A 115343-nucleotide genomic window follows, 5' to 3' on the forward strand; every position below is an offset into this window, starting at 1 on the left:
CTCGCCCCTGAGCGGCTCGACGCATGGTCGGCGACCAGCGCCGGAACCGGTGACCTGATCGTCGCCGCCGTGGCGGCGGGCGCGCGCCGCGTCCTGCTCGGGGTCGGGGGCAGCGCCTGTACGGACGGGGGCGCCGGCGCTTGCGCGGCCATCGAGGCCGGAGGCGGCCTGGACGGGGTCGAGCTCGTCGTCCTGTGCGATGTCGCGACCCCGTTCGAGGACTCCGCCCGGGTGTTCGGGCCCCAGAAGGGCGCCGATCCCGACCTCGTCGCGCGGCTCACCGACCGCCTGCACGAGAGGGCGGCGGCGCTGCCCCGCGACCCGCGCGGGCGCGCCCGCACCGGGGCGGCGGGCGGGCTGTCCGGCGCGTTGTGGGCGGCCTACGACGCACGGCTCGTCTCCGGCATCGAGACCGTTCTGGACCTGGTCGGTTTCGACGCGCTCCTGGCCGGGGCCGACGCGGTCGTCACCGGTGAGGGGCGTCTCGACGCGCAGACCGCCGACGGCAAGGTGATCTCCGGTGTCACCCGGCGGGCCGCGGGCGTCGGCGTCCCGGTCTGGGCGGTCGTCGGCCAGTCCCGGCTCGACGCCGCGGACACGGCGGCCCTCGGGCTGGCCGGGGTGGCCGAGGCCACCGACCAGGGCCGGCTCCGCGCCGCCGCGGCGTCGATCACAGCCTCGCTCGGCGCGACTGAGCATCCCAATCCCTGAGAGGACAGGCATCATGCCACGCACCACCTACACCTACGTCATCGTCGGAGCCGGAGCCGCCGGCTGCGTCCTGGCGAACCGGCTGAGCGCCGACCCGGAGGCGCGCGTGCTCCTGCTCGAAGCGGGCGGGAGCGACCGGTCGCCCCTCATCACCATTCCCGCGGGCTTCTCCAAGCTGATGGGCACGAAGGTCAACTGGATCTTCGACACCGTCCCGCAGAAGAACCTCAACGACCGGCGGATGTTCCTGCCGCAGGGCCGGGTCCTGGGCGGCAGCACCTCGATCAACGCGATGCTCTACGTCCGCGGCAACCGCGAGGACTACGACACCTGGCGCGACCTCGGCAACAAGGGCTGGGGATACGACGACGTCCTGCCGTACTTCACCGCGCACGAGGACAACGAGCGGCTCGCGGACGCCTACCACGGCACCGGCGGCGAGCTGCACGTGAGCGACCAGGTACAGCACAACCCGATGTCGGCGGCGTTCCTGCGGGCGGCGCAGGAGGTCGGCATCCCGTACACGGCCGACCCGAACGGGGCCACCCAGGACGGGGTCTTCTACCACCAGGTCACCCAGCGCAAGGCGCGCCGGGAGAGCGCGTCGTCGGCGTTCCTGCGGTCCGTGCGGCACCGCCCGAACCTGACGGTGCTCACCGGCGCGCGGGCCGACCGGTTGATCGTCAAGAACGGCCGGGCAGTCGGGCTGACCTACCTGCGCGGCGGGCGCCAGGAGACGGTCTTCGCCGACGCCGAGGTCATCGTGAGCGCCGGGGCGATCAACTCGCCGCGCCTGCTGCTGAGGTCGGGCATCGGCCCCGCCGACGAGTTGCGCGCACTCGGCATCGACGTCGTCCAGGACCTTCCCGGGGTGGGCAGGAACCTGCACGACCAGCTTGAGGTCTACATCACGCGCGAGTGCGCGAAGCCCATCAGCTACAGCGGCGAGGACAGGTGGGACCGGGCGCTGCGGCACGCGGTGCAGTACGGCCTGTACCGGACGGGGCCCGCGACCGCGACGATCACCGAGGTCGGCGCGTTCATCCGCAGCTCCGAGCAGGTGACCTCGCCGGACATCCAGCTCCACTTCCTGCCCGCCTACGTGGTGTGGAAGGACAACTCGCGCACGGCCGCGCACGTCCCCGGCCACGGCGTGACGCTGCTGGCCTGTAATGTCCGGCCCCGCAGCCGCGGCTCGGTGCGTCTGGTCTCCAAGGACCTGGACGCCCCTCCGGCAGTCGACCCGAACTACCTGGACGACCCGCGCGACTGGGATATCGCGGTCGAGGGCTTCCACCGGATGCGCGAGGTCTTCGACGCGCCCGCGTTCAAGGGCCTGCTCAAGGACGAGAGGCTGCCCGGCGCGTCGGTCCGGAGCGACGCGGACATCCGCGCGTTCATCCGCAAGTGGGCCAAGACCGACTACCACCCGGTCGGGAGCTGCAAGATGGGCGTGGACGAGCTGGCCGTCGTCGACCCCGAGCTGCGCGTGCACGGTATGTCCGGACTGCGCGTGATCGACTCCTCGATCATGCCGAACATCATCAGCGGCAACACCCAGGCCCCGTCGATGATGATCGGCGAGAAGGGTGCCGCGCTGATCCTGACCTCGCCGTCGTCGCGCAGGTGACGAGGGGTCATCGACCGTGCCGGGCGATGCTCAGCCGGTGGAGCCGCTCGACCAGGTCGGTGGGGCGGTCGAAGTCCACCAGGGGGAGCCAGGTGAGGGCGTCGAGCTCGTCCGGGGCCAGCGCGCCGCGGACTCCGCCGACCAGCGCGGCGACGGTGTCGGTGTCGCCGCCGAGGAGGACGGAGTGGCGCAGCGCCGAGTCCAGATCCGTTGCCGTGCGCAGGACGTGGACCACGGCGGCGGTCGTCTCCAGCGCGTCGAGGCCGACGCCTCCGGCGGGCGGGGTCCAGGTGCCGGCGAGGGCGGCGCGGACGGCGGTGGGCTCCCCGTAGCGGCCGGCGACCCAGCCGGCCTCGGCCTCGGCGGCGGCCAGGACCGCGTCGATTCCCGCGCCCTCGATCGCCCACGCGGCCATCGCGGCGACGAGGCAGGCGGCGGCGATGGCCTCCGGGGCGCGGTGGGTGCCGATCGCCAGTGCCTCCACCAGGTGACGGCGCAGGTCCTCCTTGGCGGCGGGAGTGGTCCAGCCGACGGGGAGCATGCGCATCGCCGCGCCGTTGGTGGGGCGCTCGCCGGGGATCGGCTCGGGCAGCGTGCCGGTCTCACCGAAGTGGGCCAGGGCGCGGCGGGTGGTCGGGCCGATGCCGCGGATCTCGTCCGCCGCGGCGGCGAGCCGGGTCAGGAAGGCCTCGGCGGTCGGGTTCCCCTCAGTGTCGGCCAGCAACTCGCAGACCAGGAGCATCTGGGCGGTGTCATCGGAGGTCGCGCCGCGCGGCCAGCCCTGCCGGGTGGCCGGGATCTCGTCGATGCGGTCGGCGTCGATCACCGTCGGGTCCGAGCCCTCCCAGGGGACGCCCAGCGCGTCGCCCGCGGCGAACGCCGTCATCGCCCGCCCGATGCGCTCGGCCGAGGGCGGCCGACGCTCTCCCGGGTCATGGGCGACCGAGCCGGGCTCGGTGCCCCCGGACGCCGGATCGCGCTGGGCGCGGTCGGTGAACTCGCTTGGTTGCGGCACCGTTACATGGTAGGTCGTGCGGGCCTCGTGGGCATGTGACGGTCCGGCGGCCGGTGGGGGCGAACCGCTGTGCCCCGGGAACGGGGGCGGAGAAGAACGCGGCCGGCCACCGGAAAGGCCGGCCGCGCTCCCGGCCGGAGGAACGGATCGCCGCCGAACCCCCGGTTTCGGGGAAAGGCCCAGGTCCGGGCCGTCACGGCCAGGACCCGAGCCCGCGATCCTCCGGGGGGATCAGCCGACGTTGGCGCAGATCGCGTAGACGCTGATGCCGACGTCGTTGTAACCGGGCTGGCGGCCGAGGCCGATCCAGCCGCCGCCGTCATCGGTGGGGAAGGAACCCACCAGGACGGCCTGGTTGCCCTGTGCCTCGGCGCCGCCGCCGACGGCCTTCTTCCCGGCGGGGCAGCGGACCACGCGGCGCTGGAAGTTGGGGACGTTGGCGTTCGGGAGCTTGACGATCTGGTAGCCCGTGAAGTCGGCCGCGGCCTTCGTACCGGCGGCGGCCGGTACGAAGGCGGTTATCGCGGTCAGGCTCGCGATGCCGACGGCGACGCTCAGGGTGGCGGTCATGAGCTTCCTGCTTCGCATGATCTCTCCTGGGACGGGGAGTGCCTGGATGGTCACGCAAAGTAAATGCGCCATCACGCTGAGTGTCCAGCCCTGGTTTTGTCACCGTCCCGTCAGTTGCGGCCGCCCCACAGATGGGCAGGCGTGCGCGCCGGGCGGTGTGCGCGGGTGGAGGTGCCGGGGCTGGCGGGGTGGGTCGCGCGGGAGGTGGAAGTGGGTGCGGCCGGGGGCTGACCGACGCTGGATGTCGATCAGTTCTGAGAGCGCTCTCAGATCAGGATAGGTCTATTCCTTGATTGTTGGCCAGCGGGTCGATGTGCCGTCTGTGGGTGCCTGGTGAGGGTGTCGTGCGATGGAACGCCCTGTTTTCTGGGCCTATGCCGTCCCGCCTGCATATCTGCTCTTTACTTATTCGTTACCAACGCGAAACGTTGACTGCTGTGACTCGGGCCGTTACTTTGCGGTGAGAGAGCGCTCTCTCATGCCGGTCCGCTTCGGAGCCCGACTCCTCTCCCCGGAGGCACCCCCCAATGGATCCCTCGATCCGGACCACGGGTCCGGACAACGCGCACCCCCGCGAAGGACGACTCGCCCACCGCATCCGGACCCGCCGCAGGCGCCTCGCCGCCGGCGTGGTCGTCGCGATGGTGGCCGGGCTGCTCGGCCTCGGCGCCGTCCACTCCGCCGAGGCCGCCACGGTCGGCGCCGGTAGCTACGCCGACACCCTCCCGGCCGGCCGCTCGCTGCCGACCGGCTGCGGCTCCCTCTCCACCAACCCCCGCCAGTGGGTGACGGCCAACGCCCCCGCCGGAGCCGTGCCCACCAACGACTGGTGGTCGTCGATCCTGTTCAAGAAGACCGACTGCGCGTACGGTGAGCCGTTGCACGCCCACCCGATCTCCTACGACACCTTCGGCAACGGCCTCGGCTTCTCCTACAACACCACCCCGCAGATCAGTGGCACCGCCACCGGGGTGGGGGAGTACCACTACCCGTACGTCGAGAACATCAGGGTCGGTGTCGCGGGCCTGAGCTCGCCGGACGTCAAGGTCGACGGCTGGAGCGACTGGACCGTCACCCCGTACTGGAGCGGTGGCGGCCGGACCATGAAGGCCACCATCGGCCACGGCCTGCCGTTCGCCTACTTCCAGATCACCGGCGGTGACGCGCAGATCACCGCGGCAGGCACCCCCTCGGTCTGGTCCAACAGCGGCGCCACCATCGGCTTCACCGCGGGCGGCCGCGACTACGTCGCCTACGCCCCGACCGGCGCGACCTGGTCGGTGAGCGGCACGACGATCAGCTCGTCCCTGGCGGGCAAGGGCTTCTTCTCGGTGGCGGCGCTGCCCGCCGGCGGCGACCGCGTGGCCCTGGCGAACACCTACGGCCAGTACGCGCACGCGCACGTCACCGGCACCCAGGTCTCGTACTCCTACACGCCGTCCAACAGCACGCTCACCACGACGTACGCCTTCACCACCACGGCCAGGCAGGGCAGCGCGACCGGCACGGTCATCGCGCTCTACCCGCACCAGTGGAACTACCTGACCGGCTCGACGCCGCTGGCGCAGACCTATGTCTCGGCGCGCGGCCAGATGAAGATCGTCACCGGTACGCAGTTCAGGACGTCGATGAAGTACACCGGCGTGCTGCCCGAGGTCCCCGCGGTGGCCGACAACTCGGGCGCCGATCTCACCACGATCACCAACCATCTCAACGCCGAACTCGGCAACCCGATGGACATCCGCGGCGACGACACCTACTGGACGGGCAAGGGGCTGGGCAGGGCCGCCCGCATCGCGGAGATCGCCGACCAGCTCAACCTGACGTCGGTGCGCACCGCCGCGCTGAACGCCATCCGCAGCCGCCTCAACGACTGGTTCACCGCCTCGCCCGGCAAGACCAGCCGGGTCTTCTACTACAACCCGGCCTGGGGGACCCTGCTCGGCTACCCGGCCTCGTACGGCTCCGACCTGGAGCTCAACGACCACCACTTCCACTACGGCTACTACATCGCCGCCGCCGCGACCCTGGCCAAGTTCGACCCCAACTGGGCGAAGACCAGCCAGTACGGCGGCATGGTGGACCTGCTGATCCGCGACGCCAACAACTACGACCGCAACGACACCCGCTTCCCCTACCTGCGTGACTTCGACATCTACGCGGGCCACGACTGGGCGGCCGGGCACGGATCGTTCGGCTCGGGCAACAACCAGGAGTCCTCGTCGGAGGGCATGAACTTCGCCAACGCCCTCATCCAGTGGGGACAGGCCACCGGCAACACCGCGGTCCGCGACGCGGGCATCTACATCTACACGACCCAGAACGCGGCGATCCAGGAGTACTGGTTCGACGTGCGCGACCAGAACTTCCCCGCCGCCTTCGGCCACAGCACCGTCGGCATGGTCTGGGGCTCCGGCGCCGCCTACGCCACCTGGTTCAGCGCCGAGCCGGAGATGATCCAGGGCATCAACATGCTCCCGGTCACCGGCGGGCACTTCTACCTGGGCGACAACCCCGGCTACGTGACCACCAACTACAACGAGCTGGTACGCAACAACGGCGGCCCGCCCACCGTGTGGCAGGACATCATCTGGGAGTTCCTCGCCCTGGGCAACGGCGACACGGCACTGGCGAACCTCAGGGCCAACAGCGGCTTCACCCCGGAGGAGGGGGAGAGCAGGGCGCACACCTTCCACTGGATCCGCAACCTGGCCGCTCTCGGCAACGTGGACAACTCGGTGACCGCCAACCACCCGCTGGCCAAGGTGTTCAGCAAGAACGGCGCCCGGACCTACGTCGCGTCCAACATCACCGGCAGCGCGATCACGGTGACCTTCTCCAACGGCACGACGCTCAACGTGCCCGCGGGCAAGACCGTCACCTCGGGAGCCCTCACCTGGAGCGGCGGCAACGCCAGCGGAGGCAGCACCGGCCCCGACCCGACTCCCACGCCCACCCCGACCCCCACCCCGACTCCGACCCCGACGGTGGGTCCCTTCACCGCGACGCGCTACCTGCAGTCCGGCGGCGGGCTGCCGGGTACGGCGGGCACCGCGGGCACCGTCACGCTGGCCGCCGCCAACGGCAACCGCGACGGTACCCCGACCAACGCGCAGGTCTTCACGGCGACCGGCCTCACCGGCACCTACAACGGCGGCTCCACCACGTTCGACCTCTTCGTGGACGCGGGCACCACGGTCGCCAACGGTACCCAGGTCCGCGTCTCCTACGACCTGACCGGCAACGGGAGCTGGGACAGGGTGGAGACCTACGCCTACTTCGCCACCGACCCGGTGACGGGCTGGGAGCACTACACGCAGGGCGCGGGACCGCAGTCCGCCTCGGGGGCGCTCGGCAACCTGTCGGGAGGCCAGGTGAAGGTCGAGGTCTGGAGTGCCATCGGCAACGGCACCACCGCCCTCGGCGTCGGCAACCAGTCCCTCGTACGGCTGCCGTTCAGCTGATCCGTGACGGGGCGGCGGGTCTTCCGCCGCCCCGACCTCAGCTGATCTTTGAGGGGAAGGCCGGGAGCGGGAGCTCCCGGCCGTTCTCGCCTCCGGACGGCAGGGGCAGGCCGATCGGGCTCAGCGTCGGCGGGATGCCCGCCTTCACGACGGCCTCGGTCAGCGGGTGGAGCAGCCGGGCGAGGGCGGAGGTCCGCTCCTCACCGAGGGCCCGCCAGGGGCCGGCCGCGGCCTCGTCGGTCAGCCGTTCGATCCGCGCGCGCACCCGGGTGCCCTCGGCCGTGAGGGCGCCGGAGGCGTCGACCCATCCGCGCTCGCGCAGGGCGGCGGCACCGGACTCCCACTCCTCGTCCGGCCAGGGGCGTGCCACGCGCAGCAGGTCCAGGTCCGTCTCACCGGCGGCGACCTTGAGCAGGTGGGCCTGGGTCGGGGAGACGCCGTGGGCGACGAGCGCGGCCACGTGCCCGTCTCCCCGGTGCTCGCGCAGCGTGGTCGCGGCCTGCCAGAGCAGCAGGTGCGGCTCGTCCGGGGCCGGCAGTGCCTGGTTGGCCGCGCTCAGCACCCGGCCCGCGGTGTCGGCGAGCCGGGCGGCCCGCCAGGCGAGGTCGGCCGCCGCGCGCAGGTCGTCCGGGCCGGCCACCTCGTCGGTGAGCAGGTTCCGCAGCGCCGCCCTCGCCCCGTCGAGCCGGGCGCGGAGCACGTCGCCGGGGGTCGCGAACGTCCACGCGTCGGGGAGTGCCCTGGAGACCTTGGCCGGAGGGAAGCCGTGGAAGGCGGCCGTGACGACGTCGGGGCCGACCGGTCCGAGTGGTGCCGCCCTGGTCGCGAAGTACCCCATCCAGAAGCCGCGCATGCCTACCGCGTCGGACGCCGCCCGAGCCTCCGGGGCGAAGTAGGTGACGGCGTGCAGGGGCTCCAGCAGTTGCCACATGACACGCGGAACGTTCGGTTCGTGCTCCGGCACGGTCTCACACCCTGTCTCATGGATCCTGGCGGATCGGCTGTGCATGTTCATACGGTACTCGGCGAAATGACCGCTGATCTCCCTCCGGGAAGATCCGCTCATCTGGTCCGAACACTGACCTGATCAGCGAAGATGGGTCATCTTCCCGGTAAGGTTGGGTCTTCTCAAGGGATGCCGCGCGAGTTATCAAGAACTCGGAGCGAATTGTGATCCCAGACGGGTTCACCCTCTGCCGCCGCACTCCCGGCGCCACCGTCACGTCTGGTCGTCCAGCCCCCCGAGCCGATGGAGAACCGCGTGCGTCAGTCACTCAGAGTGGTCATTGGAATCCTTTGTGTCGTCGCCATGCTGGCGACGGGCGTCACGACCGCGCAGGCGGCCGTCCCCAACAGATGGGGCTTCGCCGTCGTCGACGTCACCTCCGGCATTCCCAACCCCAGCCACCAGGCCGGTAGCTGGCCGGGCGGCTTCAACGTCACCGTCACCCCGGGCGGAGCCGGGCAGACATTCGTGAGGTTCCCGCAGATCGCGATCGGCGGCGGCGTGGTCCACGTCACCGCGATCTCCCCGAACGCCTACTGGTGCCAGGCGCAGACCTGGGGGCCGTCCGGGGTCGACCTGGTGGTGGCCGTGCAGTGCTACCGGTATGGAGGGGCTCCGGTCTTCACCCCGTATAGCATCGTCTTCGAGCAGAGCACCGGCACCCTGCCCGCGCCGCAGGCGTTCGGCTACGTGCACTACAACGGCGGGGCCGTCGCCACCCAGTTCAACTCGGCCGGAGGCGTGAACACCGTCGCCGGTGGCGGGGGTGTCTGGACGGTCACGCTGCCCGGCCTGGGCTCAACCGGCTTCGCCGGCAACCTTCAGGTCACCGCGGTCGACCCCGGCCAGCCCGCCCGGTGCAAGGTCGGCGGCTGGGCCCCCGCCGTGGGCGCGCAGACGGTCCAGGTGCGCTGTCACAACGCGACCAGCACGCCGCTCAACACCGGGTGGACCCTGACCTACCAGCGTGAACGTGCCATCACCGGCGCGGCGATCCCGCCGAAGAACTTCGCCTACACCTTCGACAACACCCCGGCCAACCCCGGCCCGTACGCACCGGTGCCTCCGCCGGTGAACTACAACTCCCAGACGGCGGTGAACACCGTCCAGACCTCCGGGACCGGCCAGCGCATGGTGCTCTTCCCCGCGGTCGGGGTCCTGCAGGACCACGTCCAGGCCACCGCGTACGGACCCGGCCCCGAGTTCTGCAACCTGTTGACCCTCTGGGCCACCAGCGGTGGCACCGCGATCGTCCGCAACGTCGTCTGCTACAACGCCGGCACCCGCCTCGACTACCCGTCCCTGGTCACCTACACCTCGGCCTTCTGAGACCGGGGCGCGGTCCCGGCCGGGACCGCGCCTCCGGTCCGTGCCTATCGGGACGCCGGAGGCGGCGGAAAGGTGGCACTCCAGGTCCACCTCGGCTGGGCCGAGAACGAGGACGAGGCCATGGGCATCGCCCACGACCAGTGGCGGAGCAACGTCGCTGATCCCGGTACGGCGGCCGCGCCGGGGCCGGCGCGGTGCCCGGTCGCTCCGGCGACCCGGGAGGAACCCGTACCGAAGAGGTCGGGCGGTTTCCGGTGACCTTGGGGATGGCCAATGAAGTGAATTTTCCTCACTTTTACGACATAGGACGGAAACAATTAGGGCGAAATCAATTCACAGATGCGGTTAGATGTTCTACCTTTGTTGTGGGAGCGCTCCCACACGAAGGAGGCGCAGTGTCTCTCCACCACAACTCATCCGCGGCGTACCTTGACGCGGTCCCCGAGTACGCGGCCGAGTGCCTGCTGTCCGCCGCCCCGTCAAGCGTGCGTGATGCCCGCTCGATGGTTCGCCGGGAGCTCTCCCTGTGGGGTGTGGACGACCTCATAGACGACTGCGTGCTGGTCGTCAGCGAGCTGGTCACCAACGCCGTCAAGCACGGTGGTGCCGCGTGCGCACTGCGCATCCGCGGCGACGGGGGCCTGGTCCACGGCGAGCTCTTCGACCCCGGGGCGGGCGCGCCCCGGGTGTGCGCCCGCGACATGGAGGCCACCGGTGGCAGGGGCCTGCAGATCGTCGACGCCCTCGCCGACGACTGGGGCGTCACGCACTTCCCCTCGGGTGGCAAGACCGTCTGGTTCATCCTCAGCCTCCCCGAACCCGTCCGCCCTCATCCCACCGGCGTCCCGGCCCTGCGGCTCTAGCGGCACCCCGTTCCCCCGCCGATGGGGGGCTCCCGCGCCGGGAGCGGGCCGCCCGGCGCCCTGAGGAGCGTGTTCCCGCACTTCAGCATCTCGGCGGATCGCCCCTTAGGCTGCGGACAGCCGGCCTTCCAGGGAGAGACACGCATCGCCCATGACCACGTACGACCACACCCGTCGCGCCTGTTACACCGGGTACGTCACCCAGGCGATCGTCAACAACCTGGCCCCGTTGCTGTTCATCGTGTTCCAGACCCGCTACCAGCTGCCGCTGGAGATGCTCGGGCGGCTGGTGCTGCTCAACTTCGCCACCCAGCTGGTCACCGACATCGTGGCCGTGAAGTTCGTGGACCGGACCGGTTACCGCATCCCGCTGGTGCTGGCCCATATCCTGTCGGCGGTGGGGCTGGTGTCGCTGGCGGTGGCCCCGGAGCTGTCACCCTCCCCGTACCTGGGACTGTGTGTCGCGATCGTCGTCTACGCCGTCGGCGGCGGTCTGCTGGAGGTGCTCGTCAGCCCCGTCGTGGACGCGCTGCCCAGCCCGCAGGAGGGCAAGGCCGCGGCGATGAGCCTGCTGCACTCCTTCTACTGCTGGGGACAGGTCGCGGTGGTGGCGGGCAGCACCCTGCTGCTGGCCTGGATCGGCCAGGGCGCCTGGCAGGTCCTGCCCGTCGCCTGGGCACTCGTCCCGCTGGTCAACATGGTGGCCTTCCTGAGGGTGCCGCTGCCCGCGACCGTCCCCGACGAGCACCGCACCGCACTGCGGGAACTCTTCCGCGCCCCCGCCTTCGCCGCGGCCGTCGTGCTGATGCTCTGCGCCGGCGCGGCCGAGCTGACCATGTCGCAGTGGTCCTCCCTCTTCGCGGAGGAGGGCCTGGGGGTCTCGAAGGTCTGGGGTGACCTGGCGGGTCCGTGCCTGTTCGCGGTCCTGATGGGCATCGGACGCATCGTCTACGGCCTGTGGGGCGAGCGGATCCCGCTGGTACCGGCCATGACCTCGTGCGGTGCGTTGGCGGCCGTCTGTTACCTGGTGGCCTGCCTGTCCGCCAACCCGGTGGTCAGCCTCGTCGGCTGCGCGGTGTGCGGCCTGGCCGTCAGCCTGCTGTGGCCGGGGACCTTCAGCCTCGCCGCCGCCCGCTTCCCCCTCGGAGGCGCGGCCATGTTCGGCGTGCTGGCCGTCTTCGGCGACGCCGGCGGCGCGGCCGGTCCCTGGATCGCCGGAGCCGCCGCGGACGCCTCCGCCGCGGCCACCGGGCTTCTGGGCGATCTGTCGGCCGTGCTCCCCGACGACGGCGGTTCGGGTCTGCGCACCGGCATCCTCGTCGCCACCGCCTTCCCACTCGCCATCGTCGCCGTCACCCTCGCGTACGGCGCCCGGGCCGGGCGTGCGGGCGTCGTGACAGGCGGTGTCGTGACAGGCGGTGCGGACGGTGAGGCGGTCGGTGACCCGCCCAGGGATCCTCGCCTCACGGGTTGACCCGCCGTGTCCACCCGAATCGCCGGGCTCCCACCGGCGGTTCGAGTGCTTCAGGAGGTTCAGAAGGGTATGACGAGCCTTGTCATGCCCGATGGCCGGGCCTGCCGACCACAGAGGAGCATTTGATGGATTCGCACCCGTCCGGCGGGATCGCCGTGGTCGACGGCGTGAGCGGGGGCATCGGTCCGGCCGTGGCCCGCGCGCTCGGCGGGGAGGGCGCATGAGGGCCGGCCACCCCCGCGGTCTCGGGGAGAGACCGTGAACGAGATCGGCGCGCGGCTCCGCGACGCGCTCCACGCCGAGCTGCCCGCCGCCCTCCGGCTGCGGCGGGAACTGCACGCCGAGCCGTGCCTGTCCGGCCAGGAGGAGCCGACGCTCAAACGGGTGCTGGACGCGCTGCCCGAGGGCAGCGCGATGGAGCGGGTGGCCGGGACCGGCGCGCTCCTGCGGGTCGGCGGCGACGGCCTGGCCGTCGGGGTGCGCGGAGAGCTGGACGCCCTGCCGATCTCCGAGGAGACCGGGGTGCCCTGGGCCTCGCGGAACGGTGCCATGCACGCCTGCGGCCATGACGTCCACCTCGCCGCCCTGGTCGCGCTGACCAGGGCGATCGACCACGTGAAGGCACCGGCGCCGATGGTCGCGGTGCTGCAGCCTCGCGAGGAGGGTCCCCCCTCCGGCGCCCGTGACATCGTCCAGTCGGGCGCACTCCAGCGGAACCAGGTCGGCGCCATGATCGCGGCACACGTCCAGCCGGTGCTCGAAGCCGGTCAGACGGCCTGCACTCCCGGCGCGGTCAACGCCTCCGCGGACCAGTTCACCGTCGTCGTCAGGGGGCAGGGCGGGCACGCGGCCTATCCCCACCTGGCCCGCGACCCGATCCTGGCGCTCGCCCAGGTCATCGTGGCCGCCCAGCAACTGGTCAGCCGCGACGCCGACCCGATGACGCCGACGGTGGTCACCTTCGGGGCCGTGGCGGCGGGCACCGCTCCGAACGCGATTCCAGAGCAGGCCGCCGCCCGCGGCACCATCCGGACGATGTCGGAGTCCTGGCGCCGCCGGTTGCACCAGCGCTTCCATGAGCTCGCCGAAGGGGTCGCCCGCGCCTACGGCTGCGAGGCGGAGGTGCGGATCACCTACGGGGATCCGGTGCTCGTCAACGACGCCCGCCTCGCCGAGGAGACCGGCTGCATCCTCGTCGACACCGCCCACCACATGCCCGCCACGTTGCGCTCCTGCGGTGCCGATGACTTCGCCCACTTCGCGTCGGTCGTGCCGTCGCTGATGCTGTTCGTGGGCACCGACACGGAGGCGGGGCTGCACAGCCCGTACTTCCTGCCCGGAGACGACACGGTGCGGGCGCTCGCCGAGAGCCTGCTCGCCGGCTACCTCGGTGCCGCGCAGGTGATCGGCGCGGGCCAGGGCCACTGATCCGGTCGCGGGACCGTTCTCCCGGTCACGGCGGCCTACCTGCGCCATCTCCGCGAGCCGGGCAGCGCGGGGGCGACACACCGCAGGACAGGACCTAGTTGAGCCGGAAGGTCTCCACGAACGTGTCGACGTGCCCGCTGGCCTCGGCCCACTGCCCGGCGGGTGCGAAGAACCAGAACATCCCGACGCCGCCGGAGTCACGGATGACGCATCGGGCGTACAGCCGGAAGGGCATGCCCGACGCGTCCTTGTGCGCGAAGCCGAACTCCAGCTCGGCACCGTCGCCCCCGGCGACGGAGATCGGGCGCCGGACGAGTTCCCGGTAGGAGTCGGGCGCGAACGTGTCCTTCCTGAGCGCGTCGCGCAGCTCGTCGAGGATGGCGGCAGGGGTCCGGGTCTCCTTCCGGCCGAGGTTCGCGAAGGCTCCCAGGTACCAGGAGGACGAGGAGAGGATCGAGCTTTCCGGCCGGCTCCAGCTCACCTGATCCTCGGCCTCGTCCTTGGTCCAGCCGTCGGGCACCGCGATGGAGAATCCACGGGAATCCTTGTGGAGTGTGAAGCCGCGCGGCAGCGAGTCAGGTACCGGGGAGGACGGCGGGTTCTGGCCGGATTCACCACCGGAGCCCGTGGGGGCCGTCGAACCTGCGCCGGGACCGGGCGTTCCGGCGCTCTCCGGCGTGGCGGAGCCGCCCTGGACTCCCCAGATCACCGCGGCGGCCACGGCGACCGCCAGCACAGCTGCTCCCGCGGCCACCATCACCTGGGGGCGAGGCCGCCGGGAGGCGCCGGACCGGGCATGATCGCTCGAAGAGGTCGGCCCGGTCCCGGCCGGGGCGGCGCCCTGGGCCCGTCCGCCGTCTTCGGCCGGACTCGGGGCCTGCCAGGCGGGTCCGGCGTACCCGGTCGGACCCGGGATCTGCCAGGAACGTCCGTCCTCCGGCGAACGCGCGTTCACCCGGTCCGGTGCGGCTCCGGCGGCCACCGGCGCGAGCAGCGCCTCGGCCTGGCCGGCCGTCAGCCGCTCGGCGGGATCCTTCCTGAGCAGGCCCTCGATGACCGGGCCGAGCCGGTCCGCGTACCGGGTCGGCGCCGCCGGGCGGTTGATGATCGCCGCGATCGTGGCCATCGGGCTCTCCCGCTCGAACGGCCTGCGGCCCTCCACGGCCTCGTACAGCGTCACGCCCGTCGCCCACAGGTCGGAGGCGGCCGAGGCGCGCTCGCCGCCGAGCTGTTCCGGCGCGAGGTAGGGGATCGTGCCGAGCAACTGCCCGGCACCGGTCAGATCCGTGGTGTCGTGGACCGCCGCCGCGATCCCGAAGTCGGTCAGCACGGCCCGGTCGCCCCTGAGCAGGATGTTGGCGGGCTTGACGTCGCGGTGCACGATCCCCGCCGCCTCCGCCGCGGCCAACGCGGAGATCACCCGCAGCCCGATCTCCGCGACCCTGGCCTCGGCCAGCCGCCCCTCCGCCCTGAGCACCTCCGCCATGGACGGTCCCTCGACCAGCTCCATGACGATCCACGGACGGCCGTCCTCCTCGACCACGTCGTAGACGGTGACGATGCCGGGGTGGCCCCTCAGCGTCGCCGCGGTACGGGCCTCGCGGAGCGTCCGCAGCAGCAGTCGCTCGCGGTCCTCGGCGGGCAGCCCGGCGGGTGGCCGCATCTCCTTGACCGCGACGGTCTGGTGGAGCAGCTCGTCCCTGGCCCGCCAGACGACGCCCATGCCGCCTTCCCCGAGAGGGGCCCGCAGGAGGTACCGGCCTGCCAGCACGCGTGACGGCTCTTCCGGCATGCGGGCGAACCTATCGCTTTCCTCGCCCCCGATCCACCGCGATACCGGTTCCGCGGTCCGGGACGCAGCCGATCGCGGAGCCCGTCAGTATCCCGCGGCGGGATCGATGACCCCCTCCAGCGGAAGGCCCGCCCGCAGGTTGCGTACGTTCCGCTCGACCCGCTCGCAGAACATCCGGGTGACGTACTCGGCGGAGTCGGCGCAGTGCGAGGTGATGAGCACCCGGTCCTCGGCCCAGAGCGGGTGCCCCTCGGGGAGCGGTTCCGGGTCCGTCACGTCCAGCCCGGCGGCGGAGATCGTCCCGGCGCGGAGGGCCTCGACGAGCGCGTCGGTCTGGATGTGCGCGCCGCGGGCGACGTTGACGACGACGGCGTGCGCCGGCAGCAGGGCCAGCTCGGTGGCACCGATGACGTGGGTCGTCTCCGGCGTCAGGGCGAGGGCCAGCACCAGGATGTCGGTCTCCGGAAGCACGGCGGGCAGGGCCTCGGGCGGCAGCGTCTGCTCGGCGCCCTCGATGCTCTCCGCCCGGCGGCGGATCACCCGGATCCGGCACCCGAACGGCCGCAGGAGCCGGATGAGCTCGGTCGCTATACCGCCGCCGCCGAGGATCGTCACCCGCCGGCCGTGCAGGGAGCCGGGATCGACCGAACACCAGCGGGGGGTGCGCGCCTGCCGGACGAGGTTGCGCAGGCAGGCCAGCATCAGCATGAGCGCGTGCTCGCCGACCTGCCCGGCGAACGACCCCTTGGCGCAGCTGAAGGCCACCGGCCGGTCGAGCACGCCGGACGCGGTGAATCTCTCCACCCCCGCCCAGGGGAACTGCACCCAGTTGATCCGGGGGTGGGCGTCCAGAGCCGAGCGGAGCAGTTCCGGCTCACCGGGGATGAGCCACACCAGGCCGTCCGCCTCGGCGAGCGGGGCATTGACGCCACCGCCGCCGGACACGGCCTCCTCGACCCTGAGACGCAGGCGGTCGAGGTCGGGGGAGTTGGGACGGTCGTAGGCCGCCCCCGCCTCCGGGGACGGGGCTATCGCGATTCGGGCTTCCATAAACACCATTTTGTAGGTAAACCGCAGGTCGGCGAACTGTCCGGCCTCGCCGGTCACCTCCCGGTGGGATGCGGGAGTCGGTCCCCGTACGAACAGGTGCGCCGCGGGATGCCCGCCAGTTGGTCGGTCTGCGGCCGCTTGGGCGATTCGTTCACGGCCGCGTGTCCGTCGAGGTCGATGCCGAGATCCGGGGTCGCCGGTGCGACCAGGGGAGGGCTTCCTCGATCTGAGCCGCGACCCGAATGAGGAAGTCCTCACGGCCATACGGGGCCACGAGCTGAATCCCGACCGGGAGGCCCTCCGCGCTCCAGTGCGTCGGCAGGGAGATCGCCGGCTGGCCCGTCGCGTTGAAAGGCGCGGTGAAGCCGACGTACTCGCCGGACTTCATGAATCCGGCGAGTGGCGCACCGGGAACGGGCCGCAGTTCACCCAGTGGTGCGGGCAGCTTGGGGAGGGTCGGCGTGAGGAGAAGGTCGTACCCGCCTCCGCCTCCGCGTCCGATCTGGTCCGAGGGGTTCCACCACCCGGCCATCCGCCGGCACCATGCGTGCAGGGCATGGAGGCCCTCCAGGTACGTCGTCGCCGGGATGTCCTTGCCGAGCTCGGCGAGCGCCCAGTTGTCCTGGTCGAGGTCGTCGGCCGTGATGGGGCGGCCGATGGCCTTCCCCCAGAGGTGCAGATCCAGAGCCTGGAAGACCGGCATCAGGATCTGGGCCTCCTCCGCCGGCTGGAAGAGCGCCTCGGGGTGCGCCTCCTCGACGACGTGGCCCAGGTTCTCCAGCAGGTGCCCGGCAGCCTGAACGGCGTCGACCACCTCCTGGTCCAGTTCGGTGGTCGGATGCGTGGCGAGAAGCCCGACGCGCAGGGTGCCCGGATCCGCGCCGACCTCCTCTCGGTAGGGACGGTACGGACGAGGAGCGGTGTAGGGGTCTCCCGGCGCCATCCCTCCGACGGCGTCGAGGATTCCTGCGATGTCGCGCACGGAGCGGGTCACGGCCGACTCGTGGGTGAAGCCCGCCCATGCCTCGCCCAGCTCGGGACCGAGGGAGATCCTGCCGCGCGTCGGCTTGAGGCCGACCAGCCCACACGCACTCGACGGGATGCGGACCGACCCGCCGCCGTCGTTGGCGTGGGCGGCCGAGACCATGCCGGAGGCGACCGCTGCCGCGGAGCCGCCACTCGACCCCCCGGGAGACCGGCTCGTGTCCCACGGGTTCCTGGTGGGGCCGTACGAGTCCGGCTCCGTGGTCGTCCACGCCCCGATCTCGGGTGTGTTCGTGCGCCCCAGGAGCATGAAGCCCGCCTCACGCAACCGCGAGACCATCCACGTGTCCCTGGACCCGCGCCAGTCGAGGTCCCGCAGAAACCTGGTCCCGTAGTGGTACGGATCGCCGGCGGACTGCTGGAAGAGATCCTTGACGAGGAACGGGACCCCGGCGAACGGCGCGTCGCGGGCAAGGTCGGCGGCGGCTTTGCGCGCCGTGTCGTACGAGGTGTGGATGACGGCGTTGATCGTGGGATTGAGTTCGTCGATGCGCGCGATGGCGTGGTCGACGAGCTCGGTGGCGCTGATCTCTCCCCGCCGTACCAGGTCGGCCTGTCCGGTGGCGTCAAGCCAGGTCGGCTCGTCCATGTCTGCTCCTCATGACGAGCGGCCCAATGGGTCGTGAGCCGCGTTCGCAGCCACCCTCCTGAGTGCCGCGACCGCGCACAAGGCGTTACGACGTATCGCTGACGGCTGCCTAGGCAGTCGTCAGGAGCCGGTAGGCATCGACGGCCGTCGACCGGGAACGGACCCCGAGCTTGCTGTAGATCGCTCGCAGGTGAGCATGGACGGTGCGCTCGCTGATGCTCAGCCGGAGAGCGATCTGCGCGTCGGTCATGCCGGCCTCCACGAGGTGCATGACCGACTCCTGACGCACGGTGAGCCCCGAGGGCCGCGCCGACGGTTCCCCGGCTGCGAGACGTCGGGTGCGAGCCACGAGGTCTGTCAGGCGGACACCAGGATCAGGGCAGGATTCGAACTCCTGTTCCGAACGTTCCAGCCATGAGGTCGCCGATGCTCTGTCGGAACGGTGGAGCTCAACCACCGCCCGGCAGACCGCGGCGTCCACGGCGGACAGCCGGTCACCGGCGGCGATGCTCAGGGTGTGGACCTTCTCATAGGCGGCGGCCGCTTCGTGGAGAAGTCCGCGGCGGTGTGCGAGCGTGGCCCTTGCCATCAGAAGCATGCGTCTGGCGGACGGGGCGGCCGCTCGGCTCCGCGACATGAGACGTTCTGCGCGGAGGCAGTGCTCGGCGGCCACTCCCAGGTCACCTGTTTCGGCGTACATCCGAGCGATCAGGGCGGCGGCCGCCGCGCCCGCGACCGGGCTCGATGCCGACTCGGCCAGCGAGACCGCGCGTCGAAGGAGCAGCCGGGCATCCTGCGCGCGGGTCTCGTAGAACGCGGCTCCGGCGATGACGACCACGACGTTCGCGTACTGGACCGCCTGTTCGGGTGTCATGAGGGAGCGTGCCGTGAGAGCGCTGTCCCTGGCCCTGCCGAGATCGCCGCGCATGAGGGAGACGGTTGCCTCACCGAGGGCCAGGCCGGCCTCTCTGGAGGGCAGTCCGTCGGAGAAGGGACCGTCCACGGGAGCCGCCGACGCGCGTCTCAGCATCGTTTCGACGTCGTCGAGGCGATCGGAGAGCAGGAGCGCTGAAGCAAGGGCGATGAACAGGCGTGCGTCGCCATCCATGACGTGGGAAGGAATGCGTGCGAACCATGAGAGTACGGTGCCGATGCGGCCGTCGCTGATCGCTGTCCAGTACCCGTCGAGGATCTCGGCGCAGGCCCGGGGCCAGTCCTCACAGGCGATCAGGTGACTGATCGCCTGCTCACGCAGGCGATGACGCAGGAGCCAGTCGGCAGCGCGCCGGTGTGCTCCCCTTACGTCCCTGCCTTCAAGCAGGGCCAGTCGTTCGAGGGACTCGCGCAGGACCGGGGGTATCGACCACCAGATCCCGTGCTTGTCCTGGGGCTCGAGGAGCTCGTTGTCGCGGTCGAGGCTGTCCAGCGTGGTCAACGCGTCGGCTCGGCCGGTGACCGCGTCCGCGAGCGAGACGCAGATACGGTCCAGGACCGCCGTGTCGAGGAGGAATTCCCTTGCCGGCGGATCCAGCCCCGGCAGGATCTCGGAGCCGACCCAGTCGAGGACGTACCGGTGCTGTCCGGTCAGGCGGGGCGCGGTGACTCCGTCGTCGACGGACACGGTCGCGAGGAGTGCGTACAGTCCCGGCCACCCGCGAAGCCGGGGCATGTGGTCGGCGGCCGGGCCGCGATCGGGGTCGAGTCCATGGCTCCGCACCACGGCGTCGGCCTCGGCCGGATCGAAGCGGAGACGGTGGGGCCGGATGGTCGCGACCCGGCCTCGCGCTCGCAGGCCCGCCAGGGGGAGGCCGCGGTGGGAACGGCTGGTCACGATCAGCCTCAGGTGCGCGGGTGTCTCCGCGGCAAGGTGGACCACGTCCGAGACGAGCTCCGCGTCTCGGACGTGGTCCAGGTCCTCCAGCACGATGACCCATGGCGGCTCGCGGTGGGCGAGAGCCTGTGGCACCGATCGCCAGTCGGCCGGCGACGCAGGGTCGGACGTCCCGGCCAGGCCCAGGGCCCGGCGCCAGACTTCGGCGGGTGGTGACCCGGGTTCGAACGCGACACGGAGCACACGCTCGCCTTGGCGGGCTCCCCACTGGTCGAGGAGCGTCGTCTTGCCCCAGGCGGGTCCGGCGGCGATGACCGTCAGTGCGTGCGTGCTCACCTGCTCTTCGAGATGACGGACCAGGCGTGCGCGTTCGAGAGGTCCGGTCAGGAGGACCTCCGAATCCACGGCGGGAGCACGTCGTCCCGGGCATATTCCGGCTGCCCGCCGAGGACACCGACGTGGCCGGCCCGTGACACGTCGAGCCGGACCAGCGTGCTCCGTGCTGCGCGGATGTCCATCGGTTCCTCAGTCTACGGATGTGCTACCGGTGGCGGGCAACCTGATCAGAGCTCCGGCGAAAGCCGTCTGGAACCTGCCGCCCACTCACCCGGCGATCACCCCCGAGAGCTCGTCAGGCATCCACGCCTATGTGCACGGGACCCGCGCCTGGATCGATCGTGGCCAGGACGCTCGTCGGGACGCGGAACACCCGGCCGGGGGCCGCCGGCCACCACAGCCGCTTCCGTGCGATGACCTTTCCCTCCTGCCGGAGGACGATCCGGGGGAACGGGATGTAGCGGTCGCTCCACAGCAGCAGGCGGCGACGGGCCGGGGCCGGATCCCCTGGACGGAAGATCTCCGGCGCCACCCAGCGGAAGGGCGCGTCGGCGACGAGACGCACCTGCTCGGCCGGCGCGCTCCTGCCGTGCAACCAGGCGATGACGGAGCGCGCGACATGGGCGCCGTCGATCGCCGCGATGTCCGCGGTGTCGACCGGGTGGAGCAGGTTGCCCACGGCGAACACGCCCGGCCTGTCGGTGCGTAGCGCGTTGTCGACCAGCGGGCCGTTCGTGCCGGGGTCCATGGTGATCCCCGCCGCGCGTACCAGCTCGTGGTCGGGGATCCAGTCGCCGGTGAGGACGAGCGTGTCGCACTCGACGACCCGCCTGGCGCCGGTGTCGAGGTCCTCGATCTCGACGGCCCGCAGTTCCGGCCGGCCGATGACCTTCGTCACCCGGGTGCGGGTGGCGACCCTGGTACGGAAGAGGATCCTGCCGGGGATGCTGAACAGGGAGTAGGAGTCCGGTCGGGGATACTCGGTGGTCATCAGGACGGTCCGGCAACCGGCCTCGCGCAGGGTCAGCGCGGCCGACCAGCTGACCAGCTCGGCGCCGACGACGACGGCCCTCCTGCCGACCTTCCCGTGCTGCAGGTGGACGAGATTCTGCAGGTGTCCGGTGGTGTAGACGCCGTGGGCGCGGTCTCCGGGGATGAGACGGGCCGGTCGTGGGCGCTCCCGGGCACCGGTCGCCAGGATGACGGCCCGCGCCTCGACGCGGATGCGGCCCCGCGGGGTGGTGGCCTCGATCGTCCGGTCACCGGCCCAGTTCGTCACGGTGGCGTTCGTCAGGATCTTCGCACCGGCGGCCTCGGCCTGCCGGACGAGCCTCCTGGCGTAGGCGGGACCGCTCATGAAGCGCCGCATGTCCCTGATCCCGTAGCCGGGATGGTCGCTGTGCCGGGGGATGCCTCCGGCCGTGCTCTCCCGGTCGAGGACGAGGACGTCACCGTTGATCCTCGGCGCGAGTTCACGGGCGGCGCTCAGCCCGGAGGGGCCGGCGCCGATGATGACGACGGCAGGGGTGAGGGTGGTGATGTCGCCGGGTGTCATCGGCCGGCCTCCAGCGGTGCGTGGCGCTGCTCGCAGGCACTCTCGCCCCTGCTCTCCAGCAGCTTCTTGATCTCGGCGCCGCAGAAGAACCCCTGGCAGCGCCCGTTCATCGCCCGGGTGCGGCGGCGCAGCCCCTCCAGGGTGGCCGGTGGGATCGGTGACCGGAAGGTGTCGCGGATCTCGCCGGCGGTCACTCGCTCGCAGAAGCAGACCACCCTGCCGTAGGCGGGGTCGGCGGTGATCCGGGCGGCGTCCTGGTACGGGCGGGTGAACGCCTCCCCGAGGTTGGGCATGCGGGGCGGCTCCGGCAGGTTCTCCCGTGGTACGAGCGCCAGCCCGGCGTCGCGGACGAGGTCGGCGACGTGCTCGGCGATGGCGATGCCGGCGGTCAGGCCGGTCGAGCGGATCCCGCCGACCAGCACGTAGCGCCGCCCGGCGTCGGCCTCGATGAGGTAGTCGGGGTGGTCGCTCGCCGCGCGCAGGCCCGCGTAGGTCGCGGTGACCTCCTCAAGCAGCAGGTCGGGCATCAGCTTCTCGCCCTTGCCCAGCAGGAACTCGAATCCCCGCTCCGAGGTCCCGGTGTCGGTGCGGTCGACGAGGTCCTCGGCGGTGGGACCGAGCAGCACGTTGCCGTAGACGGTGGGGCTGATCAGCACGCCCTTGCCGCGCGAGCTGGGCACCGGCAGAATGATCTTGTTGACCATCGGGCGGGCGAGCTTGTCGTAGACCAGCAGCTCGCCGCGGCGCGGCGTGACCGTGAAACGGTCGTGGCCGAACAGCCGGTCGATGACGTCGGCGCCGAGCCCGGCCGCGTTGACCACCCAGCGGGCGTGCACATCCCCGCCGGAAGCGCGCAGCACCGTGCGGTCGCCGAGGTCCTCGACCGAGGTGACCGCCCGGTTCAGCAGCAGCGTCACGCCGCGGCCGACCGCGTCCGTGGCCAGGGCGAGGTTGGTGGTCCAGGTGCAGATGATCGACTCGTCGGGAACGGTCAGGCCGCCCAGGGCGCCTTCCCCGAGGTGGGGAAGTTGCCGGTACACCTCCTCGGGACCGACGATCTCCGTCTTGCCGTACCCGTTCTGCTCCGCCTTCCGGCGCAGGCCCGGCAGCGCGTCGAGCTCCTCGGCGGTCCAGGCCACCAGCAGCGCCCCGGTGTGCTCGACCGGGATGCCGGTCAGCTCGGCGTACTCCGACAGCAGGTGGTAGCCCTCACCGACCAGCCGGGATTCGAGGGTGCCGGGCTTGGCGTCGAAACCGGTGTGCAGGATGGCGGTGTTCGCCTTGCTCGTACCGTCACCGACGTCGTCGCGCGCGTCGAGCAGCGCGACGCTCAGCTCGTAGCCGGCCAGCTTCCTGGCGATGGCCGAGCCGACGATGCCGGCACCGATCACCGCCACGTCGAACGTGGTGTTCATCGTGTTCCCTCCCGCGTCAGGGTGGCGTTGACCGCCTCCGCCCAGCGGGAGCGGAAGTCGGCCGCCTGATCGGCAGACCATCGGGGTTCGTAGGTCGTGCTGGGCTCCCACGGGTGGACCGCGTCCGCGAGGGAGAGCGACGGGTCGAGCGAGGCGCGGGCCAGCGCCACCGCCCCCATCGGGGTGGCGTGCTGGGAGGGGTAGACGTCGATCCGGATCCGCATCAGGTCGGCGACCGCCTGCATGAGGACCCTGCTCCGGGTGAGCCCGCCGTCCACCCGCAGCCGGGTCAGCGGCTGCCCGAGGTCGGCGGCGACGAGGTCGCCGAGCTCGGCGACCTGCGCCGCGATCCCCTGCAGTACGGCGAGCACGAGGTGCCCGGAACCGGTGGAGAGGGTCAGCCCGGAGAACGAGGCCTTGGCGTCGGGACGCCACCAGGGGGCCGCCAGGCCGGCCAGCGCCGGCACGCACAGCACCCCCTCGGCGTCCGCCGCCGCGACCACGTCCAGGTCCGCGGCGCTACGGATGAAGCCGAGATCCTGGATCCACCGTACGGCGGAGGCGGCCGTGTAGACCTGGCCGTCGAAGCAGTACGAGGTCTCCCCCCGGACCCGCCAGGCGACCGAGGCGGCCAGGTGGGCGGTGGAGCGCACGGCGGAGGTGCCGGTGTTGGCCAGCAGGAACGCGCCGGTGCCGAAGGTGCACTTCGCCTCTCCGGAGTTCAGGCAGTTCTCGGCGAGCAGGGCGGCCTGCTGGTCGACCACGAGCCCGCCGACGGGGACGTTCCCGCCGAACGCGGAGGTGTGGCCGACCACCTCGTCACAGGAGACGATGCGCGGCAGGCGCTCGGTGCCGAGCCCGAACAGCTCCAGCAGTTCCGGGTCCCACTCGGCGTCGTCGAGCCGGGTGACCAGCGACCGGCTGGCCGTGGCGACGTCCGTGACGAACTCCCCGGTCAGATGGTGGATGATCCAGGAGTCGGAGGTGGTGACCACCCCTTCGCCCGTCACGTTCCGGCGCAGCCAGGCCATCTTCGGGGCGGAGAAGTACGGGTCCAGGATCAGCCCGGTGGTCGCGGCGATCCGGTCCTTGAACTCCTCCAGCTCCGCGCAGACGCCCTCCGAGCGGCGATCCTGCCAGACGATGGCGGCCGAGAGGGGCTCGCCCGTGACGGGGTCCCACGCCAGGACGGTCTCGCCCTGGTTCGCCAGCGTGACGGCGTCGATCCGCACCCCGGCCCGCGCGACGGCCTGGCGGCCGGCATTGAGTACCGAGTCGAGCAGTTCCCTGGGGTTCTGCTCGACTCCGCCTCCGGGCAGGTAGGTGGGGCGGACCGGGACCTCGGCGAGGCCGAGCACCTCGCCGCGGGCGTCGACGACGATCGCCTTGGTGCCGGATGTTCCCTGGTCTATCGCCAGTACCGTGGTCACCGCCGGTGGGTCCCCTCCGTGCGCCTGCCCTTGGCCGCCCCCGCGGCATCGGCGGTCAGCTCCGCGTCGATGGAGTGCATGTCCGGCATCACCAGGCCCTTCGTGCCCTTGGTGAACAGCAGGTAGGCGAAGTACACGGCGCCGATGGCGAGCATGATGAGCACGTAGACCCACGGCTCCACGAACGAGGCGTCCCGGAAGAGCAGCAGCTCGAACGCGAGCCAGATCAGCGCGACGACGATCACCGGGATCTCCCAGCGGCCCAGGTCGAACCCCTTGCTCGGCGGCAGCGACTTCCGCTTGACCACGTACATGATGACGGTTCCGGTGTAGATGATCGCCGGCAGCAGGGTGGCGGCGGCGAACAGGCCGAAGAGGGCGTCGGTCCGGGTGGAGAAGACCGCCAGGATCAGCTCGCCGATGACGAACATGAAGACGGTGGCGTTCAGCGGGGTGCCGAAGCGCGGGGAGACCTTGTGCAGACCCTGCCAGCCGGGGAAGCGCTGGTCGCGGGACATCGCCCAGACCAGCCGCACGCCGGTCATCAGGATCACCATGCCGCAGGCGAAGATCGCGATGACCACCAGCACGAGCAGCGCCGTACCCACCACGGGGCCGAGCGACCGGCTGATCACGTCCGCGACCGGGGTTCCCGACTTGGCCAGCTCGACCGGGTCGCCGGCGAGCAGGGTGACGGCGACGAGGAACAGGAAGCCGAGCACACCGGAGGCGAGAACCGCCTGCCACATGGCGCGGGGGACGACCCGGGCCGGGTCCTTGGTCTCCTCGGCGAGGTTGGCCGCCGACTCGAAACCGACGATCGTGAACGCGCCGAGCAGGAAGCCCAGCATCCACGGACCGGCCGAGGTGAGCGTGCCCATGCTGAGGTAGCCCTCGGACGGGATGGCGCCGGTGCTGAACAGGTTGGCGAAGTTGACCTCCTTGGCGATGAAACCCACGATCAGCAGCAGCAGGACGAGGGCGATCATGCCGATCAGCTCCGCCGTCACGGCGAAGTTGTTGACCCGCTCGGTCCACTTGGTGGAGAGCCCGACCAGCAGCGCCTGGCACATGATGACCACACCGGTGATCACCCAGGCGTTCAGCGCGGTGCCCTCGTAGCCGAGCAGCACCGGCATCACGGTGGAGGCGATGGTGTAGTCCACCGCCACGACCACGACCGCGAGGAACGAGAACGAGACCCAGCCGATGATCCAGCCGAGCACGGGGTTCGCCAGCCGGGACATCCACTGGTAGGAGTATCCGGTCACCGGGATGCGCGCGGCCAGCGAACCGAAGATGAACGCGACGGCGAGCTGACCGATGATCACGATCGGCCAGGTCCAGATGCCCGCGGGGCCCGAGGTGTTCAGCACCGAGCCGTAGGTGGTGAAAATGCCGGTGGCGATCGAGACGAAGGCGAATGCCACGGCGAACGAGGCGAAACGCCCGGTGCCGCGCTTCATCGCCTGCTTGTAGCCGAATTCCGCAACACTTGCGCCGCTCTCCTGATTGCCCGGCGCGGGTGGTGAATACTGGGTCATGGACCTACAACTCCTGTGTTTCCTGTCAGATGGTGCATCGGCGTGCTGGTCCGAGCCGGGTGGCGTTGCCGCGCCGCCCGGCTCCTTCGACGGTGGAGAACGTTCAAGAGAGCACCATCACCCCGCCCCCGCGGGTGATCGCGTCCTGGATGCCGGAGGGGGGTTCCGCCTCGGTGATGAGACCGCCGAGCTCGTCCAGCTCGGCGACCCGGTGCCGGGCGACCAGGCCGAACTTGCTTGAGTCGGCGAGTACGTACGAACGCGTCGCGTTCCTGAGGATGATCTTCCGGACCGCGATCTCGTCCAGGTAGTAGTCGGTCAGGCCGGCCGCGGCGTCGACGCCGCCCGACCCGAGGAACGCGACGTCCGGGTTGAGGTCCGCGAAGAACGCCTGGGCCACCGAGTTCGAGAGCGCGAGGTCTCCGCCGCGCAGCCTGCCCCCGCAGACGAGGACCTCGATGCCGGGCCGCTCGGAGAGTTCCGCCGCGACCAGCAGGGAACAGGTGGCCACGGTCCCGGTGAAGTCGAGCGGCAGGGCACGGGCGACCTGGACGGCGGTGGTTCCCACGTCGATCACCACGGTCTGGCCGGGGTGCACCAGCCCGGCGGCGGCACGGCCGATGCGCGTCTTGGCGTCCGCGGCGGTCCCGGTGCGTTCGGCGAAGGGGGCCTCCTCGCCGGCGGCCTGCCCGAGCGTGATGGTCGCGCCCCCGTGCACGCGCGACAGCCTCCCCTGGCGCTCAAGCGCCACGAAGTCACGGCGGATCGTCTCCGCTGACACGCCGAGCTCGTGCGCGAGGTCGTCGGTGCTGACGACGCGGGAGATCCGCAGTGCCTCCCCGATGCGCGCATGCCGCTCAGCGGGCAGCACGACTGCCCACTTCTGTGGAAGTTTGTGCATGCATGAGGGGAATTATGCTTTGGTGTGGTTATCGCGTCAATGCATTGCGCTATCGGGTTGGAAACCTTTACCGAGGGTTCCGTCTGCCGGCGGGCGATGTGGAGCCCGCTGACCTCGGCTCATAAGCGGACCGTAAGCCCTTGGGAGCCTCTCGCCGGGTGACCGCCCCGGGCGTTCCCGGTCATCCGCGGGCACCGAGGTCGCTCTCCGGCAGCGCCGGTCGGGAGTGCGGTCCGGAATCTCGTCGCCCATCCATCTGTGCCATCTCGACGGCCCCGGACGACAGGGCCTAGGTGGGGATCGTGGGATCCCCGGCGGCCTCCCGCAGCGCGGCGAGTGCCTCTTCGGCTGATCCGCCGAGCCTGATCACCTCGGCGAGATAGACGGAGGCGTGCCGCCGGATCAGGTCGGCCCGCGCCACCCAGGGCTTGGACTGGGGAAGTACGCGGGTGCCGTCGCCGCGCTTCGCGGTGACGTGACCGGACTGTTCGAGCTCCTTGTAGGCCCGGGCCACCGTTCCCGCGGCCAGTCCGAGGTCGGCCGCGAGCTGGCGCACTGGCGGCAGCCGGGCGCCCGCCTCCAGAACCCCGCAGCCGATCAGTTCGGCGAGCTGCGCGCGGACCTGCTCGTAGGGGGGTGAGGGGCTGGTGACATCAACCTTGATCATGAAACCTTGACTTTAGGCGAGGAGAGCAGCTCGGCGAGATACCAGATCGCCGAACCTGCGGCCAGGAACGCGACCCCGACGAGGGCGGGGGGCGCGGTCATACTCCAGTCGGGAAGGTAGGCGCTGTTCTTGACGGTGCCGGCGGCGATCAACGCGATGCCGCTCAACGGCAGTGCCACGCAGAGCCCGTAGGCCGCGGTGACGACCCGTGCGGAGTGGGCACGCTGTGCTTCGTCCACCGCCCTGGTGGCCGGATCGAGGCCTGGGCGGCCACGCCGGACGATGCGGTGCAGCACCAGGGCGGAGAGCACCAGCGCGACCGCCAGCGCGGCCAGGATCGGCCATGCGTAGAACCAGCCGGGCCACGGGCTGGTCGACTGGCGAACCATGCCGTCCGGGCTGAAGGTGGACAGGGTCCGCCCGGGCCGGCCCAGATCATCGGCGCTCGCCGTGGCGACGGTGACGGTCAGCAGCCCGACAGTGATCACCGACAGTGTGGCGGCCAGCGACGTGGAGAACCTGGGCAGGTAGTGGCGAATCCTCCGGGTCTCCAGTGACGCGTCCCGGATCGGGCCGCCGGGAGGCTTGGCGGCGAGCTCTCCGGCGAGGGTGCCCAGGATGAGGCAGAGTCCCAGGACCGGGGCGGCGAGCATCGGTCCGCGCCCGAGGGCGCCGGTGTCGGCGATCAGTCCGGCGGCGACGATTCCGGCCACCAGGCCGATGACCCTGGCCAGCAGGGCCCGCCGCGCGGTGGTCCGCAGTGCGCGAAGGCCGTCATCGACCGGCAGTCGTACGGTCCGTGCCATGGACACCAGCACGGAGATGAGCACGACCGCGAGAGTCAGGAGGATCAGGGCGATGAACGGGATACCGATGGACATGCGACTCCTTGTATCAACAAAGCGATACAAATAGTCGCACGCCCTGTTCGCTTGTATCAAATCATTGATACAAGTCGCCGTTCCGCTCGGAGGGGTCGATCCCGGGTCTGAGACCTCCGGTCAGAGGTCGCCCGCGAGTCCGAAGCCGCGAGTCCGAAGCTGGCGGGGCCGCGCCCGAGGTCCCTGGTCAGAGGTCGGCGGCGAGGCGGAAGCCGGTGTTGCCCGAGCTGCTGTCCGGGGTGTTGGAGCTCCGGGCGGCGACCCGGTAGCGGTTGCAGTAGGAGTCGTGGCACAGGTAGGAGCCGCCCCGTATCACCCGCGAGGTTCCGGTCTCGGGTCCGCGAGGATCCTCAAGCGGCCGGGAGAGATGGTCGGTGCCGAACCAGTCCGCGCACCACTCCCAGGCGTTGCCGACCATGTTGTGCAGGCCGTAGCCGTTGGGCCGGTACGACTTCACCGGCGCGGTGCCGAGATGGCCGTCCGCTCCGGTGTTGTGCGTGGGGAAGCGGCCCTGCCAGATGTTGCAGCGGTGCTGCCCGCGCGGGGTCAGCTCGTCGCCCCACGGGTATCGTGCCTGGTCCAGGCCACCCCGAGCGGCGTACTCCCACTCGGCCTCGGTCGGCAGCCTGCCGCCCGCCCAGGCACAGTAGGCCGCCGCGTCCCGCCAGGAGACGTGCACCACCGGGTGGTCCTGCCGGCCGTTGATCGTGCTGCCGGGACCCTGGGGCGCCTGCCAGCTGGTGCCCTCGATCACCAGCCACCAGGGAGTCTCGGCCGGGGAGGGCGCCCGCCTCCGGAGGTCCGGCGCGACCAGCAGGTGGAAGACGTAGGACCAGTTGAACCGCTCGGCGTCCGTGACGTATCCGGTCGCCTTCACGAACGCCGCGAACTGCGCGTTGGTCACCGCGGTGCGCGCCAGCAGGAAGGGCCGCACCGTCACGGTCCTGATCGGCCCCTCCCCGTCGGCGGGGAACCCCTCGGCGTCGTCGGTCCCCATCCGGAACGCGCCGCCGTCCAGCCGGATGAGCCCGCTCGGCCGCCGGGGCGCGGGGGCGACGGCCACCGGCCGCGGTTCACGGCCGTCCTCGTCTCCGCTACGGCCGGGCGCGCAGCAGTGTCCGCTCATCGCGTTCCTCCCTGCGGTGTCTCGATCGATGAAGCCAAGGGGGTGGCCCCGGGCAGACGGGACCACCCCTCGACGGCGTCCGGTGGGAGAGAGATCATTCCCACCAGGTGCTGTCGGTGTCCGGGAAACGCCAGACCTCTTCCGTGTTGTGCTGGGGAAGCTCGGTGACCCGGAGCCCGGAGTTCACCGGGTCCTCGTACCGGCCGAAGTACCTCTCCACCCGCCCGGTCAGGTCGGCGACGAGATCCGCGTGCCGGGGGTCCGCGTAGAGGTTGACCGTCTCGCGCGGATCGGCGACCAGGTCGATCAGCTCGGCGGGGCCGCCGGGGTAGCGCAGGGTGAGCTTGTGGGTCCGGGTGCGGATCATCCGCAGGTTCCCGTACTCGCCGTACACCTCCTCGGGCCACTCGGCCACGTGCCCCCCGGCCAGCAGCGGTGCGAAGCTGCGGCCCGGGTAGTTGCGCTCGGCGAGCGTCTCGGCGGGCAGCGCGACGCCGGTGTGGTCGAGGATGGTGCGGAACAGGTCGCAGTGGGTGACCATCTCGGACCTGGACTGGTCGCCGAGCAGCGCGCCCGGCCGGTTCAGGATGAGCGGCACCCGGATGGATTCCTCCACCATGTTGTACGGCTTGGTGCCGTTTCCCTTGCCCCAGATGCCGTGGTGACCCATGTTCAGGCCGTGGTCGGAGGTGTAGACGATCAGCGTGTTCTCGCGCAGGCCCTGGGTCTCCAGCTCGTCGACGAGCCGGCCGACCTGTTCGTCCACCTCCGAGGCCGAGGCGTAGTACTGGGCCAGCGCCTCCCGCCGGTTCCTGCGGCTCGGCATCAGCGACTCCGAGGCCATCCGCCCGAAGGGGTAGCTGGCCTCGTCCGGAACGTCGGCGAAGGTGCTCTGCCGGTAGCGGGACACGTGCCGCTCGGGGCGGCCCTCCCACGGGCTGTGCGTGCCGACATAGCCGACGTGCAGGAAGAACGGCTTCTCCTCGTCGCGGGCGCGCAGGAAGTCGATCGCCCGGTCGGTGACGCCGTGCCGGTTGTAGCCGCCGCGGAAGGCGGGCGAGTGCTCCCAGGGGCTGTCGAGGTGCTCGGTGTGCGTGCGCTCGTCGGCGACCTCGTACCAGAAGTCGAAACCGGGGGCGCGCTCGAACGACCTGCCCAGGTGCCACTTGCCGGCCAGCCCCGTGGTGTACCCGTGATCACGCAGGATCTCCGGCAGGGTCAGCTCGTCGGCGATCCAGTTGCGCCGGTCCACCTCCGGGTCCCACACGTTGAGGTAGTCGTGCACCCCGTGCTGCGAGGAGAGCCTCCCGGTCAGGAAGGCCGCGCGCCCGGGGGAGCAGACCGGGGTGGGGGTGAAGGAGTTCTCCATCCGCACACCGGTGGCGGCCAGGTAGTCCAGCGTCGGGGTCTGCACCTCCGAGTTGCCGTAACAGCCCAGCGCCCACGAGGCGTGGTCGTCGAGGAAGACGACGAGGACATTGGGACGCACTGGTCCTCCTAGCTGTGACATCAGTAGCCGCCCGCGGAGAAGAGGTAACGGCGCAGGAACGTCGACCCGATGCGCTTCCAGAGCCGGTCGACGATGAAGCCGAGGATTCCGAAGCACAGGATGCCGACGAAGATCTGGTCGGTCCTGAAGTAGGTGCGCGCGTTCCAGATGAGGAAGCCGATGCCGTTCTGCGTCGCGAGGGCCTCGGCCGCCACGATCACCAGGAAGGCGTTGGCGAGCGCCAGCCGCATACCGGTGAAGATGTGCGGGACGGTGGCGGGGAACACCACGGCCCGCAGCAGGGTGACCCGGCCCGCGCCCATGCTGCGCGCCGCGTTGAGCTTGTCGGGGTGCACCGAGGCCGCGCCGCTGGCGGTGTTCACCATCACGATGAACGCCGCCGAGTAGGCGACGAGGTTGACCTTCGACGCCTCCCCGATGCCGAACCAGAGAATGAAGACCGACACCAGCGCGAGTGCCGGGACGAACCGGAAGAAGTGAATGAACGGATCGACGATGGCCCTGGCGACCCGCGAGGTCCCGGCGAGGATGCCGAGCGGAATCGCGATCACCGATCCGAGGATCCAGCCCAGGAAGACCCGCTGCAGGCTGATCAGGATCGCGCTGCCGAGCGTGCCGTTCGAGATCAGCTCGACCGCGGCGTCGGCCACCGTGGTGGGCGGCGGGAACAGCGTCGGGTCGGTGCCGAGCGTCGCCAGCTGCCACAGGATGACGAACGCCACCACGGCGGCTACCGAGTAGAGCGAGGAACGGCGGAGTCGGCCCACAGCTTGTTCACCTCCTCCTCGATGTCGATCTCGACCTGGCGGGCGAGCTCGACGAATCCGGGGGAGAACTCGTCGCGCGGGTAGGGCAGGTCGACCTGGTACATGCTCTTGATCCCCGACACCGGTGGCGCGGACATCACCGCGATGCGCTGGCCGAGCAGTACGGCCTCGCGGATGTCGTGGGTCACGTAGATCACCGTCCGCACCTCCTCCCGCCACAGGCGCGACACCTCGTGCTGGAGGAGTTTCCTGGTCTGGGCGTCCAGGGCGGCGAAGGGCTCGTCCATCAGCACGATACCCGGCGAGACCGCCAGTACCCTGGCGATCTGCACGCGCTGCTTCATGCCGCCGGACAGCTCGTGCGGGTACTTGCCCGCGGCGTTCTGCAGCCCGACCTTGCGCAGGTAGTCGTCGGCGATGGCCGAGCGCTCCGCGCGGGGACGGCCCTGCATGCGCAGGCCGAACTCGACGTTCTGCTTGGCGGTGAGCCACTCCATCAGCGGCACGTCGACGTTCTGGAAGATCATCGCCCGGTCCGCCCCCGGCCGGGTGACCGGCCCCTCGGGCGTGCGGACGTCGCCCTCCGTCGCGTCGGCGATGCCCGCGATCAGGCGGAGCAGCGTCGACTTGCCGCACCCGCTGGGGCCGACGATCACGAAGAACTCACCGGCGTCGACGGTCAGGTCCAGGTGCCGCAGGACCCAGTCCCCGCGGCCTCCGGTGAAGTCGATGCCGATGTCGCGGAACGAGACGGCCTCGTTCCGACCGACGCCGGTCACTTGTCGACCTCGACCTTTTCTCCGGCCACGGCCCGCATGGCGGTGAGGTCCACGATCTGCGAGACGTCGGTGACGCCGGTGAGCTTGCCGATGTCGACCAGGTACTTCTGCAGGTTGACCAGCTGCTCCATCTGGTCCTTGCTGAGCCCGAGCCCGTAGCCCTGGCCGGGGATGCCGGTCTCCAGCGCCTTGACGTCACCCTTGGTGCCCGCCGCGACGATCCGCGCGGCCTCGGCCGGGTCGGCGGTGACCAGGTCGGTGGCCTTCTGGTACGCCCGCAGCACGCCCTCGACCGCGGCGGGGTTCTTGGCCACGAAGTCGGTCCCGCCGACCAGGAAGATCGACTGCACCTGGCGCACCGACTTGTCGTCGGTCATGATCGTGATGTTGGGGTCGGCGGTCGCCTGGTCGACGCCGTTCGCCCAGATCCAGGCCGCGTCGAGCTGGCCGGTCTTCAGCGCGCCGACGATCTCGAACAGGCCGGGCATGGACATGAGCTTGACGTCGCTCTGCGCGATGCCCTGCTGCTCCAGGTACTTCATGGTCACGTACGACTCCAGGGTGCCGTCGACGTAGCCGATGCGCTTGCCGACGAGGTCCTTGGCGCCGGAGATCCCCTTCGTCACGGCCAGCTTGTGGAAGCCCGGTGCCGGAGAGGCGATCGCGCCCAGGATCCGCAGCCTGTCGGAGGCGGCGCTCAGCGCGGCGAAGTCCAGCGCCGGCGCGAGATCGGCCTGGCCGGCGACGACGGCCTTCACCCCGTCGATGCCCTCCTGGTACATCTGCGACTCCACCTGGATTTTCTCCTCGGCGAAGTAGCCCTTCTCCTGGGCCACCCACATCTGGGTGCCGAGCAGGAAGTTGTTCGTGGCGATGCGGACCGTCGCCGGCGCCGCGCTCGTCCCGGTGCCGCCGTCGGCGGCGGGGGTGGTGCTACTGCCGCAGGCCGCAACTGCGAACAGTGCGATGGCTCCGATAGCTACTGAAAACGGGTGAAAACGCCTCGTGGACATGAGGACTCCGTGGATCTTGAAGGTGAATCGTGAAAAGCGGGGGCGGTCAGGTGCGCGCCGTACGGACGAATCTCAGTCGGACCGTGTCCGTCCGGTAGTGAATGTCGCTGAAGATCACTGGGTGCCCGGTCTCGCTGTAGCTGGACTGCACGGCGCGGAGCAGGGGAGTGCCGGGGGCCACCTTCAACAGGGCGGCGATCTCGCCGCTGGCTCCCGCGGCCTCCATCTGGACCTCCATCCGGATGACCCGGGTCCGTCCCATCCCTGACAGCAGGGTCAGCAGGTCGACGTTCACATCGGTCAGCGGGGTGAGGTCGAGTTCGCGCCCGTTGAGCAGGGTGGGCACGTAGTCGCGCAGGAAGACCGCCGGGGTCTCGTCCACGTCGAAGACCCGGTCGACCCGCCACACGGTGGCCACCCCGTCCAGCGCGAGGGCCTGGGCGACCTCGGCGTCGGCGCCGACCCGCTCGACCCGGCCGTGGGACACCGTCGGCTCGTGCCCGGCCGAGCGGATCGCGTCCCGGATCGGGATGATCGAGCTGGAGCCGATCACGACCGGCTCGGAGCTGTCGGCCACGAACGTGCCCACACCCCACCGCCTGACCAGCAGGCCCTCACTCCACAGCAGCCAGAGCGCCTCACGCAGGGTGGTGCGGCTCACGCCCCAGCGCTCGGCCAGGTCCTTCTCCGAGGGGAGCTGCGCACCCGGCTGAAGGTCGTCCGCGATGAAGACACGCAGCTCGGCCGCCACCTTGGCCGCGAGGTTCTCACGGATGACCACGTCGTTCCCTTCGCCAGACGTCCAGAGGTCCAACCTCTGCAGGCATATATATAGGGAAATCTAACTAAATGCAATGAGATGTTCACTTGAGTGAGCAGATGATCTATGGTGACCGTTTTCTGTGGGTTCACGAAGAAGATCCGGAAAGGCCGACATCGACCTGGGGAGGGGGAGCGAAGATCGACGGTGTCCCTGATGCGGTGATGAGCGGTCCGAACCTGCGGATCCGCCTGGGCGGCGTGCCGATCCGCGACACCGCACCCACGAACGGGCATGGGAACGTCGTGTGCGCCGGCGGCGATCCGGGTCCCTCGGAACCGCTCCTCGGGGGCGACCGGGCATGCCCCGATGAGGTCCGCCCCTCTCCCTCGCGCGATCACGGCCGGCGTGGCCGTGCCGTGAGGGGTGCCGGTCTCCGTTCCGTGCTCGCGTGCGTCGGGGCGAACGGCCCTTTGGTCAGGGGGACTTCGCGAGCGACGGCAGGGTACGCGAACAGCGGAGCTTCAGCCCGTGAAAGTCCTTGGGCTGGAGCTCCGCTTCTTCGTTCACGGCCGGTCCGACCGGTGAGACGCGTTTGACCGTGCGGTTCTGCTGTTCGTGGTTATCGGCAGAACCTGTCGTAGCCGTCGTCGTAGCCGTCCAGCCAGCCTCTGTCGTAGTCACTTATTCTTAGTGCGAGGCCGGGCAATTCTCCTGATTTCGCCCGTGGCCTTGAGCAGTCCTGGCCGGCGGCCCGGTAGCCGTCCCGGTAGCCGTTCCAGTACCCCCCTCTCGGGTCCCTGGCCGGTGGGGTCGGCTCCGTCACCCTGGCCGGCAGGGTGCTCACCGCCGGTGACGCGGGGTCCGGCGCGGCCGAGGCGGGTGAGATCGAGACCGGTCCGAGGGTCAGGACCGCGAGAAGCGCCGGACCGAGAACCATCAGCTGTCGCTTGCCGTACATGGGTTCCTCCTCTGAATGGCCGCGAGTGTGAATCACTTGGCGGCCATGGGCACCAGGCACGATATAAGGCGAACCGTTTACGGCAAGGGATCTGATTGCTCGCTTTCTCATTCTTGAAGTAGGTATGGGCGAAGCCAATTTCCCCGGGATTTCTGTTTGTTCCGGCGGCTTCCGGGAAACCGCGTACTGGACTCGGCCACGAGATCTCCCCGGGCGTGAACCGGCCGGCCACGGCAACTGGAAGAGGAGCGGGGTTGTCGACGCCCCGCTCCTCTTCTAGCCGTTGCCATGGTTATGGCTAATGACCACATCGGCTGCATCTGCTCCCACCACAGTGGTCCGGTGCCTGGTCGGAGGTGAGATCGACGATGGGCTCGAACACGAATGTTTGATCGGTGCTGACATCGACCGGTGTCTCTGTGCTCATGGGCTTCCTTTCACAGTGTGACCCGCTGTGGGCGGACCACAGCTCGACGACCCGTTGCCGGGCCGATTTCCGCGCCGTTCGAGTGACCTCGGTGAGGTCGGCGCGGAGCCTGATGGGGATGGCCCTCCAGGAGCCCTCTCAGTAACGGTCAGGTGTGAGGTTCAGCACGCCGGCCGCCGCGAACCGGGTGAGCATGCCGGTGACCTGGTCGGAGTCGGCGCCGACCTCCGCGATCACCGCCGCGATCACCTCCGCGACGTTCCGGGTGCCGTCGCAGCGGCTCAGCAGGGCGGCGGTGGCGTCGTTGATCCGGTAGACCCGGATGGCCGGCTCACCCCACCGGCGTTGCAGCAGGATCGACGTGTGCCGGGCGGGCAGTCGCGAGGGCGGCACCTCGGCGGTGACGTCGTGATCGAAGGAGGCGGTCCGGACGGTGGGGGAGACGCCGAGCATCCCACGTACCGGTCCGTCCGGCGCGCGGACCGGTTCTCCGGCTGCCTGGGCGGCCCGCCGGTCACCGGAGAGTTGCCCGCACAGCAGTTCATAGCGGGCGAAGTCAACCAGTGGCGCCGGCACCCGGCCGTCGATCCACGTCACCAGTTGCCCGGCCTCCCCGGAATCCACAACCCCCTCGCCCGGTCGCGGACGGCGAACGGTGGCGGCGGCGAACCCGTCCAGCAGCTCCGGATGGTGGGCCTTCAGCTCGGCGGCGGTGGCGGGCAGGCAGGCCGTCACCTTCTGTACCAGCTTGCTGCGGACGCTCTCGCCGGTGACCCGGAATCCCGCGGGGGAGGCGCCTGCCAGCATGGCCAGCTCGGCGTCGCTCAGCCCGTAACGGTGCCGCAGCCGGGCAGGGTGCTCACGCAACGTCGCCAGCTCGGCCTCGCGGGTCAGCACCGCGGCCAGGGCCTCCAGCAGGCCCATCAGACGCTCCCCGCCAGGAGGGTCCGGGCCCGGTCGATCTCCGCCAGCAGCTCGTACGGATCATCGGGGAAGTTCCGGTCCCGTTCCACCAGGGTGGCCTGAACGGTGGTGCGGCCCACCAGTTCGGCCAGCAGCTCCCACACCCGGGGCGGTACCGGTCCACCATGGGTGTCGAGGGACGGCTCGCCGTCGCCTGAGTCCTCACCGCCCGCCAGGTGCACCTGCGCCACCCGCTCCACCGGGATGGTGCCGAGGAACTCCAGCGGATCGAAATCGTGATTACGGGCGTTGATGTCGAGATTGGTCAGGTCCAGTAACAGATGACACTCGCAGTTCTCCATCACCTCGGCGATGAACTGCGCCTCGCTGAGCGGGCCGGCCAGATCCACGTAGTAGGTGATGTTCTCCAGCAGGAACGGCACCCCCACCGCGTCCTGCACCTTCTGCGCCCGGCGTCCCAGCCGGCGTGCCGTCTCCCGGGTACGGGGCAGCGGTACGAGCACCCCGAGCGCCACCTGATCGGTCCGGGTGAAACAGAGATGGTCGCTGAACCACGGCGCGTCGACCTCGGCGACCAGAGCCGCCAGCGCGTCAAGGTAGTCCCCGTCGACCTCGCGCTCCGACCCGATGGACATCTCCACCCCGTGCGGCACGATCGGGAACCGGGTGGCCAGCGCGCGCAACCGTTCCCGCCTGTCGGCCGGGGCGAACAGGAAGTGCTCAGTGATCACTTCCAGCCAGTCGATCCGGTCGGCATGCTGGTCGATCATCTCTGCGAGCTCGGCCCGGTAACCCAGGCCTGAGCCCAGCTCGCGCAATCCGAACACCGTGCACCCCCAAGATCCAGCGTGTGTCGCCATCCAGGGATCTCGCGTTGCCAGCTAGTCCGTCAGTACTCCCGAATGATTCCCGAGCCCGTTCCCACCACACTCCCCAGGCAGATAAATGCTGAATTATGCCGAAAAAAGCGGATATGCATAGAAATATGGAAAACGTTGATGATGAGTTGTCGGCGGCTGCGAAGATCTAAGCTTCGAAAGATCTTGGATATGCGGGCCGGGGATCCCTTCCCCGATTCCACGCGGAAAGGTGCCTCGTGAGGTGGCCGCGCCGAACCCGCCACCCGTCGCCGCGAACGGTGGCCGGGGCGGCGGCTCGGCGCCTGGCGGGTGCCGCCGGTCAGGGGGCCGGGAGCAGGGCGTGGGCGAGCCGGCCCGTGACCCGGTTCTCCCACTGCTTCGTGGTCCACGCGCATTCGCGGGTCATGACGAGGAACAGGTCCGCTGAGAGCAGGGCGACGGTGATGTCGACGACGTGCCTGAGGGGGCGGCCCTTGTCGCCGCAGTGGAAGTAGACGGTCGGGGCCGACACCCCGGCGGCGTCCGCGATCTCCTGAAAGGTCGTCCCGGTGTGGCCGTGGGTGACGAACAGCCCGTGCGCGGCTTCGACGACGCGGAGTCTGGTCCGCGCGGACCTTCGGTTCCGGCCGTTGACCTCTGACGCCGAACTATGGTCACACTTTAAAGTGTGATCTCAATAACTTCATATCCGCGTCGGCGCCTCCGCCGGCCGGGAAGGGGGGACCGATGACGGCCCTGGGCGGATTCCACCACGTCAAACTGCCGGTCTCGGACGTGCGCAAGAGCATCGAGTGGTACGGGCGGGTGCTCGGCCTTGACGTGGCGATCGAGTTCGTCGAGGCGGGCGTGCTGCGCGGTGTGGCGCTGCGCGACCGGGACGGCACCCTGATGCTGGCGCTGCGCGAGGAGCCCCGGCTGGCCGGGGAACTGCGGGGGTTCGACCCCGTCGCACTCGGCGTGCCGACCTACGACGCGCTGGTGGAGTGGTCGGATCATCTCGAGGCCGTCGGCGCCGCCCACTCCGGAATCGCCGAGGCCAGCATCGGATGGCTGATCAGCGGGGTGACCGACCCCGACGGCATCGAGATCCGCCTCTACACCCTGCAGAAACGCGAGTGAACCCACCGCTGACCACCGGCGGGCAGATCACCGAGGCCCAGGTCTCGACCGGCTCGACGAGGAGAACTACGGACCGGGGCATGAGCTCGTACGACCACCGGCGGACATGCCGGAAGCGGTGACGACAGAGGTGTGGCGCGGGCGTTAACGCCGTTGTTACCGGTGGTCGGATACGACTTCGATCATGCGGATACTGGTGGTGGAGGACGAGCGGGATCTGGCCGACCTGGTGGCCGTGGGGTTGCAGCGGCACGCGATGGCGGTGGACGTGGTCTACGACGGCGAGGCCGCGGTGGAACGGCTGGCCGTCAACGACTACGACGTGCTGGTGCTGGACCGGGACCTGCCCGGGATACCCGGCGACGTGATCTGCCGGGATCTGGTGCGGGCCGGGGCACGTACCCGCATCCTGATGCTGACCGCGGCCGCGTCGGTGCCCGAACGGGTCGCGGGGCTGGGGTTGGGGGCCGACGACTACCTGCCCAAACCCTTCGACTACACCGAACTGGTGGCGCGGGTGCGGGCCCTGGGGCGGCGCAGCCAGGCGCCGCTGCCACCGGTGCTGGAACGGCACGGGATCGTGCTGGACCCCCAGCGGATGCAGGTCTCCCGCGACGGCCGCTTCCTGAGGCTGTCGCTGAAGGAGTACGCGGTGCTCGAAGTGCTGATGCGGGCGAACGGGAGCGTGGTGAGCGCCGAGACGCTGCTGGAGTCGGCCTGGGACGAGCACGTCGACCCGTTCACCACCGTGGTGCGCGTCATCATCAGCCGGTTGCGTGCCAAGCTCGGCGACCCGCCTTGCATCAGGACCGTGCCGGGCGCCGGGTACCTGCTTTGACCCGGCGTACGGTCTGGGAACGCGCGGCGCCGGATGTCCGCCGTGACCCGGCATACGGTCTGGGAACTTCGCCGTGACCCGGCACGCGGCCTGGAAACCCTTCGGCACGGTACGAGCGCGCCTCACCCTGCTGTACACCGGCCTGTTCCTGGTCACCTCGACGATCCTGCTCATCGTGGTGAACCTGCTGCTCACGAGCGCGCTGGAGAGCCGGGTCAGCTCCGTCGTGGAGGACTTTCCGCCCTTCGGCGAATTACCCGCGCCGAGGGCACCCGGGGCGCCCGGGTGCCCCGGGTGCCTGGTGCGGCCCGAGGTCGTCGACACCATGAACGCTCTGTCCGGTGCGGTGCTGCGGTACCAGTGGACCGTCAGCGCGATCGTGATCGCCGTGCTCACCGTCGTCTCGGTGGCCGCGGGCTGGTGGCTGGCCGGGCGGATGCTGAGCCCGCTGCGGCACATCACCGCCACCGCGCACCGTCTCTCCCTGTCCAACCTGCACGAGCGGATCGCGCTGGCCGGTCCCCGCGACGAGCTCACCGACCTCGCCGACACCTTCGACGCGATGCTGGAACGGCTGGAACGGTCGGTGGACAGCCAGCGCCGTTTCATCGCCAACGCCGCCCACGAACTGCGGACCCCGCTGGCCGTCCAGCGGGCCGCGATCCAGATCGGGCTGGACGACCCGCTGCCGGCCCGGCTGATCCCGGTACGGGAGAAACTGCTGACCGCCAACCGGCGGACCGAGCGGCTGATCGACTCGCTGCTCCTGCTCGCCCAGGCGGAACACGGCCCAGACAGTATGGAGCCGGTGGCCCTCGACGCGCTGATCCGCCAGACGGTCGAGGAGACGGCCGCCGACGGTGCCGTCATGGGTGTCGTCATCACCTCGGACACCCGGCCGGTCGCCGTCGCGGGTGACCCGGTGCTGCTCGGCAGGCTCCTGACCAACCTGCTGCAGAACGCGGTCCGCTACAACCGTCCCGGCGGGACCGTGCACGTCGGTCTCACCGAGGCGGGTGTGCTGACCGTCCGCAACACCGGCCCGGACGTGCCCGCCGAACGGATCGCCGAGCTGTTCCAGCCGTTCCGCAGGCTGCACTCCCGGACCCGGAGCGCCGACGGCGCCGGTCTCGGCCTGTCCATCGTGGCCTCGATCGCCCGGGCCCACCACGCCGCTCTCGCCGCCCGGCCCAACCCCGGTGGCGGCCTTGAGCTGACCGTGAGGTTCCCCGTCCCCTCAACCGGAACGGAGCCCGGCAACCGCCGGGCTCCGTGATCGAGGAGGGCCTACTTCAGCAGGGTCAGGGCCTTCGCGACGCCCGGGTCGCGTCCGGTGGACAAGTCCGCGGAGGTCATCGGGGCCTGGTGGTCGGGGGCGACGCCGATGGTGTTGACGACCTCCCGGTTCGCTCCGATCTCGTGGATCCTGGGCAGGATGAGGATGCTGCCGTCGTCGAGCAGATAGCCGGCTCCGGGGCCGGACACCGCGCCGGCGGTACGGGTGCCGACCAGGGTGCCGAGGCGGAGATCCTTGACCGTACTGGTGAAGGAGTCGCACGCCGAGGCGCAGTTGCGGTCGATGAGCGCGACCAGGGGCAGGCCCAGCAGTGGCACGGTGTCGTCGCTCCGGTTGGCGGTGCAGCGGTCGCGCACGTCGCACCAGTAGCTGGTGGCCTTGCCGTGCGACCAGGCGCCGAGCAGCCTGGCGACCTCCTGCGGGCTGCCGCCGCCGTTGCCGCGCAGGTCCAGCACCACCCCGCGCAGGGTCGCCTGCTCGCGCAGGGAGGCGATGGCCTGCAGGACCTTGTCCGCCGCGCCGGGGAAGAAGGCCGGCAGCGCGACGTAGGCGACGGCGCCGGACAGCAGCCTGGACTCGACCTTCGGCTCCGGTCCCGAGACGGGTGCGGGCGTCACCGAGGCGGTGACGGTGCCGCCGGTGGAGGGACGGCGCAGGGTGAGCCGGATCGCCTTCCCCGCCGGGGGCCTGATGATCCCGTCAAGGACCCCCTGGGAGAGCACCCCGTTGACGAAGAGCGGCACCTCGTCGACCGCGACGAGCTCGTCGCCCGGCCGGATCCCCGCCTTGGCGGCCGGGCCGTCAGGAAGAACGTCGGTGACGAAGGCCGGCGGGGTGGCCGCCGGATCGGCCACTCCCGGAGGACGGATGCCGGAGAGGCGGGCGCCGAGCGACACTCCGTCAGGAGTCGGACGACCCCAGTTCGCGTGGTTGTCGTCGAGGCTCTTCACCATGCCCCGCATCGTCGCCTCCGCGACCGCCTGCCGTACCTCGGGGTCGGCCGGCAACGTGTCGACGACCTTCTGGTAGACGGTGCGGAACGCGGCCCAGTCGGCGTCCTTGCGGCCGGTGAGCGCCGGCAGCGTCGCGTTCGGCCGATCCAGCCCGCGGCGCTGCAACTCCTGGGTGAGCGCGGTGAACGCGGGCACCAGCAGCGCGCGGGGGTCCAGGACCGGACCGCTGTAGTAGTTGGCGAAGACGCAGCGGTACGCCTGCTCGATGGTGGTGACGGTGGTCGGCTTCAGCGCCGGAGGTCCGGACGGGCCGGACGGGGGCGTGCACGCCGGTGGCCGGCCGCCGGCCGCGCGGTCGGCGCTCGCGCCGGTGGCCCCGGAACCGATGAGGGCGGCCAGCGCGACCGCGACGACGAACGATTTCCTGTTTCTCATGCCGCCGAGCATCGCGATCATGCCGTTGCCGGGATGTGAACGCGAACGTTAACACCGCCGTAGCGGTCCCTCCGGTAGAGAGCACCGCGCTCGGGCGGGGTGATCCACCCGGCCGCGGCGGGTCAGCCCGGAGCCTGGCCGAGGGCGGTGGCCAGATCCTCCCCGGCCCATCCGGTGCCGTCTCTCCAGATCGTCGCGATGTCGAAGCCGGTGGTCAGCATCGCCGGCGCCCACGCGGGCTCGGGGGCCTGGGGGAGCACAAGGAAGAGGTGCTCCGCGCGGTCCCCGCCGACGTGCTGGACCTCCATGATCCGCAGTACCGCCTCGCGCATCCGCTCGTAGGTGTGCCCGCCCTCTCCCAGAACCTCGTACAGGACCGCTCCCCGCGGACCCTTGCAGGTGATGTCGGCGAGAGGGGACTGCGAGGGGGCGAGCCTGGCCCCGTGCAGCTCGGCGATGAGCCGGTAACGCACCTGCTCGTGGACGTGGCACTGCCTGTCGGCGCCGACCCGCTCCTCCAGCGAGGAGGCGAAGGACCGGAAGCTCTCATCCGTGGCCGGGGTGTCGGGCCTCATCGTGATGTTCTCCTCGGCGCCGGTGGGTTCCTCCGGTACGGGGTGTGCCGATCCGTTCTGCGCGGTGATCGTGGCAGTGATCGGTTTCCCGGGCATGGTGAGCGTTGAGGTGGCGAGTTCTTTCGGTACGGGGTGTGCCGACCCGTTCTGCACCGTGATCGTGGCAGTAGCCGGTTCTTCCGGCGCCGCGAGCGCCGGCGCCTCCGGTCCGCCCAGCACCTCGGGGAGCGGCGCCGCGTGGACGACGGTGAGCGACTGGGTGCACCTGGTGATCGCCACATAGAGCCGGCGCGGTCCCGCGGGCCCCTGGTCGGCGATGGCGGCGGGTTCGACCACCACGACGTGGTCGAACTCCAGGCCCCTGGCCATGGTCGCGGGCAGCACGCTCACCGGCGGCACGTCGTCCGCCGCGACGGTTCCCTGCAGCGCCGCGACCTTCCGCTCCAGCTCCTCCAACAGCACGGTGCCGTCGGGGGCGATCAGCGCGACCGACCGCGACCGCTCCAGGTCGGCCGTGGCGAGATCCAGCGCCCGCGCGAGGGCCTCGTCCGCCAACCGCTCGGGTCCGGTCCGCGCGATCGTCAGCGAGGTCTCGTCGGCGGGGCGTACCGACACCGGGACCGTGGTGGACAGGGACACGGCCCTGGCCAGCGGCGCCGCGAACCGCATGACCTCGTCGGGGACCCGGTAGCCCACGGCCAGCTCGGCCAGGTGCCAGCCGTCGCGCCCGCTCAGGATTCCGGCGAGCCGTCCCCACACGTCGTACTGGCGGACGCCGGTGGTCTGGGCGAGGTCGCCGAGCACGGTCATCGAGCCGCCGGGGCAGCGGCGGGCGATGGAGCGCGCCTGCATGGGGGTGAGATCCTGGGCCTCGTCCACCACGATGTGCCGGTAGCGGCGTGGCTCGTCCCCGGACAACAGGTGGCGCAGCTCCTCAAGGCAGACGAGGTCGTCGAGAGTCCAAGGCTCCTCGGAGGCACGGCTCACCCGGGGGCGCAGCACCGCCTCCCGCTCCTGTTCGGTCAGCACGCCGGGAGCCGCCGCGTGGATCGCGTCCGGGTCGTTCAACGTCCTGCGCAGGATGGTCTCGGCGTTGAGTGCGGGCCACATCGCGTTGATCAGGGAGGCCACCCGGCCGTGCTTCTCGATCCCGGACCGCAGGGCGCCGTCCGGGCGCTGCCCGGGAAGCGCCTTGGCGTACCTGCTCAGCAGGCGGTCGACGAACGTGTCGACGAACTTGCGGCGGCGGACCAGGTAGGGGCCGCTGGAGTCGCGCGCCTCGACGGCGAGCGCCTCGATCTCGGCGCCGGGAAGCGTCAGCGCGGCTCCCCGGTACGGGGTGCTGAAGACGTCGTCGCTGATGTGCGAGGCCGGCGCCTCGGGCCGGATGCCGCTCTCGACGACGCGGCGCAGCACCTCGGCCATCCGCTCGTCCGACTTGACCAGGTGCGCCGCGGGGGTGTCGACGGCGCGGACCTCGCCGTCCCAGAGCCGCGCCACCTCCACCGTCGCCACCCCCCGGCTGCCGAGCCTCGGCAGGACCTGGCTGACGTAGCGCAGGAACCCCCGGTGCGGCCCGATCACCAGGACGTCGTCCGGGGTGAGCCCCCGGTTCGTCGGGTCCAGCAGCCAGATGACGCGGTGCAGGCCGACCGCGGTCTTGCCGGTCCCCGGGCCGCCCTGCACGACCAGCACCCCCGGCCGTCCGTCGGAGACCAGGTCCAGCTGGTCTCGCTGGATGGTCTCCACGATGTCGCGCATCAGCCCGTCGCGGGCCCGGTCGAGGTCGGCGAGGAGGAAGGCGTCGGCGTTCTCGCCGGGCGGTTCCTCGGTGGGGGAGACGGCCTCGGGGACCTCCTGGAGTCTGCGGTTCGCGACCCGGGGCCGGATGTCGTCGAGGTAGTCGGTCACCGTGCGCCCGTGCAGGCGCAGCTTGCGGCGGAGCCGGATCTCGCCGGGGCGGGAGGCACGGGCCTTCATCCAGCGGACCGCCTGCTCGGTGGTCCAGCTGATCACGACGAGATCGCCCTCGGCGTCGCGGACCGCGCGGCGTCCGATGCGCCAGGTCTCCTGGCCGTCCGGGTCGTCGGCGACGTCGACGCGCATGAAGACGAGCGGTTGCTCGCCGAGGTCGTCCTCCACCCCGAACTCGGGGGGCACGTCCGGGACGAAGGGGAGGCCGGTGTCGGGGTGCTCCTGGCCGTGCGTGCTCCTGACCCGGTCGGCGCCGAGCCGTCTGCGCTCGACGCAGTCGTACGCGTGGTCGACGGCGCGCTGCTCCTCGGCGATCACGACGATGCGCTCCTCGTGCGGGATCACCAGGGCACGGATGCCCGCGCCCGGCCCGCTCGTCTGGTCGCCACTCGCCGCTCCGGCGGCGCGGTCACCACTGGCCGCCAGGGCGACGGGGTTGCCGCCCCGGGTCAGGGTGGCACGGTCGACGCTGCCCATGTTTCCTCCGAGGTCGGTGCCCGGCGGCACTGCTGGACTGGGGTTTCCCGCGACGGGACGCGCGGCCCGAACCGGACCGGAGCGAGGGGACTCCGCTCGGTAATCCGATCGAGTGTGCGCCGCGTCACACTCATGGACCGTAGACCATCTTCCGAGAAATGTGAACTGAACGCACAAAGATTTTTTATGTGAACCTAAGTCCTGAGTGTTGTCTTCACGATGAACTCTTCCCGGGAGGACATCCCCGGCCAGGCGCCGGTTGTGCGGCGTCCACCCGCGAAACGACCGTGGTCGTCCACCGCTGAGTCGCTCAGCCGCGTGGCAGCCGCCGTAGAGTTACCTTGAAATCATGACGAACTCCTCAATGCAGGACACGCGGTCGCGTCGATACTGGGACAGGCAGGCCGACTCGTACGACCGGCGGATGGAGTTCGTCGAGCGCCGCTTCTTCGCCGGCAGCCGTCCGTGGCTGTGCGGGCAGGCGTCCGGCGACACCCTGGAGGTGGCGGTCGGCACCGGGATGAACCTCGCCCACTACCCAGGAGACGTCCGGCTGACCGGGGTGGAGTGGAGCGCCGCCATGCTCGCGGTGGCCCGGCGCCGGGCCGAGACTCTCGGCCGGGCGGCCGACCTGCGGCAGGGCGACGCGCGCGCACTGACCTTTCCCGACGAGCGCTTCGACACGGTCGTCTGCACGTTCTCACTCTGCGGCATCTCCGACGAGCGGGCGGCGCTGGAGGAGATGGCCCGGGTGCTCAAACCGGGCGGCCTGCTGCTCCTGGCCGACCACGTGGCCTCGTCGTCCTGGCCGTTGCGAATGGGGCAGCGGCTGGTCGACCTCTTCAGCGTGCCGGCGGCCGGCGAGCACTACTGCCGCCGGCCCCTGATCGGGGTGCGCGAGATGGGATTCGCGGTGGAGCGGCACGAGCGTTTCAAACTCGGCACCGTCGAGCGGTTCGCGGCCAGGAAACCGGCCGCCGGGTAGCGGCCTTTCGCCCGGCCGCGTCGGCAGACCGGGCTCAGCCCGCTGGCCTACCGGCGGCGGTTCGGGCCGGATGCCGAGCCGGCCCCGGCGGGCTGAGCTCCCGGTCAGTTGGTACGGGTGTTGGGGAGGTGCTCGCCCAGGTAGCCGATCCAGATCCTGCCGGTGGTGCCGGCGGAGTCGTCGTGGAAGTACATCCGAGGGGCCGGGTACCCGACGGACCGGAGCTTGATGTGCGACTCCATCAGGACCTGCCCGCTCGGATGCACCTCGGGCGGGACGGCGAACCTGCGGGGGGCGCTGAACTTGGCACGGGTGACCACGCTCTTCGACTCGCGCATGGAGAGCATCCCGGTGGGGATGGTGCGGCGACCGGGAGAGTCACCGGCGCACCAGTCGTAGAAGCCGCCCGCGAACCTCCCGCCGGACCGCGCCCCCGCGAAGTCGTCCAGGGCGCGCAGCGCGTCCCATGCCTTCGCCGCCCAGGTACGGCACTGGATGTGATGCTCCAGGTCCAGCCGGGCGGCGGCGCCGTCGGTGTCGCCGACACCGATGTGATGCAGGCTCTCGCGGGCCTTGGCCAGAACCTCGACCAGGCCGCCGGGTTCGAACACCGGATCGTCCTCGGTCACCCCGTACACCGGCTGGCCCGCCTCGGCGAGCCTGCGCTCCAGCCAGCGGACCCGCTCGGCGAGCTTCCTGGCGCTCGTGACGGCCTCGGCGTACTCCTCGTTGAGCAGCCGGTGCTCGTCGCGGAGGTTCTTCTCCGTCTCGGTGGCAGGCCCGTCGCCGCGCCGTTCCGCGACGATGTCACGCAGGCCGGAAAGGTGCGCGCCGAGCACGCGGATCTCGCGGAGCACCTGGCCGGAGTCGCCCGCGATCTGTGACGAGGTGGCGAGTCCCAGCGCCGTCTCCAACTCCCCGCGCAGTTCCTTGACCACCATGTCCGCGACACTCTGGGCGACCTCCGCCGCGGCGGAGACCGGCCCGGTTTCCACGGTCCCCCCGGCCGCCTCTGCAACTGCCTCCGCAACTGCCTCCGCAGTGGCCTCCGCGGTGGTTTCCGCGGGGGTGACGGTTTCGGCCTTCGGGACGGTAGGACGCCTGGTCATGGCCATCATCCGCCGCCGCATCTCCTCACGGGCGAAATCGACCTTCGAGGGCCGGGGTGCGGCGGCGTCGGCGATCTCGCCCAGTTCGGCCCGTCCGGCGAGTACGCGGTGGACGACATCGAGCGTGCGCCGCACGTCGTCGGGGACCTTGCGATGTGCGGTCTCACCGATCACCCCGTCGACGATCCGGTCGAGGGCGGCGGCGCCCCGGCCGCGGATCGCGGCGTCGCCCATGGGCGGGTGCCGGCGGGGATAGTGCTCCCCGGCGGGATCGAAGGGGGCGAAGTAGGTGCGGATCGCCCCGCCGAACACGCCCAGCTCCGGGCCCATCGCCTCGTTGAACCGGTCCTGGGCGCGCAGGTCGGCCAGCCGTACGACCAGGCCCGCGCCGGCGACGCCGTCGGCCAGATGATCGGCGCGCTCCCGCGCCACCTCGGGGTCGCGAGGGTCTGCGGAGATGACCAGTATCGGTACCCGGCGTCGGGGCTCGGTCATCACGGAGACGAATCGCTGCACGTCGTCCTCGGTGAGGAGCACCGCGGCGCCCTCCACCTGGACGGCGCCGTCACTGATTCGCGCGGTGTTCAGGTACGCCGGGAGGAAACCCGGCGCCTTCACCATCGCCGGTTCCGGTTGCTGTTCGGCTCCTTGTTTCCCGCGCTGCTTCGCGCTCCGTCTCCCGGTCCGGTCCGGTTCCCGCCTCGCGGCCGGGTCAGGTCCCCCGTGCTGCTCCACGGTGACGACCACCCATCCGGTCATGTTCGGCGTCGATTCGGTGTAGGTCACCCGGGTCCGCAGGCGCCCCTGCCCGTACGGCTCGTCCAGCGTGTAACGGCCGCAGTCGCCGCGCCGCTCCATCACCAGCCGGGCCCCGCCGGCCTCGGCCTCGTCCTTCACCACCGCGGCGCTCGGCGGCGGGAACCCCTTCCGTACGACCCAGTCGGAGAAGCTGCGGCGCAGCCGGATCGAGATCGGAGGGGTGGGGTCGCGCAGCACCGCCTGATATAACCGCGTCACATTCGACGTCATGATCACGACACCTTCATCAACATCGGGGAGTACGGCTCGCGTCCGGTGAATGGGCGTCGGCGCGTACGAGGTTGGATGTCAGCGAGGCCCGAAGGTTCCCGCAGGTGCGCATAGTGCGGCATGAACGCTTATTTGGGAGGGGGTTCCGCAATATCGGTGGTTAATAGGGCGGTATCGGGTGCTTTAGGGGCGTTGTGGCAGACCTCGATCGTGAGGCGATGCGAGCAGCAGGGGAGCCGTCGCTCACCCCCGCCTGAGGGTCCACCGCCGGCCATCCAGGGCGCGGTCCAGGCAGTTCGCCGTCGTCGTGTGCGTGATGACGAAGCCGTCGCGCTCGGCGCTGCGGGGCACCTTCCACCTGGTGTCACACGCGCCGATCAGCGCTTTGGAGTTGAAGCCGCCCTCCCCGAGCGGCAGTGTCTTCGCGGCTCAGGAAAGGCTCCTCTGATAGATGAAACACCTTTTTGTGATGTCTAGTGATTTGTGTCCTTGCTTCCTGATTGCTTCGTCCGGATCTGTCCGGAAAGGAGCGTTCGACGCGCGAGCATGGGGGAGTTACTCATCGACTGGCTGTCGGAGGGGTGGGGAGGGGGTGGATTCCTGCAGGGTTCCCGCCGAAGGCTTCAGCGTCGACGGATTGGATTTGGGGTGGAAGGTGATGGGCACGCTGGTGTGCACGACTGCGTTCCCAGTGATCGTCTGGCCGTCACGCTGTTTCCAGATCTCGAAGTGATAAAATCCTTCGGGGACATCGACCCATTTGTGGTGCTGCCAGGAGTTGCAGGTGAACTGCGCGACGGTGCCGATCGGCCGCAGGGCCATCCAGTACGTGGTGACCCCTGACGGGCAGGTGAGGTTCGACCAGACCTCGATGTCGCCACTGACGGTCTGGGTCCAGTCCCCCGAGAAGATGCGCATGGTCATGCTCTCGATGTTCATCGGGAAACCGCGTCCGGAAGCTATCGGCGCCGGGCTGGCCGCCGGAGACGAGGTGGGAATGACCGGGGAGGAATCGAGCTTCGCGCGGGTCGGCAGGGCTTTTTCCGTCACCCAGACCCCGGCGATCACTACTGCGGCCAGCACGGTGATCCTCGCCACGGCGTGCACCGACTTCTTCCGCCTGGACGGCGCCGCTGCCATGGTGGCCCGAGCCAGCGCCGACCAGCGGTCCACCCAGGGGGCAGGGTCGGCCCCGCACGCCGAGGTGTAGGCCCTGACGAACTCCAGCGACGGCAACGGCCCGGTTGGAACGAGGCGCCGCGCCAGGAAGCTGGAATGACGCCCCATATGTGCGCCGACCTCTTTGAATGAGGAGTTTCCCCGCAGCCGGCGCAGGTCCTCAATGAATCTTCTCGCCTCCGGAATCGCCGGCGCCTCAGGGTTTACTACCACCCCTTTTTTCCGTTGTGTGGCGACCTGATCAAATGCGAGGGCGGCTGCGAGCAACGCGACCACCAGGCCGGCCGAACTGGATATCTGGTCCGCGGCCTCCAGGCCGACGTGCACATAGATGGTGATCGCTACGGAGGTCACACCCGCTACTGCCGCCCAAATGGCAAAACGCGCGTTCATGGCGATATTATGGATCACTCACAGAAGAAAATTAACCTGTTGGCGGACAGGGCCTGGCCGTTCCCCGCCACGGGTCCGGTCGGATCCGGCATCGGGGCCTCCGGACCGCGGCGAGTGTGACCGGAAAATAGGGTGCGTGCCGATTTGATCACCCGTAATGTCATGAACGCACCTCCCGGTGCGCAGGTGACGGTTACTTCCACTTTTACTGATCTTTAATTTGTGGCGTCGACTCCTGTTGTGATGGTCAGGCCGGTCTCCAGGTCCAAGGGCTCTCCCCTCCTGGCCGCCTGACGCAGCCCTGACTGGAAGCTCTCGGCGAGCCCTTGGTTTTGAAGGTCGAGGATTTCTCGGCGATGCCGACCGGCCGGCGCACGGTGTGCGAGACGACGCGGCGACGGTCGCGAGAGCGCAAAAGACGATCACCCCAAATGCGGTCGAATGCAGTGGTGTCCAATGTGGTTACATGACCGTATTTATACCTCTTTGTCGTAGTGTGGGGATTTCTCGCGCCGAACGACGGAGGAACCGGCATGGAAATCAAGCCGCAGGCGGTTGTCATCCCCAAGGAAACCGACCATCTCGAGCAGGGAAAATACGGCCCTGTCTTTCCGAGGACCCCGGCGTGCTACGGGTTCACCATCATCGCGAAGGTAAAGCCCGGCCGCGCCGAGGCGATACGCAACTACGGTTACACGCTGGCCAAGGCGCTGGAAGGCGACTCGAACCTCCTCGCGCCGCTCAAGCTGCACTATCTGCGCTGGGTGCTCTTCGACGACGACACGCGTTTCATGTACCAGGGCATCTTCGACACCGACTTCGACAAATACACCGAAGACGCCATCATGCTGTTCAGCAGGGCGGGAGTGAGCACGGCCTTCGAGAATCTCGAGGGTTTTCCCGAAGACTGGAGAACCAATCCGGAGGCGTTCATCAGGTTCGTGCGCGAGCACCACTGCCCCAGCTTCATCGAGTACGGGGAATATCCGTACGTCACCGCCGACGAGATCAAAAAGGCTCTGCGAATCAAGGGTGCCCTTTCGGAGATGCTCGACCAGCTGCAGTGATATCGGGCCCCCGCATGTCCCGCTGTAGATCGGAGATGAAATGAACGAATTCAGGACCGCGCGCACCTACAACCAGAACCACGTGCCGCGCGAATACACTCCGGGCCGGCGACGGGTGAGCATCTACGTCGCATGGAGCTATCCAGCCGAGGCCGGCAGGAACCCGGCCGAGCTCGACAACCGGTTCTCCACGATGACCGAGGTCCGGCGCGTGGCCTGGCCCGCCTACGAGGAACCGAAGTGGTCCGACCCGATGCGGTTCCAGCAGGGCATCGCGGGGACGCTGGAGCTGTTCTTCTGGGCCTGGGTGCCGTTCCAGCAGTTCGTCGAGGAGACCACCGGGCACCCCGTGCCGGTCTATCAGCGCGTCGACCAAGCCGGTTTCCAGACTCCGCTCGACGACCGGGTGCTGGCCGACACCGACACCCTGTTCGTGTTCGGGCTGGATCACATGATCACCGGGCAGGACGCCGCGCCCGAGGAGATCGAGGCACTGCGCGAGTTCCTCCGCCGGGAGGGAACCTGCCTGGTCCTGGGGCCGCATCACGACGTCGGCGCCTCGGAGGACCTGGCCGTGCGCGACGTCGAGTACCACCACCACGGCGACCCGCTTGTCCCCCGCCAGCAGCGGTTCGGCAGGTACACCCGATCCTTGATGGAAGGGCTCGAAGTGCCCGTCGAGAACCGCTACGGGCTGCGCCCCGCGGTGCGGGAACCAGGCAAGATCGCCCCGCTGTCCATCACCGGGGATCTGGACACCAAGGGGTGGCTGGACGGGGTGACCACCTTCAACTTCCACATGCACCTGCCGCACTACGCCGTGACGACCGACGACCCGGACGTCATCCATGTGCTGGGCAGGCAACCGGTCGACAGGTCCAGGCCGCACCCGTTCACGGAGGCCGGAAACACCGAGTTCAACATGTTCCTATGGATGCCCCCGCGCGGTGAGCGGGCCGGCGACATCCTCATGGCGGACTCCACGATCTTCAGCTCGTTGTTCGGCGGCGACGAGAGCCTGCGCAATTTCTGGAGAAACCTCGTCTCGCTCAAGTAGTCCCACGGAAAAGGAGGTATTCGTGACCGGGCAAACGCACGTCACGCTCGAACTCGACGACATCCAGCGCGGGGTTCTCAGCCCTCGCCCGACCCCGTACGCCGCGACGTACATCCTGTTCCGGATCGACGACCGCGCGCACGGGCGGGAGCTGATGCGGCGCGTGAGCGCGGTGGTGACCTCGGCCGCCGACTCGATGAGTCCCCTGGGCGAGGCCTGGGTGAGCGTCGCGGTCACCTATCACGGCCTCAAGGCCCTGGGAGTGCCGCGGGAGTCGCTGGAGACGTTCCCCTGGGAGTTCCGGCAGGGGATGGTCGCACGGGCGAAGGTGCTGGGCGACACCGGAGAGAGCGCCCCCGAGAACTGGGAAGCGCCGCTGGGCACGTCCGAGGTCCACGTGGTGCTCACCGCGCTCGCGCCTGACAGCGCGCGACTGGAGGCGGCCATCGACCGCGCCCGGCCGGCGTATCGCGGCCTTCCCGGCGTGGCCGCGATCTGGCGGCAGGACTGCTACGCGCTGCCCGGCGAGACCGAGCCCTTCGGCTACCGCGACGGCATCAGCCATCCGGCTGTCGAGGGCAGCGGCATCGCCGGGTCGAACAAGCTGGAGGCGCCGCTCAAGGCCGGCGAGTTCGTGCTCGGCTACCGCGACGAGATGGGCGGCGTCCAGGCCCTGGGGCCCGAGGTACTGGGCCGTAACGGCACCTTCGTGGCCTTCCGCAAGCTCCACCAGCGCGTCGCCGTGTTCCGGCGGTACCTGAGGGACAACTCGAGCGGTCCCGAGGACGAGGAACTGCTGGCGGCGAAGATCATGGGACGCTGGCGCAGCGGCGCGCCGCTGGCGCTCAGCCCGCAGCACGACGACCCCGACCTCGGCGCCGACCGAGGCCGCAACAACAGCTTCATCTACGAGCAGGACGATCCGGTGGGGTTCACGACTCCCTGCGGCAGCCACATCCGCCGGGCCAATCCCCGCGACGCCGCGGTGGCGGGAGCGCCGAGGCTGCACCGGATGATCAGACGCGGCACCGCGTACGGTCCGCTGCTGCCCGACGGGGTCCTGGAAGACGACGGAGCCGACCGCGGACTGATGTTCACGTTCGTCGGAGCGCACCTCGGGCGGCAGTTCGAGTTCGTCCAGTCGCAATGGATGAACGACGGCGTCTTCTTCGGCGCGGGCGACGCGAGAGATCCCATAGTCGGATCCAACGACGGCCCGGGTGACTTCACGATCCCCCGGCGGCCGGTCCGGCGGCGCCTGCCGTCGCTGCCGCAGTTCGTCGTCGTACGTGGCGGCGAGTACTGCTTCATGCCTGGACTGCGCGCCCTGCGCTGGCTCGGCGATCTCGAAGGCTGAGGTACGGCGACGGGTTCCGCCCGGGGACGGTCGCTATCGGGGCGGGAGGGGCGCATGGAAACGCTGCATCTGGTGACCAACGCGGTCACCGTGATCTTCATCGCGACCACCATGTTCGCGGCCGGTCTCGGAGCCACACTGCCCGCGTTGCGCGCCATCCTGGCCGATCTCCCGCTGCTCCTGCTGGCGCTGTCGGCCAACCTGGTGGTCATCCCGCTGCTGGGCTGGGGGGTCGCCGCGCTGTTCGGCCTGTCCACGGCGCCTTTCATAGCGTTGGTGCTCGTCGCGTCCTCGCCGGGCGGGCCGCTTGGGGCGAAGCTGGGCATGGTGCAGAACGGAGACGTGGTCGCGGGCGCGGCGATGCAGGTGCTGCTCGCCACGGCGGGCAGCATCACCTTCGGCCCGACGGCCAACGCCATCCTCACCGCGGCCGAGGTCGGCGGGGGAGTCTCCCTCGACGTCGCCGCGCTGGTGCGGACCGTGGCCGTCCTGCAGCTTGTGCCGTTCGCCGTCGGACTCGTTCTGCGCCGCTACGCACCGCCCACGGCGCTATCGTGGCATCCCGTCGCCGTCAAGGTGTCGAACGTGACGTTCATGATCGTGCTGGCGGGCATGCTTCTGGGCAGCTGGCATGAAGTCGTCGCGCTGCTCGGCTCACGCGCGCTGCTCGCGGGGTTCGTCCTGTCCGTCGCCGCGTTCACCGCAGGCACATTGCTGGCCACGGGACCGCCGGTGCGCCGCACCACCATGGGGGGCGTCGCGGCGGTGCGCAACGCGGGGCCCGCGCTGGCCGCCGTCGGCATCGCCTTCGGCAACCAGCAGGCAGTCCTGGGAGCGCTTGCCGCGGTGCTGCTCAGCGGCCTGGTTGCGGCCGTACCGATCGCCGCGCTGCTCAGCCGCGGGCGCGGCGGCAGCACCACCTGAAATGCGCGGTCCCGCCGCATCATGCCGCTAACGGTTTCTGATGGGGCGGTCGCGGGTTCGAATCCCGCCACCGGCGCGAGCCGGTGTAGCTCAACCGAGAGGCCGGGACCACCGAGGTGAATCGGGTGCCCGGCCTTCGCGCTGTCATCTCAGATCGTTGCCGACTCTCAGCCGTTCGATGGCCGGGTGGACGTCAGCCGGGCTGATCGCTGTCCTTGTGCTTGCCCCAGCCGTGCCAGCGGTCGATCTCGATCCAGGCGCTGACCCGGCCGCGCTCCCGCTGCGGGTACTTCTTCCCGAGGTACTGCTGGGCCAGCCGGTCGATGTCGGTCAGATCCTTGTCATCGTGTATGTCGGCGACGTGCCCGATGATGCTGACATGTGTGTACCAGTTGCCCTCGTCGAGCACGGTGAGGCTGACCCGGGGGTCGTCGCGTAGGTGGTTCAGCCGCTTGCGGCCCTCGTCCATGTTGACCAGGATCCGGCCGTTGTCCCAGAGATACCAGGTGGCGGTGGACACCGGCCGGCCGTCGGACTGGAGCGTGGTGATGACGGCCGGATTCGGCCTCTTCAGCATGGCGACTGCTTCCTCGGGAAGCGGCGGGTTCGACATGATCTCTCCTCTTCGCGCCGGCGTCTCACGTTCCGGACGGTGACGGTTACCCGACCTTCCGTACGCGGTCCGTTCCGTGCTGGGACGCCGAGGGAACGCCTGTCGAGGCCGGAATCCCCGGCCCCGGACAACCGGCCGCAGGAGTGAGAGTGCCCATCTCAGGTCGAGCCGCAAACCCCCGACCTTGGGACTTTTCCCAGATCAAGGCCGGTGTGGGGCTCATCAAGGGCAAGACCTGCCCGTTGTGACTCCGCTGCCCCCAAGGAGAGCGACTTCTCATCAAGCCGCTGCGGCGTCACGAACGGCAGGCCCTGCCCTCAGGACATGGACGGCGAGCGGGGCGCCCACTCACCGCGATCGGGCGAGCCGGAACCCCAGGTCGTCGATGCGGAAGGTCGGGTGACTCTTGCGGCGGCACGACGCCCGGCATCCTCGGGGGTGGTCGTACACCCCGCCGCCCCGGAACACCCGGTACGGACCGTAGACCTCGGGATCGTAGACATCCCAGCACCACTCCCACACATTGCCGATCATGTCGTGCAGGCCCCACGCGTTCGGCGCCCTGGTCGCGACGTCGTGCACCTCGCCGCCGGAGTTCCCGCGGTGCCAGGCGATCTCGTCCAGCTCCCCGTAGCGCACGCCGGAGGTCCCGGCCCGGCACGCGTACTCCCACTCCGCCTCGGACGGGAGGCGGTAGCCGTCGGCCTCCAGGTCGTGGACCACGTCCTGGCCGTCGGGGTCGTCGCCCATCGCGTAGCAGGGTTCGAGCCCCGTCGCCCGCGAGAGCAGGTTGCAGAACCGGACGGCGTCCAGCCAGGAGACGTCGGTCACCGGCGTCCGCGGCCCCGCCGGGCTCGCGGGCGCCTCGCCTCGAACGGCGCGGTACAGCTCGCGGGTCACCGGATACGGCGCCAGGCAGAAGGCTCCGACCTCGACCTTCCAGATCGCCTTCGTGCCCTCGTCCCGCAGGAAGATGCTCCCGGCGGGAATCTCGACCATGTGCTCGGCGATCGCCTGGCGCGGCGTCGACTCGGGGCTCATCGCAGGTCCCGTTCCACTCGATCGGTCCGGGTGGACGACATGCGGACACACCCGTTCGCGAACGCTACCAGGCGCCCCACGTCACACGCGTGTCCTGCTTGAGCCTGACCCGAGGGCAAACCGCGTCTCAGCGCAGCAGTGATCGTGCCGTGGGCGCCAGCCGGAGCCGCTGCGGGGTGCCGGTGAGCGTTTCCGACAGTTCCGGGAGCACCCGATCACGCCAGGTGCGCGAGCGGGCCAGCCGGTCCTGGTGATCGGCGAGATCGTCAGGACCGGTGAACCGGGAGAACCACACGAAGACGTTCTCCCCGGTGCGGACCGGCAGGGCGGGGAAGGTGTTCTCGGCGTACTCGGTCCGCAGGCAGGCCAGCGGCCGTGCTCCGGTCTCGGCCAGCACCGGTCGTACGGAGCGGTCGAAGAAGTCCGCGAAGGCGTCGTCGAACGGCCGGTCGCGGTGGTAGATCGTCGCGGTGACGATCGACGGCGTCGCGGCGTCGCCGACCGGAGGCCGCGCCGATGCCGGAAGGTCCTCTCTCGCACGCAACAGCAGCACGTCATCGGAGTCGATCATCGTCGCGTTGGCCCGATCCCGGTTCGCCTTCCAGACCGGACCGCCATAGAAGGAGCGCAGTGCCTCGGCCCGGTGCTCCATGTCGGGGAATCCGCGCAGCCAGACGAACCGGTTCGGAGCGTCGAGGTCGCGGAACTGGCCGATGACGGTCATCCCCGCCGCCTCCTGGGACTCGATGAACTCCCTCTCGAAGAGGTCGATCAGCACATCACGTCCCCCCTCGTGCAGTGTGTACTGCCTGAGCTCGACGATCGGGCATCGGCTGTCCTTCACCGGCGAAGATCCTTCCGTGTTGCTGGAACAAACATTGTTACTACTGAAGGCGCGCGTCGCCGCGCCTACAGGCAGCCCCGCAGCACATCGGCGATCGAGGTGCGACCGAGTTCGCGGCGCAGGCTCTGGTCGGCCTGCTCGTAGACCACGCCCAGCACGGGCCGGATGCCCCTGCCGATCGGGCACTCCAGGTTGGGTTCGGTGTGGTGCATGGCGAAGAGCGGTTCTCGCTCCACGGCGTCGTACACCTGGAGCAGGGTGATGTCCTCGGGTGCGCGGGCCATGCTCCAGCCGGCCCCGGCCCCGTGACGGACCTCCACCAGGCCCGCCCGGCGCAGATCGCCGAGGCTGCGCCGGATGATCACCGCATTGGTGTTGACGCTGGCGGCGACCTGCTCCGAGGTCAGCCACTCCTGCCCGCGCCGCTGGGCGAGCGCGATCCAGGTCAGAGCGTGTACGGCGATCGTCAGCCGGCTGTTCGCAGCCATCGTCCTCCTTGTCTGTAACAATGTATGTTACATCAAGGCGGCCGACACCGAACCGATGCCGGGCGAAGGAGCCGGGCGCGGGCAGGCCACTTCTTCCTTTGGCAGTGTCGGCAACCGCGTTCGCGGGGTTCGGGAGGGGGTTACGGTCCGAAACCGGCGTGGTCCCGCCGGGGACGAAAATCCGGTGCGGATATGGGCTGCCTGCGGCAAGTATGGGGCCTATGAGTGTGCGTATCGACGATCCTGTCCGGCTCGGTGAGAGCCGGCTCCCCGATGGGCGGCTGCTCGGCTGGGCCGAGTGGGGCGCACCGGACGGCATTCCGGTGCTGCTCTGTCCCGGGGCGGCCACGAGCCGGTGGCTCGGTTTCGGCACGGATGCCGTCGATGAGCTCGGAGTACGTCTTGTCTCCGTGGACCGTCCGGGACTCGGCGCCTCGACACCCGCGCCCGGCCGGACGTTCGCCGACTTCGCCGAGGATGTCCGCCATCTCGCCGGGCTGCGCGGGCTGGGATCCCCGGCGGTGGTCGGCAGCTCGCAGGGCGCGCCGTTCGCGCTCGCGTGCGCTGTCGAGGGGATCGCCGCGACGCTGGCCATCGTGTCCGGCGCGGACGAGATCGCCGCGCCGGAGTTCACCGAGGCGCTGCCCGCGGAGCTGCGCGGGCTCGTCGACAGGGCCGTGCATGATCCGGATGGAGCGGAGAAGTTCTTCGCCGGCTTCGGCGCGGGCGCGATGTGGGACATGGTCATGGCCGGGAGCCCGGCCTCCGACCTGGCGGTATATCGGGATCCCGGGTTCGGGGCCGGTTACCGCCGGGCGCTGGACGAGGGATTCGCCCAGGGGGCGGCCGGTTATGCCCGTGACACCGTACTGGCCATGGGGAGATGGCCGTTCGACCTTGGGAGGATCACCGTTCCGGTCGACGTCTGGTACGGCGAGCAGGACACCGGCCACTCTCCGGACAGGGGAGCGACACTCGCCGCCCGGATCCCCGGCGCCGTACGGCATCTGGTGCCGGAAATCGGCGGTGCGGTGCTCTGGACCCACGCCGAGCCGATCCTCCGCTCCCTTGTCGGGAACGTGGCGGCCAGTGGGTAGCGGGCCATGGCCGGGATCTGAGGGCTGCCCGGTGCCGGGCCGTCGATGTCCGGGCGGACCCGGCAGGCCCGGGGATTCCGACAGGATCTCCTAGCCTCGGGCGGATATCTGCTGTACGGCCCAGCCGTTGCCGTCCGGGTCGTTGAAGAAGACGAATCCGACGTTGTCCAGGGGGTCCGGTTCGGGATTCGGGTTCTCGCCGAGGACCTGGATCTCGCTGACCTCCACCCCTCGCTCGACGAGCCGGGCGCGCGCCGCGTGGAGATCCGAGACGACCAGTTGCAGCCCCCGGAGCGAGCCCGGCGCCATGTCCGTGAGCCCCTTTCCCACCACGATCGAGCAGCCAGAGCCCGGAGGGGTCAGCTGGACGATGTGCACGTCGTCGCCGACCTTGGTGTCGTGGTCCACGGCGAAGCCGAGGCGCTCGGCGTAGAAGGCCTTGGCGCGGTCCACGTCGGAGACCGGCACGATCACCACTTCCAGGGTCCAGTTCACGGTGCGTTTCCTCTCGGCGGCGGGACGACTTCCAACGCACGTCTATCAGCCGCCCCCGACAAATCCATGCGGCCGAGACGAGACACCGAAGTGCGAAGGTCACTCGCCGTGGCGGGTAGGGACTTCTCGTGCGCCGTCGATGCCCGCCCGGCGGGCCGGGGTGACGGGGCGCGCTACAACGACACCTGTCGAGGCCATCGGGAACCGCGTCAGGAACCGCTCCCGGGCACCCTTTCCCGGAGGTCGGCCTGGAGGAGCCCGTAGCCGCCGGTGACACGCCAGTCCGGGGTGTCCGCGTCGAGGTTTCTCAGGGTCGCCGGGGGGATGCCGACGACCACGTCGGATTTGAGGGTGCGGAGCGCGGCGACCGGGCCGGGAAAGTACGCGACCGCGTCGGCGAACGGGGTGGTGGCCGGCCAGGCCCGGTCACCCACCAGCCGCCGGTAGTTGAGATCGCCCTTCATGATGGTCAGCGACGCCCGCTCGAACAGAACCGCGAGGTCGGCGGGGAGCCGGCGGAAGGACCAGGGCGCGCAGTAGAAGTCGTGGACGTACGGCGAGAGTCTCCCGTCCGCGGTCGCCTTCCGGAGCCGGTGGAAGGGCGCGCCGTCTGTTTCGGCCAGGCGGTCCAGGGTGTCCGCGAGGTCGGCGGTGGTCGCGTCGGACACGTAGTAGGGATGCGGCTTCAGATGAAGAGCGACCGAGGCCGCGTGCCCGTGTTCCAGGAGATGGTCGATGAGGATCAGGTCCGCGAGCAGCTCGCGCCCGGCGTTGTCGGCCACCACCACGACCTCGGCCCCGGGAGCGAGCGCGTTCCACATCTTCGCGCTGTCGTCGCAGACCAGCTCGGTACTCGACGATTCGGTGAGGGTGCCCATTGCGAAACTCAGGTCGGCGCGGTTGCCCCAGAGCGCGGCCAGCAGCTTCGCCTGACCGGACGCGCCGGCCGTCGGCCACTCAAGGTCGTCGAGGGATGCCAGCTCGGCCCGCTTGAGAGGGGCGAACGGGTCCACTCCCCGCCACGGTCCCGGCTCGAAGAACCCGACCGCGTCAAGCACCCGCCGGTAGAAGTACGACTCCGACCAGAGGAAAGGGGCGTCCGACCAGGGTTTTCCGAAGTGCTCGGCTCCCCAGCCCGCCCACACCTCCCGATCATGGGCCTGCGCGCCGAGCGGCTCCATCACCCCGGAGAAGATCTCGGTGAGCAACGCGTCCAGCGCATCGTGCTCTTTCGGACCGTACGAATTCGTGTCCTTGATCTTCGCTACCAGCTTCGGAGTGCGATCGTGCCAGACCTGCCAGGCGTAGCCCTTCGGATCGCTGTTCAGCAGCTCGGGCGGTAGCTCGTCATTCACCGGAAGTTCTCTCGCTCCTCGTCGGCGGGCGTCCGTATGACAACCGTACGCGTCGTGCCAAGCGACAGGAGAGTGGGCTCTGATCCACTCAGGGGGAGATCGATAGCTTCGGACACATGGTGCCGGTGGACCGGCTGACATGCGCAGCGATTCACCCCTGCAATGTCGATCGAGGTCGATCACCGAAGCGGTCCGGCCGCCATGCGCGCGAGGATCGATGCGATCGTGGACGCGCACCCCATGTCGCATCGGCGTGAACGCGGTCGAAGCCGGAGGAGGCCTTGCTCAGGAAAGATCGACGGCGAGACCGGAAGTGGCGATGCCGATCTCACCGTCGTACTCGGCCCCGGCGGCGGCTTGCGCGGCTGTGGCGTCTGTGCCTGGCTGCAGGTGGGTCAGTAACAGGTGCCGGGCGCCGGCTTCCTTGGCATGCCGGCCTGCCTGGCGGGCGCTCGACAGGTGGCGCCGCGAATCCTCCGGGACCCGGTCCGCATAGGTGGCCTCGGCCAGAAGCAGATCGGCGCCGCGCGCCAGGTCCACCACATCGGGGCTCGGGCCGGTGTCACCGGTGTACGCGAGCACCCGCTCGCCCGCTGTCAGCCGTATGCCGGCATTGGGCACCGAGTGCGGCAGCAGACGGGTCCGCGCGCGGAACGGGCCGATGTCGAGCGAGTCGCCGGCGGTGAACTCGTGCAGGACATAGACGCCGGTCAGCATTCCCGGGCGGTCCAGCGCGAGTACCGCGTCCAGGGCACCGGGCAGCGAGTACACCGGCAACGGCGCCGGCGGGTCATCACGGAATGCCCGCGCCCGCAACAGCGGGTTCAGGTCGGCACAGTGATCGGGATGTCCGTGACTGATGAACACCGCGTCGACCTGATCGGCGGTGATCCGTTCCAGCAGTCGCGGCATCGTCGCATATCCAGGGTCGACGAGTAGCCTGAACCCGTCGTGCTCCACGAGGTAACCGCTGCAGGCCTGGCCCGCCCCCGGCCACGCACCGCATCCGCCAAGGATTGTCAGCAGCATCCATGAACTCTAACGGCCGGTTCACCGAGTTCCGCTTTTTCGGTCACCCGTCATCCGCGATGAATTCAGATCTCCGCCGCTTCGCGTAACGAATGACACGCGCGACATCCACGGGGTGCTCAGGGCCGACCGGGCGGGCCCCCGGTTCGGTGACATCGGTTTCTGTCGGATTGAAATGCTACTGATGGCCATCACAGTGATTCCAATTATTTGTGGAGCCGCCAGATGGCAACGGTCACCTTCAGGGATGAGACCGCGACGGGAAAGCCGATGGAGGAGTTCACCCTCCCCGACCTGCCGGAGAGAATCTCGGCGCGGGAACTGGTCCGGCTCAGGGTCCGCGAGGAGGTCGCCCGGTACAACGCGGCCCCCGCCGCCCGGTTCAACGGCCTGGTCCGTCCCGAGGACGCCGAGGTGGAGTTGAACGGCTACCGGATGGGCGCGAAGCGGCGGATCGACTGGGAACGGCAGGCGGACACCGCCGAGCGGGCGTTCGGCCGCAACGGGTTCCTGCTGCTCGTCGGGGAGCGTCAGATCGACGACCTGTCCGAGATGATCGACCTGACCGTCGACCCGGTGGTGTCCTTCATCAAGCTCGTTCCGCTGGTCGGGGGCTGAGGAATGGGCGTCATCGACGACTTCCCCAGATCTCACGGCTATGTCATGCACTACCTGGACGCACCGACCCGTGAGATCTTCGCCCGCTTTGACGCGGCCTTCGAGGCGGGGCGGGAGCTTCCCGACGCGGAGAGCGACCCGAGGCTGTTCGGCCGCTGGGCGCAGCTGCGGCTCGGCAACGGGCACCACGGGGTCCATGAGTACGACGAGCGTGTGCTGCGCGCGACCCGGCTGGCCGCCGACAGTGACACCCCATGGACGTTCGAGGACGCCCGTTTCCTCTGGATGGCCGCCGACGCGCTGATGACCTGGAGGCACACCGACTATTCGGAGCTGTACCGGCTCCCGCTCGCCGCGATCCGGCGGCTGGACTACCGGGGACGCCGCCAGATCCTGGAGGGGACGCTGGGGTGGTTCCGGAAGTACCACCGGCCGGTCTGGGACGCCCTGCACGATCAGATGGAGGACGTGCTGACCGAACCCGCGGAGAACGGCCCGGCCGGTGTGGTGCGGAACGTCATCTGGGACTGCGACGAGGTCGCCCGCAGGCTGGCCGAGGAGTACGGCGCGCGCCTGGCCGCCCCCGAGGTCCTGCCCCTGTTGCGGCACTGGAACAGCGCCCGATCCGCCAAGCCCAGCGAGAGATGGCTCAGGACCGCGGAAACGCTGCTGACCCCCGAAGCCGCCGGCCTCGTCCGCGAGATCCTCGTCCTGGTGGCGGCTCACCGGGAGAGGCAGGAGGAGAACCTTTACGGGTGGGAGACCGCCTTCCTGCACGAGCGCACCGCCGTGCCGGTGCGCGGCGTGGTGTGGACGTGCGAGCTGATCGACGAGCCGTGGGTGGCCGCACTCCTCGGTGACGTCGCGCTGACCTGCGGGACCGGGATCGGCGGGGCGGGCGCCAACTGCCGCAGCGAGCTGCTCGCCAACGCCGCGGTGCACACGCTGGCCCGCCGGGGCGGGCTGGAGGTGGTCGCGGCCCTGGCCAGGGTCCAGGTCAAGGTCCGCAAGAAGACCGTGCTGAGCAACGTGGCGCGCACCCTGGACGCGGTGGCCGCCGAGGCGGGGCTGGGCCGCGAGCAGTTGCTGGACCGTACCGTGCCCGCCTTCGGGCTCGGCCGGGACGGGGTGCGGGAGGAGAAGATCGGCGACTGCCTGGTACGGCTCCGCGCCGACGGTCCCGCGCTCCAGTTCGTCAACCCGGCCGGCCGGACGGTCAGGTCGGCGCCGCAGGCGATCCGCCAGGCCCCCGAGCTCGCCGTCCTCAAGGCCACCCTGAAGGAGCTCAAGCAGGCACTGCCCGCCGAGCGGTTCCGGCTGGAGCGGGCGCTGATCGAGGAACGGCTCTGGCGCTGGGCGGAGGTGACGGAGTTCTTCCTCGACCATCCGCTCACCGGCCTGTACGCCGGGAACCTCATCTGGCAGACCCGCCAGGGCCCGGCCGGGCTCCCCGTCCGGACCGATTCCGGATGGGAACTCACCGACCCGCAGGGCCGCCGCGTCCGGCCGGACCCCGACACCCCGGTCCGGCTCTGGCACCCGATCCACGCGACCGCCGAGGACGTGCGGGCCTGGCGCGACCACCTGCTGGAGCACGGCATCCGCCAGCCGTACAAGCAGGCGTTCCGCGAGGTCTACCTGCTGACCCCGGCCGAGGAACGGACCCGCGTCCACTCCAACCGGTTCACCGGGCACACGCTCCGCTACGGCCAGGCCAAGGCGTTGTTGAACCAGCGCGGCTGGAGCGGGCCGTCCATCGGCCACTGGGACTACGAGTGCGGCGGCGACCAGGGCGAGGCCGTCAGGGAACTGTCCGGCTGGCAGGCCCGGTGGTACATGCACGTGACGGGAGACCCGGATGCCGACGGGTGGGGGAGCGCGTCCTTCTGTGTCAGCGAGCGGATTCGCTTCCACCGGGCCGACGACCTCGCCGGTGACGAGGGCGTGCCGCTGACCGAGGTGCCGCCGCTGGTGCTGTCGGAGGTGCTCCGCGACGCCGACCTGGCGGTGGGCGTCACCTCGGTCGGCCTCGACCAGCGGGCCGTCGCCGGGCACGAGGAGTACTGGCACTCCTACGGGTTCGGCGAACTCACCGAGACCGCCGGCACCCGGCGCGACGCGCTCGCCCGGCTGCTGCCCCGGCTGAGGATCGCCGACCGGGCCGAGCTGACCGACCGGTTCCTGCGGGTACGCGGAGACCGGCGGACCTACAAGATCCACCTGGGCTCGGGCAACATCCTGATGGAGCCCAACGACGCCTACCTGTGCATCGTCCCCGGCCACGACCGCGACGCCGCCTCGGTCTTTCTGCCCTTCGAGGAGAACGGCGGCATGCTGTCGATCATCCTGTCCAAGGCGTTCCTGCTCGCCGACGACACGGCCATCACCGACCCGTCGATCACCCGCCAGCTCGGCACCTGAGAGTCGTCCGGGGAAAGAGCCGGCCGCCCATCAGTGAGATCACGGCGCCGCGGCGGCTCGCCGATCCTCGCCGAGCCGCACTCAGGAGAGCTGACGGGTGGCCAGCTGGGCGAACAGGCCGTCCTTCACGGCCAGTAGTTCGTCGTAGGTGCCCTGCTGGACGATCCGTCCCTCGTCCATGACCACGATGCGGTCGGCGGCCACCACCGTGGAGAGCCGGTGGGCGATCACCACCCGGGTGGCGTTGAGCCGGCGGGTGCTCTCGGCGACCCGGCTCTGGGAGGGATTGTCCAGCGCGCTGGTGGCCTCGTCGAAGAAGACGATGCGGGGCCGGGCGACCAGCGCCCGAGCGATCATGAGACGCTGCCGCTGGCCGCCGGAGAGCGTGCTGGTGCCCTCGGAGAGCACGGTGTGCATGCCCATCGGCATGGCCCTGATGTCGTCGGCGAGCCCGGCCATCTCGGCCGCCGCCCAGGCGTCGTCCACCGTGTGGATGCTGCTGCCGACGATGTTGGCCTGGATGCTGCCCGCCTGCAGCGCGCCGTTCTGGAGCACCACCCCGCACTGGCGGCGGACGGCGGAGACGTCGAGTTCGGCGAGGTCCTGGCCGTCGTAGAGCACGGTGCCCGACAGTGGGATCTCGAAGCCGAGCAGCAGCCGCAGCACCGTGGACTTGCCGCTGCCCGAGGGGCCGACCAGGGCCACGAACTCGCCGGGCTCGATCGACAGGGCGACCCCGTCCAGGGTCAGCGGACCGTCCTGGCCGTAGCGGAACGACACCTGGCTGAGTGCGAGCCGTCCGGACAGGTCGCCGGGGTCGGCCTTGGTGCCGTCGGTCTCCGGCCGGGCCTCCAGGATCGGCTTGATGTTCTCCATCATCGGCACGACGCCCATCGCGGTGACGGCGGCGGCGGTGAACTGGAGGCTGGAGGCCAGCAGCAGGCTGAGCGCGGTGAAGAACGGCAGGAAGGTGGCGACCGAGACCTGGCCCGCCATCGGTCCCGCCACCACCGCGAACACGACCCCGGTGCAGACCAGCGGGAATCCGGCGTTGAACGTGGTCACCGCGTTCTGGATGCGACGGGCCGAGGCGGTCAGCGAGCGGCCCCTGGTGACCTCGCGCGTCCACTCGGCGAACGCCCGTTCCTCGGCGGCGGCGGCCCGCAGCTTCGGCATCGCGGTGAGCATCTGGAAGACCCGGGCCGACATGGTCCGCTCGTGCTCGTAGGACTGCCGCTGCCAGCGGAGCTGCATCCGTCCCGCGACGATGGCGAACCCGAGCCCGAACAGCATGAGCCCGGTGGCGACCAGAGCCAGGCGCACGTCGTAGAAGTAGACCAGGACCAGGTTGGCCGATCCGGTGAGCAGCCCCAGCGTGGCCGTGGTCAGCATCCCGGAGAGCATCTCCTGCGCCGAGCTGATGCCCAGCACCGTGGTGCCCAGCTCACCGGTGGAATAGCGGGCGAAGAACCCGGCGGGCAGGGAGAGCAGCCGGGTCCACAGGCCCGACTGCAGGGCCGAGGTGGTGCGGCTCTCGACCCGCAGCACCGCGATGTTCTGCACCACCGACAGGGCCGCGATCACGAACCCGGAACCGATCACCACCAGGGAGCCCTGCACGATGAGGTCGAGTTCGGCCCGGACCGTGAACACGCCGAGCACCTTGCCCGTCATGATCGGGACGAGCAGTCCGAGCAGCGCGACCAGCACCCCCATGGTGGCGAACCGCAGCAGGTCACGGTAGTTGCCGCTGTCGAGGAGCCCCAGGCGCAGCAGCGCGCCGACGGTCTTGATCGAGGCGGGCAGCGGCCGGTACAGCACGTGCGCCCGGTTCTCCAGGTTGCGGGCGACGGCCGCGGTGACCGGGGTGAGCACGCCGTCGTCCACCATGACGTAGCCGCGTCCCATGGTCAGCAGCGCCACCGGACGGCCCGCGGAGTTGCTGCCCACCATGGGCCCCAGGTCCTGCGTCCACCACGGGCCGTCCAGCCGTACGAGCCGGGTCCTGACGCCGGAGGCCAGCGCTATCGCCTGCAGGTCGCCCACCGGGCGGTCCTGGCTGCCGCGCCGCACCGGCGGCCGGACCTCGAACCCCTGGTGCGCCGCCACCAGCCGGGCCGCGGCCAGCGCGGGCGGATCGTTGGCCACGTCGGCCAGTTTCACCTGGACCTCGGTGTCCCGCAGCACGGCGTCGAAGCTCCGTACGGCCTGCGTCAGCACGGTGCTCTCGCGTTCACGCAGGCCGGTCAGGGCGGCGCGCTCCTCCTCGCGCCGCCGTTCGAGGCGTTCGTCGACGGTGTCGAGCAGCCGGACGGCGTGGGCGGCGAGGAACTCGCAGAGCAGGCCCTCGTCGAAGACCGAGTGCAGCGAGCGGGTCCGCAGCCGGGTCCTGGTGCGGGCGACGAGCCAGTCCCTTTCGGTCAGGCAGATGTCGCTGCCCGCGCCGAGCACCAGATCGTTGCCGCCGACCTCCACGTCACCCGCCTCGACGCGCACGCAGCGCACGCCGTCGACCGATCGCACGGCGCGGCCCGCGTCCAGCTCGGCCGTCCCGTTGCCGGGCAGCGGGACGAACTGGCGGGGCGGCAGGGGAGCGGGCAGCGCCCGGGCCAGCAGTTCGATGCCGCGGCTGAGTCCCTTGACCAGCCAGGTGGCGGCCTCGGCGGGCAGCTCGTGCAGAGCCGCGACCGGGACGTCGGAGAGTACGGCGCCGGGCACCGGGCGGGCCACGATCACGTGGCGCGGCCCCGACCGCACCCCGCAGGCCAGCACCGTGCCCGCCTCGGCCCGGCCCAGGAAGTTCCAGCGGCCGTCCAGCTCGCCGTCGGCGGTCCGGACCGCGAACAGGTCCACCGCGCCGGCCTCGACCAGCAGCATCCGCCCGGGGTTGTCGAGGATCGTGAACCGCTCGGTGCCGAGGTCCAGCGGGATGGCGACTCCGGCGAGAGCAGCGGGGCTCACAGTCCTCCTCCGGTGTTGAACAGCCGCGTGTAGATGCCGTCGGCGGCGAGCAGCTCCTCGTGGATGCCGCGCTCGGCGACCTCGCCGTGGTCCAGGACGATGATCTCGTCGGCGTCGCGGATGGTGGACAGCCGGTGGGCCATCAGCAGGCAGGCGCAGCCGCGGCGGCGCAGGTTGTCCATGATGACGTGCTCCGTCTCCGGGTCCAGGGCGCTGGTGGCCTCGTCGAGGATCAGCAGGGTCGGCTCGGCGGCCAGGGCGCGGGCCAGTTCGAGCCGCTGCCGCTGGCCGCCGCTGAAGTTGCGGCCGTCCTCGCGGACGAACGAGTTGATCCCGCCGGGACGGGCCAGCACGGCGTCGTAGACGGCGGCGTCGCGGAGCGCGTCGAGCACCACCTCGTCGGGGACCGCCTCGTCCCACAGGGTCAGGTTGTCGCGTACGGTCCCGGCGAACAGCACGATGTCCTGGTCGACGTAGGCCATCGAGCTGGCGAGCACGGTGCGCGGGATCTCGTCCAGCGGATGGCCGTCGAGCAGGATCCGGCCGGCGCGCGGCTCGTACAGGCCGGTCAGCAGGCGGCCCAGGGTGGATTTGCCGCTGCCGGAACCGCCCACGATCGCGACCCGGCTGCCCGGTGTCATGCTCAGCGAGAGGTTCTTGATGACCGGATCGCTCAGCGGGCCGTACCCGAAGGTGACCTCCTGCAACTCCAGGCGGCCCTCCAGGCGGGTGCCGAGTTCCGCCTCGCCGCCGGCACGCTCGAAGCAGCGGGCGATCGGGTGCCGCTCCACGTCGTGGATGCGCTTGGCGTCGGCGCTGAGGTCCTGCAGGCGGCCGCCGAGGTTGGTGAGCTGGGTGACCGGCCTGCTCAGCGCGGCCAGCAGGGTCTGGAAGGAGATCAGGATGCCGATGCTGAGCACGCCTTCCACCACCCGCAGCCCGCCGATCAGCAGCATCAGGCCGGTGTTCACCGTGGCCAGCAGGGGCGGGACGACGACCAGCACCGCGGTGGGCACGCCGAGCCGCTGCTGCGCGGAGACGACCTTGGCCAGGAAACCCGCCCAGCGGGTGAAGGCGTCGGGTTCCGCGCCGGTGGCCTTGACCGTCTCGATCATGCTGAGCGTGGCGAAGGTGGTGCCGGTGAGGTTGCCGCGGTCGGTGCGGAGTGCGGTGACCGCGTCCTTGCGGGCCCGGGCGACCCAGCGCAGCACCAGGATGTTCAGCGCCGCCATGCCGACGCCGATGATGCCGAGCAGCACGTCGTAGCGGACCAGCAGGGCGGCGTAGAACGCCACCAGGACCATGTTGATCACCGTCAGCGCGAGGTCGCGGGAGAGGATCTCGGCCACCGTGTCGTTGGTGGAGATCCGCTTGGCGACCTCGGCCGGTCGGCGTTGCAGGAAGAACTCGATGGGCAGCCGGAGCAGGTGACGGAAGAAGCGGGCGGAGCCGACCAGCCCGACCCTGATCTCCAGCCGCAGAAGGTAGTACTGCTGCACCGAGGTCAGCACGAAGATGGCCGCCGCGGTGAACACCATGACGATCAGCAGCGGCGGCAGGATGTCAGGGGAGTTGCCGCTCAGCACCCGGTCGATGAACACCCGGTAGTAGGCGGGCCCGGCGATGCCGGGCAGCAGTAGCAGCGCGCTGGCCAGCAGCACCAGTGGCAGGGCGCGTCCGGACGGCAGCCGCCACTGGAGCAGCGCCTTGCTGAGCTTGGCGCGTTCGCCACCCGGCTTGAAGTCGGGGCCGGGTTCGAAGGTCAGCATGATCCCGGTGAAGCCGGAGTCGAACTCCGACCACTCCATCAGCCGCGGACCCGAGGACGGGTCGTTGATCGCGACCATGGTGCGGCCGAACCGGGTCACCAGTCCCTCGACCACGATGAAGTGCTGGAACGCCCAGAAAATGATCACCGGCCCGCTCTGGTCGCGGAGCAGCTCGGCCTCGACCTGGAAGCCCTTGGCGATCATTCCGTAGGAGCGGGCCGCCGCGAGCATCGAGGATGCCTTGGACCCGTCCCTGGACACCCCGCACCGGCCCCGCAGCTCCTCAAGCGGCACGTGCTTGCCGTAGTGGCCCAGGACCATCGCCAGCGCGGCCGCGCCGCACTCGACCGACTCCATCTGGATCACGGTCGGCACCCGGTGCCGGTTCTTCCTGCGGGGGCGCGGGGGGCGTGGCTGGTTCTTGGGCGCGGGCTTGGCGGGCTCCGCGGGTTTCAATGTCGTGTTCGTCATCGGTGCCTCCTCCGCTCAGCGCCCGAGCACCAGGTCGAACGGTGTCTGCTCGCCCAGGTGGATGGAGGCCGACACGGTCACCTGGGAGTCGAGCTGCACGGGCGGTCCCTGCGCGGTCGACCAGCTGTATCCCGAGTGCGAGCTCTGGTCGGGGATCAGGTCCACGATGATCATCAGGGGGGCCTGGACCGCGGCGTATCTCTTGGCGGCCAGCTCGCCGCCGACCAGCCCGGCCAGCGCCTCACCGGTCAGGGGGTAGCGGCTGACCGAGGTGACCTGGCCGCGCAGCAGTCCGAAGGCCGCGGCGGGCGCGGTGGACACCTCCAGGTCGACCGGGCGGCCGGGGGCGATCCACGCCGCCCGGTCGGCGGGCACGAACACCATGGCGACCAGGCGGTCGTCGGGCAGGTCGGTCCGCTCGACCGTGGCGACCGTGGTGCCGACGGCGACCACCTGGCCGTCGCTGACCGTGGTGCCGACCACCTGGCCGGTGAACGGGCTGGCCACCTCCTGGGTCTTGCCGTCGGCGTCCTGCAGCTCGGCGACGGACTGGCCGACGATCACCCGGTCGCCCGGCCGGACCAGCACGCGGCGGGCCAGCCCCGAGTAGTGACTCTGGATGCGGGCCGTACCGCCCGGGTGGGTGAGGACACCCGGGGCGGCGACCGAGATGCGCAACTCGCCGGCGAACGCCCAGACCAGCCCGCCCGCCATCACGATCATCACGACGAAGACCGCGATCCAGCCCCGGGGGGTGGCCAGCAGGGTGGGGGAGTCCAGCTCGTCGGGCTCGCGCATCCGTTGCAGCGCCTGGTAGCGGAATCTCATCGCGGTCTACTCCTCCGTCCGGGGCCGGGAGCCGAGTACGAGTTCCCCGACCGTGCCCTCAAGGAGCGGGTCGCGTCCCGAGGCGGTGGCGAAGGCCGCGGCGTCCCCGCCGCCCAGGCCGCACACGGCCAGGTCCATCGCGGTGGCCACCAGGTAGAGGGTCTGGTAGAGCACGCCCACGTGTTTGAGGATCAGCGGGTAGGCGACGGTCTCGTATTTCCACATCACCCGGCCGAACCGGGCCGCCACCAGCAGCACCACCTGTGGATCCGCCTCCAGCATGGCGGCGCCCCGAGCCTGGCCGACCAGCGCCTCGGTGGCCTTGCCCGGCTCGGCGACGAGTTCCAGCTCGTGCCGGTCGGTCGCGTAGTGCCACAGGCCGGGCGCCAGTCCCTCGCACGCCGTCACCAGCGGGTAGACCTCCAGCTCGTGTACGGCGCCGCCGCTCGGATACGGCCGGTCGGCCAGTTCCTGGCCGTCGCCGCCGGTCATGGTGCCCCGCCTGCGCAGGCTCCGGTAGAGCAGCTCGCCGAGCTGGGCCAGGGTGATCGGTCTGTCCTGGTCGTGGGCGCGGATCGAGCGGCGCCGTTCGAGCACCTCGGTGAGCGACGGGTCCCCGGCCGCGATCTCGTCCAGGTCGGGCACCGGCAGCGCGACGGTCCGGGCACCGGCGGGCGGCGGGGAGACCGGTTCCGGCGTGAAGCGGTCCTTGATGGGATAGGTCCCGCCGTATCCGCCGACCGAGGCGGGGAAGCGGGTACGGGAGTGGAAGGCCAGGTCGGCGGGGTGCCACTGGGCGTAGGGGCGCTCGGCCACCTCCACGTCCTCATCGGGACCGCCCGGCGCCAGCAGGCCGGCCGTGGCCAGCAGCCGCAGCACCGGGGCGGGCACGGAGGTGCTCCAGGTCGCCAGCTCGCCGAGCAGCCCGGCGGCCTGCGGCATCAGCTCGACGGCCAGGTGCCGGCCGGGGGTCTGCAGGGTCAGCGTGCCGTCCACCACCCGCGCCTCGGCGAAGCGCGACAGCCGTACCGGGCCCGTGGGGGCCGCCGCCGGCAGCGTCGAGCCCCGGCCGACGGAAAAGAGCCTGGCCACCACGGTGCCGTCCACCGCCGCGGCGTGTTCGAGCAGCCCGGAGGTGTTCAGCCCGCGGAACAGCAGGTGCCAGCGGAGCAGTCCCGCCTCGCCGTCCGCCATGGTCACCGCGCCTGCCAGGGCGGCGTCATCGTGGTCGCCCTCGGCCAGCAGCTTCAGGGCCGTGCCCTGTCCCGGTGACAGGTTCCTCAGTTCGAGAGCCGTGGTGGTCAGTTGGATGCGCTCACCGGAGAACGACGCGTCCCGGCGCAGCCGGGAGACGATGATGGGGTTCATGGGGGGACCGTTCGCTTAGAAGAACACGTTCCAGGAGTTGATCTCGTCCTGGGGGGTCGGCCGGTCGAGCCAGCCGAGCCGTACCGGTGCGTCGTAGAGGCGGCCTGGTGCCAGGCGGCGCCAGAAGTGCCGCAGGCCGGGCGCCATCACCTTGACGACGTTCAGGTCCAGGTCGGGACGGGTCTGGTCGAGGACGATCACTTCGGATCCCGCCGCCTCGATCGAGTCCACGCACCGGCGCACGCACACGGCCAGGTCGGTGGGGGCGGGCGGGCCGACGGTGACCGGCGCGAGGTCCTCCGCCGGCAGCAGCCAGGGCTCCCCCTCCAGCCTGGCCTCCTTGCACCAGGCCAGCATCTCCGGGTCGTCCACCCGGTAGAGCGTGTTGCCCTGCTCGTCACGCCGTTCCACGGTCGGCAGGAACTGGTTGAGCTCGGTGAGCGCGCGGAACGCCGCGATGCGCGGATCGGGGTGGCAGCCGAAGCCGACCATGATGTCCTCCACCTCGTGGCGGCGCCGGGAGACCGCGGCGTACACCGGGATGCCCACGTCGGTGGTGAGGTCGAGCATCCACAGGTCACGGTCCATGGCCCCGTAGAAGTCCCGCAGCTCGCCCACGTAGGGGTCGTTCAGCGAGTCGAGGTCGAAGGCGGGGCGGCGCAGCCGGTTGTACCACCACAGCGCCACGGAGTCGCGCTCGACCAGCTCGCAGATGCCCTGCAGGATGGCCTCCTCCAGGGTGTTGCCCGCCGCGCTGCCGTTGGAGTCGGCGATGCAGAAGAAGTGGCGGTAGAGGTCGGGGTGGCCGTACCAGGCGTAGGCGGCGGGGACCAGCCGTTCCTCGTCGCGGGTCAGCGACCAGGCCCGCGACCAGTCGAACGGCACGTTCTCCTCGAACGGGTCGGGCACCTGCTGCAGCCGGTGCGCCGGGTCGGCGTTCCACTCCTTGCGCCCGGCCCGCTGCTCGTCGGAGAAGAGCAGCAACCGGTCGGGGTGCACCGCGGCCGCCGGATCCAGGTCGGCGTAGGCGGCCCGGATGACCACCTCGTCCCCCCGCCAGACCCCCGAGTACCGTTCGATCGCCTCGCAGACCGCGCTGACCTTCGCCTGGATCTCCGAGCGCCCCTTGCCGCCGCTCTGCCCGCGCAGGTTGCGGCGGAGCAGGTCCATGCTGTCGTTGACCATGGCGAAGTTGTGACCGGCGGCGTAGCTGTAGGTCAGGCCGCTGGGGTCGGCACCGATCGAGACCAGCTTGGTGATCGCGCCCAGGTGGGGGCTGATGTGCCGCTCCAGCCGCGCGAACGTCTCCTGTGGCTGGTTGACCCGGTAACCGCCGTCGGTGACGTGGTTGGCCTGCCGCGGGGCGAGCACGATCTTGGGGTTGCCGTCGGACGGCGTGCCGCACGAGGGACACTGCGGCTGGCGGATCAGTATGTGCCTGCTGGTCTCCATGGTCGCCAGGTCGAGGGCGACCATCTGACCGCAGAGCGCACCCGGCTCGCCGGTCGCCACGATCCTGGCGACCTCGGCCGCCAGCATCCCGGCCAGCGCCAGCGGCCCGGCCGCGATCTGCGCGCGCACCGGGTGGAACGGCGTCCGCTCGCCCCGCTTCCCCGCCAGGTAGCGCTCCAGCTGGCGGTTGCCGCTGAGCCGTTGCGCCAGGCACGACCAGCAGCCCGTGTGGTCGGGATCGAGGAAGGGGCCGAGCCACGGGCTGACACCGCCCGGTTTGGCCAGCAGCCAGGGGAGCCCGGATGCCAGCTGCGACGCGTTGCGGCGCTCCAGGGCCGGGTCGAGGTAGTCGTCCACGAGCACGACCGAGACCCCCTCGGCGGGCACCTCGTCGATCGCGCCGGTGAGCACCTTCAACCCCAGCTCGGTCAGGGCGGCCGTGACCGGCGTGGCGTCCACCCCCTCGGCGGCCGCGACGGTGACCGGCGTGCCCTTCGTGACGGCCGCCGGATCGATGCCCAGCGCGTCCCAGTAGGCCAGCACCTTCTCCGGCAGGTCCGGCCTGCCCTCCGCGAGGTGCCCCGCCGCCTCGTAGCGGCGCAGCGTGGTCAGCACCGTGGTGAATGGAACGCTCCCGGACAGCTCCTGGACGATCTCACTCACACTCCTGCGGCCGTCGAGGTAGGGGAGCACCGCCACGGCGGCCTTCCCCGGCACCAGGAAGTCCTTCCCCTCGGCGAACAGGAAGACCCGGGATCCGTCCACGACCTCGACATGGAAATGGGCCTTTAGTCGTGGACTCTCCATCAGCATCCGCCTTTTTATAACAAGCTCTCGACAACCCTCTTCAGTGCGGATTTAAACACGGGGGGACCCGGATGGTGAATGCGCAAAAAATCGTACGCATCGCGTGGCCGATACTTAGGGCGCCGACGTATTCGCTTCGGTATCACCCGCCGGACGCCCGGGATCGGCGCCCGTGGCCCACTCCTGAACCGGTACCGCCGAGAAAGACGGGCACCGAACCCGTTGAGATCCGTATCGGGAGAATGGGACGATGAAGCATGGCACCGCTTCTTCACAGAGACAGAGAACTGGCTGTCTTCCGAGAGGCTCTCGACGAACTACGGGCCGGCCGCCCTACCGTCGCGGCGATCCTGGGCGGAAACGGAATGGGCAAGAGTTCCCTGCTCGGCGCCATGACTGAAATGCTTCCCCCGCGCAGTCTGGTGCTGCGGGCACGCTGTCATCCGAGTGAGAGCCATTTCGCCTACGGTATGGTCCGCCAGCTCTTCGACCCGGTGATGTCCGCCGGCGAGCGGCCCCGCGGGCAGTTCGACCGCGCCGCCGACGATGACGGCGCCGCCACCCAGGACCTGCTGATCAGCCTGTTCCACATGACCCGCGACCTGGTCGCGGAGCAGCCGGTGGTCATCGCGATCGACGACCTGTCCTTCGCCGACACGCCGTCGCTGCGCTGGTTCTCCTATATCGCGCGCCGCCTGGACGACCTGCCGGTGATGATGATCGCCACGCTGCCCGGCAGCCCCCCGGCCGGGCTGGGCACGGATCTGGCCAAGCTGCCGTACGCGCGGTTCGTCCAGCTCAGACCGTTCTGTGCCACCTGCACGGCCGACTTCGTCGCCGAGGCGCTGGGGGCGCCGCCCGATGTGGAGCTGGCCGCGCTCTGTCACACGCTCTCGCAGGGGAACCCGCTGGTGCTGCGCCAGCTGACCAGCCGGATGCGGCAGGCCAGGATCAGCCCGGGCGAGCCCGACCCCGACCAGGTGCTGGAGATCGGCACGGAGGCCCTGTCCGCCACCGTGCTCGAATGGCTGCACGACCACGACCCGGTGGCCTACGAACTGCTCACCCAGCTCGCCGTCATGGGACCGGACACCGACGTCACCGTGGCGGCGATCCTGCTGAGTCAGGGCGAGCCGCAGATCCGGCAGGCCCGCCGGGCCCTCGCCCAGGCGGGTCTGATCACGGCGGGGTCGCCCGTGCGGTTCCACAACCCCCTGATCCGCACGGCCGTACTGTCGCGCATCGACAACCAGACCCGGATCGGCCTGCACGAACGCGGGGCCGCGCTGCTGGCCAGGCTGGGCGCGCCGGCCGCCCAGACCGCCGAGCACCTGATGCTCACCGACTCCGACTGGGGCGTTCCGGTGCTGCGCAGGGCGGCCACCGAGGCGGTCGCGGCCCGCGAGTACGACGACGCGACCCGTTACCTGCGCCGCGCGCTGGCCTGCTCCGACGATCCGGCCACCATTCACGAGCTGACCCTGCAGCTCGGCACGGTCGAGCTCCGCCACGACCTGGACGCCTGCGTCCGGCACGCGGAGACACTGGTCAGCACCGCGCCCGACCCCGTCAGGCGGGCCAGGTCGCTGCTGAACCTGGCCAGCCCCGCGCTGGTCGCCAGCACGGTGGGGGTCCGGCCGTTCGTCACCGTGGCCCACGAGCTGGCGGCCATGGCGGACCCGCCGAGGGAGCCGCTGCTCCGGCTGACCGCGCAGGGGGTGCTGTCCGGGTACCGCGCCGGGTTGCGCAGGTCGGTGCGGATGGCCTCCTCGGGCGCGCCGGACTCGGCCGCGAAGGAGCTCGCCGGCGCGCTGGCGGCGATGGTCGCGGCGAGCGGGCGGTATCCGGGCACCGCCAGGCGGCTGGCGAGGCGGGCCACCCGGGAACGCTCTCGCCGGGATCGGCCCGCGGGAACCGGGCTGGTGGGCGCCGCGCTGGCGTTCGGCTGGACGGGGCAGCCGGAGGAGGCGCTGGCCGTGTGCGGCAGGATCCTGCAGGACGCCCGTACCTGGGACCAGCCGGATCTGCACGCGCTCGGGCTGCTCCTGCGGGCCGATATCGGCCACCGGCGGGGCGACTCGGCCGACAGCCTGCGGGACGCGCTCGACGCGCGGGAGGGGGCCGAGCGGATCGGCGCGCGGGTGCTGACCACGGCGGCGCGCGCCTGTGGCGCGCGGGCCCTGATCCGGATGGGCCACGCGCAGGACGCCGCGGAGCTGGTACGTGAGATGACGATGCCCGCGGACGCCCATCCGCTGATCAAGAGCCTGATCCTGGAGGTGCAGGGACTGATCGCGGCGGCGGCGGGCGACCACGTCACCGCGCTGAGCCTGTTCCTCGACTGCGGGCACCGGCTCTCCGCCCGGGGCATCACCAACCCCGCCTGCCTGCCCTGGCGCGCGCACGCCGCCAAGGCCTACAACGCGCTGGGCGAGCACACCGCGGCCCGTACGATCGCCGCCGAACCGTCGGCGAGCCCGGAGCACGCGCCGGACGCGCAGCCGCCGCAGGCCCAGATCCTGCTCACCCCCGCCGAGCAGCGGGTCGTCGAGCTGGTACGGCAGGGCATGAGCAGCATGGAGGTCGCCGAGCGGCTCTGCCTGAGCAAGCGCACCATCGACACTCACCTGGGCCGCATCTACCGCAAGCTCGGTATCCGAGGGCGGCACCAGCTGGCCGCCGCCCTCGGACTGTGACCGGCCCCTGATCGGCCCCTGCTCAGTGCGGTGACACCGGCTCGGTGGACCGTCCGATGCCCAGCCTCGGCTCGGTGACCAGGTACAGCCTGTCGGCGGCGCCGTCGGTGTTCTGGCGGTCCTGGCGGTCCTGGCCCGCGGTCAGCTCGCCGGCCAGCACCATCGCGTCCAGCGGGGCCGCACCGCCGACGCGGGTGGCGTCGTCCAGGTCGGTCAGGCCCGCGGTGATCGAGGCGAAGGCGCCGTCGGGGGGTGCCTGGGCGCCGCTGACGCGCTTCCTCATCAGCTCCGGATACTGGCCTCTGGCCAGGCGCTGCGCCAGCCAGAAGTAGCTGTTCCTGCCCCGGTACTGCTCGTAGAAACCGGCGACCATGGAGAACATCCGGCCGTAGGCGTTGCGGTAGTGGGACTCGTAGAATCCCAGCGCCTCGCGCTCGGTGACCTCCCCCGCGTGTGCGGACAGGATGGTCGCGGCCGCCAGCATGCCGCTGTACATGGCCAGGTGCACGCCGGTGGAGAGCAACGGGTCCAGGAAGCAGGCGGAGTCGCCCGCCAGGAAGTAGCCGGGGCCGCAGAAGCTGTCAGCCGAGTAGGAGAAGTCCTGCTCGACGCGGACCTCGCCCTGGAAGTCGCCGCTCGCCACCAGTTCCGCCACCGTCTCCGACTCCGCGACCAGGGTCAGGAACATCTCGTCCGGCGAGGAGAACCCGGACCTGCGGGCCAGGAACTGGTCCTTGTGGGTGACGAAGCCCACGCTGTAGACGTCGCCGCTGAGCGGGATGACCCAGTACCAGCCGTTGGGGGAGGAGATCACGTTGATGCCGCCCCTGGGAGTGCTGGGCAGCAGGGCGCCGCCCCGGTAGTAGCCCCAGATGGCGACGTTGCGGAAGACGTCGTGCGGCCGCCGGTCGCGGAAGTGCTGTGCGGAGAGCACGCCGGCGCGACCGGAGGCGTCCACCACGAAGTCGGCCGCGGTCTCCTGGCGGTGCCCTTCGTGTACCCATTCCACGCCCACGGCGCGGCCGTCGTCGAAGCCGACCTTCCGCACGCGGGCCCCGTGGACCACCTGCACGCCCTGCTCGGCGGCGTGCTTGAGCAGGACGTCGTCGAAGTCGGCGCGGTCCACCTGCCAGGATCGAACCTGGTCGCCGAAGAGGTCCGGCCAGTTGATCGTCCAGTCGCGTTCCGCGCCCCAGCGGAGCAGCAGGCCCTCCTTGACCTGGTAGCCGCGAGCCTCGATCTTCTCCCGGGCGCCGACGAGGTCGATGATGGCCCGGCAGGAGGAGGAGATCGACTCGCCGATGTGGTAGCGGGGGAAGAAGTCCCGTTCCAGCAGGCGCACCCGGGCGCCGGCCCGGGCCAGCAGCGCCGAGGAGATCGCTCCCGCCGGGCCCCCTCCTATGACCACCACGTCAGGCGCCATGGAATACCCCTCCCGCAGGAAAACTGCTAACCGTTGAATCCTCGCAAAGTGCGGTGAATATTGTTAATACGTATTTATACGCATTTATGGATTAATTCAGGTTGGTGAGGCCGAAGACCGCGCCCAGCGGGTCGGCGAGCAGGCCGCTTTCCAGCGGGCGGGCCCCGGCCGCCAGGGCCGCCGCGACGGCGGCGTCACTGTCATCGGTACTGTCACCAGCACCGGCACCGGCACCGGCGCCGGCGCCGAAGAACGGCACCCAGCCGGTCCTGGTGGAGGGGCGGATCACCAGGGGCGCGTCGCCGTACAGGCTCCGGTAGAACTCCGTCGCCGCCTCCTGGCGGGAGGTGTGCAGCTCGCAGGCGCACAGGGCGCCGGGCTCGTCCACCAGGACCACGCCCTCGTCCCTGCCGCCCTCCCAGAAGCCGACCGCCGCACCTGAGGGGTCGACCGCCAGGCAGAGGCGGCCGTTCTCGCCCGCGGGCACCGGGCCCATCACGATCCGGCCGCCCAGGCGCCCGACCTCCGCCCGGGTGTGGCCGAGGTCCTTGGCGGCCAGGTAGACGTTCCAGGACGAGCCGAAGGCCGGGCCCATCGGGCTGGGGCCGAGGCCACCGATGATCTCTCCGCGCAACGTGATCAGGTGGTAGCCGCGACTGTTCTCCCTGGTGAACTCCCAGCCGAAGAGGTCGCCGTAGAACTGTTTCGCGCCGGTCAGATCGACGGTGATGTGATCAACCCAGCACGGTGTTCCCGGGCCGTACGCGGTCCGCCGGGGCATGGGGGCTCCTTCTGGATCCTGTCGTCGATGAGTGCCGCGGCCTCCTCCGCGCCGCCGAACTCCGGCATGAGCAGCCGGTAGCGGGGCGCGTCGGCCAGTTCCGTGGCGGCCGGCGGCCAGATGTGCGGCTGGAACGACCAGGGCTCAAGCCTGCAGCGGTCGTCGTCTCCCTGGCAGAGCCTGACCAGCGTGGGCGGGGCGAGCCTGGCGGTGATCGGGACGGGCGGGCCCAGCCGCTCGGGGCGGACCAGAACGGACTCCCCGGCCAGTGCGGGATGAGCCTGCCGCCAGGTCGCCGGGTCCGGTTCCTGGCCGATCAGCCCGCCGCTCCTCGCCGACTCCAGGGCGCTGCCGCGCAGGTCCAGCGGGATGTGGAAGGGGAGCGTGTGCCCGGTGGTCCGGTCGACCACGAGGAGTTGTCCCGACACCGGCCGCCAGGACCGGCCGGCCAGTGCGGCCGCCACGCCGGCGCCGGGCGAGCAGGCACTGCCGATCAGCGCGACCGTCACGTCGTCCTTGGTCATGACGACGGCACGCATCACCAGGTAGAGATGGTCGAGTACGGCGAACGGAGGAAGCGGTGGTGGCATGGTGCTCCATCCCCGGAACACGCGACGCTGCAGCAACATCCCGTCGGGACGCTGGACCAGCAGTTCTCCCTCTGCGGCCTTACTGGTGAGAAGCTTCACGACCAGTTGTGGTTCGCCGGCCTCCACCAGATGGGGGCCGAACAGGAACGCCAGGTCGGTGGGGTCGAGTTTGGTCAGCACCATGATGGTCATACCGAAGAAACTCAATAACAGGGGCAACTATCCCCCCCTTACGGGTGTCCTAATCTAGGCATTCTTACAATCAGGTCAAGCAGTGTCTACTCTCTCAGATAACGCCAGTCCCGCAAATACCGCTTTTGCCGACATTTCCGGACACTCAAGCAGGGGGAGGTGTCCGGAGTTATGAATCGTACGAATATCGCATTGCGCCACTGTCTTTCCCAGCATCCTGGCATTGTCTACGAAGACCGGCATGTCCGAATCTCCGATGATCACCGTGGTTCTGGCCCTGATCCGGATCAGATCCTCGGCCGAGTGCCGATGCATGGTGAGCCCCGCCATCGCCCCGCTGTCCAGCTCGGCCCAGGAGTGCCTGCCGATCACCTCCCGTAGCCGGGCACGCAGTTCTGGATGAGCCTCGGTGCCGCGGAAGATGTCCGGCGGGGAGCTCATCCACAGCTCGGCCATCTGCTCCCGCGCGCCGCCCGCCCTGCGCAACATCATGAGCTCCAGGTAACGCCGCCTGGCCGCGGGGTCGGGCGGCGCACCGCCGAGCGTCGGCGCCGCGAGCACCAGGTGCCGCACCACCTCGGGCGCCTCCAGGGCCATCTGCAGCGCGACGCAGGAGCCGAAGGAGAGCCCCACGACCCGGTCCGCCCGCTCGGCCGAGGCGATCTCGGCCAGCCGTACCGCCAGGGCGGGCAGCGTCACACCGGGCCGCAGCGGCTCGGAGCCGCCGTGACCGGGGAGATCCACGCCGATGTGCCGCCAGCCGGGCAGCAGCCTCCACAGCGGCTCCCACAGGGTGAGGTCCATGGTGTAGCCGTGCACCCACAGCACCGCCGGACCCGTCCCCGACTCGACCACGCGCAGCCCGCTCACGCCGGCTCCCGAAAGCCCGCGCAGAACCTCCGGTAGGCCACCACGGCCGCGTCCCCGCCGTCGAAGCGGGGCACCACCTGCGGATTCAACCGCTCCCAGACCACCGCGTCCTCGGCCAGCGCCCGCTCGCTGCCGCTGATGAGCAGCGGCAGCTCGCCCTGCTGCTCGGGGCGGACGCCGATCGCCACCCGCGCCACGCACCCGCCGCTCTCCCGGGGCACGGCGGCGGTGACGATGACCTGCTCCCACCCCGGCGGCCCGAACCGGGTGACGACCACGCCGGGACTGTAGGCGCATGCCAGGAAGCGCGCCCGGGTGACCGAAGGACCGGAGGTGCTCCCCGGCTTGGCCCCCATGACGAACTCGCCCTCGATGACCAGCTCGCCCTCGTCCCCGTCCCGATGCGCCATCCCGCGGAGCCGCGGCACCTTGTGCACCTCGGTGAAGTGGTCGATGTCGAAGGCGTTCTCCACGATCATCGCCGGATCGACGTCCACCGGCCTGACCACGGCCGCGGTGAGCGGGTGGGTCCCGCCCAGCTCCTTGATCGCCCGGGTGAGTCCCCGGTCGTCGTCAGGGGTGTCCGCGAGCCGTACGAACACGGCCTCGCCGGAGACGATCACGTGGTGCTCGCGTACCGACCACCGCCTGGTGGTGTCGCCCAGCGCGATCCGGCGGCCGTGGAACGGGCAGACCAGGCAGTCACCCGAGAGCCGTCCCCCGTAGCCGAGATGCGCGCCCCGATGCGGGCAGTCGGCGTCGAAGACCCGGATCCCCGTCTCGTCCCGCACGGCCACCAGCCGCCGGGCCCCGATCTCCAGGGGGGTCACCTCGGCTGTCAGCTCGGAGGTGAAGGCCGGTAGATACCAGCCGGAATGCGGTGTCCCCAACTGCGCTGTCATCAGCCCATCGCCTCCAGGAGCCGGTCGGCGGCGAGCACCCCGCTGGCGATCGCCCCCTGAACCCACGGCAGCCGCGTTCCCGAGACCGTGGCCTCGCCCGCGAAGAAGAGTGTGTCGGCGACCGGCTCGGCCCAGCGCGCCGGAGCCCGCTCGGCGCCGAGCAGCGGCGCGGTGAACGCGCCCCGGCTCCACGGGGCGGCCCCCCAGTCGGCGATCCGCCGCTCCAGCACCCGGGCCCCCGCCGCCCAGGGCAGCGCCACCGTGAGCATGGCCGACAGGTCGGGGCCGGTGGCGGCCCGCACGCAGGCTGCCGCCGCGTCCTTGGCCACGATCAACGCCTCGGGGCGCCCCTCGCGGCAGCTCACGAAGCCGCTGACGCCGTCCGCGTCGAACACCGACGCGGTCTCCGGCGCGGGCACCGACAGGGTCGCGACCACGCAGCAGCCGTCACCCGCCGCCAGCTCCCGGGCGGCCTCGATCTTGTGCTCGGGCAGATCCTTGATGGTGAGCGTGCCGTGGGTCACCACGGCGGGCGGCACGGTCACCACCACCCGCTCCGCCTCCACGGTCCCGGCCTGCGTCAGCGCGGCGACCCGTCCCGGCGACCAGCCGAGCACCTGGACCGGGCGTCCGGTGTGCACCTCCAGCCCCGCCGCCAGCCGTCGCGGCAGCAGGTCGAACCCGCCGGACACGACGTACTCTCCCCGCCCGGCGTCGTCCCCCCGCTGGGCCGCGGCCACACCGGCGGCGCTGAGCCGCTCCGGGTCCGCGGCCCAGACCTGCCGGAACCACTCGCTCGCCACCGGGTAAGGCCCGCCGACGTCGCCGAGCCAGCCGTTCACCGACCCGCCGGCCTCGGCGCCCTCCGCGTTCAGCCTGGCCTCCAGCAGCCAGGGCGGATGCGGTGTGCGGGCCAGCGCTCCCATGGGACGGCCCACCCGCCCGCTGATCACCCGGGCCGCGGTCGGCCGCGGCGCCGTCCCGGTCTCCACCAGCCCGTGGACGGGGTTGCGGTCACCGTGGACGACCTGCGCGCCCAGCTCCAGCGGGGGCCCGCCGTCCGCGGGACGGAAGGTCAGTATCCGCCCGCCGATCCGTGACCTGGCCTCAAGGACCACGGTGCGTACCCCGGCCCTGGCCAGGCGGTCGGCACAGGTCAGCCCGCTGACGCCGGCGCCGATCACGAGGACCTCAGCACGCATCCCCGCCTCCCAGCCGCACCGGGAGGGCGCGCAGCCGCCGGGGGATCAGCGTGGCGGCCCAGACCGGCTCCGGATCGGCCAGCGACGCGGCGGGGAACCGCTCGGCCAGCCGGGCCAGCAGCACCGCCCCGGTCTGCCGGACGAGCTGCGCCGCCAGGCAGAAGTGCGGCCCTCCGCCAAAGGCCAGATGCGGGTTGGGCGTCCGGTCGAGCACCAGCTCCCCGGCCCTTTCGAAAACGGCCGGATCCCGGTTGGCGGCGGCCACGATCGCCAGCACCCTGGCCCCCTGGGGCACCTGCCCCCCGGGCAGTGCCACGTTCCGGATCGCGACCCTGGCCGTGAACGGAATGGGCGCCTCCAGCCGCAGCAACTCGTCCATCGCGGTACGCGCCGGCTCCCGGCCGCCCTCGCGCAGTACGGCCAGTGCCTCGGGCCGGGGCAGCAGCCAGTACAGCGCGTTGCCGATCGCCTCGGCCAGCGGCTGCCACCCGCCCACCACGGCCAGCCCGAGCACCCCCAGCATCTCCCGCCTGCTCAGCCGGTCGTCGGCGGCCAGCCGGGCCAGCGGGCTGGGCGGCGCGGACGCGCAGTGCGCGTCCAGGAACCGGGTCAGCTCTCCCATGGCCGACCTGCCCAGCGCCGCCACCTGCGGCCCGGCCAGCGGATCCAGATTGATCGAGGCCGCCTGGGCGAGCTGCGCGAAGACCTTCCGGTCGCTCTCCGCCAGCCCGAACAGCCGCAGGAAGACCGAGGTGGCCAGCGGGCTCCCGATCTCCGCGACCGCGTCGACCACGCTCCGCTCCGCCAGCCGGTCGAGAAGCCCGTCCACGTCGGCGGCGATCGCCTCGGCCACCGACGCGATCGCCGCGGGTCCGAGCAGCAGCAGCCCCGGCGCGCGCAACCGGGTGTGATCGGGCGGGTCCGTGGTGAGCATCGACGGCGGCAACTCCTCGTCGCGCGCCCGCCCCTGCTGCCCGGCACTCGCCGAGAAACCCTGGTCACGCAGTACGGCGGCGCAGTCGGCGTGCCCGGTCACCAGCCAGAGCCGCGACGCCGCGTCGTAGTGGACCGGAGCGCGGGCGCGCAGCCAGTCGTAGGCCGGATAGGGATCGGCCCGTCCCGCGGGGGAGAAGGGGTGAGCCAGGTGGGCAGGGAAGCGGATCTGGGTGCCTACCGTCACGCGTCAGTCTCCCTTGCGATCGCTTACCTGATCAGCGCACACGCGCGTTGCGCCAGCCGAACGTCAGCGCGGTCAGCAGCAGGCCGCCGACCGCCCACAGTCCGAGGACCAGCGCGATGCGGCCGAGCTCCCACCCGCCCGCCGGTTCCACGACGGTGAAGCCGTCCGGCAGGAACACCGAACGGAACCCCTGCGCCATCCACTTCACCGGGAAGAGCGCGGCCGTGTTCTGCATCCACTCGGGAAGCTGGTGAAAGGGGTAGAAGACCCCGGAGATGAACTGCAGCACCATGAACACCGGCGTCACGATCGCCGCGGCGGACCGGCTGTTCGGGATGGCCGCGCTGTAGGCGATCCCGGCCAGCGCGCAGGTGACGGTACCCAGCGTCAGCACCCAGGCGAGGGTGAACCAGCGGTGCGCGGTGCTCGGCCAGGGCAACCCGAACGCGGTCACCGCGATGCCGAGCAGCAGCACCGTCTCCACCACGGTGGTCACCACGACCTTGACCAGCTTGCCGATGAAGTAGGCGGGCTTGGGCATCGGTGTCATGGCCAGCCTGCTGATGAGGCCGGTGTCCCGCTCGATGGCGATGTTGATGGCCAGCCCGGAGAAGGCGGTGCTCATCACACCGGCGGCCACGATGCCCGCCATGAAGACCTGCCGGAAATCGGTCTGGGTGCCCTCCACCTTGCCGGTGAAGATCGCGCCGAACACCACAAGCAGGATCACCGGAAAGAAGAGGGTGAAGACCAGGGACTGCCTGTTGCGGAAGAACGACTTCAGCTCGACCGACGACCGGGCGACACTGGCCCGCCACAGCCCGGGCAGCAACCCCTCCCCGAGTTCCCGGCCGGGCGCGTGAACGGAATCGGTGACGCTCACTTGTTCTCCTCCGGCTGTTGTCGATGCCGGTCGATGAGGTTGAGGTAGATCTCTTCCAGGGTGGGACGGTGCACGATCAGCTCGGGCAGCTCGGCCTCGGCCCAGGACGCCAGCAGGCTCACCAGCCGGGTCGGCTCCGAGGTCAGCACGGTGACCAGGTCACCCGCGCCCGTCGGTCCCGGTTCGAGCACCGCTCCACGGGGCAGCTCGGGGAGTTCCCGGCCGGCCAGCGACTCGGAGCGCCGGAACGACACGGCGGCCGAGGTCGTCGCACGCCCACCCAGCTCGCTCGGCGGTCCGCAGGCCACCAGCCGGCCGCCCGCGATCACACCGACCCGCGCGGCCAGCGTCTCGGCCTCGTCCAGGTAGTGGGTGGTGAGCACCGTGGTGCAGCCGCGCGCGGCGAAGAACCGCACCAGGTCCCACGCCTCGCGGCGGGCGACCGGGTCGAGCCCGGTGGTGGGCTCGTCCAGAAAGATCAACTCGGGGTCGCCGATCACGCCGACGGCCACGTCCAGACGGCGCTGCTGGCCGCCGGAGAGCTCCGTGGTCCTCTTCTTCTCGTACGTTCCCAGGCCGACCATGTCGAGCACCTGCGCGGGCGGCAGCGGCCTGGGGTACATGGCGGCGAACTGCCTGACCACCTCACCCACGGTGAGATCGGGGTAGGCGCCGGTGGATTGGCCGACCACCCCGATACGCGCCCGCCATTCCCGTGGGTCCCTGGCCGGATCCTGGCCGAGGACCTCCACGTCTCCACCGCTCCGCCGCCGTACTCCCGTCAGTATTTCGACGGTCGTGGTCTTTCCCGCGCCGTTCGGCCCGAGCAAGGCGAACACCTCGCCGCGGTGTACCCGCAGGCTCAGATCGGTGAGCACCAGGTGCTCTCCATAACGCTTGTTCAGGCCGGTGACGGCGACCGGGTCGTTTTCCGCGGCGGCGGAAACCATCGACTTAATCCTCCGATGGAGACGGGAACGGGAACGGCATGGCGATTTTGGAAATCCAGTGAATTCAGTGAGTGCCGGAGCTGCGGTGAATCAGGTGCAGCAGCAGCACGGGCAGCAGCAGTAGTAGCAGGCGGCCGCGTCGGCGGCGCCGGCCGCGATGTCGGACAGGTCGCCCTCGCTGAGCTCGGCCGCGTCGACCACCGGGGTCTCGGGGATGTGGAGCTCGTACTGGCCGGTCGCCAGACCGACCTCCCAGAGGCCGACCTGGACGTCCAGGTTGCCCTCCTCGTGCCCCTCGGGGATGTGGCGCACGATGACGATCTCGGCGTCCTCCGGGATGGTCAGACCGGACTCGGCCAGCGCGGCGCGCGGGTCCGCGTTCAGCCGGGCCGCGTACTCCTCGTCCGACCAGGCGGTGATGAGGGTGCGGGTGTAGGCGTTGATGAATTCCGCCCGCTCCTGCGGTTCGAGAGCCATGTCATTCTCCCTCTGTTTGTTTACCGCTGCTTTCTGCGTCGGCAACTGAAAGGACTGTCGCATGGCGCGCGGCACATACCAAGACTTAAGTTATTCGCCATTGATGTAAGTATTGATACGTTCATCAACGCAGTGTTACATTAGCAGCATGCCACAGTACGGATGTGCTCATCAATGACATTCAATACGTATATCCGGTACTTGTGAATACGTATCAGAGATACTTAAGCACCGTTAAGCGGAGGCGTCGGTGACGACTACCAGCACGCAGCTGCCCCCGGGACCGCCCGGCCCGGTGGACATGGAACGCATGCGTAGCGACCCACTGGGGTTCGTGACCGGCCTGGCCCGTCGCTACGGGGACGTCACCGGCCACCACGCGAACGGCGAGACCGTGTTCATGGCGCATCGCCCGGATCTCGCCCGGCACATCCTCAAGGACAACGTCGGTAACTACACGAAGGAGAACACGCCCGACGACCACATGCTCCGCCCGCTACTCGGAAACGGCCTGCTCACCAGCGACGGCGCGGAATGGGCGCGGCAGCGCCGGCTCTGTGCCCCGGCCTTCCGCCGCAGCGCGGTCGCCTCCTTCGACCAGATCATCACCGACGAGACCTCGGCGCTGCTGGCCCGCTGGCGTGCCGCCGCGGAGACCGGCGCACCCCAGCCGATCGACCACCACCTCACCTCGCTGACCCTGTCGATCCTGACCCGCGCGGTGCTCGACGTGGACCTCGGCGCGGCGGGCGACGGGTTCGGCCGCGCGGTGGACGCCGTCAATCGCTTCATCGGCCACTACGTACCCGACCCCGACCCCGACCCGGCGGACACGAGCCGCCGCCGGCGAGAGTACGCACGCGCCCGCGCCCTGCTCGACATGATGACGCGCACCGTCATCGCCTCCCGCCGGGCCGCTCCCACCGCCACCGGCACCCTGCTCGACACCATGCTCGGCGCCCTGTCCGACACCGACCTCCGCGACCAGGTGCTGACCTTGATCATGGCCGGTCACGAGACCACCGCCAAGGCCCTGACCTGGACCTTCTATCTACTGGACCGCCATCAGGAAGAGGCGGAACGGGTCCGGGCCGAGGTCGACCGGGTGCTGGGCGGACGCCCGCCCACGGCCGCGGACCTGCCCGACCTGCCGCTCTGCCGACGGGCCGTACAGGAGGCGATGCGCCTGTACCCCCCGGTCTGGCTGATCTCCCGCCGCGCGACCGGCCCCGACGAGCTCGACGGCCATCCGGTACGGCCGGGCACGCTCGTCTGCGTCAGCCAGTGGGTCCTGCACCGCGACCCCCGCTACTGGGACCGCCCGGATGCGTACGTACCCGACCGCTTCGACGGCGTCGACCTCCCGAGTCATCTGTACCTGCCGTTCGGCGGCGGCGAGCGCGTCTGCATCGGCCGGCACCTGGCGCTGATCGAGGCGACGCTGGTCCTGGCGATGCTGTCTCAGACGGTACGGCTGACGCTGGAACCAGGCTTCCCGGTGGAACCGGAGGCGCTGGTGACGCTACGGCCGAAGCACGGCATGCACATGATCGTGAGCCCCCGATGACCACTCTCCCCACCCCCCCGTACCCCCCGGCCACCGTCACCGACCGTGGCGCCGCTCTCGACACCCCGGCCCCGGACTCCGGTACTCCGACGCCGCACGCGGGTTCGCCCGGCCCCGCCGACCGGTCGGATCCCAACACCCCGACCCCGAACGCCGGTTCGTACAACCCCGCCACCACCACCGCGGGCGGGCTGGCGGGAGAGCTGGCGCGGCTGGAGGCACAGGCGGAGCTCTCGTTCGACGAGGAGCTGAGCCTGCTGCGCGAACTGGGCCTGACCGCGTCGGGCGGCCCGCTGGTCGAGATCGGCGCGGGGTCCGGTGCGATCACCAGGCGGCTGCGGCGGGCGTTGCCCGAGTTGTCACTGGTCGCCGTGGACATCGACCCGGACCTGCTCGCCCATGCCGAGGGCGCCGGCGCCGAACTGATCGTCGCCGATGCCGCCGACCTGCCCCTGGAGACGGCGAGCGCGCAGTACGTACTCCTCAGGTACGTCCTTCAGCACCTTCCCGATCCCGGACCGGCCCTCGCCGAGGCGCGCAGGATCCTCCGCCCCGGTGGCCGCATCCTGGTCACCGAGGTGGACGCCTCCTGCTGGGGGCTGGCCGACCCGGTCTACCCGGAACTGGTGGGAGTGCACGCCAAGATGGCGGCGACCCAGCAGGCCGCCGGCGGTGATCGCACGATCGGCCGCCGTCTCACCCGCCTGCTCCGTGACGCCGGCTTCACGGAGGTCGCCCTTCGCCCGTTCGCCACCACCAACGACACCCGACCCACGGATGACTTCGCCCCCCACCTCGGCCCAGGGCGGCTGCAGCCGCTCGTGACCGCCGGAGTGTTGTCGCTCCGCGAGTTCGCCCTCGCCGCCGACCGCTGGAACCGGTTCCGCGCAGATCCCAACGCCTGGGTGATGCTCCTCGGGTTCACCGCAGCCGGTACCGCCCCCGACGCCTCTCAAAACGGCCGTCACCCCACCGAAGGAATCCAGTGAACACCAACGTCAAGATCTTCATCACGATCTTCTGCTACATCAGCGCGGTGATGGGCCTCGTCACCGCCGTCATCCAGGCCAGCACCACCCCCGCCAACACCCCCGGAGCCATCGGTTCCGGAGTCGTCGGCGGCATCTTCCTGGTAGCCGGCGTGGCCCTGAGCCGCAAACCCCGCTACTAGAGTTGAGTGCTGGACGCCGGCCGGTTGAGCGATGCCGAACTGGTCACCCTCGCGGTGATGTCGGCCCTGCTCGGCTTCATCTCTGAGCGGCGCCGGCTGCGCTACGCCCATGCCGAACTGGCCGGCATGTTCCCCTACCTGCCGGGCCAGTCCGGGTACGGCAAACGGCTGCTAGTAATGCCGACCCCCGGCGCAGCCGCGCTGCGAAGCCGTTCGCCTCCGGCGAGTTGCTCGGCCCGGGCGGCCATAAGGTGATGCAGCCGCCTTCAAGTAAATCTCAAGCGTGATCTTCTACACCTACGGGGGTGAATACGACTTCTCCGCAGCAGTGTCGATCACTATCCCGCCGCACACTCATGCGGCGAGTGAGATCGGCCATGGCTCTGACAGTCGCGCTGGTCTGCGGCGCGTGCGCCGCCCCGGCACCGGAGCGTCCTCAGGCGGCGCCGACCGCGACGCCCACGACGAGCGCACCCGCCGCCGGCCCCAGCACCGTTCCGCTCGCCCGCCCGAGCGCAGCGCCGGTCGTGGCGGCCGAGACCGACTGCTCGGAACCGCCGAGGACTACCGATCAGTTCCGTGCTACCACCGTCCCGACGACCTGGAAGCTGGTCAGCGAAGGCGACCCCAATGGCGCGCTCAGGGACGGCGTGATCGCAGCCGATGGCTCGCTGTGGGCGCTCAACGACCTGTACGTGCAGCCCGAGGCGAAGACGGTACCGGTCCGCTGGTCGGGAACCGAGTGGAAGGCCGTGCCGCTGCCTCAGGGCATGACCGCCGTGGAGGCCCTCGCCGTCGGCCCCGACGGCGTCCTGTGGGCCGTCGGGCCCGCCTCCGGCCAGTGGACGGTGGGACTGTGGGAGAACGAGACCTGGCAGCGAGTCGACCTCGCCCCCCAGCGCCCCGACAGCGCCGCCGGCGGCTGGATGTCGTACGGCACGACCGCCGTGCGCCGGGACGGCGACACCTGGACCCGCATCGAGCTCCCGACCGAGCGCTACTTGATGACCGAAACCGGCGGCGAGGTCTGGACGCTGCCCTTCGAAGGCTCGACGGCGGTGCGGATCCGCGACGGAGTCCCCGGCCAGGTCCGCTTCGACGTGCGGATCGACAAGACCGGGGCCATCCACGACTCCCAGGAGGGCGCCTTCTACCCGCAGGCGGTCGCCGTCACCGGCAAGGACGAGTTCTGGGTGCTCGGCTTCGGCGCGTTCGGCACCCACAGCGAGCCGGACAACGAAGACACCGATGCCGGTCGGCTGATCGCCCTCCGGCATCGGAAAGGGCAGTGGACCTGCACCTTCGGCCCCTTCCACGCGGAGAGCTTCGTGAGCGGCTTCATCGACGCCGTCGCCGACGGTTCGGGCGGGCTGTGGGCGGCCACCGATGAGGGCATGATGTGGCGGCTACGCGGCGGGGCCTGGACCAGGCAGCGACTGCCCCTCGAGGACGGGTGGGCCCCCAGCGTGAACGACCTGGTGCGGGGCCCCGACGGCGTCTACGCGCTGGGCGCGCGGTGGAAGGACGACACCAACCGCCCCGCGCTGTGGCGCCTCGACGAGTCTTAGCCGGCCGGTGCCTGGTAGAGCATGAAGGCGCCGAAGATCACGAATCTAATGCGCCGGGGTGCCGCGCCCGCGACCAGGCGTTCAAACCCCGGACCAGTCAGTCACTGAGGGCGAGCTGCACCTAACCGCGTTTGAGGCTCGGAGTGGCTTGGGTCGGCAACAGTCTGCGGGGTTGTCGGAGAGCTCGCCATGTATCCACAGGTGCGGGAGGAGGTTCCTCGGGTTCAAGATTCCAGGCCCACTTCGCGGAGATCAGATTCGGTCTCCGCGGCGTGGGGGCTTCCGCCGGTGAATACCTGGACGGTGTAGCGGCCGGGGCCGATGCAGGCACATCTTGATTCGTACCCGATGTGGACGCGAACATCCCGGCCGGCAGGAGCGCCGGGGATCACGGGCACACCCTCCTGACCTCCCATCACACCGGCGCCGCGCCAGTCACGGCAATGGGCTGGGCCTGTACTAACCGGGCCCAGCGGCACGTGCGGAAAACGGGACTGGCCGCGTTCGACACCTCTCTGCGGCAGGCGGCCGGCAGCAGGGAGGTGTCCCGGTGTGCCGTCCTGCCGGAGTGGGTGATCGCGAGGTCACCCGGCTCATCTCCACGGGACGCCAGGCGGGGATCGGCGGCGAGTTCGTGGTCCGCCACGGACGCGTCGGGTTCGCCGTCGAGGGGTCTGATATCGGCAGGAACCCCGCTCTCCTAGCCGGGTGTCCCCGGAGACGTGGCGGAGCAGCCGTGGGTGACGAAGTAGATCTCCATGGAGATCGACCCGCTCGGGGCGGAGAGGTCGTGGAAGTTCCGGGTCACGGCCGTTCCGAAGATGCGCGGGTACGTCTCGCGGATGGCCGTGTTGACCCGGGTGGCCAGCTGAACGCCGCCTCTGGCACCGCCGTTGGAATCGGAGCCGAAGGTCAGCAGCATGCCGACGCGCCGTCCGGCGAGTCTGTCCTGGTGCCTGCGCAGTTCCTGGCGGACCTGTGCGGCCAGGACGCCGTCACCGGCGCCGGGGGTGACCCGGAACGAGAGCGTGACCGGTTTCGCCCGGACGCCTCCGACGAGGCCGGTACAGGAGGATGGCGAGGGACCGGGCTTTTCTCCAGGGTCCTCCTTGACCGGGCTCTTCTTCTCCGCGGGCTCCTCGGGCCGGTGTTCTCTCTTCGAGGTTTCCTTCTCCGGGGCCTCTTGCTCCGGGGTCTTCTTCCCCGGAGGCTTCTCGGCTGAAGGCTCTTCGGCCAGGGGCTCTTTGTCCGGTAGCCCTTCGGACGGGGGCTCTGCGGACGGGGGCTCTGCGGACGAGGGCTCTGCGGTCGAGGGCTCTTGGGACGGGGGCCGGGTGGAGTCAGGCAGGGGCTGGAAGGAGTCCGGTTGGAACCGGGCGGTGTCCGTCACGGGGTCGGTGGGTGAGGGGGGTGGTGCCTGCGCTCCCAACATGATGATCGTGAGTCCGAGCAGCAGGTCAGCGAAGAGCCAACCGGCCATCAGGGTCGTGCTGGAGGTTCTTCGGCGGGCGGTCACAGCGGGGTCCGAGCTCTCCGGCGTGAGTCCGGCTCGTCGTCACCGCTGTCGTCTGCTTCGCCGGTGCCGGTGCCGGTGGCCTGGTCGTTGTCGCCGCCGTCGGCCCGGTCGCCTCCGCTGCCCCCGCCGTCGCCGGGGCCCTCGCCGTCGCCGCTGCCCTCGCCGTTCTCCCCGTCCTTGCCGGGACCGCCGGCCGGGAGAGTCCAGAGGCCGTCGGCCGGAAGCCGCAGCCTGGTGCTCGCCTGCTCCGAGTCGGTGGCCTCGCGCTCGGCGAGTTCCTTCGAAGGCAGGTCGGCCAGCGCGCCGGCGAGCGCGGTGGGAAGCCGGTCGAGCACCTCCCGCGTCCGCTCCAGCAGGGCGACCGTCTCGATGGTGGTGTCGATCCGGGAGGCGTGCATCCCGGTGGCGGCGGACCAGCTCTCAAGGGCCTCCCGGATCTCCGTACCGGCGCCCTCGAAGGTCCGGTGAAACTCCCTGGCCGTGCCCGCGATGGTGTCGGTGACCCGCGCGCCGAGCAGGTCGACCGCCTTCTCCGTCGACGAGCCGACCGAATCGATCGAAATGGCCGCGCGGTCGACGGCGTGGCCGATGCCCGCCGTCGCGCCGACCAGCTCGTTGATCCGGAGGTCCAGGCCGGAGACGCTGCCCTGGACCAACTTCATGGACCGTACGAGTTCGTCGTTGAACGCCTGGCGCATGTCGAGGGTGGTCCGGGAGATGGTCGTCGACAACTGGTTCCCGGCATCGGTGACGGCCTGGCCGGTCGTGGAGCCAGCGGTGTCGATCATGGCCGAGAACCGGGCCACCGCCGAGGCGAGGTCGTCACAGGTGTTGTTGACGGCCGCCAGGTGCCCGCCCAGGTGCTCGACGGCGTCGCGCACGTCGATCGCGCTGCCGGCCAGCGCGTCCGTGGTCTTGCGGGTGGCCTCCAGGGTCAGGGTGAGCGCCTCGACCAGTTCGGTGTGCACCTTGCGCGCCGTGGTCCCGACGAAGCCGATGTCGGCCGCCGCCTTGTTGAGCTCGGCCCCGAACCGCTCCGGCGAGGAGAGCCGGACCTGGCCGAGTACCAGGCTCGCCTCGGTCAGCGCCCCGCGGAGCCGGACGCGAAGGGCGCGGAGCTCCCGCTCCGCGGCGTCCTCCCTGGTGTTCCGCGTGATGTTCTCGAACACGGTCCAGCAGATGAGGCAGAAGATGGCCGCGAGGGTGCAGAGCGCGATGTTGTCGAACTCGAAGAACCCGGGCAACCTGCCGTCGAAGCCCTGCTGCCACATCTCCAGGAAGGGCCGTCGGGCCGCGTCCAGGCCGCCGGCCGCGAGGACGTCGCCGTAGGCGCCGGTGGCCATCATCAGGCCGAGCCAGGTGATGAAGATCGGTACGAAGACGAGGGCGGGACCGATGGCGCCGCTGAGCCCTCGTCGCCATCCCGGTCTCCCCGGCGAGGACGTGGTTCCCGCCGGTTCCCCGTCCACCAGGATGGTGTCGTCGGGGGAGAAGGCGGCGAACAGATCGACCTCGCACCAGTGTCCGGCCATGTCGGGATCGATGACCGCGTCCGCGAGATCACGTAGCTGGTCCTGACGGGCCGCCAGGTGGGGGTGATCGGCAAGCTCGCGAAGCTCGCCGGCAAGCTCCAGATCCGTCACGGACAACCGACATCCTCTCCTGATGGCGCCGAGCGCCTTTTCGGCAATCCGGATGGACCGATTCACGCCTCCGAGAGGCGTGATCATTTTGGCATATGGCGCGCATGTCGGCGGAAAGAACGGCCCTCCTACGGAGGAGAGGGCGCCGGCCCGACGACGGCGGGCGCGGACGGTGCCGTGCGGCACGGTGGGTCAGGTCCGTGAAACGGAGGCGTGGAGAACTCGATCCGCGGCATCGGGTGAAAGGGAGTGACCGGACCCAGGAAACGGAGTTCACGCTTGAGTGCGGAGACAGATCTGGACGACGCGGAGGTGATCAGGCGTGCCCGGCGTGATTCCGCCGCTTTCTCGGTGCTGTTCGACCGACATGCCCCCGCCCTGCACCGTTACGTGACGCGGCGGCTGGGGGACTCGATGGCCGACGACATCGTGGCCGAGACGTTCCTCACCGCCTTCCGGCGGCTCGGGCGCTACGACACCGACTACCGCGATGCCCGCCCCTGGTTGTACGGCATCGCCGCCAACCTCATCGGCAAGCACCACCGCGCCGAGATCAGGGCGTACCTCTCGCTGGCCAGGACCGGGGTGGACGAGGTGGCCGAGAGCTACGCCGACCGGGTGGAGGCCCGGGTGACGGCCTCGGCGGCGCAGCGCGATCTGGTGAGGGCACTCGCCGCGTTGGCGTCGAAGGATCGCGAGGTGCTGCTGATGATCGCCTGGGCTGATCTCAGCTACGAGGAGACGGCGCGGGCACTCGGCATCCCGATCGGCACGGTGCGCTCGCGCCTGCACCGCGCCAGGAGGAAGACCCGTGAGGCCCTGGGCGGGGTCGATCCGTCCGCTATCTCGGAGGAGACCGGCCGTGGATGACCTGGAACTGCTGAGCGAGCTGCGGGCGGACGCGCCCGAGCCCGATGCCGACCGCCTGCGCGCGCTGCGGGCGCGTTCCCTGCGGCGCCGTCGCCGGCTGCGGCCGGTGCTCTCGCTGCCGCTGGCCATGACGGCGGCCGTCGCGGTGATCGCGGCGGTGGCCGTGGTGGTGCACGACGACGAACGGCCGGTCGCGCGGCCACCCGCCACCGCGGAGGCGACGCCGGTGAGTGCGGAGGTCATGCTGAGGCAGGCGGCGCTGATGGCCGAGAAGCGCCTGCCGGACGGCATCTCGCCCCGTCCCGACCAGTGGCTGTACCGCAAAAGCGTCGTCAGGCAGCCCGCCGACGGCTCGGTCGAGACCCAGGAGTACTGGACGCGCTACGACGGCACCCGGCAGGCGACCCGGCTGGGCCGGCGCCCGATGGAGACGCGGACCCTCGGGCCGGACCCGGGTGACGACGACCTGTCCCCCCGGCAGTACGCGGCCAGGCTGGCCAAGCTGCCCACCGACCCGGACAGGCTGCTGGCCCACGTCAGAGGCGACCGGCACTGGAAGGACAAGCCAGACGAGGAGCGAGGTCTCGATGAGCCCGCGGACGCGCGGGCGTTCCGGGTGCTGTCGGTCTACCTCGGCCAGGGGGTCTACCTGCCGCCCAAGCTGGAGGCGGCGATCTTCCGCGCTCTGGCCAGGATTCCGGGAGTCCGGGTGGACCTCGGCATCCGCGACGCGGCGGGCAGGCCGGGCATGGGCATCGCCTACGAGGTCGGCGCTCCGGGCTTCGGCACGCGGCGCGACGAGAACGGTCAGGTCACCGAGCGGTCCTACGTCATCCTCGACAGCACGACCTATCGCTACCTCGGCTCGCGGACGGACTACCTGCGGGACCAGCTCATCAACGGCGAGGTGGCCTTCCGGAAGGGAAGCTTCTTCGCGACCGCCGAGGTCGCGGCGGGAGTCGTCGACGAACCCGGACAGATCCCCTGATGCCGGAAGTACAGCTCCACCCCGGTCCCGGCATCAGGAAGACAGGCCCGACAATCTCGGTTTCCCTGCAGCGCGTTCGCAACCTCCGTTGGGAAACGGAGCACTAAGGGCCCTGTCAGCAGGGGCGAAGGGGGCGAGCAACAGGCTCCTCAGGCGCCAAGGCGGACAACGTCGGCCTGGTAGCGGGGTGGAAAGATCGTGTTCATAACTTTCTCCCCGGCCAACCCGGTGGCGCTTCCCCCGGACAGACCCGGGGGAAGCGCCACAGGACTCAATCGACGGGTGAGCGCGATCCTTCGGATCGGCCGGCCGTGAGCAGCAACGGGGTGCCGACCCCGTTCTGGGAGCTCGCCTCGGCGAGGAAGGCGGCCAGCCATCCCAGCGCGTCCAACGACCATTCGGTGAGGACGCCGTGGAATGTGGCCCGGTGCCGGGCGGGCCCGCGCCACAGCTCGTCGATGACGGCGGGTTCCAGGACCATGCCGTCGTCGGTCAGGGAGAACGAGTCGCACGAGAAGACGTCCTGGGTGAAACCCCGCATCCACCGGAGCATCCCGGGCGCCGCCGAGTGGATGGACGGATCCTGCCCGCCGTCCAACGTCACCCGCACAGGTGTTCTCCACTGCGGGTCAACGTCGGCGAACCAGCCGGCGTCCTGGAACAGGGGCAACACAGCGCTCACCCGCGACGAGGCGTCAAGGCTCTGCACCGGCAGCAGGAGCTGAACCGCTCGCAGGCGCGGAGTGCCGATACGCGCCACCACGTCGCCCGCACACGAGAGGAATGCCTGAACCGGCAACGGCCGGCGGTCGGGAACCGGTTCGGTCAACGACACCTGAAACCACGCGATGCGTGACGGCTCCGGGCCCTGCCCGGCGTCGTTCATTCCCCACAGGCCACCGGACGCGTTCTCGGTGGCCTCGGTGAGCCATCCCATCGCGGACGACCTCGCGACGAACAGACTGTACGCGTCCGAGGAGGCGACGCGAGGATCTCGCCCTGGATGCAACGCCAGCTCGCCGTGCAGAGCCGCGAACATGGTGCTGTCGGGTCTGATGCTCACGTCGCCCTCTTCCGCTATCGCCTGCAGTAGATGTTCCGGCTCGGTGTGTAGAGCTTGCCCGGGTCGTCGGCCAGGCCGACCAGGTCCACGTCGACGACGCTACGCCATCCCGTCAGGCTGTTGCTGTTACAGCCGCCGCGTCCGGTCGCCCGGTTGCCGGCGCCGCCGCCGGACCGCACCGTCGCACTGCCCGCCGTGCCGGCGTTTCTCCAGCTGCCGTCGGAGTAGTACTGCTGCAGCTGCACCGTGACGACCGCCAGGGTGGCGTTGCAGTTGCCGTTGACCCACCAGCCGTGCCCGGAGGCCTCGAAGGCGGACGAGGAGACGTGGACGTAGTCCCCCGCGGTGTTGAAGACGCACAGCGCCCGGGTGTTCGTCGCGGAACCGGTGTTCTCCAGGCTCGCCTCGCCCCCCGCGGGAGCCCGACCGGTATCGGGAGCCGGAGCGGGGACGGGGGCGGGAGGGGGTGCGAGGACGGACGCCGACGGAACCGCGATCGCCGCGGTCTGCGACATCCCGAGGAGTGCTGCGCTTACGATGCCAGCCGTCATGGAGATCTTGCGGAGCGATTGACGCATGATCGTACCTCCGTGCTGAGTCGAGTCGAGCAGGGGCGGGGGCCATTGTGTGGATCTTCTCTGGCGGTTGGAAATGTGCACGGTGCTGATCTCACGTGATGGCGCCAGACATTGGTAAACGTGTCATTTCCGCTCTGTCGTGTCAATGAAAAAAGAATTATTGACGGCGTTTCAATGGCTGCTCGATCTGCTATTCGTGAACATAGCTGGACAATCCACCGGATAATTATTTATTTCCTATTAAAGTCAATCAAGGGTTCCCTATTTTCATGGGTGATAATTCATGACAGAGCTCAGGAAGGCGACCGTTGTATGGAGTCGTCATCGACAGCAGGACGTGTAGCCGCGATGTCCTGTGGAAGGCTTAGTTCGTCTCCGTCGCCCGCAGCTCGATGCGATCGCGTACGGTCACCGCACGCGGGTCGTCGTAGCCGGAGAGGAGGCTCAGTGCCTCCGTCCAGTGCCGGTGGGCCGCCTCCGGGTCCTCGTCGAACAGAGCCGTGGCCAGGCCGTCGAGGGCCAGGGCCTCGTGCCAGGCGTCGCCGAGCTCGTGATGGACGGCGGCGGCCTGGCGGTGGAAGTCGGCCGCCTCCGCGCGGCGGCCGAGGTGGCGGTAGGTCTCGCCCGCGCCGTGCCAGGCCAGCGCCTCCCGGCTGCGGTCGCCGAGGCGGCGATGGAGCGTGGCGGAGCGGTGATAAGAGCCCAGTGCGTCGGCGAACCGGCCGCCGGCCCGCTGGGCGTTGCCGAGGGTGATGAGCCAGAAGCCCTCCAGCCGGTGGTGGCGGAGGCCGAGGGCGATGTCCAGCGCGGCCTGAGCCGACTTCATGGCCTCCTCCACCTCTCCCCGTTCGCACTGGAGGTCGCTCATCAGGCGCAGAACGTTGCCCTCACCGCGCTGGTTGTCCAGGGATCGATGCGCCGCGAGAGCACGCCGGACGGCGTCCGCGGCCTCCGGCAGGCGGCCCGCGTGGTAATGAGTGCTGGCGAGGTTGGACAGCATGGTGGCCTCCCAGTGAGCGGAGTCCTGCTCCTGGAAGGCGGCGGCGGCCTGCTCGAAGTGCCGTGCGGCGTCGTCCAGCCGCCTCGTGCGGAGATGCGCCAGTCCGATCAGGTTGAGCGAGTGCGCCTCGCCGAGCCGGTCACCCAGCTCGCGCCAGATCGCCAGTGCGTTCCGATGGCATTCGAGGCTCTCGGTCAGGCGATTGATCCGGGTGTATCCCATGCCCAGCTCCGTGAGCAGTTGCCCTTCCGCGATGCGGTCGCCCAGCCGTCCGGCCGCCGCCAGCCCCAGGCGGCCCACGGCCAGCCAGTCGGCGACCGGAGCCGAAGGGGACTGCGCGTTCGACAGGACGGCCGACAACTGCCAGGTGAGCCGGTCCTGCCCGGTCGAGGCGGCGGCCCTGACAGCCTGCAGGAGGTTCGTGTGGTCGCGCTCGGACCAGTCCACGGCGGCGTTGTAGTCGGGGAAGCTCAGCGGATGCGTGCCGTCCGCCGGCGGGGCGAGTTCCAGCCGGGCTTCGGCGGGGTTGATCCAGCTCTGGGCGGCGTCGGCGGTGTGCAGGTACCAGTCCAGCACCCGGCGCAGCGCGGCCTGCTGTTCTTCGGGCGGCTCCTCCTGCTGTGCCTGGTCGGCGGCGTAGGCGCGCAACAGGTCGTGGAACTGGTAACGGTCCGGGGCCGTCTGTTCCAGCAGATGGGCACCGACCAGGGAGTCAAGGAGCTGCCGGGTCCGGTTGGGAGGCAGCCCGGCGAGGGCCGCGGCGGCGTGGAGGCCGAACTCGGGGCCCGGATGCAGGCCCAGCAGCCGGAACAGCCGGGCGGTCTGCTCCGGCAGGGCGCGGTAGGACCACGCGAACACCGTACGGACGGCTCCGGCCTCTTCGTCGTCTCCCGTGCTCAGGGCGTCCCACAGGGCGGACTCGTCGCGCAGGTCGGCGATCAGGTCGTCCAGCCGCATGTGCGGGTAGCTGACGGCGCGCTCGGCGGCGATGCGCAGGGCGAGCGGCAGCCGGGCGCACAACCGGGCCAGCTCGGTGAGCTTGTCCTCGTCGTCCTCCGGCCGGTATCCGGCGGTGACGGCCCGCAGCAGGGCGACGGCCTCCGGCTCGGGCAGCGTGCCCAGCGTCAGCCGGTGGGCTCCGTCGCGTACGGCAAGGCTTGACAGGCGGTTGCGGCTGGTGACGACGGTCAGACAGCCCGCGCTCCCGGGCAGCAGCGGACGGACCTGGTCCGGCGTCGCCGCGTTGTCCAGGACGACCAGCATCCGGCGGTCGGCCAGCCGCGAGCGGTAGAGTGCGGCGGCGGCGTCGGGATCCTGCGGCACGGAATGGGCGCGGACGCCGAGAGCGACCAGGAAACGGTGCAGGGCCTCCTGGGCGGTGACCGGCTCTCCCGGATCGTAGCCGCGGAGATTGATGTAGAGCTGCCCGTCGGGAAAGCGGTCCCGAACCTGATACGCCCAGCGCAGCGCGAGGGACGTCTTCCCCACGCCCGCGGTCCCGGCGATCACGCACACCGAGATGACGCGCGGATCGCCGTCTTCGCCGATCAGGACGGTGTTCAGCTCTTCGAACTCGCCGGTGCGGTTGACGAACCCGCGCACATCGGCCGGTAGTTGCCGTGGGGTGAGGTTCGCGGAGCCGCTCCGGTCCGGTTTGCCATGCTCGTGGAAGTGGACTCCGCCGCTGACGTCCCTGGCCTGTACGACATCACGCGAGGATCCCGACAGTTCGGAATGCGAACTGCCGGGGTGCTTCTCGTCTTCTCCGGGCTTTTTGACGCCTACTCCGTCTTCGTCGTGGGCGAGGAAAGGGGTGCCACCTCGCGGTCGAAGTAGGACATCACATCTTCACCGGCCTCGTAGAGGCTTTTGATGTATTTTTCCCAACCGCCGATGAGGCCGGGATCGGTGTAGCGAACCGCACCGTTCGGGACGCCGGTTTCGGTGTAGAGAACGTGGTAGAGGGTTCGGCCGCCGAGGATGACCACTTCCGGCAGTGGAGCGGCCCTCTCCGAGGCCGCCACCTTTTCCACGCCGACCACGCGGACCCGCTCACCGCATTCGGCGCGCAGTCGCAGCGAGTGCAGTTCCCACCGCATATATGGCGTGAGCGGCGTCTCGACCACGCGTACCCGGTGGAAGAAGGAACCGCGGCGTTCGTCCTCCCGGGTGACCGCGAGCAGGTCGTCTCGCCTTTCGTCGAGAAGCCGCAGCGCTTCCTCCCAGTCACCTCGGCGAAACGCGTCACGGCTGGGACTGCCCTGTTCCTCGAAGTGCTGCCGCCGCTCGAACTTCCAGGAGTCCCGGTTGCGAATCTGCGCATCCCGTTGCCGGAAGTCGCGCCGATAGGCGTCCCTGACGAGTCTTTCGCCCTGTGCGGGAACGAGGAAGGGAGCGCGGGGATCAAGCATCGGCGATGTCCGCCTTCGCCGCGCTGAGCATGATGCCCGGGATGACGACCAGTCGCTCATCCGGGGCGAGGGACACGCCCTCCGGCAGGCGGGGGCTGTAGGCGGCGGTGAGGTCCCTGCCGATCACTGCGATGTCACCGTTGTCGAGTTGCCAGATATCCGGGCATTCGTCGCGGCCGTCCGAACGGTCTAACTCTTTGGCCGACTTCCCTAATCGCCGCTCGAATGACGCGGAAGGGTCAGCCTCCCAGGAACGAGCCATGCCCGCCTCCACTCGGCTTGGCTGTACGTTCTACCTGTGCGGAGCATATGTTGGACGGCACTCCGGGACAACGGAATGGGTGGATTATCGCGCGAACATGGCCGAAAAAACAAACCACCTGTCCGAAACAGCGGACAAACGAGCTGAGCGGAAGGTGTTCACGGCACCTTCACGCCGATTTTCGGTGCGTATGGTGACGAAGGTTTGACACCGAACCGGCCTCGACCTGCCGGTCATCGATCAGGGGCGGGCCGTAGTGGGCATTTTCCGGATCCGCGCTACAGCCACGCATTCCGACATCCAGCGCGTCAGTGCTTGATTCTGGTTGTCAGTGGACTTCGGAGACGCCGAGAACATCGCGGCAGGAACAGTGCGTGCGGGATTCTCTGCTGCCAGAAAGTCCCATATTTAATGAGAAGGGTGTCATCGCCGACCGGGACTCCATCGGCGGCGCCCGGATTGTCGATCATGTACGCATGACTTATGATCTACGACAGCCGGTACGAGGACGGCTGATCGGGGCTGCCGGTCGACTGGCGGTGAAGGACGGTCAGTCCATTTCCTGTGGTCTGTAGGGTTTTGGAGCATCGAAGGTGATCCCACCTTCGATATCCCTGGCCTGCACCGCGTTACCGTGCACGGTGCCACTGATCTCGTTGTGGACACCGCCGGACTCGGGTCCAGGCTCGGCATCTTCGGGGCGTGCGGAAACAACGCCGAAAACCGCCAGCCCCAATCCCACCAGCCCGACGAAGGCGCCGAGCACGCTGGCGAGCTTGTCGGCACGATCCAGACCGACCGCGATGAAATACCATCCCAGCGCGATCAGGGCGGCCAGCGCCACGGTTACGCCCAACCAGACCAGTGTGCGTCTCGACATGCGTTCAGTGTCGGCCAGGTTTCAAAACGGGGGAAGTCCGCCGCGAAACTCGTCACGTCCGGCGCTCCGGTGCGTTGACCGCGATGCTCGGTTCTTTGCGAGCAGGAGTCCGTCGACGTCGCCGTACGAGACGATCGTCGACTTGGGCGAACGCGTCCCCGGACGAAGAGACGCGGGCTTCGCGGAACCGACCCCCCGTAACGCCTTGCATCAAGCGGTTTGCTGCCGGCCGGTTTACAGCAGCCGTCTTTGCACGACGTCGGCGATGACCGTGGTCACGACCTTGCCGACGGCTCCAGCCTCCACCGGGGCGCCTTCCCGGCCGGCGAACAGCAGGTGCCCGGCCCCGATCAGTGAGAGCGCGAGCGCGTCGACGTCGGCGTCGACCGCGATGCGGCCCAGCTCGCATTCGTCGTTGAGGTAGCAGGCGATCATGGCCACGGCTTCCGTCATGACCGGGATACCGGGGCCCGGCCTGGCGTGGCGCAGCCGGGCGCGCAGCTCGTCCCGGAAGATGACGAGACTGACGATCGCCACCGCGACCGGGTCGAACAGGTCTATCAGCGCGCCGGTGAGGTTGCTGGCGACGGTGCCGGTCCCGGCGGACTCGCGCAAGGCGGCGGCCTGGTCGTCGATCCGGGCGATACGGTCTCGCACGAGCTCGGCGAGGAAGGCGTCGAAGTCGGCGAAGTGCCGGTGCAGGACGCCCTTGGCGACGCCGGCCTCGGTGGTGACCGCACGGCTGGTCAACGCGTTCGGCCCGTCCTGAAGCAGGACGCGCTCGGCGGCGTCGAACAACTGTCGGCGGGCGTCATGGATGTGCACCCCGGTCGGCACCGCGCCTTCCTCCTTACGCTCACCGCGAATCGCTACCCCGTTGGCAAGTGGGCGCGTGCCCACTACGGTGGGCGCATGCCCACTATATCGCAGGGACAATCGCACCCTTCCGAGAATGAGCCGCACAAGGCCAGACAGGTGGCGGAGTCGTTCGGGGCGGACGCCGAACGCTACGACCGGGCCCGGCCCCGCTATCCCGATGCCCTCGTGGAGCGGATCGTCGCCGCCAGCCCCGGGCCTGACGTCCTGGACGTCGGCTGCGGCACCGGCATAGAGGCCAGGCAGTTCCAGGCGGCCGGCTGCACGGTGCTGGGCGTCGACCCCGATGAGCGGATGGCCGAGTTCGCGCGGCACAGCGGGGTCGAGGTACAGGTGGCGACGTTCGAGGCCTGGGATCCGGCCGGCCGAACGTTCGACGCGGTCATCGCGGGCCAGGCCTGGCACTGGGTGGACCCGGTCGCGGGCGCCGTGAAGGCGGCCCAGGTCCTGCGGCCCGGCGGCCGGCTGGCGGTGTTCGCGCATGTCTTCGAGCCTCCGCCCGCCATTGCGGAGGCCTTCAACGCGGTCTATCGGCGGGTGGTGCCCGACTCGCCGTTCAACGGCCGGCCACCGCAGCAGACCCAGGACATCTACCAGGCGATGTTCACCATGTTCGCCGACGGAATCCGAAAGGCGGATGAGTTGGGCGACCCGGAGCAGTGGCGATTCGACTGGGAGCGGTTCTACACCCGCGACGAGTGGCTGGATCTGCTGCCCACGACCGGTGGCCTCACCCGGCTCCCGGCGGACAAACTGGCCGAAGTACTGGCAGACGTCGGGGCCGCCATCGACGCGATCGGGGGCGGCTTCACGATGCCCTACACCACGATGGCGGTCACCGCAGTACGAACCGGCGCCGTCTGACCCGGCTTTCCGGGGTATCCGACGCCGCGGGCAGGACGCCCGCCTTGTGGCCGGGATAAAAGTGTGGCTGGAGAGATCCGGATCGTACCGGCGGTGGCGTGAAAGTACATCCGGGGTTGGTGCTCGATTAGGGTTGAGCGCTTTGTTCGCTTTCTCGCCCCCCGGGAAGTACATATGCGTTCCATCCGTTCCGGCCGTCGATATCGTTTCGGATGGCTCGCCGCATTCGTCGTGGGCGGTTATCTGGCCGCGGTGGTCTCATTCGGGGTCGTCGCGCTGGTGAGCGGTGACGACAGGGTTCTCCGGCTGCTGGTGGTTCTCCTGGGAGAGCCGGGCGCGGGTCGGCAGGTGCTGTTCCTGCTCCTGGTCGGTGCGGCGCAGGGCTGGGCGCTGTGGCAGATCCTCCGCGGGCGGGTCGCCGGGGAGGTTGGCGAGCAGGGGAGAGCCGTCCGCCTGCTGCGGGTGGCGCTCTATGTCAATGTGGCCCTCTTTTCGCTCGATTGGTTCGCGGCCTATCTGCCTTGGCGGACCTACGACCTGGAAGATCTCGGACAGCTCGCCCTGGTGGTGCTGTTCTACCGGGTGCTGGACGGTGCCTCCCGCGCGCTACGGCTCACCGCGCTGGTGGCCGGGACGCTCGCCGTGGCGGGCTCGATCGGTGAGGAGGTGTTCGACGCTCTCGATCTCCGAAGCCTCGAAGAAGGCTCCGAGATCGTCCAGCTGAACGGGTGGACCTGGCTGCTCTGGATGCTGCTGACCGTCGTGGCCCAGACCAGGGACGGCAGGTGGGGCAGGGGCACCGTGTGGTCGGGGGTGGCCTCCATGGTGCTGCCGTTCTTGGTCGCACCGCTGGTGTTCGCCTTCATCGATGACTACTCCGCCTTCACACCGCTCCTGGGGGTGGTCACCCTTTTCCGGCCGGTCTGGCTGGCCCGGTCCGCCCACGACCTCGCCGGCCCGCACCCCAGGCGGGTACGGACGGAGAAGAAGCGGACCAGGGCCCCGTTCGGCTGATGGCCGCTGCCGGTCACGGCCGTCGTGCTGCCGTTGCTCCCGGTGGCGGTCAACCTGGCCCACGGCCTGCCGTTCTGGATCGGCCCGAGGGGGATAATCGAGTCCTTCGTCCGCACGTATCTCTGGGAACTCACCCCGTTCCCGGTGGCGGACCAGGTGCGCGGCCCGGTCACCTCGCGCGGCGACTGCGAGCCGCCCGAGCGCGGGCGGGGCGCGGACGGCGAACTCAGGACGCCCCCGCCGACCGGTGAGCGGGCCTTCGTGTGCACGGTGCGGACATCCGAGGCGCTGCCGTCCGCGCGGAGCATCCCCGACCAGGCGCTGGTGGCGTACGGACACCGGTTGTGCGGCGTCTACACGCGGAACGATCCGGGAGAACTCGCCCGCGTCCGCGAGACCGGTGGCCCCGATGTGCGCACACTGCCCGCCCTCCTGGTCGACATCTGCCCGCGCGCCGCCGAGGTCGTCAGGGCGCAGAGCGTCGCCGAAGAGCGCGAGATGCTGGAGTGGGAGGCAAAGGGTCTTCCGGCTGGTTGACGGCATGGTCACTGGGTGCGGCGGGGTGGGCCGAGGATGGTGGTGATCTTGGCGATGGCTTCGGGGCCGGGTTTGACGTAGCGCATGGCGGTGCGGGGGTTCTTGTGCCGGGTCTTGCCCATGATGAGCTGCAGCGGGACGTCGGCCTCGCCGAGGCGGGCGCGGCCGGTGTGCGGGCAGATGTCGGCGACGGGCTCGCTCGCGAGCAGCGATCAGGCCGCCCGCACCCACATGCTTGCGGCCCCCGATTGCCCCTCAGCTATTCGGTGTTGCTAGGTACTGGTAGTCGGTGTTACTTTGTACCAGTAGTTAGCGACACCGAGTAGCTGAGGGGGGTGTTCCATGGGCAAGCAACTGACGGAGATGCTCAAGGGAACGCTGGAGGGCATCGTCCTGGCGATCCTGTCCGGCCGGCCCGCGTACGGCTACGAGATCACGGCGTGGCTGCGGGAGCAGGGCTTCTCCGACATCGCCGAGGGCACCATCTACGCGCTGCTCGTCAGGATCGAGCAGCGCGGCCTCGTCGACGTGGAGAAGGTCCCGTCCGAGAAGGGGCCGCCGCGCAAGGTGTACTCCCTGAACGCTCAAGGACGGGAGTACCTCGAAGAGTTCTGGAGGAACTGGAGCTTCCTCACCGAGAGGCTCGAACAACTCTGCGAAGGAGGTAAGTAGACGTGGTCACAGGGTCGAACGAGCCGAAGAGCCGCTACCTGCAGTACCTGGAGGTGGTCACCGGGCCGCTCGAGGACAAGAGGCGCTGGCGGCAGTACAAGGCGCGGATCAGAGCGCTTCCCGAGAACTATCGTACGGCCGTCGAAGCGCTGGAGCGGTACCTGATGCACTTCGGGCCGGCGGACGGCGCCGGCGCGATGGCGATGTATGAGGATCTTGCCGATCTGTTCGAACAGAGCGCGGCGGACGGAACCCCGATCCGCGACATCTTCGGGGAAGACCCCGTGGAGTTCGTGGAGGCGTTCGTGGCCAACTACCCGATCGGGCAGTACAGAACCCGGGAGCGGAACCGCTTCACCAGCGCCATTGAACGCGCCGCCGGCGAAAACACCGCAAGAAAGGACAGGACAGACTGATGACGACACAGCAAGCCCAGGCGATTCAGGTGCAAGGCCTGGAGAAGTCGTACAAGGAACTGCATGTGCTGCGCGGCGTGGACTTCACCGTGGCACGAGGCAGCATCTTCGCCCTGCTCGGCTCCAACGGGGCGGGCAAGACCACGGCCGTGAAGATCCTGTCCACGCTGCTCAAGGCCGACGCCGGGACCGCCCGCGTCAACGGCTTCGACGTCGCCACGCAGGCTGCGGACGTGCGGGAGTCCATCAGCCTCACCGGACAGTTCGCCGCCGTCGATGAGATCCTCAGCGGGCGGGAAAACCTCGTGCTGGTCGCCCGGTTACGGCACCTCAAGAATCCCGGCCAGATCGCCGATGACCTGCTCGAGCGTTTCTCGCTGACCGACGCGGGCGCGCGCAGGGTGTCGACGTATTCGGGCGGCATGCGCCGCCGCCTGGACATCGCGATGAGCCTCATCGGCAATCCGCCGGTCATCTTCCTCGACGAGCCGACGACCGGGCTCGACCCCCAGGCGCGCATCGAGGTGTGGCAGGCGGTCAAGGAACTCGCCGCCCAAGGCACGACGGTGCTGCTCACCACGCAGTATCTGGACGAGGCCGAACACCTCGCCGACCGGATCGCGATCCTCCACCAGGGCCGGATCATCGTGAACGGCACCCTGGCCGAGCTCAAGCAGCTACTCCCGCCCGCCAAGGTCGAATACGTCGAGAAGCAACCGACCCTGGAGGACGTCTTCCTCGCGCTCGTCGGTGCCGGCGGCAAGACGGCGACGCCGGCAAACACCGCATCTCGGTACGCAAGTAAGGAACAACGATGAGCAAGCATTTCTTCGGCGACACCGCCGCCCTACTGGGACGCTCCCTGCGCCACATCACACGCAGCGTGGACACCATCGTCACGACCGCGATCATGCCGATCGCCATGATGCTGATGTTCGTCTACGTGTTCGGCGGCGCGATCAACACAGGGTCGGTCTCGTATGTGAACTACCTGCTGCCCGGCATTCTGCTCATCACGGTCGCCTCGGGCATCGCCTACACCGCGTTCCGGCTGTTTATGGACATGAAGGGCGGCATCTTCGAGCGCTTCCAGTCCATGCCGATCGCGCGGTCGTCGGTGCTGTGGGCGCACGTGCTGACCTCGCTGGTCGCCAATCTGATCTCGCTCGTGGTCGTCGTGCTCGTCGCCCTGCTCATGGGCTTTCGCTCGGGGGCGGGAGTGCCGGCGTGGCTCGCGGTCGCCGGCATGCTGATCCTGTTCACCCTGGCGTTGACGTGGCTCGCCGTCATCGCCGGCCTGTCCGCGAAGTCCGTGGACGGCGCGAGCGCGTTCTCCTACCCGCTCATCTTCCTGCCCTTCCTCAGCTCGGCATTCGTGCCCACCGACACCATGCCCGGCCCGCTGCGCGTCTTCGCCGAGCACCAGCCGGTGACCTCCATCGTCAACGCCATCCGCGACCTGTTCACCCAGCAGCCGGTCGGCACCGACATCTGGATCGCCCTCGCCTGGTGTGTCGGCATCCTCATCGTCGCCTACGTCTTCGCCATGAACACCTACCGCCGCAAGATCTCCTAGGCCGTATCGGTCGGGCTTGTCTTGATCCCGATGAGCGTGGCGGACAGGCGGATCGCGGCGCGGTTGCCCTGAACAAGAACAGCACTTCCTCGGCTTGTCTCCGCTGCCGGGCGGAGGCTTCCAGGAGATTTGCGCGAGATGAGCACCGGGCTGTGAGCGGACCACCCGGAACACGTGCGGCAGCCGCTGACCCTTGCCGGTGCGAGTGACGAACGGCCTCCACCGTGGGCGGGCCGATCCCCCCACCAGGTACTGATGTCGCCCCGATGTCGTGGACTGGAGCGACCCGCACCGCCGCCGACGCGGATCGGCATACCCGCCAGAGCATGTGGCTCGCTGCCATTCCTTGCAACGCACCCTTCGAGCTCCACACAACACGTCCTATCGCGAGACAGGGAAGATCATGACTGAATCCCTCCACACCGTCACGACGATGCCGACGGCGCGTCAGTCCGGCTGTCCCTTCGACCCGCCCAAGGAGCTGATCGAGGCCCGTGAGCACGGCCCGATCAGCCGCTTCCCCTTCCCCGACGGACACGAGGGCCGGCTGGTCACCGGCTACGACCTGGTCCGGGCGGTCCTGGCCGACCCGCGATTCAGCTCGCGCAAGGAACTCATGCGCCACCACCCGCTGATCGACTACGGCGACATCGAGGTCCCCCCGGCGCCGCCCGGCGAGTTCCTCCTCATGGACGAGCCACAGCACGGCCGCTACCGCAAACCACTGGTCGGTAAGTTCACCGTACGGCGGATGCGACTGCTCACCGAACGCGTCGAGCAGATCACCGCCGACCACCTGGACGCCATGGAGAAGGCCGGGCCGTCGGCGGACCTGGTGACCGCGTTCGCCAAGCCCATCCCCTCGATCATCATCTGTGAGCTGCTGGGCGTGCCGTACGAGGACCGGGGCTTCTTCCAGGAGAACATCGACAAGTTCCTCGGCGGAGAGGTCAGCGACGAGGAGCTGATCGCGGCCTACACCGCGACCCAGCAGTACCTCGCGGAGCTGGTGGTGGCCAAGCGCGCCAACCCCACCGACGACGTGCTCAGCGACCTGCTCGACAGCGACCTGACCGACGAGGAACTGCAGGGGATGGCCCTGATCCTGCTGTCGGCCGGGTTCGACACCACCGCGAACATGCTGGCGCTGGGCACCTTCGCGCTGCTGCAGAACCCGGACCAGCTCGCCGCGCTGCGCGCCGAGCCCACGCTCACCGACCAGGCCGTCGAAGAACTGCTGCGGTATCTGAGCGTCGCCAAGCAGTTTTACCGGGTCGCGCTGGAGGACATCGAGCTGGGCGGCCACACCATCACGGCCGGTACGACGGTCATCCTGTCGCTCAACACCGCCGCCCGCGACCCCGAGCGCTTCCCCAACCCCCACGTGCTCGACCTGCGCAGGCAGGACGGCGGCCACCTGGCCTTCAGCCACGGCATCCACCAGTGCCTGGGCCAGCAGCTCGCCCGCGTCGAGATGCGCGTCGCCTTCCCCGCACTCCTCAACCGCTTCCCCACGCTGCGCCTGGCCGTACCCGCCGAAGAGGTCGCCCTGCGCCCGGAGACCGCCGACATCTACGGGGTCAAGAGCCTCCCGGTCACCTGGGACGCGTAACCACGAACCAATGACAGGCGAGAGCGCGTACGGGCCGCCCGCCACCGCTGTGGCTGCTCGCCTGCGGCGATCGCGTCCGCGGCCCGTTTGCGCCCGTATTCCGGTGGCCCCCTGACGAGGGCGGCTCGCGTTCCACGGCAAGACCACCAAGTGCGAGCCGGAGCGACACGACGGCATGAAACCGATGGCCGGCCGTGTCCGCCTTCGACGAAAACTGCTCGTGCTCCTCGCACACCACTCTTGCCGCACCGATCCAGCGACACGGACAGTCCCGGTCGATCCGACGTACGTCTGCTCCAGAAGTCTCAGACTCCCTACATTTCAGATCTCTAGCAAGGAATACAGCATGGAAGACACGACAAGCGGGACACCCGAACAGGGATACGTCGGGCGCCGGACCGTGTTGAAGGGCGTGCTGGGTGCCGGCGCGCTCGCCGGCACGCACGCCGCCCTCGCCGGTCGCGCCAACGCCTCCGTGAGCGGTGACGATGTCGAGCACGGTGTCGAGCACGGCTGGGGAAAAGTCGCCGACGCGTTCCGCAAGAACTTCAAAAACAACTCCGGCGAGGTCGGCGCGGCGTGCAGCGTCTACGTGGGCGGCCGCCCCGTCGTCAACCTGTGGGGCGGCCTCGCCGATCGCGAGGCGAACCGACCGTGGCGCAAGAACACCATCGTCCAGGTCGCATCCACCACGAAAGGCGCCACCGCGATCTGTGCCCACATGCTGGCACAGCGCGGTGAGCTGGATCTGGACGCCCCGGTCGCCCAGTACTGGCCGGAGTTCGGCGCTGCCGGCAAGGGCCAGATCCCGGTGCGCTGGTTACTGTCACACCAGGCCGGTCTGCCGATCGTCGACGGACCGCTGACATTCGAGCAGGCCTGCGCATGGCACCCGGTCATCCGTGCACTCGAGGCGCAGAAGCCGCTGTGGCAGCCGGGCGCCGAGCACGTCTACCACAGCGTCACGTTCGGGTTCCTGGTCGGGGAGGTCGTGCGCCGGATCTCCGGCAAGTCACTGGGCAGGTTTTTCGCCGAGGAGGTGGCCGCCCCGCTCGGACTGAGCGCCTGGATCGGGCTGCCTGAGAAACAGGAGAGACGGGTGGCCCGGATCCACTACGCCGCACCGTTCAGCGTGGAGGAGCTCACGGCCGGGCTGATCGCGATCACCGGACTCGACGCGGACACCGTCACCGCATGGGTGAACGCCGTGTGGGGCCCGGGCTCGGTCCAAGCCCGCGCCGGTGAGCTCGGCGGCGCCCTGGACAACACGACCGGCTATCACACCACGCGTGCCTGGCGCGCGGCCGAGTTCCCGGCCGCGAACATGCTCGCGGACGCGCGATCGGTGGCGCGGATGTACGCCGCCACGGTCAGCGACGTCGATGGGGTGCGGCTGCTCGATCCGTCAACAGTCGAGAAGATGACAGCCGTCCAGACCGACAAGACGCCGATGCACGGGCTGCCGCCGGGGCTGAACATCCCGGCTGACCGCTCCTTCTACATGTCGCTGGGGTTCTGGCGAGCCTGCCCGCCGCTGCCGATGGTCGGGCCGGGGTCGTTCGGCCACCCGGGCTCGGGCGGATCGATCGGCTTCGCCGACCCCGATGCCGGTGTCGGCTTCGGCTACGTCACCAACCTCTGGAACTTCCGGCCCGACGACCCGCGGGCGTCGAACCTGGCCAAGGCCGTCCGGTCCTGCCTCGGTTGACGACAGCCCTCGCGTGACGGAACTCCAGGAGACGCTGCAGGAGCTGGCAGACCGGCACGGCATCCCCGGCGTCGGCGTCGTTGACCGCCTGCGGCGGGGGGAGATAGGAGGCGCTGGCCGAACTGGTCGATCCGGGTGGGCCCGGTGGGTGAGCTGCGCGGCACCGGGCAACTGCTGTGGGCGCTGCCCGGCTCCTGGGTCGAGATCGAGCAGGGCCGAACGGCCGTGCTGGTAAGCGTCAGCACAGCACGTCGAGGAGCTCATCAAGCAGCTTGGCGAGGCCATCGTCGACGTCGACGAGCCCGACACCAAGGTGCAGGTGTTCTGCGAGTGACACCGCCACGGGCCAACGAAAAGGAGACCCCGATGACGACACAGGCGATCCATGCGCAGGGTCTTGAGAAGTCCAACTTACCCGCCCTGCGCGCGTCCGACGCGGACCGCGACCGGGTCATCGAACTGCTGCGCGCCGCCGTCGCCGACGGCCGGCTCGACCCGGTCGAGTTCGACGAGCGGCTGGACGCGGCGCTGGCCGCCCGCACCATCGACGCGCTGGCCCCGCTCATCACCGATCTGGTCGCGGTTCCAGGCAGCGACGGCGCACTCACGCTGCCGTTCGCTGGGACGCCGGCCGAGCCGGCCGCCGAACTGCTCACCATCAAGGAGCGGCACGGCTCGGTGCGCCGTGACGGCCGGTGGACGCTGCCGCATCGGCTCGCGCTGCGCACCGCGTGGTGTGACGTGACGCTGGACCTGACCAGCGCGGTGCGCAGCGCGCCCGAGCTGGTCATCGAGCTGCGGGTGAGCGGCGGCAACGTGGAGTTGGTCCTCGCGCCGGGCATGGTGGTGGACGCCAACGAGCTGTCGGTACGGCACAGCTGGCTGGCGATCAGCAGGGACGCGGGCGACAACGCGCCGGAGACGCTGCAGGTCCGCTTGGTAGGCCGCATGCGGCACGGCCGGCTCGACATCCGGTGGCAGGCGCCGTGCCGGTGACGCGGCAGGGCCCGGATACCGCGGTATCCGGGCCCTGACATCTCGCGCGTGGTGCGGGCGCGCCGCCGTGCTACGGCCTGTCGTCAACGACGGCACCGCCGCCGACGAACCGTTCTTCCTGCTCATTCCCTAAACCCCGGGTGATCGCGCCGGCGGCAGTGGCCGTCGGCGCGACGCTGGTGACAGCTTCGTCAGTGCGCCACGACCTGACCGGCGACCGCCTGTTCCCCAAGCCCGTCACCGACGACGCGCTCCAGGCCGCCGACGTGATCGTCCTGCTCGGCCCGGTGAGCATTCCACTGCCGTCCTGCGACCGGTCACCAGCTCAGCAGGTGCTGCGCTGGGACATCCCCGACCTTGACGGGCAGCCGTATGAGGCGCTGGAGGCGGCCCGCGACGACCTCAACCGCCGCGCCCTGCTCCTGATGGCTGACCTCTTGCGCCCGCAACCGGGTGCGGAAACCGGTCCATGACCGGCGCGGCGGGCTCGCTGTCAGCTGTCTGGTTACTCAGAACCCGGGACCGCCGGGGCCCTGGACCAGGGTGCGTCTCGACATGCGTTCAATGTCAGCCATGTTCTGAAACGGGGAAAGCCCGTTCCGGGTTCATCGACTGCCGGTATGCCTCGATCACCTCTACGGGAAGGCGGCCGCGGTCGCCGATGGAGTACCCCTGGTTGCGGGCCCAGGTGCGTATCTGCGCGGTGGGCACCCCGGTTGAGGAGGGGCTACCGAGACGGGCCGCCGTCACCATCCTGATCGGTGATTCGTCCATCTCATTGAAGTCTCCGTCTTCAAGCCCGTCCCAGCCGATTTTCTCCGACAGGGCCAGGGCGCTCCAGGACAGTGGCGAGCCGTTCCCCTCGTCGACGGTCGTGCCCGGTGAGATGCCTCGGCGGTCGAGTTCGGCCCAGAGCGACTCCATGGCCGTCGCCGGATCGAAGTAGAACTCGCTCTCGCGGATGCGCCAGAACCGCCACCCCGCGCGCTTGAGCTCGCGCTCCCGGTCGAGGTCAGCCTCGCGTTGTTCGGGGGTGCCGTGCCAGAAGTCGCCGTCGCATTCGACCGCGAGTCGCCCCTCGGCCCCGCTCACCACGAGGTCGATCCGGCGGCCGTTGACCTCCACCTGGGGAACGACGTTGTACCCGCGCTCCTGGATGCGGAGGAACACCCGCTGCTCGAAGAGCGAGTCGAACTCCGGATGACGGCTGTCGGGGGTCACATCGCTCAACGAGCTGCTGAGCGGTGTCGTCGGCGGGTTCAGCATGTAGCCGAGGAGCGATCGGCGCAGGCACATCGGGGAGAGCAGGTCGGGGCTGACAGAGTGGAAGAGCCACATCTGGTCCTTGGCCCGGGAGGCGGCCACGTTGAACCTGCGCTGCCACTCGGTGCTCGTCACCGTCGAACGCCTCTCGGCGATCACCATGGACAGGAACATCACGTCACGTTCGTCGCCCTGGAAGTCGGGGGGTGTGCCGACCCGCAGGCGCCGCCGCTCCCACTCCTTGGTGTCCAGCCGATCGAGCAGCATGTTGTGGATCAGCTGGGTCTGCCAGGTGCCCTGCAGGACCACGACGCCGAAGGTCTTGTCGTGGTACGCCGGATCCTCCGCGCAGGTGAGAATCCGATCCACGATCGCCTCGGCCTCCGCGACGTTACGGAGCCGGATGGTCTCCTCGGTGAGCCGGTCCGCCGGACACGTTTGACGGCCACCTTGCGGTTCAGGTGGGTGTCGACGCCCTCCCAGATCTCCCCCATGCCGCCCCGGCCGATCGGCTGCCGTAGCTCGTAGCGCTGCGCGACCAACATGGGACTCCTCTTGTCAGAGGTTGGGCATCGGGCGCCCGTTGGGGATAGCCGGATCCGGATCTTACCGGTGGTTCGGTCCGAAAAGGGGCGCGTGGTCAGTCGTTCAGGGCGACGGTGACACCGCCGGAGAAGGGGGAGTCGTGTAGTTCGATCGCCTTGATCCTGAAGTTCTTCGGGACGTCGAAGAGCAGGATCCCGTTGACCGCGTTGCCGGGGTTGATGGTGTTGAGGAAGGCGTTGGAATTCTTCAGCCCGAGGGCGGCGGCACCGGAGTCGGGGTCGTACTGCCTGCCCTTGGTGTCGATGAGCTTCTGCGAGGAGTCGCTGAACAGCTGGGACTCGTCACCGATGTTCTTCACGGTGACGTGCACCAGGACGTACTGCCCCTGGGCATCGGATCCGACGTACTCGTCGCCGACCCGCGCGACGCCCTTCTCGACCTTGGTGACCCGGAAGGCGAACTTGCCGTCCTTGACGGTGTCGCCGATTCCCGCCGACTTGGGTTCGGTCTTCTTCGCGGGGGTGGAGGTGTCGGTGGCCGCGGTGTCGTCCGAGCTCGCTGAGTTCCCGCCGTCCTTGTCGCCTCCGCTGAGGAGGGCGCCGATCACCACCAGACCGATCAGCACGGCGGCGCCGATGAGGATCGCGCGCAGGCAGCCGCCTCGCTTCCGCTGCACGATCACCACCTGTGGAGGGGGTTGGGGGTGGCCGTGCTGCGGGGGGTGCGGGTTTCCGTGCATGGCGGGACCTCGCTTTTCCAGGGGGTGGGGGCGATCGTGCGACGCCAGTGAATCATAGTGTGAACACGATGCACAAGACTAAATCTTGTGACTGTCACATATATGCGTATCATCACTAATTGATGTATCTCGTTCGTATCTGATTGGATCGCGCTCAAGTCGCGGCAGATACCCCGGAGCGCGTGTGTTGCCGCACCCCGGTGCAGGCAGGTTCAGGCGGCCAGGACGACAGCCTCGGTCAGCGGACCAGGAGACGGGTCGGTTCGGCAAGGACCGAGACCGCGGCGGGGAAGTCGGCCAGGCGGGCGGCCAGCGTCTCGACGGCGAGTTCGCGCGGTAGCGCGGTGTTGAACTTGAGCCCATTCAGCGCCCTGTCGTCCACCTGTGGGTGCCGGAGGTGGAGAGCGCGAAGGTCAGCGCGCCGGAGTGGTCCGGTGAGGTCGGCGCGGAGCCGGACGCGTAGGTCGTCCACCCGATGGACGGGATCGGCCAGCGATCCCAGGGTGGCCTTCAGCGTGGCGTTGCCCCGGTAACCCGCCCAGGTCCACCAGTAAAGGTCACCGTCCTCGCGCACGATCACGGTGCCGTCGGGGTGGACGGTGTCGGCGATCTCCGCGCGGACCTTGGCGAGTACGTCGACGGCCCGGCGGGTGAGTCGTACCGGAGGGTCGGTGCCCAGGGCGACGTCCCGCATGGCACGGGCCAGCGCGAAGGACGTGCCGCCGGATGCCAGTGAGGTCCAGCGGGCCTCTCCTCCGGTTCCCTCCACGGGGTCGACGAAGCA

The 115343-nt window shown here is 70.0% G+C and carries 99 protein-coding genes and 2 pseudogenes (2 of these 101 running past the window's edge); 39 read left to right on the plus strand and 62 right to left on the minus strand.

Annotated features, from left to right (window positions below; translation table 11 throughout):
- Both ABT061_RS03665 and ABT061_RS03670 read left to right on the plus strand, forming a co-directional pair.
- Nucleotides 1-711: the 3' portion of a glycerate kinase gene (locus ABT061_RS03665; protein ID WP_350912263.1), read on the plus strand. The gene continues 300 nt to the left of window position 1, outside the view; only the last 711 of its 1011 coding nucleotides appear in the window; the start codon falls outside the window, past its left edge; it ends in the stop codon at nucleotides 709-711.
- A 13-nt stretch (nucleotides 712-724) separates the two neighbouring features.
- Complete coding sequence (locus ABT061_RS03670; RefSeq protein WP_350912265.1) at nucleotides 725-2341, plus strand: GMC family oxidoreductase; 1617 nt, start codon at nucleotides 725-727, stop codon at nucleotides 2339-2341.
- Nucleotides 2342-2348: 7 nt separating this feature from the next.
- On the opposite strand, the gene ABT061_RS03675 is transcribed toward ABT061_RS03670, so the two are convergent.
- Entirely contained in the window at nucleotides 2349-3356 is a 1008-nt protein-coding gene (locus ABT061_RS03675) for an ADP-ribosylglycohydrolase family protein (protein WP_350912266.1), read from the minus strand.
- Nucleotides 3357-3587: 231 nt separating this feature from the next.
- Nucleotides 3588-3944: a hypothetical protein gene (locus ABT061_RS03680; protein WP_350912268.1), complete on the minus strand. Its 357-nt coding sequence runs from the start codon at nucleotides 3942-3944 to the stop codon at nucleotides 3588-3590.
- 509 nt (nucleotides 3945-4453) lie between these two features.
- Here ABT061_RS03680 and ABT061_RS03685 point away from each other — a divergent pair.
- Nucleotides 4454-7390, plus strand: coding sequence for a glycosyl hydrolase (locus tag ABT061_RS03685; protein WP_350912270.1), 2937 nt, complete (start codon nucleotides 4454-4456; stop codon nucleotides 7388-7390).
- 37 nt (nucleotides 7391-7427) lie between these two features.
- Here the strand turns inward: ABT061_RS03685 and ABT061_RS03690 are convergent, their stop codons facing one another.
- Entirely contained in the window at nucleotides 7428-8354 is a 927-nt protein-coding gene (locus tag ABT061_RS03690; RefSeq protein WP_350912272.1) for an SCO6745 family protein, read from the minus strand.
- A 297-nt stretch (nucleotides 8355-8651) separates the two neighbouring features.
- Here ABT061_RS03690 and ABT061_RS03695 point away from each other — a divergent pair, with 297 nt between their 5' ends.
- From ABT061_RS03695 to ABT061_RS03715, 5 genes are all read left to right on the plus strand, one after another.
- On the plus strand, nucleotides 8652-9725 hold the full coding sequence (locus tag ABT061_RS03695) for a hypothetical protein (RefSeq protein WP_350912274.1): 1074 nt from the start codon (nucleotides 8652-8654) through the stop codon (nucleotides 9723-9725).
- 72 nt (nucleotides 9726-9797) lie between these two features.
- Nucleotides 9798-9983, plus strand: a complete 186-nt coding sequence (locus ABT061_RS03700; RefSeq protein ID WP_350912276.1) for a hypothetical protein — start codon at nucleotides 9798-9800, stop codon at nucleotides 9981-9983.
- 137 nt (nucleotides 9984-10120) lie between these two features.
- Nucleotides 10121-10588, plus strand: coding sequence for an ATP-binding protein (locus ABT061_RS03705; protein ID WP_350912278.1), 468 nt, complete (start codon nucleotides 10121-10123; stop codon nucleotides 10586-10588).
- A gap of 151 nt (nucleotides 10589-10739) precedes the next feature.
- The gene (locus ABT061_RS03710; protein ID WP_350912280.1) at nucleotides 10740-12062 is read left to right on the plus strand and encodes an MFS transporter; all 1323 of its coding nucleotides are present in this window, start codon (nucleotides 10740-10742) and stop codon (nucleotides 12060-12062) included.
- A gap of 258 nt (nucleotides 12063-12320) precedes the next feature.
- Nucleotides 12321-13490, plus strand: coding sequence for a M20 metallopeptidase family protein (locus ABT061_RS03715; protein WP_350912282.1), 1170 nt, complete (start codon nucleotides 12321-12323; stop codon nucleotides 13488-13490).
- Nucleotides 13491-13584: 94 nt separating this feature from the next.
- On the opposite strand, the gene ABT061_RS03720 is transcribed toward ABT061_RS03715, so the two are convergent.
- The 21 genes and pseudogenes from ABT061_RS03720 to ABT061_RS03820 all read right to left on the minus strand — a co-directional run.
- On the minus strand, nucleotides 13585-15282 hold the full coding sequence (locus ABT061_RS03720; RefSeq protein ID WP_350912284.1) for a serine/threonine-protein kinase: 1698 nt from the start codon (nucleotides 15280-15282) through the stop codon (nucleotides 13585-13587).
- Between the two features lie 84 nt (nucleotides 15283-15366).
- A complete protein-coding gene (locus ABT061_RS03725) occupies nucleotides 15367-16332 on the minus strand; it encodes a D-isomer specific 2-hydroxyacid dehydrogenase family protein (protein WP_350912286.1) in 966 nt (321 codons plus the stop codon).
- 151 nt (nucleotides 16333-16483) lie between these two features.
- Complete coding sequence (locus tag ABT061_RS03730; protein ID WP_350912288.1) at nucleotides 16484-17965, minus strand: amidase; 1482 nt, start codon at nucleotides 17963-17965, stop codon at nucleotides 16484-16486.
- A gap of 109 nt (nucleotides 17966-18074) precedes the next feature.
- The gene (locus tag ABT061_RS03735; RefSeq protein WP_350912290.1) at nucleotides 18075-20201 is read right to left on the minus strand and encodes a winged helix-turn-helix domain-containing protein; all 2127 of its coding nucleotides are present in this window, start codon (nucleotides 20199-20201) and stop codon (nucleotides 18075-18077) included.
- Between the two features lie 226 nt (nucleotides 20202-20427).
- Nucleotides 20428-21687 (minus strand): NAD(P)/FAD-dependent oxidoreductase, encoded by a 1260-nt coding sequence (locus ABT061_RS03740; protein WP_350912292.1) that lies wholly within the window; start codon nucleotides 21685-21687, stop codon nucleotides 20428-20430.
- On the minus strand, nucleotides 21684-23102 hold the full coding sequence (locus tag ABT061_RS03745) for an NAD(P)/FAD-dependent oxidoreductase (protein WP_350912294.1): 1419 nt from the start codon (nucleotides 23100-23102) through the stop codon (nucleotides 21684-21686). Before ABT061_RS03745 ends, ABT061_RS03740 begins: the two co-directional genes overlap by 4 nt.
- Entirely contained in the window at nucleotides 23099-24532 is a 1434-nt protein-coding gene (locus ABT061_RS03750) for an FGGY family carbohydrate kinase (RefSeq protein WP_350912296.1), read from the minus strand. Before ABT061_RS03750 ends, ABT061_RS03745 begins: the two co-directional genes overlap by 4 nt.
- Nucleotides 24529-26076, minus strand: a complete 1548-nt coding sequence (locus ABT061_RS03755) for an amino acid permease (protein ID WP_350912298.1) — start codon at nucleotides 26074-26076, stop codon at nucleotides 24529-24531. The genes ABT061_RS03750 and ABT061_RS03755 overlap by 4 nt, the downstream gene beginning before the upstream one ends.
- A gap of 103 nt (nucleotides 26077-26179) precedes the next feature.
- On the minus strand, nucleotides 26180-26977 hold the full coding sequence (locus tag ABT061_RS03760; protein ID WP_350912300.1) for a DeoR/GlpR family DNA-binding transcription regulator: 798 nt from the start codon (nucleotides 26975-26977) through the stop codon (nucleotides 26180-26182).
- A 289-nt stretch (nucleotides 26978-27266) separates the two neighbouring features.
- Nucleotides 27267-27644 (minus strand): GntR family transcriptional regulator, encoded by a 378-nt coding sequence (locus tag ABT061_RS03765; RefSeq protein WP_350912302.1) that lies wholly within the window; start codon nucleotides 27642-27644, stop codon nucleotides 27267-27269.
- Nucleotides 27641-28525, minus strand: coding sequence for a hypothetical protein (locus ABT061_RS03770; RefSeq protein WP_350912304.1), 885 nt, complete (start codon nucleotides 28523-28525; stop codon nucleotides 27641-27643). The genes ABT061_RS03765 and ABT061_RS03770 overlap by 4 nt, the downstream gene beginning before the upstream one ends.
- 187 nt (nucleotides 28526-28712) lie before the next feature.
- Nucleotides 28713-29651: a formylglycine-generating enzyme family protein gene (locus tag ABT061_RS03775; protein ID WP_350912306.1), complete on the minus strand. Its 939-nt coding sequence runs from the start codon at nucleotides 29649-29651 to the stop codon at nucleotides 28713-28715.
- Nucleotides 29652-29745: 94 nt separating this feature from the next.
- Nucleotides 29746-31140, minus strand: a complete 1395-nt coding sequence (locus ABT061_RS03780; RefSeq protein WP_350912308.1) for a sulfatase family protein — start codon at nucleotides 31138-31140, stop codon at nucleotides 29746-29748.
- Nucleotides 31141-31160: 20 nt separating this feature from the next.
- A complete protein-coding gene (locus ABT061_RS03785) occupies nucleotides 31161-31928 on the minus strand; it encodes an ABC transporter permease (RefSeq protein ID WP_350912310.1) in 768 nt (255 codons plus the stop codon).
- Entirely contained in the window at nucleotides 31892-32707 is an 816-nt protein-coding gene (locus ABT061_RS03790; RefSeq protein WP_350912312.1) for an ABC transporter ATP-binding protein, read from the minus strand. Before ABT061_RS03790 ends, ABT061_RS03785 begins: the two co-directional genes overlap by 37 nt.
- Nucleotides 32704-33720, minus strand: a complete 1017-nt coding sequence (locus tag ABT061_RS03795) for an ABC transporter substrate-binding protein (protein ID WP_350912314.1) — start codon at nucleotides 33718-33720, stop codon at nucleotides 32704-32706. Before ABT061_RS03795 ends, ABT061_RS03790 begins: the two co-directional genes overlap by 4 nt.
- Before the next feature lie 46 nt (nucleotides 33721-33766).
- Nucleotides 33767-34501 carry a GntR family transcriptional regulator gene (locus tag ABT061_RS03800; protein WP_350912316.1) on the minus strand — a complete coding sequence of 245 codons (735 nt, stop codon included), beginning with the start codon at nucleotides 34499-34501 and terminating at the stop codon, nucleotides 33767-33769.
- Nucleotides 34502-35102: 601 nt separating this feature from the next.
- Complete coding sequence (locus ABT061_RS03805) at nucleotides 35103-35441, minus strand: hypothetical protein (protein WP_350912318.1); 339 nt, start codon at nucleotides 35439-35441, stop codon at nucleotides 35103-35105.
- Nucleotides 35442-36006: 565 nt separating this feature from the next.
- Nucleotides 36007-36792 carry a PqqD family protein gene (locus ABT061_RS03810; protein ID WP_350912320.1) on the minus strand — a complete coding sequence of 262 codons (786 nt, stop codon included), beginning with the start codon at nucleotides 36790-36792 and terminating at the stop codon, nucleotides 36007-36009.
- Nucleotides 36792-37619, minus strand: coding sequence for an MbnB/TglH/ChrH family RiPP precursor modification enzyme (locus ABT061_RS03815; RefSeq protein WP_350912322.1), 828 nt, complete (start codon nucleotides 37617-37619; stop codon nucleotides 36792-36794). Before ABT061_RS03815 ends, ABT061_RS03810 begins: the two co-directional genes overlap by 1 nt.
- Nucleotides 37620-37971: 352 nt before the next feature.
- Nucleotides 37972-38229: pseudogene (locus ABT061_RS03820) on the minus strand (TetR family transcriptional regulator); the annotation flags it as partial.
- Between the two features lie 149 nt (nucleotides 38230-38378).
- Between ABT061_RS03820 and ABT061_RS03825 the strand changes: the two are divergent.
- From ABT061_RS03825 to ABT061_RS03835, 3 genes are all read left to right on the plus strand, one after another.
- Entirely contained in the window at nucleotides 38379-38771 is a 393-nt protein-coding gene (locus ABT061_RS03825) for a VOC family protein (RefSeq protein WP_350912323.1), read from the plus strand.
- Between the two features lie 184 nt (nucleotides 38772-38955).
- The gene (locus tag ABT061_RS03830; RefSeq protein ID WP_350912325.1) at nucleotides 38956-39609 is read left to right on the plus strand and encodes a response regulator transcription factor; all 654 of its coding nucleotides are present in this window, start codon (nucleotides 38956-38958) and stop codon (nucleotides 39607-39609) included.
- Nucleotides 39610-39682: 73 nt separating this feature from the next.
- A complete protein-coding gene (locus ABT061_RS03835; RefSeq protein ID WP_350912327.1) occupies nucleotides 39683-40885 on the plus strand; it encodes a sensor histidine kinase in 1203 nt (400 codons plus the stop codon).
- A gap of 11 nt (nucleotides 40886-40896) precedes the next feature.
- On the opposite strand, the gene ABT061_RS03840 is transcribed toward ABT061_RS03835, so the two are convergent.
- Nucleotides 40897-42294, minus strand: a complete 1398-nt coding sequence (locus ABT061_RS03840; protein WP_350912329.1) for a S41 family peptidase — start codon at nucleotides 42292-42294, stop codon at nucleotides 40897-40899.
- Between the two features lie 122 nt (nucleotides 42295-42416).
- A complete protein-coding gene (locus tag ABT061_RS03845) occupies nucleotides 42417-45320 on the minus strand; it encodes a HelD family protein (RefSeq protein WP_350912331.1) in 2904 nt (967 codons plus the stop codon).
- A 349-nt stretch (nucleotides 45321-45669) separates the two neighbouring features.
- On the opposite strand from ABT061_RS03845, the gene ABT061_RS03850 reads away from it, so the two are divergent.
- Nucleotides 45670-46305 (plus strand): class I SAM-dependent methyltransferase, encoded by a 636-nt coding sequence (locus tag ABT061_RS03850; RefSeq protein ID WP_350912333.1) that lies wholly within the window; start codon nucleotides 45670-45672, stop codon nucleotides 46303-46305.
- A 104-nt stretch (nucleotides 46306-46409) separates the two neighbouring features.
- Here the strand turns inward: ABT061_RS03850 and ABT061_RS03855 are convergent, their stop codons facing one another.
- Nucleotides 46410-48443 carry a hypothetical protein gene (locus ABT061_RS03855; RefSeq protein ID WP_350912335.1) on the minus strand — a complete coding sequence of 678 codons (2034 nt, stop codon included), beginning with the start codon at nucleotides 48441-48443 and terminating at the stop codon, nucleotides 46410-46412.
- 316 nt (nucleotides 48444-48759) lie between these two features.
- Between ABT061_RS03855 and ABT061_RS03860 the strand changes: the two genes are divergently transcribed.
- Nucleotides 48760-48891, plus strand: coding sequence for a hypothetical protein (locus tag ABT061_RS03860; RefSeq protein ID WP_350912337.1), 132 nt, complete (start codon nucleotides 48760-48762; stop codon nucleotides 48889-48891).
- 107 nt (nucleotides 48892-48998) lie between these two features.
- Here ABT061_RS03860 and ABT061_RS03865 read toward each other — a convergent pair whose 3' ends face one another.
- The gene (locus ABT061_RS03865; protein ID WP_350912339.1) at nucleotides 48999-50015 is read right to left on the minus strand and encodes a hypothetical protein; all 1017 of its coding nucleotides are present in this window, start codon (nucleotides 50013-50015) and stop codon (nucleotides 48999-49001) included.
- A gap of 533 nt (nucleotides 50016-50548) precedes the next feature.
- Between ABT061_RS03865 and ABT061_RS03870 the strand changes: the two genes are divergently transcribed.
- Genes ABT061_RS03870 through ABT061_RS03885 form a run of 4 tightly spaced genes read left to right on the plus strand, consistent with a single transcriptional unit; the run spans nucleotide 50549 to nucleotide 54420 of the window.
- Nucleotides 50549-51082 carry a hypothetical protein gene (locus ABT061_RS03870; protein WP_350912341.1) on the plus strand — a complete coding sequence of 178 codons (534 nt, stop codon included), beginning with the start codon at nucleotides 50549-50551 and terminating at the stop codon, nucleotides 51080-51082.
- A gap of 40 nt (nucleotides 51083-51122) precedes the next feature.
- The gene (locus ABT061_RS03875) at nucleotides 51123-52139 is read left to right on the plus strand and encodes a hypothetical protein (RefSeq protein ID WP_350912343.1); all 1017 of its coding nucleotides are present in this window, start codon (nucleotides 51123-51125) and stop codon (nucleotides 52137-52139) included.
- Between the two features lie 22 nt (nucleotides 52140-52161).
- Entirely contained in the window at nucleotides 52162-53496 is a 1335-nt protein-coding gene (locus ABT061_RS03880; protein ID WP_350912345.1) for a Dyp-type peroxidase, read from the plus strand.
- Between the two features lie 54 nt (nucleotides 53497-53550).
- Nucleotides 53551-54420: a bile acid:sodium symporter gene (locus tag ABT061_RS03885; protein ID WP_350912347.1), complete on the plus strand. Its 870-nt coding sequence runs from the start codon at nucleotides 53551-53553 to the stop codon at nucleotides 54418-54420.
- Nucleotides 54421-54613: 193 nt separating this feature from the next.
- Here the strand turns inward: ABT061_RS03885 and ABT061_RS03890 are convergent, their stop codons facing one another.
- The 4 genes from ABT061_RS03890 to ABT061_RS03905 all read right to left on the minus strand — a co-directional run bounded on the left by ABT061_RS03890 (nucleotide 54614) and on the right by ABT061_RS03905 (nucleotide 57406).
- A complete protein-coding gene (locus ABT061_RS03890; protein ID WP_350912349.1) occupies nucleotides 54614-55033 on the minus strand; it encodes a PPOX class F420-dependent oxidoreductase in 420 nt (139 codons plus the stop codon).
- 348 nt (nucleotides 55034-55381) lie between these two features.
- A complete protein-coding gene (locus ABT061_RS03895; protein ID WP_350912351.1) occupies nucleotides 55382-56074 on the minus strand; it encodes a formylglycine-generating enzyme family protein in 693 nt (230 codons plus the stop codon).
- Nucleotides 56075-56201: 127 nt separating this feature from the next.
- Nucleotides 56202-56918 carry an NIPSNAP family protein gene (locus ABT061_RS03900; protein ID WP_350912353.1) on the minus strand — a complete coding sequence of 239 codons (717 nt, stop codon included), beginning with the start codon at nucleotides 56916-56918 and terminating at the stop codon, nucleotides 56202-56204.
- Nucleotides 56919-56983: 65 nt separating this feature from the next.
- Nucleotides 56984-57406: an Rrf2 family transcriptional regulator gene (locus ABT061_RS03905; protein ID WP_350912355.1), complete on the minus strand. Its 423-nt coding sequence runs from the start codon at nucleotides 57404-57406 to the stop codon at nucleotides 56984-56986.
- Nucleotides 57407-57627: 221 nt separating this feature from the next.
- Here ABT061_RS03905 and ABT061_RS03910 point away from each other — a divergent pair, with 221 nt between their 5' ends.
- On the plus strand, nucleotides 57628-58503 hold the full coding sequence (locus ABT061_RS03910) for an alpha/beta fold hydrolase (protein ID WP_350912357.1): 876 nt from the start codon (nucleotides 57628-57630) through the stop codon (nucleotides 58501-58503).
- 90 nt (nucleotides 58504-58593) lie between these two features.
- Here the strand turns inward: ABT061_RS03910 and ABT061_RS03915 are convergent, their stop codons facing one another.
- The 3 genes from ABT061_RS03915 to ABT061_RS03925 form a co-directional block, all read right to left on the minus strand.
- Nucleotides 58594-58998, minus strand: a complete 405-nt coding sequence (locus tag ABT061_RS03915) for a VOC family protein (protein ID WP_350912359.1) — start codon at nucleotides 58996-58998, stop codon at nucleotides 58594-58596.
- Nucleotides 58999-59207: 209 nt separating this feature from the next.
- A complete protein-coding gene (locus tag ABT061_RS03920; protein WP_350912361.1) occupies nucleotides 59208-60353 on the minus strand; it encodes a damage-control phosphatase ARMT1 family protein in 1146 nt (381 codons plus the stop codon).
- Between the two features lie 285 nt (nucleotides 60354-60638).
- The gene (locus tag ABT061_RS03925; RefSeq protein WP_350912363.1) at nucleotides 60639-61382 is read right to left on the minus strand and encodes an MBL fold metallo-hydrolase; all 744 of its coding nucleotides are present in this window, start codon (nucleotides 61380-61382) and stop codon (nucleotides 60639-60641) included.
- Between the two features lie 225 nt (nucleotides 61383-61607).
- Here ABT061_RS03925 and ABT061_RS03930 point away from each other — a divergent pair, with 225 nt between their 5' ends.
- Nucleotides 61608-62000 (plus strand): hypothetical protein, encoded by a 393-nt coding sequence (locus ABT061_RS03930; RefSeq protein ID WP_350912365.1) that lies wholly within the window; start codon nucleotides 61608-61610, stop codon nucleotides 61998-62000.
- 3 nt (nucleotides 62001-62003) lie between these two features.
- Nucleotides 62004-64421, plus strand: coding sequence for a DUF4132 domain-containing protein (locus ABT061_RS03935; RefSeq protein ID WP_350912367.1), 2418 nt, complete (start codon nucleotides 62004-62006; stop codon nucleotides 64419-64421).
- A gap of 81 nt (nucleotides 64422-64502) precedes the next feature.
- On the opposite strand, the gene ABT061_RS03940 is transcribed toward ABT061_RS03935, so the two are convergent.
- Genes ABT061_RS03940 through ABT061_RS03960 form a run of 5 tightly spaced genes read right to left on the minus strand, consistent with a single transcriptional unit; the run spans nucleotide 64503 to nucleotide 74083 of the window.
- Entirely contained in the window at nucleotides 64503-67382 is a 2880-nt protein-coding gene (locus ABT061_RS03940) for an NHLP bacteriocin export ABC transporter permease/ATPase subunit (RefSeq protein ID WP_350912369.1), read from the minus strand.
- Nucleotides 67379-69622 carry an NHLP family bacteriocin export ABC transporter peptidase/permease/ATPase subunit gene (locus ABT061_RS03945; protein ID WP_350912371.1) on the minus strand — a complete coding sequence of 748 codons (2244 nt, stop codon included), beginning with the start codon at nucleotides 69620-69622 and terminating at the stop codon, nucleotides 67379-67381. The genes ABT061_RS03940 and ABT061_RS03945 overlap by 4 nt, the downstream gene beginning before the upstream one ends.
- 15 nt (nucleotides 69623-69637) lie before the next feature.
- Nucleotides 69638-70450 carry a biotin/lipoyl-containing protein gene (locus tag ABT061_RS03950; protein ID WP_350912373.1) on the minus strand — a complete coding sequence of 271 codons (813 nt, stop codon included), beginning with the start codon at nucleotides 70448-70450 and terminating at the stop codon, nucleotides 69638-69640.
- Nucleotides 70451-70456: 6 nt separating this feature from the next.
- Nucleotides 70457-71818, minus strand: coding sequence for a SagB family peptide dehydrogenase (locus ABT061_RS03955; protein ID WP_350912375.1), 1362 nt, complete (start codon nucleotides 71816-71818; stop codon nucleotides 70457-70459).
- Between the two features lie 15 nt (nucleotides 71819-71833).
- The gene (locus tag ABT061_RS03960; RefSeq protein ID WP_350912377.1) at nucleotides 71834-74083 is read right to left on the minus strand and encodes a TOMM precursor leader peptide-binding protein; all 2250 of its coding nucleotides are present in this window, start codon (nucleotides 74081-74083) and stop codon (nucleotides 71834-71836) included.
- Nucleotides 74084-74334: 251 nt separating this feature from the next.
- Between ABT061_RS03960 and ABT061_RS03965 the strand changes: the two genes are divergently transcribed.
- Nucleotides 74335-76773, plus strand: coding sequence for an ATP-binding protein (locus tag ABT061_RS03965; RefSeq protein ID WP_350912379.1), 2439 nt, complete (start codon nucleotides 74335-74337; stop codon nucleotides 76771-76773).
- Between the two features lie 22 nt (nucleotides 76774-76795).
- On the opposite strand, the gene ABT061_RS03970 is transcribed toward ABT061_RS03965, so the two are convergent.
- The 10 genes from ABT061_RS03970 to ABT061_RS04015 all read right to left on the minus strand — a co-directional run bounded on the left by ABT061_RS03970 (nucleotide 76796) and on the right by ABT061_RS04015 (nucleotide 86223).
- Nucleotides 76796-78196 carry an NAD(P)/FAD-dependent oxidoreductase gene (locus ABT061_RS03970; RefSeq protein ID WP_350912381.1) on the minus strand — a complete coding sequence of 467 codons (1401 nt, stop codon included), beginning with the start codon at nucleotides 78194-78196 and terminating at the stop codon, nucleotides 76796-76798.
- Between the two features lie 91 nt (nucleotides 78197-78287).
- Nucleotides 78288-78977, minus strand: a complete 690-nt coding sequence (locus ABT061_RS03975) for a VOC family protein (protein ID WP_350912383.1) — start codon at nucleotides 78975-78977, stop codon at nucleotides 78288-78290.
- A complete protein-coding gene (locus ABT061_RS03980; RefSeq protein WP_350912385.1) occupies nucleotides 78911-79759 on the minus strand; it encodes a hypothetical protein in 849 nt (282 codons plus the stop codon). The genes ABT061_RS03975 and ABT061_RS03980 overlap by 67 nt, the downstream gene beginning before the upstream one ends.
- Before the next feature lie 75 nt (nucleotides 79760-79834).
- Nucleotides 79835-80629, minus strand: coding sequence for an alpha/beta fold hydrolase (locus ABT061_RS03985; RefSeq protein WP_350912387.1), 795 nt, complete (start codon nucleotides 80627-80629; stop codon nucleotides 79835-79837).
- A complete protein-coding gene (locus ABT061_RS03990; RefSeq protein ID WP_350912389.1) occupies nucleotides 80626-81531 on the minus strand; it encodes a Rieske 2Fe-2S domain-containing protein in 906 nt (301 codons plus the stop codon). The genes ABT061_RS03985 and ABT061_RS03990 overlap by 4 nt, the downstream gene beginning before the upstream one ends.
- Nucleotides 81531-82733, minus strand: coding sequence for a flavin monoamine oxidase family protein (locus ABT061_RS03995; protein WP_350912391.1), 1203 nt, complete (start codon nucleotides 82731-82733; stop codon nucleotides 81531-81533). The genes ABT061_RS03990 and ABT061_RS03995 overlap by 1 nt, the downstream gene beginning before the upstream one ends.
- Nucleotides 82723-83913 (minus strand): cytochrome P450, encoded by a 1191-nt coding sequence (locus ABT061_RS04000; RefSeq protein WP_350912393.1) that lies wholly within the window; start codon nucleotides 83911-83913, stop codon nucleotides 82723-82725. The genes ABT061_RS03995 and ABT061_RS04000 overlap by 11 nt, the downstream gene beginning before the upstream one ends.
- A 31-nt stretch (nucleotides 83914-83944) precedes the next feature.
- Complete coding sequence (locus ABT061_RS04005; RefSeq protein ID WP_350912394.1) at nucleotides 83945-84796, minus strand: ABC transporter permease; 852 nt, start codon at nucleotides 84794-84796, stop codon at nucleotides 83945-83947.
- Entirely contained in the window at nucleotides 84793-85746 is a 954-nt protein-coding gene (locus tag ABT061_RS04010; protein ID WP_350912395.1) for an ABC transporter ATP-binding protein, read from the minus strand. Before ABT061_RS04010 ends, ABT061_RS04005 begins: the two co-directional genes overlap by 4 nt.
- 90 nt (nucleotides 85747-85836) lie before the next feature.
- Nucleotides 85837-86223, minus strand: a complete 387-nt coding sequence (locus ABT061_RS04015) for a hypothetical protein (RefSeq protein ID WP_350912396.1) — start codon at nucleotides 86221-86223, stop codon at nucleotides 85837-85839.
- Between the two features lie 250 nt (nucleotides 86224-86473).
- Between ABT061_RS04015 and ABT061_RS04020 the strand changes: the two genes are divergently transcribed.
- The 5 genes and pseudogenes from ABT061_RS04020 (at nucleotide 86474) to ABT061_RS04040 (ending at nucleotide 90529) form a co-directional block, all read left to right on the plus strand.
- A complete protein-coding gene (locus ABT061_RS04020) occupies nucleotides 86474-87790 on the plus strand; it encodes a cytochrome P450 (RefSeq protein WP_350912397.1) in 1317 nt (438 codons plus the stop codon).
- Nucleotides 87787-88779 carry a methyltransferase domain-containing protein gene (locus ABT061_RS04025; RefSeq protein WP_350912399.1) on the plus strand — a complete coding sequence of 331 codons (993 nt, stop codon included), beginning with the start codon at nucleotides 87787-87789 and terminating at the stop codon, nucleotides 88777-88779. Before ABT061_RS04020 ends, ABT061_RS04025 begins: the two co-directional genes overlap by 4 nt.
- Nucleotides 88776-88961, plus strand: a complete 186-nt coding sequence (locus ABT061_RS04030; protein ID WP_030913265.1) for a hypothetical protein — start codon at nucleotides 88776-88778, stop codon at nucleotides 88959-88961. The genes ABT061_RS04025 and ABT061_RS04030 overlap by 4 nt, the downstream gene beginning before the upstream one ends.
- Nucleotides 88962-88976: 15 nt before the next feature.
- Nucleotides 88977-89132, plus strand: a pseudogene (locus tag ABT061_RS04035) (IS982 family transposase); the annotation flags it as partial.
- A gap of 206 nt (nucleotides 89133-89338) precedes the next feature.
- A complete protein-coding gene (locus ABT061_RS04040) occupies nucleotides 89339-90529 on the plus strand; it encodes a hypothetical protein (RefSeq protein ID WP_350912401.1) in 1191 nt (396 codons plus the stop codon).
- A 700-nt stretch (nucleotides 90530-91229) separates the two neighbouring features.
- Here the strand turns inward: ABT061_RS04040 and ABT061_RS04045 are convergent.
- Together ABT061_RS04045 and ABT061_RS04050 are read right to left on the minus strand one after the other, a co-directional pair.
- Nucleotides 91230-92009: a hypothetical protein gene (locus tag ABT061_RS04045; protein WP_350912403.1), complete on the minus strand. Its 780-nt coding sequence runs from the start codon at nucleotides 92007-92009 to the stop codon at nucleotides 91230-91232.
- 32 nt (nucleotides 92010-92041) lie between these two features.
- Nucleotides 92042-93694: a hypothetical protein gene (locus ABT061_RS04050; protein WP_350912405.1), complete on the minus strand. Its 1653-nt coding sequence runs from the start codon at nucleotides 93692-93694 to the stop codon at nucleotides 92042-92044.
- 273 nt (nucleotides 93695-93967) lie between these two features.
- Here ABT061_RS04050 and ABT061_RS04055 point away from each other — a divergent pair, with 273 nt between their 5' ends.
- Nucleotides 93968-94558, plus strand: coding sequence for an RNA polymerase sigma factor (locus ABT061_RS04055; protein WP_350912407.1), 591 nt, complete (start codon nucleotides 93968-93970; stop codon nucleotides 94556-94558).
- A complete protein-coding gene (locus ABT061_RS04060) occupies nucleotides 94551-95546 on the plus strand; it encodes a CU044_5270 family protein (protein WP_350912409.1) in 996 nt (331 codons plus the stop codon). Before ABT061_RS04055 ends, ABT061_RS04060 begins: the two co-directional genes overlap by 8 nt.
- A 271-nt stretch (nucleotides 95547-95817) precedes the next feature.
- Here the strand turns inward: ABT061_RS04060 and ABT061_RS04065 are convergent, their stop codons facing one another.
- The 7 genes from ABT061_RS04065 to ABT061_RS04095 form a co-directional block, all read right to left on the minus strand.
- Nucleotides 95818-96609 (minus strand): hypothetical protein, encoded by a 792-nt coding sequence (locus ABT061_RS04065; RefSeq protein ID WP_350912411.1) that lies wholly within the window; start codon nucleotides 96607-96609, stop codon nucleotides 95818-95820.
- Between the two features lie 14 nt (nucleotides 96610-96623).
- Nucleotides 96624-97124, minus strand: coding sequence for a hypothetical protein (locus tag ABT061_RS04070; protein WP_350912413.1), 501 nt, complete (start codon nucleotides 97122-97124; stop codon nucleotides 96624-96626).
- A 427-nt stretch (nucleotides 97125-97551) separates the two neighbouring features.
- Nucleotides 97552-99789: an ATP-binding protein gene (locus tag ABT061_RS04075; protein WP_350912415.1), complete on the minus strand. Its 2238-nt coding sequence runs from the start codon at nucleotides 99787-99789 to the stop codon at nucleotides 97552-97554.
- A 179-nt stretch (nucleotides 99790-99968) separates the two neighbouring features.
- On the minus strand, nucleotides 99969-100598 hold the full coding sequence (locus ABT061_RS04080; RefSeq protein WP_350912417.1) for a DUF6879 family protein: 630 nt from the start codon (nucleotides 100596-100598) through the stop codon (nucleotides 99969-99971).
- On the minus strand, nucleotides 100591-100860 hold the full coding sequence (locus ABT061_RS04085) for a hypothetical protein (RefSeq protein WP_350912419.1): 270 nt from the start codon (nucleotides 100858-100860) through the stop codon (nucleotides 100591-100593). Before ABT061_RS04085 ends, ABT061_RS04080 begins: the two co-directional genes overlap by 8 nt.
- 550 nt (nucleotides 100861-101410) lie before the next feature.
- The gene (locus tag ABT061_RS04090; RefSeq protein ID WP_350912421.1) at nucleotides 101411-101740 is read right to left on the minus strand and encodes a hypothetical protein; all 330 of its coding nucleotides are present in this window, start codon (nucleotides 101738-101740) and stop codon (nucleotides 101411-101413) included.
- A gap of 234 nt (nucleotides 101741-101974) precedes the next feature.
- Nucleotides 101975-102577 carry a TetR/AcrR family transcriptional regulator gene (locus tag ABT061_RS04095; RefSeq protein WP_350912423.1) on the minus strand — a complete coding sequence of 201 codons (603 nt, stop codon included), beginning with the start codon at nucleotides 102575-102577 and terminating at the stop codon, nucleotides 101975-101977.
- 138 nt (nucleotides 102578-102715) lie between these two features.
- Between ABT061_RS04095 and ABT061_RS04100 the strand changes: the two genes are divergently transcribed.
- The 11 genes from ABT061_RS04100 (at nucleotide 102716) to ABT061_RS04150 (ending at nucleotide 112484) form a co-directional block, all read left to right on the plus strand.
- Nucleotides 102716-103480, plus strand: a complete 765-nt coding sequence (locus ABT061_RS04100) for a class I SAM-dependent methyltransferase (RefSeq protein ID WP_502991340.1) — start codon at nucleotides 102716-102718, stop codon at nucleotides 103478-103480.
- Nucleotides 103481-103654: 174 nt separating this feature from the next.
- Nucleotides 103655-104494 carry a hypothetical protein gene (locus tag ABT061_RS04105; RefSeq protein WP_350912427.1) on the plus strand — a complete coding sequence of 280 codons (840 nt, stop codon included), beginning with the start codon at nucleotides 103655-103657 and terminating at the stop codon, nucleotides 104492-104494.
- Nucleotides 104495-104518: 24 nt separating this feature from the next.
- The gene (locus ABT061_RS04110; RefSeq protein WP_350912429.1) at nucleotides 104519-105031 is read left to right on the plus strand and encodes a hypothetical protein; all 513 of its coding nucleotides are present in this window, start codon (nucleotides 104519-104521) and stop codon (nucleotides 105029-105031) included.
- 342 nt (nucleotides 105032-105373) lie between these two features.
- Complete coding sequence (locus ABT061_RS04115) at nucleotides 105374-105703, plus strand: PadR family transcriptional regulator (protein WP_350912431.1); 330 nt, start codon at nucleotides 105374-105376, stop codon at nucleotides 105701-105703.
- 2 nt (nucleotides 105704-105705) lie between these two features.
- The gene (locus ABT061_RS04120; protein WP_350912433.1) at nucleotides 105706-106119 is read left to right on the plus strand and encodes a DUF1048 domain-containing protein; all 414 of its coding nucleotides are present in this window, start codon (nucleotides 105706-105708) and stop codon (nucleotides 106117-106119) included.
- Nucleotides 106119-106937, plus strand: coding sequence for an ABC transporter ATP-binding protein (locus tag ABT061_RS04125; protein WP_350912435.1), 819 nt, complete (start codon nucleotides 106119-106121; stop codon nucleotides 106935-106937). The genes ABT061_RS04120 and ABT061_RS04125 overlap by 1 nt, the downstream gene beginning before the upstream one ends.
- Nucleotides 106934-107695 (plus strand): ABC transporter permease, encoded by a 762-nt coding sequence (locus tag ABT061_RS04130; RefSeq protein WP_350912437.1) that lies wholly within the window; start codon nucleotides 106934-106936, stop codon nucleotides 107693-107695. Before ABT061_RS04125 ends, ABT061_RS04130 begins: the two co-directional genes overlap by 4 nt.
- 403 nt (nucleotides 107696-108098) lie before the next feature.
- Nucleotides 108099-109307, plus strand: a complete 1209-nt coding sequence (locus tag ABT061_RS04135) for a cytochrome P450 (protein WP_350912439.1) — start codon at nucleotides 108099-108101, stop codon at nucleotides 109305-109307.
- 346 nt (nucleotides 109308-109653) lie between these two features.
- The gene (locus ABT061_RS04140; protein ID WP_350912441.1) at nucleotides 109654-111015 is read left to right on the plus strand and encodes a serine hydrolase domain-containing protein; all 1362 of its coding nucleotides are present in this window, start codon (nucleotides 109654-109656) and stop codon (nucleotides 111013-111015) included.
- A gap of 366 nt (nucleotides 111016-111381) precedes the next feature.
- Nucleotides 111382-112011 (plus strand): DUF1707 SHOCT-like domain-containing protein, encoded by a 630-nt coding sequence (locus ABT061_RS04145; RefSeq protein WP_350912443.1) that lies wholly within the window; start codon nucleotides 111382-111384, stop codon nucleotides 112009-112011.
- Between the two features lie 179 nt (nucleotides 112012-112190).
- Nucleotides 112191-112484, plus strand: coding sequence for a hypothetical protein (locus tag ABT061_RS04150; RefSeq protein ID WP_350912445.1), 294 nt, complete (start codon nucleotides 112191-112193; stop codon nucleotides 112482-112484).
- A gap of 94 nt (nucleotides 112485-112578) precedes the next feature.
- Here ABT061_RS04150 and ABT061_RS04155 read toward each other — a convergent pair whose 3' ends face one another.
- From ABT061_RS04155 to ABT061_RS04165, 3 genes are all read right to left on the minus strand, one after another.
- On the minus strand, nucleotides 112579-113757 hold the full coding sequence (locus tag ABT061_RS04155) for a PDDEXK-like endonuclease domain-containing protein (protein ID WP_350912722.1): 1179 nt from the start codon (nucleotides 113755-113757) through the stop codon (nucleotides 112579-112581).
- 157 nt (nucleotides 113758-113914) lie between these two features.
- Nucleotides 113915-114496, minus strand: a complete 582-nt coding sequence (locus ABT061_RS04160) for a DUF4352 domain-containing protein (RefSeq protein WP_350912447.1) — start codon at nucleotides 114494-114496, stop codon at nucleotides 113915-113917.
- 301 nt (nucleotides 114497-114797) lie between these two features.
- A protein-coding gene (locus ABT061_RS04165) for a DEAD/DEAH box helicase (RefSeq protein WP_350912449.1) crosses the window boundary here: on the minus strand, nucleotides 114798-115343 show its end. It continues 1536 nt past the right edge of the window; only the last 546 of its 2082 coding nucleotides appear in the window; the start codon falls outside the window, past its right edge; the stop codon is at nucleotides 114798-114800.

Origin of the sequence: Streptosporangium sp. NPDC002544 (genome assembly GCF_040295965.1) — a bacterium.
Taxonomy (GTDB): Bacteria; Actinomycetota; Actinomycetes; order Streptosporangiales; family Streptosporangiaceae; genus Streptosporangium.

Bases quoted from the DNA above. Each gene is read 5' to 3' on its own strand.
- ABT061_RS03960 (WP_350912377.1), bottom strand. From the start codon at position 74,083: ATGCTGATGGAGAGTCCACGACTAAAGGCCCATTTCCATGTCGAGGTC.
- ABT061_RS03795 (WP_350912314.1), bottom strand. From the start codon at position 33,720: ATGTCCACGAGGCGTTTTCACCCGTTTTCAGTAGCTATCGGAGCCATC.
- ABT061_RS04115 (WP_350912431.1), top strand. From the start codon at position 105,374: ATGGGCAAGCAACTGACGGAGATGCTCAAGGGAACGCTGGAGGGCATC.
- ABT061_RS04045 (WP_350912403.1), bottom strand. From the start codon at position 92,009: ATGGCCGGTTGGCTCTTCGCTGACCTGCTGCTCGGACTCACGATCATC.
- ABT061_RS03945 (WP_350912371.1), bottom strand. From the start codon at position 69,622: ATGACGAACACGACATTGAAACCCGCGGAGCCCGCCAAGCCCGCGCCC.
- ABT061_RS03680 (WP_350912268.1), bottom strand. From the start codon at position 3,944: ATGCGAAGCAGGAAGCTCATGACCGCCACCCTGAGCGTCGCCGTCGGC.
- ABT061_RS03830 (WP_350912325.1), top strand. From the start codon at position 38,956: ATGCGGATACTGGTGGTGGAGGACGAGCGGGATCTGGCCGACCTGGTG.
- ABT061_RS03770 (WP_350912304.1), bottom strand. From the start codon at position 28,525: ATGTCCATCGGTATCCCGTTCATCGCCCTGATCCTCCTGACTCTCGCG.
- ABT061_RS03755 (WP_350912298.1), bottom strand. From the start codon at position 26,076: ATGACCCAGTATTCACCACCCGCGCCGGGCAATCAGGAGAGCGGCGCA.
- ABT061_RS04070 (WP_350912413.1), bottom strand. From the start codon at position 97,124: ATGTCGCAGACCGCGGCGATCGCGGTTCCGTCGGCGTCCGTCCTCGCA.
- ABT061_RS03975 (WP_350912383.1), bottom strand. From the start codon at position 78,977: ATGCCCCGGCGGACCGCGTACGGCCCGGGAACACCGTGCTGGGTTGAT.
- ABT061_RS03730 (WP_350912288.1), bottom strand. From the start codon at position 17,965: ATGGACGAGCCGACCTGGCTTGACGCCACCGGACAGGCCGACCTGGTA.
- ABT061_RS04140 (WP_350912441.1), top strand. From the start codon at position 109,654: ATGGAAGACACGACAAGCGGGACACCCGAACAGGGATACGTCGGGCGC.
- ABT061_RS03670 (WP_350912265.1), top strand. From the start codon at position 725: ATGCCACGCACCACCTACACCTACGTCATCGTCGGAGCCGGAGCCGCC.
- ABT061_RS03760 (WP_350912300.1), bottom strand. From the start codon at position 26,977: ATGCACAAACTTCCACAGAAGTGGGCAGTCGTGCTGCCCGCTGAGCGG.
- ABT061_RS04145 (WP_350912443.1), top strand. From the start codon at position 111,382: ATGACGACACAGGCGATCCATGCGCAGGGTCTTGAGAAGTCCAACTTA.
- ABT061_RS03825 (WP_350912323.1), top strand. From the start codon at position 38,379: ATGACGGCCCTGGGCGGATTCCACCACGTCAAACTGCCGGTCTCGGAC.
- ABT061_RS03935 (WP_350912367.1), top strand. From the start codon at position 62,004: ATGGGCGTCATCGACGACTTCCCCAGATCTCACGGCTATGTCATGCAC.
- ABT061_RS04085 (WP_350912419.1), bottom strand. From the start codon at position 100,860: ATGGCTCGTTCCTGGGAGGCTGACCCTTCCGCGTCATTCGAGCGGCGA.
- ABT061_RS03870 (WP_350912341.1), top strand. From the start codon at position 50,549: ATGGAAATCAAGCCGCAGGCGGTTGTCATCCCCAAGGAAACCGACCAT.
- ABT061_RS04010 (WP_350912395.1), bottom strand. From the start codon at position 85,746: ATGGTTTCCGCCGCCGCGGAAAACGACCCGGTCGCCGTCACCGGCCTG.
- ABT061_RS04025 (WP_350912399.1), top strand. From the start codon at position 87,787: ATGACCACTCTCCCCACCCCCCCGTACCCCCCGGCCACCGTCACCGAC.
- ABT061_RS03865 (WP_350912339.1), bottom strand. From the start codon at position 50,015: ATGAACGCGCGTTTTGCCATTTGGGCGGCAGTAGCGGGTGTGACCTCC.
- ABT061_RS03885 (WP_350912347.1), top strand. From the start codon at position 53,551: ATGGAAACGCTGCATCTGGTGACCAACGCGGTCACCGTGATCTTCATC.
- ABT061_RS04040 (WP_350912401.1), top strand. From the start codon at position 89,339: ATGGCTCTGACAGTCGCGCTGGTCTGCGGCGCGTGCGCCGCCCCGGCA.
- ABT061_RS03925 (WP_350912363.1), bottom strand. From the start codon at position 61,382: ATGCTGCTGACAATCCTTGGCGGATGCGGTGCGTGGCCGGGGGCGGGC.
- ABT061_RS03840 (WP_350912329.1), bottom strand. From the start codon at position 42,294: ATGAGAAACAGGAAATCGTTCGTCGTCGCGGTCGCGCTGGCCGCCCTC.
- ABT061_RS03685 (WP_350912270.1), top strand. From the start codon at position 4,454: ATGGATCCCTCGATCCGGACCACGGGTCCGGACAACGCGCACCCCCGC.
- ABT061_RS03965 (WP_350912379.1), top strand. From the start codon at position 74,335: ATGGCACCGCTTCTTCACAGAGACAGAGAACTGGCTGTCTTCCGAGAG.
- ABT061_RS03980 (WP_350912385.1), bottom strand. From the start codon at position 79,759: ATGACCATCATGGTGCTGACCAAACTCGACCCCACCGACCTGGCGTTC.
- ABT061_RS03875 (WP_350912343.1), top strand. From the start codon at position 51,123: ATGAACGAATTCAGGACCGCGCGCACCTACAACCAGAACCACGTGCCG.
- ABT061_RS03970 (WP_350912381.1), bottom strand. From the start codon at position 78,196: ATGGCGCCTGACGTGGTGGTCATAGGAGGGGGCCCGGCGGGAGCGATC.
- ABT061_RS04080 (WP_350912417.1), bottom strand. From the start codon at position 100,598: ATGCTTGATCCCCGCGCTCCCTTCCTCGTTCCCGCACAGGGCGAAAGA.
- ABT061_RS03725 (WP_350912286.1), bottom strand. From the start codon at position 16,332: ATGGAAGCCCGAATCGCGATAGCCCCGTCCCCGGAGGCGGGGGCGGCC.
- ABT061_RS03910 (WP_350912357.1), top strand. From the start codon at position 57,628: ATGAGTGTGCGTATCGACGATCCTGTCCGGCTCGGTGAGAGCCGGCTC.
- ABT061_RS03895 (WP_350912351.1), bottom strand. From the start codon at position 56,074: ATGAGCCCCGAGTCGACGCCGCGCCAGGCGATCGCCGAGCACATGGTC.
- ABT061_RS03765 (WP_350912302.1), bottom strand. From the start codon at position 27,644: ATGATCAAGGTTGATGTCACCAGCCCCTCACCCCCCTACGAGCAGGTC.
- ABT061_RS03710 (WP_350912280.1), top strand. From the start codon at position 10,740: ATGACCACGTACGACCACACCCGTCGCGCCTGTTACACCGGGTACGTC.
- ABT061_RS04125 (WP_350912435.1), top strand. From the start codon at position 106,119: ATGACGACACAGCAAGCCCAGGCGATTCAGGTGCAAGGCCTGGAGAAG.
- ABT061_RS03775 (WP_350912306.1), bottom strand. From the start codon at position 29,651: ATGAGCGGACACTGCTGCGCGCCCGGCCGTAGCGGAGACGAGGACGGC.
- ABT061_RS03810 (WP_350912320.1), bottom strand. From the start codon at position 36,792: ATGGGCCTGCTGGAGGCCCTGGCCGCGGTGCTGACCCGCGAGGCCGAG.
- ABT061_RS03930 (WP_350912365.1), top strand. From the start codon at position 61,608: ATGGCAACGGTCACCTTCAGGGATGAGACCGCGACGGGAAAGCCGATG.
- ABT061_RS03995 (WP_350912391.1), bottom strand. From the start codon at position 82,733: ATGCGTGCTGAGGTCCTCGTGATCGGCGCCGGCGTCAGCGGGCTGACC.
- ABT061_RS03720 (WP_350912284.1), bottom strand. From the start codon at position 15,282: ATGCCGGAAGAGCCGTCACGCGTGCTGGCAGGCCGGTACCTCCTGCGG.
- ABT061_RS04015 (WP_350912396.1), bottom strand. From the start codon at position 86,223: ATGGCTCTCGAACCGCAGGAGCGGGCGGAATTCATCAACGCCTACACC.
- ABT061_RS03950 (WP_350912373.1), bottom strand. From the start codon at position 70,450: ATGAGATTCCGCTACCAGGCGCTGCAACGGATGCGCGAGCCCGACGAG.
- ABT061_RS03890 (WP_350912349.1), bottom strand. From the start codon at position 55,033: ATGTCGAACCCGCCGCTTCCCGAGGAAGCAGTCGCCATGCTGAAGAGG.
- ABT061_RS03805 (WP_350912318.1), bottom strand. From the start codon at position 35,441: ATGTACGGCAAGCGACAGCTGATGGTTCTCGGTCCGGCGCTTCTCGCG.
- ABT061_RS03990 (WP_350912389.1), bottom strand. From the start codon at position 81,531: ATGACAGCGCAGTTGGGGACACCGCATTCCGGCTGGTATCTACCGGCC.
- ABT061_RS03745 (WP_350912294.1), bottom strand. From the start codon at position 23,102: ATGAACACCACGTTCGACGTGGCGGTGATCGGTGCCGGCATCGTCGGC.
- ABT061_RS04135 (WP_350912439.1), top strand. From the start codon at position 108,099: ATGACTGAATCCCTCCACACCGTCACGACGATGCCGACGGCGCGTCAG.
- ABT061_RS03855 (WP_350912335.1), bottom strand. From the start codon at position 48,443: ATGACGTCGAATGTGACGCGGTTATATCAGGCGGTGCTGCGCGACCCC.
- ABT061_RS04130 (WP_350912437.1), top strand. From the start codon at position 106,934: ATGAGCAAGCATTTCTTCGGCGACACCGCCGCCCTACTGGGACGCTCC.
- ABT061_RS03860 (WP_350912337.1), top strand. From the start codon at position 48,760: ATGACGAAGCCGTCGCGCTCGGCGCTGCGGGGCACCTTCCACCTGGTG.
- ABT061_RS04090 (WP_350912421.1), bottom strand. From the start codon at position 101,740: ATGTCGAGACGCACACTGGTCTGGTTGGGCGTAACCGTGGCGCTGGCC.
- ABT061_RS03845 (WP_350912331.1), bottom strand. From the start codon at position 45,320: ATGGGCAGCGTCGACCGTGCCACCCTGACCCGGGGCGGCAACCCCGTC.
- ABT061_RS04105 (WP_350912427.1), top strand. From the start codon at position 103,655: ATGCGTTCCATCCGTTCCGGCCGTCGATATCGTTTCGGATGGCTCGCC.
- ABT061_RS03740 (WP_350912292.1), bottom strand. From the start codon at position 21,687: ATGACACCCGGCGACATCACCACCCTCACCCCTGCCGTCGTCATCATC.
- ABT061_RS03850 (WP_350912333.1), top strand. From the start codon at position 45,670: ATGACGAACTCCTCAATGCAGGACACGCGGTCGCGTCGATACTGGGAC.
- ABT061_RS03905 (WP_350912355.1), bottom strand. From the start codon at position 57,406: ATGGCTGCGAACAGCCGGCTGACGATCGCCGTACACGCTCTGACCTGG.
- ABT061_RS03955 (WP_350912375.1), bottom strand. From the start codon at position 71,818: ATGAACCCCATCATCGTCTCCCGGCTGCGCCGGGACGCGTCGTTCTCC.